95 protein-coding genes, 1 tRNA gene and 1 pseudogene (1 of these 97 running past the window's edge) are annotated in these 115,343 nt (G+C 66.0%); 38 read left to right on the top strand and 59 right to left on the bottom strand.

All coding sequences use genetic code 11. The features are described 5' to 3' along the window. Positions 1-830: the 5' portion of a LytTR family DNA-binding domain-containing protein gene (locus BZF59_RS12155; protein ID WP_086608542.1), read on the bottom strand. It extends 4 nt beyond the left edge of the window; the window shows 830 of its 834 coding nt (coding positions 1-830); it begins with the start codon at positions 828-830; its stop codon lies beyond the left edge, outside the window. 164 nt (positions 831-994) lie between these two features. Between BZF59_RS12155 and BZF59_RS12150 the strand changes: the two genes are divergently transcribed. Beyond that, positions 995-1,537, top strand: coding sequence for a DUF2306 domain-containing protein (locus BZF59_RS12150; RefSeq protein WP_086608541.1), 543 nt, complete (start codon positions 995-997; stop codon positions 1,535-1,537). Positions 1,538-1,549: 12 nt separating this feature from the next. Here the strand turns inward: BZF59_RS12150 and BZF59_RS12145 are convergent, their stop codons facing one another. Further along, complete coding sequence (locus BZF59_RS12145) at positions 1,550-3,553, bottom strand: hypothetical protein (protein ID WP_086608540.1); 2,004 nt, start codon at positions 3,551-3,553, stop codon at positions 1,550-1,552. A 156-nt stretch (positions 3,554-3,709) separates the two neighbouring features. Between BZF59_RS12145 and BZF59_RS12140 the strand changes: the two genes are divergently transcribed. Together BZF59_RS12140 and BZF59_RS12135 are read left to right on the top strand one after the other, a co-directional pair. Further along, complete coding sequence (locus BZF59_RS12140) at positions 3,710-6,031, top strand: trypsin-like serine protease (RefSeq protein ID WP_158094313.1); 2,322 nt, start codon at positions 3,710-3,712, stop codon at positions 6,029-6,031. Positions 6,032-6,101: 70 nt separating this feature from the next. Continuing rightward, the gene (locus BZF59_RS12135) at positions 6,102-7,670 is read left to right on the top strand and encodes a trypsin-like serine protease (protein ID WP_086608538.1); all 1,569 of its coding nucleotides are present in this window, start codon (positions 6,102-6,104) and stop codon (positions 7,668-7,670) included. Positions 7,671-7,709: 39 nt separating this feature from the next. Here the strand turns inward: BZF59_RS12135 and BZF59_RS12130 are convergent, their stop codons facing one another. Together BZF59_RS12130 and BZF59_RS12125 are read right to left on the bottom strand one after the other, a co-directional pair. Further along, on the bottom strand, positions 7,710-7,940 hold the full coding sequence (locus BZF59_RS12130; RefSeq protein ID WP_086608537.1) for a hypothetical protein: 231 nt from the start codon (positions 7,938-7,940) through the stop codon (positions 7,710-7,712). Between the two features lie 49 nt (positions 7,941-7,989). Continuing rightward, a complete protein-coding gene (locus tag BZF59_RS12125; RefSeq protein WP_086608536.1) occupies positions 7,990-9,975 on the bottom strand; it encodes a TIR domain-containing protein in 1,986 nt (661 codons plus the stop codon). A 171-nt stretch (positions 9,976-10,146) separates the two neighbouring features. Between BZF59_RS12125 and BZF59_RS12120 the strand changes: the two genes are divergently transcribed. The 5 genes from BZF59_RS12120 (at position 10,147) to BZF59_RS12100 (ending at position 13,039) form a co-directional block, all read left to right on the top strand. Beyond that, entirely contained in the window at positions 10,147-11,031 is an 885-nt protein-coding gene (locus BZF59_RS12120) for an SPFH domain-containing protein (RefSeq protein WP_086608535.1), read from the top strand. Between the two features lie 7 nt (positions 11,032-11,038). Beyond that, positions 11,039-11,254 carry a type II toxin-antitoxin system antitoxin gene (locus BZF59_RS12115; RefSeq protein ID WP_086608534.1) on the top strand — a complete coding sequence of 72 codons (216 nt, stop codon included), beginning with the start codon at positions 11,039-11,041 and terminating at the stop codon, positions 11,252-11,254. Next, entirely contained in the window at positions 11,247-11,570 is a 324-nt protein-coding gene (locus BZF59_RS12110; RefSeq protein ID WP_143738160.1) for a hypothetical protein, read from the top strand. The genes BZF59_RS12115 and BZF59_RS12110 overlap by 8 nt, the downstream gene beginning before the upstream one ends. Positions 11,571-11,710: 140 nt before the next feature. After that, complete coding sequence (locus BZF59_RS12105; protein WP_086608532.1) at positions 11,711-12,037, top strand: hypothetical protein; 327 nt, start codon at positions 11,711-11,713, stop codon at positions 12,035-12,037. A 33-nt stretch (positions 12,038-12,070) separates the two neighbouring features. Continuing rightward, positions 12,071-13,039, top strand: coding sequence for a hypothetical protein (locus BZF59_RS12100; protein WP_086608531.1), 969 nt, complete (start codon positions 12,071-12,073; stop codon positions 13,037-13,039). Positions 13,040-13,054: 15 nt separating this feature from the next. Here BZF59_RS12100 and BZF59_RS12095 read toward each other — a convergent pair whose 3' ends face one another. From BZF59_RS12095 to BZF59_RS12045, 11 genes are all read right to left on the bottom strand, one after another. After that, positions 13,055-13,309, bottom strand: a complete 255-nt coding sequence (locus BZF59_RS12095; RefSeq protein WP_086608530.1) for a hypothetical protein — start codon at positions 13,307-13,309, stop codon at positions 13,055-13,057. A 9-nt stretch (positions 13,310-13,318) separates the two neighbouring features. After that, positions 13,319-15,979 (bottom strand): type VI secretion system ATPase TssH, encoded by a 2,661-nt coding sequence (tssH, locus tag BZF59_RS12090; protein WP_086608529.1) that lies wholly within the window; start codon positions 15,977-15,979, stop codon positions 13,319-13,321. Then, positions 15,976-17,019 carry a type VI secretion system baseplate subunit TssG gene (gene tssG, locus BZF59_RS12085; protein ID WP_086608528.1) on the bottom strand — a complete coding sequence of 348 codons (1,044 nt, stop codon included), beginning with the start codon at positions 17,017-17,019 and terminating at the stop codon, positions 15,976-15,978. Before tssG ends, tssH begins: the two co-directional genes overlap by 4 nt. Continuing rightward, entirely contained in the window at positions 16,983-18,839 is a 1,857-nt protein-coding gene (gene tssF / locus BZF59_RS12080) for a type VI secretion system baseplate subunit TssF (RefSeq protein WP_086608527.1), read from the bottom strand. The genes tssG and tssF overlap by 37 nt, the downstream gene beginning before the upstream one ends. Beyond that, on the bottom strand, positions 18,839-19,369 hold the full coding sequence (gene tssE, locus BZF59_RS12075; RefSeq protein ID WP_086608526.1) for a type VI secretion system baseplate subunit TssE: 531 nt from the start codon (positions 19,367-19,369) through the stop codon (positions 18,839-18,841). Before tssE ends, tssF begins: the two co-directional genes overlap by 1 nt. A 2-nt stretch (positions 19,370-19,371) precedes the next feature. Next, positions 19,372-20,163 (bottom strand): type VI secretion system accessory protein TagJ, encoded by a 792-nt coding sequence (locus BZF59_RS12070; RefSeq protein WP_086608525.1) that lies wholly within the window; start codon positions 20,161-20,163, stop codon positions 19,372-19,374. Between the two features lie 31 nt (positions 20,164-20,194). Beyond that, a complete protein-coding gene (locus BZF59_RS12065) occupies positions 20,195-20,677 on the bottom strand; it encodes an Hcp family type VI secretion system effector (RefSeq protein ID WP_086608524.1) in 483 nt (160 codons plus the stop codon). 50 nt (positions 20,678-20,727) lie between these two features. Further along, entirely contained in the window at positions 20,728-22,215 is a 1,488-nt protein-coding gene (gene tssC / locus BZF59_RS12060) for a type VI secretion system contractile sheath large subunit (RefSeq protein ID WP_086609183.1), read from the bottom strand. Positions 22,216-22,275: 60 nt separating this feature from the next. Next, positions 22,276-22,803 carry a type VI secretion system contractile sheath small subunit gene (tssB, locus tag BZF59_RS12055; RefSeq protein ID WP_086608523.1) on the bottom strand — a complete coding sequence of 176 codons (528 nt, stop codon included), beginning with the start codon at positions 22,801-22,803 and terminating at the stop codon, positions 22,276-22,278. Positions 22,804-22,894: 91 nt separating this feature from the next. Then, on the bottom strand, positions 22,895-23,926 hold the full coding sequence (locus tag BZF59_RS12050; protein ID WP_086608522.1) for a type VI secretion system protein TssA: 1,032 nt from the start codon (positions 23,924-23,926) through the stop codon (positions 22,895-22,897). Between the two features lie 25 nt (positions 23,927-23,951). After that, a complete protein-coding gene (locus BZF59_RS12045; protein WP_158094312.1) occupies positions 23,952-24,647 on the bottom strand; it encodes an OmpA family protein in 696 nt (231 codons plus the stop codon). A 217-nt stretch (positions 24,648-24,864) separates the two neighbouring features. On the opposite strand from BZF59_RS12045, the gene BZF59_RS12040 reads away from it, so the two are divergent. Genes BZF59_RS12040 through tagH form a run of 3 tightly spaced genes read left to right on the top strand, consistent with a single transcriptional unit; the run spans position 24,865 to position 29,160 of the window. Next, a complete protein-coding gene (locus BZF59_RS12040; RefSeq protein WP_086608520.1) occupies positions 24,865-26,853 on the top strand; it encodes a type VI secretion system Vgr family protein in 1,989 nt (662 codons plus the stop codon). Positions 26,854-26,893: 40 nt separating this feature from the next. Next, on the top strand, positions 26,894-27,469 hold the full coding sequence (locus BZF59_RS12035) for a DUF6931 family protein (RefSeq protein WP_086608519.1): 576 nt from the start codon (positions 26,894-26,896) through the stop codon (positions 27,467-27,469). Further along, entirely contained in the window at positions 27,466-29,160 is a 1,695-nt protein-coding gene (gene tagH / locus BZF59_RS12030) for a type VI secretion system-associated FHA domain protein TagH (protein ID WP_086608518.1), read from the top strand. The genes BZF59_RS12035 and tagH overlap by 4 nt, the downstream gene beginning before the upstream one ends. A gap of 9 nt (positions 29,161-29,169) precedes the next feature. Here tagH and BZF59_RS12025 read toward each other — a convergent pair whose 3' ends face one another. From BZF59_RS12025 to tssK, 6 genes are read right to left on the bottom strand one after another with little or no spacing between them, the layout of a single operon-like run. Continuing rightward, positions 29,170-31,155 (bottom strand): serine/threonine-protein kinase, encoded by a 1,986-nt coding sequence (locus tag BZF59_RS12025; protein WP_086608517.1) that lies wholly within the window; start codon positions 31,153-31,155, stop codon positions 29,170-29,172. 2 nt (positions 31,156-31,157) lie between these two features. Beyond that, a complete protein-coding gene (locus BZF59_RS12020) occupies positions 31,158-31,877 on the bottom strand; it encodes a PP2C family protein-serine/threonine phosphatase (RefSeq protein WP_158094311.1) in 720 nt (239 codons plus the stop codon). 2 nt (positions 31,878-31,879) lie between these two features. Beyond that, the gene (tagF, locus tag BZF59_RS12015; RefSeq protein ID WP_158094310.1) at positions 31,880-32,380 is read right to left on the bottom strand and encodes a type VI secretion system-associated protein TagF; all 501 of its coding nucleotides are present in this window, start codon (positions 32,378-32,380) and stop codon (positions 31,880-31,882) included. A gap of 11 nt (positions 32,381-32,391) precedes the next feature. Continuing rightward, positions 32,392-35,874 (bottom strand): type VI secretion system membrane subunit TssM, encoded by a 3,483-nt coding sequence (gene tssM / locus BZF59_RS12010; protein WP_086608514.1) that lies wholly within the window; start codon positions 35,872-35,874, stop codon positions 32,392-32,394. A 24-nt stretch (positions 35,875-35,898) separates the two neighbouring features. Then, entirely contained in the window at positions 35,899-37,407 is a 1,509-nt protein-coding gene (icmH, locus tag BZF59_RS16500) for a type IVB secretion system protein IcmH/DotU (RefSeq protein WP_086608513.1), read from the bottom strand. Continuing rightward, positions 37,404-38,741 carry a type VI secretion system baseplate subunit TssK gene (gene tssK / locus BZF59_RS12000; RefSeq protein ID WP_086608512.1) on the bottom strand — a complete coding sequence of 446 codons (1,338 nt, stop codon included), beginning with the start codon at positions 38,739-38,741 and terminating at the stop codon, positions 37,404-37,406. Before tssK ends, icmH begins: the two co-directional genes overlap by 4 nt. Before the next feature lie 143 nt (positions 38,742-38,884). Here tssK and BZF59_RS11995 point away from each other — a divergent pair, with 143 nt between their 5' ends. Continuing rightward, a complete protein-coding gene (locus tag BZF59_RS11995) occupies positions 38,885-40,300 on the top strand; it encodes a M23 family metallopeptidase (RefSeq protein ID WP_086608511.1) in 1,416 nt (471 codons plus the stop codon). Here the strand turns inward: BZF59_RS11995 and BZF59_RS11990 are convergent. The 9 genes from BZF59_RS11990 to hppD all read right to left on the bottom strand — a co-directional run bounded on the left by BZF59_RS11990 (position 40,230) and on the right by hppD (position 57,610). Beyond that, positions 40,230-40,742 (bottom strand): DUF4123 domain-containing protein, encoded by a 513-nt coding sequence (locus tag BZF59_RS11990; protein ID WP_086608510.1) that lies wholly within the window; start codon positions 40,740-40,742, stop codon positions 40,230-40,232. The genes BZF59_RS11995 and BZF59_RS11990 overlap by 71 nt on opposite strands. 18 nt (positions 40,743-40,760) lie before the next feature. After that, complete coding sequence (locus BZF59_RS11985) at positions 40,761-41,192, bottom strand: PAAR domain-containing protein (RefSeq protein ID WP_086608509.1); 432 nt, start codon at positions 41,190-41,192, stop codon at positions 40,761-40,763. A gap of 8 nt (positions 41,193-41,200) precedes the next feature. Continuing rightward, positions 41,201-44,422, bottom strand: coding sequence for a CHAT domain-containing protein (locus BZF59_RS11980; RefSeq protein WP_086608508.1), 3,222 nt, complete (start codon positions 44,420-44,422; stop codon positions 41,201-41,203). Between the two features lie 14 nt (positions 44,423-44,436). Next, positions 44,437-51,540 carry a two-partner secretion domain-containing protein gene (locus tag BZF59_RS11975; protein ID WP_086608507.1) on the bottom strand — a complete coding sequence of 2,368 codons (7,104 nt, stop codon included), beginning with the start codon at positions 51,538-51,540 and terminating at the stop codon, positions 44,437-44,439. 27 nt (positions 51,541-51,567) lie between these two features. Continuing rightward, positions 51,568-53,259 carry a ShlB/FhaC/HecB family hemolysin secretion/activation protein gene (locus BZF59_RS11970; protein WP_086608506.1) on the bottom strand — a complete coding sequence of 564 codons (1,692 nt, stop codon included), beginning with the start codon at positions 53,257-53,259 and terminating at the stop codon, positions 51,568-51,570. Between the two features lie 219 nt (positions 53,260-53,478). Beyond that, on the bottom strand, positions 53,479-54,084 hold the full coding sequence (bchJ, locus tag BZF59_RS11965) for a bacteriochlorophyll 4-vinyl reductase (protein ID WP_086608505.1): 606 nt from the start codon (positions 54,082-54,084) through the stop codon (positions 53,479-53,481). Continuing rightward, on the bottom strand, positions 54,074-55,687 hold the full coding sequence (bchE, locus tag BZF59_RS11960) for a magnesium-protoporphyrin IX monomethyl ester anaerobic oxidative cyclase (protein WP_086608504.1): 1,614 nt from the start codon (positions 55,685-55,687) through the stop codon (positions 54,074-54,076). Before bchE ends, bchJ begins: the two co-directional genes overlap by 11 nt. Before the next feature lie 229 nt (positions 55,688-55,916). After that, complete coding sequence (locus BZF59_RS11955) at positions 55,917-56,483, bottom strand: VOC family protein (protein WP_086608503.1); 567 nt, start codon at positions 56,481-56,483, stop codon at positions 55,917-55,919. Then, entirely contained in the window at positions 56,480-57,610 is a 1,131-nt protein-coding gene (gene hppD, locus BZF59_RS11950) for a 4-hydroxyphenylpyruvate dioxygenase (protein ID WP_086609182.1), read from the bottom strand. Before hppD ends, BZF59_RS11955 begins: the two co-directional genes overlap by 4 nt. Positions 57,611-57,736: 126 nt before the next feature. Here hppD and BZF59_RS11945 point away from each other — a divergent pair, with 126 nt between their 5' ends. Together BZF59_RS11945 and BZF59_RS11940 are read left to right on the top strand one after the other, a co-directional pair. Beyond that, a complete protein-coding gene (locus tag BZF59_RS11945; RefSeq protein ID WP_086608502.1) occupies positions 57,737-58,264 on the top strand; it encodes a VOC family protein in 528 nt (175 codons plus the stop codon). Next, positions 58,264-58,905, top strand: a complete 642-nt coding sequence (locus BZF59_RS11940; protein WP_086608501.1) for a carboxymuconolactone decarboxylase family protein — start codon at positions 58,264-58,266, stop codon at positions 58,903-58,905. The genes BZF59_RS11945 and BZF59_RS11940 overlap by 1 nt, the downstream gene beginning before the upstream one ends. 97 nt (positions 58,906-59,002) lie before the next feature. Here BZF59_RS11940 and BZF59_RS11935 read toward each other — a convergent pair whose 3' ends face one another. Continuing rightward, positions 59,003-60,541 (bottom strand): acetyl-CoA acetyltransferase, encoded by a 1,539-nt coding sequence (locus tag BZF59_RS11935; RefSeq protein ID WP_086608500.1) that lies wholly within the window; start codon positions 60,539-60,541, stop codon positions 59,003-59,005. Next, complete coding sequence (locus tag BZF59_RS11930; RefSeq protein ID WP_086608499.1) at positions 60,531-61,799, bottom strand: acetyl-CoA C-acetyltransferase; 1,269 nt, start codon at positions 61,797-61,799, stop codon at positions 60,531-60,533. The genes BZF59_RS11935 and BZF59_RS11930 overlap by 11 nt, the downstream gene beginning before the upstream one ends. Before the next feature lie 117 nt (positions 61,800-61,916). On the opposite strand from BZF59_RS11930, the gene BZF59_RS11925 reads away from it, so the two are divergent. Both BZF59_RS11925 and BZF59_RS11920 read left to right on the top strand, forming a co-directional pair. Beyond that, a complete protein-coding gene (locus BZF59_RS11925; RefSeq protein ID WP_086608498.1) occupies positions 61,917-62,690 on the top strand; it encodes a crotonase/enoyl-CoA hydratase family protein in 774 nt (257 codons plus the stop codon). 136 nt (positions 62,691-62,826) lie between these two features. Then, complete coding sequence (locus BZF59_RS11920) at positions 62,827-63,990, top strand: acyl-CoA dehydrogenase family protein (protein WP_086608497.1); 1,164 nt, start codon at positions 62,827-62,829, stop codon at positions 63,988-63,990. Between the two features lie 417 nt (positions 63,991-64,407). Here the strand turns inward: BZF59_RS11920 and BZF59_RS11915 are convergent, their stop codons facing one another. Next, complete coding sequence (locus tag BZF59_RS11915) at positions 64,408-66,945, bottom strand: TonB-dependent receptor (protein ID WP_245806138.1); 2,538 nt, start codon at positions 66,943-66,945, stop codon at positions 64,408-64,410. Between the two features lie 366 nt (positions 66,946-67,311). Here BZF59_RS11915 and BZF59_RS11910 point away from each other — a divergent pair, with 366 nt between their 5' ends. From BZF59_RS11910 to BZF59_RS11895, 4 genes are all read left to right on the top strand, one after another. Continuing rightward, positions 67,312-68,820, top strand: a complete 1,509-nt coding sequence (locus BZF59_RS11910) for a flavin-containing monooxygenase (RefSeq protein ID WP_086608496.1) — start codon at positions 67,312-67,314, stop codon at positions 68,818-68,820. Between the two features lie 136 nt (positions 68,821-68,956). Beyond that, entirely contained in the window at positions 68,957-69,718 is a 762-nt protein-coding gene (locus BZF59_RS11905; protein WP_086608495.1) for a competence/damage-inducible protein A, read from the top strand. A 57-nt stretch (positions 69,719-69,775) separates the two neighbouring features. Continuing rightward, positions 69,776-70,756, top strand: a complete 981-nt coding sequence (locus BZF59_RS11900; RefSeq protein WP_086608494.1) for a polysaccharide deacetylase family protein — start codon at positions 69,776-69,778, stop codon at positions 70,754-70,756. A gap of 6 nt (positions 70,757-70,762) precedes the next feature. Continuing rightward, on the top strand, positions 70,763-71,662 hold the full coding sequence (locus BZF59_RS11895; protein WP_086608493.1) for a GNAT family N-acetyltransferase: 900 nt from the start codon (positions 70,763-70,765) through the stop codon (positions 71,660-71,662). On the opposite strand, the gene BZF59_RS11890 is transcribed toward BZF59_RS11895, so the two are convergent. The 3 genes from BZF59_RS11890 to rplK all read right to left on the bottom strand — a co-directional run bounded on the left by BZF59_RS11890 (position 71,621) and on the right by rplK (position 73,339). Further along, on the bottom strand, positions 71,621-71,926 hold the full coding sequence (locus BZF59_RS11890; protein WP_143738158.1) for a hypothetical protein: 306 nt from the start codon (positions 71,924-71,926) through the stop codon (positions 71,621-71,623). The two genes, BZF59_RS11895 and BZF59_RS11890, sit on opposite strands and share 42 nt — an antisense overlap. Positions 71,927-72,210: 284 nt before the next feature. After that, complete coding sequence (gene rplA, locus BZF59_RS11885) at positions 72,211-72,903, bottom strand: 50S ribosomal protein L1 (protein WP_086608491.1); 693 nt, start codon at positions 72,901-72,903, stop codon at positions 72,211-72,213. A gap of 4 nt (positions 72,904-72,907) precedes the next feature. Next, positions 72,908-73,339: a 50S ribosomal protein L11 gene (gene rplK, locus BZF59_RS11880; RefSeq protein ID WP_086608490.1), complete on the bottom strand. Its 432-nt coding sequence runs from the start codon at positions 73,337-73,339 to the stop codon at positions 72,908-72,910. Between the two features lie 360 nt (positions 73,340-73,699). Between rplK and BZF59_RS11875 the strand changes: the two genes are divergently transcribed. Next, positions 73,700-74,377, top strand: a complete 678-nt coding sequence (locus tag BZF59_RS11875; RefSeq protein ID WP_158094309.1) for a PspA/IM30 family protein — start codon at positions 73,700-73,702, stop codon at positions 74,375-74,377. A gap of 15 nt (positions 74,378-74,392) precedes the next feature. On the opposite strand, the gene BZF59_RS11870 is transcribed toward BZF59_RS11875, so the two are convergent. The 5 genes from BZF59_RS11870 to BZF59_RS11855 form a co-directional block, all read right to left on the bottom strand. After that, positions 74,393-74,578, bottom strand: a complete 186-nt coding sequence (locus BZF59_RS11870; protein WP_086608488.1) for a hypothetical protein — start codon at positions 74,576-74,578, stop codon at positions 74,393-74,395. 136 nt (positions 74,579-74,714) lie between these two features. Continuing rightward, positions 74,715-75,251, bottom strand: a complete 537-nt coding sequence (gene nusG, locus BZF59_RS11865) for a transcription termination/antitermination protein NusG (protein ID WP_086608487.1) — start codon at positions 75,249-75,251, stop codon at positions 74,715-74,717. 48 nt (positions 75,252-75,299) lie between these two features. Further along, positions 75,300-75,542: a preprotein translocase subunit SecE gene (secE, locus tag BZF59_RS11860; RefSeq protein ID WP_086608486.1), complete on the bottom strand. Its 243-nt coding sequence runs from the start codon at positions 75,540-75,542 to the stop codon at positions 75,300-75,302. Between the two features lie 173 nt (positions 75,543-75,715). After that, on the bottom strand, positions 75,716-75,868 hold the full coding sequence (locus tag BZF59_RS16315) for a hypothetical protein (RefSeq protein ID WP_169712070.1): 153 nt from the start codon (positions 75,866-75,868) through the stop codon (positions 75,716-75,718). A 243-nt stretch (positions 75,869-76,111) separates the two neighbouring features. Next, positions 76,112-76,187: transfer RNA gene (locus BZF59_RS11855), tRNA-Trp, on the bottom strand. A 92-nt stretch (positions 76,188-76,279) separates the two neighbouring features. On the opposite strand from BZF59_RS11855, the gene aat reads away from it, so the two are divergent. Continuing rightward, on the top strand, positions 76,280-77,071 hold the full coding sequence (aat, locus tag BZF59_RS11850) for a leucyl/phenylalanyl-tRNA--protein transferase (RefSeq protein ID WP_086608485.1): 792 nt from the start codon (positions 76,280-76,282) through the stop codon (positions 77,069-77,071). A 35-nt stretch (positions 77,072-77,106) separates the two neighbouring features. Here aat and BZF59_RS16440 read toward each other — a convergent pair. The 5 genes and pseudogenes from BZF59_RS16440 to BZF59_RS11825 form a co-directional block, all read right to left on the bottom strand. Continuing rightward, positions 77,107-77,343, bottom strand: a pseudogene (locus BZF59_RS16440) (DUF2155 domain-containing protein); the annotation flags it as partial. A gap of 188 nt (positions 77,344-77,531) precedes the next feature. Next, positions 77,532-77,963 (bottom strand): NADH:ubiquinone oxidoreductase subunit NDUFA12, encoded by a 432-nt coding sequence (locus tag BZF59_RS11840; RefSeq protein ID WP_086608484.1) that lies wholly within the window; start codon positions 77,961-77,963, stop codon positions 77,532-77,534. 70 nt (positions 77,964-78,033) lie between these two features. Continuing rightward, positions 78,034-78,576, bottom strand: a complete 543-nt coding sequence (locus BZF59_RS11835) for an MOSC domain-containing protein (RefSeq protein ID WP_086608483.1) — start codon at positions 78,574-78,576, stop codon at positions 78,034-78,036. A 9-nt stretch (positions 78,577-78,585) separates the two neighbouring features. Then, positions 78,586-79,107, bottom strand: coding sequence for a DUF192 domain-containing protein (locus BZF59_RS11830; protein ID WP_086608482.1), 522 nt, complete (start codon positions 79,105-79,107; stop codon positions 78,586-78,588). Continuing rightward, positions 79,101-79,679 (bottom strand): regulatory protein RecX, encoded by a 579-nt coding sequence (locus tag BZF59_RS11825; RefSeq protein ID WP_245806137.1) that lies wholly within the window; start codon positions 79,677-79,679, stop codon positions 79,101-79,103. Before BZF59_RS11825 ends, BZF59_RS11830 begins: the two co-directional genes overlap by 7 nt. Positions 79,680-79,906: 227 nt before the next feature. On the opposite strand from BZF59_RS11825, the gene BZF59_RS11820 reads away from it, so the two are divergent. Continuing rightward, positions 79,907-81,640 carry a fatty acyl-AMP ligase gene (locus tag BZF59_RS11820; protein WP_086608480.1) on the top strand — a complete coding sequence of 578 codons (1,734 nt, stop codon included), beginning with the start codon at positions 79,907-79,909 and terminating at the stop codon, positions 81,638-81,640. Between the two features lie 267 nt (positions 81,641-81,907). On the opposite strand, the gene BZF59_RS11815 is transcribed toward BZF59_RS11820, so the two are convergent. Further along, the gene (locus tag BZF59_RS11815) at positions 81,908-83,476 is read right to left on the bottom strand and encodes a DUF389 domain-containing protein (protein ID WP_086608479.1); all 1,569 of its coding nucleotides are present in this window, start codon (positions 83,474-83,476) and stop codon (positions 81,908-81,910) included. Positions 83,477-83,684: 208 nt separating this feature from the next. Between BZF59_RS11815 and BZF59_RS11810 the strand changes: the two genes are divergently transcribed. The 5 genes from BZF59_RS11810 to BZF59_RS11790 all read left to right on the top strand — a co-directional run bounded on the left by BZF59_RS11810 (position 83,685) and on the right by BZF59_RS11790 (position 89,306). After that, positions 83,685-84,896, top strand: coding sequence for a toxic anion resistance protein (locus BZF59_RS11810; RefSeq protein ID WP_086608478.1), 1,212 nt, complete (start codon positions 83,685-83,687; stop codon positions 84,894-84,896). Next, complete coding sequence (locus tag BZF59_RS11805; protein ID WP_086608477.1) at positions 84,897-85,715, top strand: hypothetical protein; 819 nt, start codon at positions 84,897-84,899, stop codon at positions 85,713-85,715. A gap of 3 nt (positions 85,716-85,718) precedes the next feature. Continuing rightward, entirely contained in the window at positions 85,719-86,018 is a 300-nt protein-coding gene (locus BZF59_RS11800) for a polyhydroxyalkanoic acid system family protein (protein WP_086608476.1), read from the top strand. A gap of 148 nt (positions 86,019-86,166) precedes the next feature. After that, positions 86,167-86,769: a biliverdin-producing heme oxygenase gene (locus tag BZF59_RS11795; protein WP_086608475.1), complete on the top strand. Its 603-nt coding sequence runs from the start codon at positions 86,167-86,169 to the stop codon at positions 86,767-86,769. Next, positions 86,766-89,306, top strand: a complete 2,541-nt coding sequence (locus tag BZF59_RS11790) for an HWE histidine kinase domain-containing protein (protein ID WP_086608474.1) — start codon at positions 86,766-86,768, stop codon at positions 89,304-89,306. The genes BZF59_RS11795 and BZF59_RS11790 overlap by 4 nt, the downstream gene beginning before the upstream one ends. 54 nt (positions 89,307-89,360) lie before the next feature. On the opposite strand, the gene BZF59_RS11785 is transcribed toward BZF59_RS11790, so the two are convergent. The 3 genes from BZF59_RS11785 to BZF59_RS11775 all read right to left on the bottom strand — a co-directional run bounded on the left by BZF59_RS11785 (position 89,361) and on the right by BZF59_RS11775 (position 92,023). Then, positions 89,361-90,134 carry a class I mannose-6-phosphate isomerase gene (locus BZF59_RS11785; RefSeq protein ID WP_086608473.1) on the bottom strand — a complete coding sequence of 258 codons (774 nt, stop codon included), beginning with the start codon at positions 90,132-90,134 and terminating at the stop codon, positions 89,361-89,363. Between the two features lie 26 nt (positions 90,135-90,160). After that, complete coding sequence (locus tag BZF59_RS11780; protein WP_086608472.1) at positions 90,161-91,204, bottom strand: mannose-1-phosphate guanylyltransferase; 1,044 nt, start codon at positions 91,202-91,204, stop codon at positions 90,161-90,163. Between the two features lie 87 nt (positions 91,205-91,291). Continuing rightward, on the bottom strand, positions 91,292-92,023 hold the full coding sequence (locus BZF59_RS11775; RefSeq protein WP_086608471.1) for a TonB family protein: 732 nt from the start codon (positions 92,021-92,023) through the stop codon (positions 91,292-91,294). Between the two features lie 245 nt (positions 92,024-92,268). Here BZF59_RS11775 and BZF59_RS11770 point away from each other — a divergent pair, with 245 nt between their 5' ends. Further along, complete coding sequence (locus tag BZF59_RS11770; protein WP_086608470.1) at positions 92,269-95,247, top strand: ATP-binding protein; 2,979 nt, start codon at positions 92,269-92,271, stop codon at positions 95,245-95,247. Positions 95,248-95,339: 92 nt separating this feature from the next. Here BZF59_RS11770 and BZF59_RS11765 read toward each other — a convergent pair whose 3' ends face one another. The 3 genes from BZF59_RS11765 to BZF59_RS11755 form a co-directional block, all read right to left on the bottom strand. Continuing rightward, positions 95,340-98,630: a TonB-dependent receptor gene (locus BZF59_RS11765; protein WP_086608469.1), complete on the bottom strand. Its 3,291-nt coding sequence runs from the start codon at positions 98,628-98,630 to the stop codon at positions 95,340-95,342. Positions 98,631-98,903: 273 nt separating this feature from the next. Then, the gene (locus BZF59_RS11760; protein WP_086608468.1) at positions 98,904-99,833 is read right to left on the bottom strand and encodes an isopenicillin N synthase family dioxygenase; all 930 of its coding nucleotides are present in this window, start codon (positions 99,831-99,833) and stop codon (positions 98,904-98,906) included. A gap of 41 nt (positions 99,834-99,874) precedes the next feature. After that, positions 99,875-101,356 carry a NupC/NupG family nucleoside CNT transporter gene (locus BZF59_RS11755; RefSeq protein ID WP_245806136.1) on the bottom strand — a complete coding sequence of 494 codons (1,482 nt, stop codon included), beginning with the start codon at positions 101,354-101,356 and terminating at the stop codon, positions 99,875-99,877. 170 nt (positions 101,357-101,526) lie between these two features. Between BZF59_RS11755 and BZF59_RS11750 the strand changes: the two genes are divergently transcribed. From BZF59_RS11750 to BZF59_RS11725, 6 genes are all read left to right on the top strand, one after another. Further along, positions 101,527-102,216 carry a queuosine precursor transporter gene (locus BZF59_RS11750; RefSeq protein WP_086608466.1) on the top strand — a complete coding sequence of 230 codons (690 nt, stop codon included), beginning with the start codon at positions 101,527-101,529 and terminating at the stop codon, positions 102,214-102,216. Between the two features lie 289 nt (positions 102,217-102,505). Then, on the top strand, positions 102,506-104,236 hold the full coding sequence (locus tag BZF59_RS11745) for a DUF6538 domain-containing protein (RefSeq protein WP_086608465.1): 1,731 nt from the start codon (positions 102,506-102,508) through the stop codon (positions 104,234-104,236). Positions 104,237-104,816: 580 nt separating this feature from the next. Next, positions 104,817-105,899: a DUF262 domain-containing protein gene (locus tag BZF59_RS11740; RefSeq protein ID WP_158094308.1), complete on the top strand. Its 1,083-nt coding sequence runs from the start codon at positions 104,817-104,819 to the stop codon at positions 105,897-105,899. Positions 105,900-105,955: 56 nt separating this feature from the next. After that, positions 105,956-106,495: a hypothetical protein gene (locus tag BZF59_RS11735; RefSeq protein ID WP_143738157.1), complete on the top strand. Its 540-nt coding sequence runs from the start codon at positions 105,956-105,958 to the stop codon at positions 106,493-106,495. Positions 106,496-106,894: 399 nt separating this feature from the next. Continuing rightward, positions 106,895-107,413: a DUF2975 domain-containing protein gene (locus BZF59_RS11730; RefSeq protein ID WP_158094306.1), complete on the top strand. Its 519-nt coding sequence runs from the start codon at positions 106,895-106,897 to the stop codon at positions 107,411-107,413. After that, on the top strand, positions 107,410-107,628 hold the full coding sequence (locus BZF59_RS11725; RefSeq protein ID WP_425429576.1) for a helix-turn-helix domain-containing protein: 219 nt from the start codon (positions 107,410-107,412) through the stop codon (positions 107,626-107,628). Before BZF59_RS11730 ends, BZF59_RS11725 begins: the two co-directional genes overlap by 4 nt. A gap of 345 nt (positions 107,629-107,973) precedes the next feature. Here the strand turns inward: BZF59_RS11725 and BZF59_RS11720 are convergent, their stop codons facing one another. From BZF59_RS11720 to BZF59_RS11700, 5 genes are all read right to left on the bottom strand, one after another. Continuing rightward, positions 107,974-108,291 (bottom strand): MliC family protein, encoded by a 318-nt coding sequence (locus BZF59_RS11720; protein ID WP_086608460.1) that lies wholly within the window; start codon positions 108,289-108,291, stop codon positions 107,974-107,976. Positions 108,292-108,305: 14 nt separating this feature from the next. After that, the gene (locus BZF59_RS11715; protein ID WP_086608459.1) at positions 108,306-108,920 is read right to left on the bottom strand and encodes a beta/gamma crystallin-related protein; all 615 of its coding nucleotides are present in this window, start codon (positions 108,918-108,920) and stop codon (positions 108,306-108,308) included. A gap of 22 nt (positions 108,921-108,942) precedes the next feature. Then, on the bottom strand, positions 108,943-109,368 hold the full coding sequence (locus tag BZF59_RS11710; RefSeq protein ID WP_086608458.1) for a hypothetical protein: 426 nt from the start codon (positions 109,366-109,368) through the stop codon (positions 108,943-108,945). A gap of 174 nt (positions 109,369-109,542) precedes the next feature. Further along, the gene (locus tag BZF59_RS11705) at positions 109,543-110,574 is read right to left on the bottom strand and encodes a dienelactone hydrolase family protein (RefSeq protein ID WP_158094305.1); all 1,032 of its coding nucleotides are present in this window, start codon (positions 110,572-110,574) and stop codon (positions 109,543-109,545) included. Between the two features lie 122 nt (positions 110,575-110,696). Beyond that, complete coding sequence (locus tag BZF59_RS11700) at positions 110,697-111,395, bottom strand: Crp/Fnr family transcriptional regulator (protein WP_143738156.1); 699 nt, start codon at positions 111,393-111,395, stop codon at positions 110,697-110,699. Positions 111,396-111,504: 109 nt separating this feature from the next. Between BZF59_RS11700 and mscL the strand changes: the two genes are divergently transcribed. From mscL to BZF59_RS11685, 3 genes are read left to right on the top strand one after another with little or no spacing between them, the layout of a single operon-like run. After that, on the top strand, positions 111,505-111,972 hold the full coding sequence (mscL, locus tag BZF59_RS11695) for a large conductance mechanosensitive channel protein MscL (protein ID WP_086608455.1): 468 nt from the start codon (positions 111,505-111,507) through the stop codon (positions 111,970-111,972). Beyond that, positions 111,969-112,574, top strand: coding sequence for a beta/gamma crystallin-related protein (locus tag BZF59_RS11690; protein ID WP_086608454.1), 606 nt, complete (start codon positions 111,969-111,971; stop codon positions 112,572-112,574). Before mscL ends, BZF59_RS11690 begins: the two co-directional genes overlap by 4 nt. A 52-nt stretch (positions 112,575-112,626) precedes the next feature. After that, positions 112,627-113,727, top strand: a complete 1,101-nt coding sequence (locus BZF59_RS11685) for an alpha/beta fold hydrolase (protein WP_158094304.1) — start codon at positions 112,627-112,629, stop codon at positions 113,725-113,727. A 160-nt stretch (positions 113,728-113,887) separates the two neighbouring features. Here the strand turns inward: BZF59_RS11685 and BZF59_RS11680 are convergent, their stop codons facing one another. Next, entirely contained in the window at positions 113,888-115,264 is a 1,377-nt protein-coding gene (locus tag BZF59_RS11680) for an IS1182 family transposase (protein WP_086606213.1), read from the bottom strand. Positions 115,265-115,343 lie beyond the last annotated feature (79 nt).

Below are 115,343 nucleotides of genomic sequence, written 5' to 3'. Positions count from 1 at the left end.
ATCCAGCGCGCATCGCGCAAGGCCGCGACATTGGCGCGGGCGACGGGGGCTTCGATCCCGCGCGCCAGCCGGAGGCGGATGTTGCGTCCGTCGCGCAGCACGTCCTCCACCGCCGCGCGCGCCACCCACCAGCTGCGGTGCACCTGCATCCCTTCCCAATCGCCTACCTGCGCCATCGCATCACGCAGCCGCATCAGCACCAGCGCCGATCCCAATGCGGTGTGAACACGGACATAGTGATCCTCCATCTCCAGCGCGATGATGTCGCTGCCGAGTTCGGCGGGGAGCTGGTCGATCAGGGGATTGGCGGCAGGCGGCGCGGGAGGAACAGGGGCCGGTTCTGGAACAACCGATACTGCGGCAGGCGCGGCTGGCGGCGGCACGGCGACAGTCAGCGCCTCGCGCGGAGACGCCTGCACCAGATTGAACAGAGCGGTCACCGCCCCGCCAATCACCAGCACCGAAAAATAGGTGGCGGTAAAGGCATCGAGGCTGGGCCAGCGCAGTCCTCCCGAAGACAACCCGTTGATCGTCAGGATGGCCAGCGTCATCGGCACGGTCGCGACCAGACAGGCCGCCACCAGCAGCGCCCAGCGCGGCAGGGCCAGTGCCCGCGCAGCCCAGTCGGCCACACTCTGCATCGGACGATAGCAGGCATAGCCGAGCCAGGCGAAGCCGACCCAGCTCACCAGCCGTTCGGGCAGCGGCGCGGCAATGCTGCCGAACGGACCGGTTACCGCGAGGAACACGCCGATCGCCGTCATCGCCGCCAGATCGATGATGATGCGGCGGGCAAGCGCGAAGCGCGGCGATACCGGCTGATAGTTCATGGAGCATACCTGACTGCCCATTCGCGCTTCGTAAAGTGGCAAAGGGCCGGGGCGAAGGGACATTTCGCGCATGCCACCGGCAATTGGCGCAGACGTGATTGCCGGTGAACGGGGCTGCGGCAGTGAGGGTGCAACAAACGCCCACGTCCTCAAGGAGACCTGCCATGACCACCCTCACCCTGCCCTTCATCACCCGCAGTGCGCCGAAGCCCGCCGCCGCCTTCGACATCGGGCCCATCGCCCGCACCGCTGTCAGCCTCGCCTGCTTCACGATGAGCTTTGCCGTGGTCGTGGCGCTGGGCAAAGCGATGCTGGGGATGGTCGAGAACCTCCACCACTACAACAAACTGCCGATCATTATCCATGTCGCCGCCGTCCTGCCGACCATCCCGCTCGGCGGCTGGCTGCTGTTGGCGAAAAAGGGCACCACGCTGCACAAGCAGCTGGGCAAGGTCTGGCTGGTGCTGATGCTGATCACCGCGACCTCGGCGATCTTCATCCAGTCCTCCGGCGGATTCAGCTGGATCCACCTGTTCGTGCCGATGACCTTCCATGCCGCATGGAAGGTCGTGGCGACGGCGCGGCGCGGCGACATTCAGGCGCACAAGCGGCATCTCGTGTTCACCTACCTCACTGCGCTGATGCTGCCCGGCCTTGCCGCCTTCCTCATTCCGGGGCGGCTGATGAACGTAATGCTGCTGGGCTGAGGCCGCGCCACGTCACGCGGGCAGTGCGAGGTGCTTGGCGCCGAACACCGCCTGCCAGCTGGCGATCTCCTCGACCACGGCTTCGTCGAGCGCGTGGATCAGATCGGCGGTCGCGGCATAGGTGAGCGCGCTGTCGGTGCCGGACAGCAACAGGGTGATCCGCGCCTCGATCTCGCGCAGCTTGTCCGCCGCCACCCGCGAGATGGCGGCGAAGCGTTCGAAGTCGCCGAAATAGCGGATGCCCGAAAGGTTGGCGCCCAGAGTCGGGAAGGCGACGCCGAAGAAGGTGAAGACCGGCGACAGATCGCTCGCCAGCGCCTTCGGGACGAGGCCCGCCGCCCCCGCACCCTTGAGCACCAGATAGGCCGTCACCGCCGCCACCGCGAGCACGAAACAGGTCTCCGCCGCTTTGTCGAGCCGGTGGTGCACCCGCTCCAGCCGGTGCGCCTTGAACTCGTGATAGGCGGCCTGCGCGGTGACGTGAGGCAGCACCGCTCCGGCAAGGCCCGCGCGCAGATAGTCGCGCGTTACCGCCACCTGCGGCAGGCCGACATCGCGCAGCGCATGGCGGGCGAAATGTTCGGGCCAGTCCGCCCCGCCCTGCCCGCTACCATGCCCGCTTCCCTGCCGGCTTCGGGGCCAGCGCCCGGTCGATCGCGCCACACCCAGCAGCAGCAGCGCGGGCGCATGGCGCAGATATTCCGCTACGCGCCGCATCGCGAACCAGCGCCGGTGCCATCCGCAGCGCGATCCGGCCGCCGTCATCGCCAGAATGCCGCCCAGAAGCAGCAATTCGACCAGCGCGAAGGCCCATTTGACCTCCACCATCCGCAAGGGCAGGTAAGCCAGCCCGACCATCACCGCCAGCGCCGCCAGCACAAAATTGACGGTCATCCCGCTGCGATAGGCATCGGCGAGGCGGTTGGCGATGCCATCGGCCCAGGCGAACATCGGCAGCACCGCTTCACCCAGCTGGCGCGCGACGGCGGGATCGCCGCCGGGCATGGCCTCGGCAGCGGCAAGCACCGGCGCGCCGCTGCCGCTGGCGATTACCCCCGGCGTTTCGTAGCTGATCCTCAGCGAACCGAACCATCCGCCCTCGCCGAACACCCGCTCGATCCGGCGATAAAGGCCGAAGAAGGGGCTTGAGCGCGGCCGCCAGGTCTCGCGCGCCAGATCGGCAGGCTCCCACCCTTCGGCGAGCACCGCCGCACGGATGATCGCTTCGAGCCGGGCCATGTCGGGTGTCGCCGCCGGATCGACCGGCTGGGCGAGTTCCTCGGGCCGGGTGAGGATGCGCCACGTGGCAGGCCGCGCCGGATCGATCAGCAACACCGGCGCGCCCATCGTCAGCGCGGCGGTGACCGTGTGGCCGGTGCCGCCGGGGAGATTGGCGACCTTTCCGTCCCACACCGCAATCATCAGATCGACCCGCTCGATCATCACCCGCCCGGCGAGCGCGACATTGTCCGACGCCAGCGCATCGAACGCCCGCTGCGCCGTACTGTCATCGGGATGGGAGAGGGTCCTGCGCCACAGGCTTGCGATTTCGGTATCGCGATCGGCCAGTTCGAACCGCTGCGCCCTGCCGATCACGCCGCGGATCGCCGCGGCCTTGGCCTCGACGGCCGGATCGCTGGCCGTGCCGCCCGATATCAGCGCATCGGCATCGGCGAGAGTGCGGGGATGGGCATTGATCGCGCAATTGAGCGCCGCGCCGAAGGGCAAAGGCACAGCCAGTTCCCAGCCCTGCGCCAGCGCGCTTTCGGCGGCGACCTGATCGGTGCCATCGACCAGCAGGCTGTGCAGCCGCACCGCCCCGCGCGCGCCGGGCAAAGCGGCGGCCATCGCCTCGATCTGCGCAAACAAGGCATCCAGCGCGGCGGCAATCGCGGCTGCGTGGGCGCCATAAGTGGGGTTGGTGGCGCGGTGCCCCGTGATCCCCAGCGCCAGATGCGGCTGCCAGCTATCGCGGATCAGGGCTGGCAGGCCGGATTGCGGCCCCGGATCAGGCATCACCACGTCATCTCCCCCGCCCGCACGCCCCGGTGCAGGCCATGCCCTTGCTTAAGCGCGAGAGCACACCCGACACAAGCGCCGAAGCGCCGCCGCGCCCGGTTTGACCCCTCGTCGCCAAGGGCGCATACTCCCGTTCGGCGGGGGAACGGGAGCATGGGCACACAGTGGAGAGCACTATTGGGGGGGCTGATCGGCCTTGCCCTGATGGCCTCACCGGCGGCGGCGCAGACCCTCGATGCGCCCGTGCCGCGCAGCTATCCTTCCGATGGTTATCAGCGGGCCAAGCCCGACCCGCTTCCCGAAATCCTCGCCCGCGACACCGCCGCCGCTGACGCCGCCGCGATGCGCTGCGATGCGGGCGAGATGGCGGGATGCAACGCACTCGGCACCGCCTTTGCCATGGGGGCAGGACGCCCGCAGAACCGCCCGGTGGCCGAACTGCTCTACCGCGAGGCCTGCGACGGCGGCGATGGCGACGCGTGCCTCAGACTGGGCAAGCTGGTGCGCTTCGCCGATGACCGCTTCACCTGGGATCGCACGGCGTGGATCTTCGTTCGCGCTTGCGCGCTGGGCGTGGATGAGGCCTGCGAGGAGCAGGCAGACAATATCGAGAGCGGGGCGCTCGGCACCGCCGACCCCGCAGCCGCCACGGTGCTGCGCCGCGCCAATTGCGCGCGCGGAATGGCCGAAAGCTGCTACAACCTCGCCCTGCGGCTGACACAGCCCGAACGCACGCCGGACGAGCGCGCCGAGGGGCTTGCCCTGCACGACCGCCAGTGCCGCGCCGGCGCGGCGCGCGACTGCAGGGCCTTGGCGCGATACTGGCGGGACGACGACGACGGCGATAATCCGCGCAGCCGCGCCTATCAGCTGCTGGGCTGCGAGGCCGGCGATGGCGCGGTGTGCAACGCGCTCGGCACGGCGCTGATGCGCGGCGAATGGGACGGGGGCGGCAGCAGCGATAATCCGCGCATCCAGGCCTCCGCGCTGTTCGACAAGGCCTGCGCAAGCGTCAGCTGGTCTTGTGACACCGCGCGGGTCATGCGCGAGGAAGCGGCGCTCAATCGGGACTGCGCCGACGGCGCGGCTGACGTCTGCCTGCTGCTGGCCGAGGTCTATGAAGAGGATAGCGGCCCGCTCGAAGACCCCGCCCGCGCTGCGAGGCTGCGCGGCATCGCCTGCGAGACGATGTCATCCGGTGACATGCTCGGCGACATCTGCATTCTTGCGGGCGAGCGGGCGCTGACCCAGATCGCGGCGGGGGTTTCCGGCTTCGATCCCGCGCGGATCGAGGCGTGGTTTTTCCGGGGCTGCGCTTTCGGATGGGATCAGGCCTGCTGGCGGCTCGCCAACCTGCTGGCCGAGGGCACCGCCCTGCCCGCCGACATGCCGCGCGCGCTGGCGATCTATCAGCGTCTGTGCGGCGAAGGCGATTCTCAGGCGTGCGACGGTCTGCGCGATGCCAGCCGCATCATCCCCGATCCGCCACTGCTGATGGCCTCTGCCGACACGCCCCCGCCTGTATATTCGGACGAGGAAATCGCCGCGATGATGCAGGCCGAGATGGAAGCGCAGCGGCTGCGCGAAGAGGAAATGGAGGCGCAGGCCTGCACCACCACCGAAGTCACCTTCCGCGGCGCGACCTACACCGACACGGTCTGTTCAAGGGTCTCCGCGATCATCAATGGCTTCGTCGCCAAGGTCGGCAGCGCACCGTGGCAAGCGCTGCTGTGGCGCCCCGAGACACTGGGGCGGCGGCGGTTGGCGATGGCCGACCGGGTGCTGTGCGGCGGCGCCGTGGTCCGGCCCGGCTGGGTGCTGACCGCCGCGCACTGCCTCACCGACGAGATTGACGGCGTGCGTTACGGCGTGCGCAGCAGCGGGCACCGTATCCGGCTTGGGGTCTACAACCCTCTGGCGAACGAGGGCTTTTCCTACCCGATCCTGAACGTCATCCCGCACCCCAGCTTCACACGCTCGACCTGGGTCTATGATATTGCGCTGGTGCAATATGATCCGCGCGCCGGGCGCAAGGAGGGCGGTCCGGTGCGGTCGATCGCGACGATCCGGCTCGATCGCAAGCCGCCTGCCCAGCGCGTGATCAAGGCGCGGATGCCGGCCTATACCTTCGGCTGGGGACGGACCGCGGTCGAGGGCGGGGCGACCCCGAGCGAGTTGCGCGGGGCGCGGCTTGAGCTCGAGGCCTCGGAACGCTGCACCGAACTGACCGCGATGCGCGACACCCGCCGCGATGCCGTGCTGTGCGCTGCCGGTCGGCAAGGCCAGCAGGCCTGTTTCGGCGACAGCGGCGGGCCGCTCATCACCTATGGCGATAGCGGAATGGGGCCGACCGTGATCGGCGTGGTCAGCAGCGGGGTCAAATGCGGGACCACAGGCGTGCCGAGCCGCTTCACCCGGATCGCGCATCCCCGCGTACAGAGCTGGCTCACCTCGCACCTGCCGGGCCTGCGGTAGCCCAATGCCTGCTGCTTGCCCGGACACCGGAGAAAAGGCATATTCGGGAGCGGTTTGGGGGAGACCGAAAATGGGCTGGCGGAATATTGCTCTGGCAGGCTGGATGTGGGCGGCGATGGCGCTGGCAGCGTCGCCAGCCCTGGCGATGCAGACCGGAGAGACATCGGGCGAACTCGATCCGCGCGAGGAACGAGCCCTGTCCAAGGCGTGCGAGCGAGGCGACCGCAGCGCCTGCGTCACGCTCGGGCGGCGACTGGCCGAACCCTACGCCCTCCACCGCGATCGCGCCCGTGCGCTGGCGCTGCTGCGCCCGGTGTGCGACGCGCCGGCCTCGGTGAACGAGGCGGCGGAGATCTGCGGCATCGTCGGCGAAATGCTGCTCGTGGCGCAGACCATCGGCGCGGCCGAGGCCGATCCGGCGCTGACCGGGCCCTATCTCGCGCGCGCCTGCGACATGGGATCGCGGCCGACCTGCGCCTTGCTGGCGGGCGAGCTTGACTCGGGCGAGCGTCTCGCCCCCGATCCCGAGCGCGCGCGCAGCCTCTACCAGCGCCTGTGCCGCGGGGGTGACGAGGTCGCCTGCGATATCCTCGCGCCGCCCGCCCCCCGGATGCTGCCACCGCCCGCTGCCCCGATGGTCGACGCAAGGGAACCAGATGTCGTCCATGATCGGGCAGTGGCCATGGCCAATGACAACCGCCGCCTCCCTCCCCCCGCGACACCGCCCGTCGGCGATGCCGGTTACGATGGGTGGCAGGGCAATCAGTCGGCGCTGACCGATGATGAGAGCGAGACCCAATATCGGCCCCAGCGGGCCATCGTCCGCATCAACCGCGGCGGCGCTGTCCCCGCCGGCACCGCCAACTGGGTGGCGATGCTCTGGCGCCCGAAAAGCGTCGCGCTCGAAGGGCGGATGCTTTGCGGCGGATCGCTGATCGCGACCGGCTGGGTGCTGACCGCGGCGCATTGCCTTGAAGACAGCATCGGCCGGGTCAGGGTCGGCAGCGGGCACACGGTGCGGCTGGGCGTGCAGAACCCGCTCGACGAATCCGAAGGCAACACCCACGTCATCACGGGCGTCTATGCGCACCCCGCCTTCCTCGGCACCGCCCGCAGCAAGGCGCTGGCCTGGGATATTGCCCTTATAAAGATCGCGCCGAAGCCCACATCGCGCGGCACGCTGCGCGGCAGGATTGCGCCTGTCACGCTCGACACCATGCCGGTCGAACAACGCGAGATCGCGCCCAATACCCCGGCCACCGTGCTCGGCTGGGGGCGCACATCGCTCCGAACCCGGAATATCGCCAGCAGTCTGATGAAGGGTCAGGTGTCGCTGCAGGATCGCAAGACCTGCACCGAAGAAACGCGCTTCACCGATATCCGGCGCGATTCGGTGCTCTGCGCCAGCGAGCGGCGCGGCCAGCACAATTGCGACGGGGACAGCGGCGGTCCGACGGTGCTGGATGGCGGGTCGCTGCGCACACCGCTGCTGATCGGCGTGATCAGCAGCGCGAACAAGTGCGGCGAGGGCGACACCCCGAGCCGCTTCGTGCGGGTCACGCACCCGGCGGTGCGGGAGTGGCTCGCGCTGCATCTGCCGCCCGAAGTGTGGCGCGCGATCAACCGTGCGGGTCGCTGATCCCTGCACGCACAGCGGCGTGCAGGGATCGCGAACGGATTACTCCGCAGCCGGGGCAGCTTCGCCGGCAGCCGGGGGAATGGGATTGTTGGTCGGGTCATTGCCCTCGGCCGCAGCCTCGGCCGGATCGACTGCCGGGGTTTCGGCCGTCATCGCTTCGGTTTCGGCAGCGGTCGGCTCGGCCGCAGGTGCCTCTTCAGTCTTTCCGCCGCAAGCCGACAGAGCCAGAGCGCCAGCCGACACCAGGGCAAAGGTTACGCGTGTCTTCATGTGATAAACCCCCTGTTTCACGCCCTCGCTGAGCGCGAGGACGGTGCTATCATGATCCGAGGCGCTTAAGCAAATCGAGGAACTGCGGCTCACTCCGCAGCGGATCAAGCAGGGGATCGTTGCGCAGCCACAAGAGCCCCGGATCGCGCTTGGCATAGGCCACTTCGAGCCGCGCCAGCGCTTCTGCCGGTTGCCCCATCTGAGCGTGGACTTCGGCCTGCTGGTAATGGCTGCCGTCATAGGCGCGCACAAGCTCGGCCAGCGCAGCCTCGGCTGCGGGCTTGTCCCCCTGCTGGTGCCGGGCAATGGCGGCGGCGGTGAGCGCAAAGGCCTTGGCCGGTTCGGCCTCAGCCGCCTCCAGCGCGCCTGCCGGATCACCCTGCATCAGCCGCGCGATTGCGATCCCGAATGGCGCACTGGCGATGCTGGGGTTGAGCGCAAGCGCCCGCTCCATGCGGGTGATCACCTCGCCATACTGCCGCGCGAAGATCGAAATATAGCCCGCAGTGCGGAAGGCGCGGGCGTTGAGCGGGTCGAGCGCGAGCACCTCGGCGATCATGGTGCGTGCGCGGGCGGGATCTTCGCCATAGGCAAGGTAGCTTGCCACGGCGCGCAGGATATCGGCATCGCCCTTGGCATTCTCCTCGGCAGCACGGTAATGCGGAAGGGCAGCGGGCAGATCGAGCCGTCCGTGGCTCAGCGCATAACCGAGCGACAGGTGCCCGCGCGCCAGTCGCGGTTCGATCCCCAGCGCGCGCTCGGAAGCGGCAATGGCGCTATCGAACAACTCGTCATGCTCACCCTCTCCGCTCGCCAGATTGATGGCCAGCGTGGCGAGCATCGTGGAGCGCATCGCGTGCGCGGCAGCATAATCCGCATCGGCGGCAATCGCGGCATCGAACTGGGCCAGCGCGGCGCGGTCGCTTTCGGACCCGGCGGACAGGTCATAGAGGGCATGGCCGCGCAGGAAGGCTTCATAGGCCGCGACACTGGTGGTCCCGCCGATCTGCTGTTGGGCTGCGGCGGCGCGTTCGGCCTCGCTGGCCCCGGCGACCTTGGCGACAAGCGCGACCGCGACGGTCTGGGCGATTTCGGATTGCACCGCGAAAACGTCGTTTAGCACCCGGTCGTAACTTTCCGACCAGATGACCTCGCCGTCCTTGACCGCCACCAGATCAGCCCCCACCCGCACGCGATCCGTGTCGCGCTGAACGCTGCCGCGCAGGACATGGGCCACGCCCAGCTTGCGGCCCAAGGCGAATTCATCCTCGCCTTCGACCGATGAGGAGGTGGGCGCGGCGACCTTGAGGCGCGGGTTGCGCGACAGGATGGTGCGCAGCTCGCGGGCGATGCCGTCAGAGAAATACTTCTTGTCGGGGTCGCCGGTCTGGTTGGCAAAGGGCAGCACCACCATCGAGGTCGCCGCATTGGCCGGGCTGCCGAAAATCCCGAACTGCCACGCACCAAGCAGCCCCGCGCCGCCTGCAAGGCCCGCTCCGCCGATCATCAGCGTGCGCCGCGACAGGGCAAGGCCGCCGGGCGATGCAGGGGCGGGCGGTGTAGGAGCAGGCGGGCGAAGCAGCGTGTCGGGGCGTGTGGGCGCCGCAGGCGCAGCCCCGGCCTTCGCCTGCACCGCCACCAGAATGCGCGCGGCTTCCGGGCTGTCGGGCGACCCGTCCCACCCGCTGATATCGAGCAGCTGCAATTGCCGGAAACCGAGCGGCGCCATCGTCCCGTCGATCGACAGCGGCACCAGACAACCACGCTCGCGCCCGCGCTGTGCCTCGTCGCGCACCCAGTGCGACTGGGTCGAGGTTTCCGACCAAAGCACGACCACGGCGGCAGCGCTCTCGAGCGCGGCTTCGGTGGTCTTGAGGTAATTCTCGCCGCCCTCCAGCCGCCCGTCCCACCATGGATCGAACCCGGCCTGTTCGAGCAGATCGATCACCGGGCGCGCGCGTGGCAGATCCCCGCGTGAATAGCTGACGAACAGCAGCGGGCGATCACCGATTGGTGTGCCGTCCTCACTCGCCACTGCTTACCCCCCTTTCGCAAGCGCCCTGATCGCCTTGCTACAACCAAACCGCCCCGCGCGCCAAGCGGCGATCGTGCTGCGCGGATGGAAGCGCACAGGCGAAACCGCTTGACCAGGATTCGGGATGATATAAATAAGATATCATAATTATATCGCTTAAGGAGATTCGTCATGTCCCCTGCCGACACCCCTGCCCTCAATCGCAGCCGCGAAATCCCGGCGAACACCCAGAGCGGCTATGTCATGCTGCTCGTCAGCCTGGCGCTGGTCGTGTTTGCCATCTTCCAGTTCGCCGTGGGTGGCGGGCTGGGCGTGATCCTCGCGATCCTGTGCGGCACCATCGGCCTGCTGATCCTCACCGGGTTCTACATGATCAATCCGAACGAAGCGGCGGCGATCCAGCTGTTCGGCGCTTACAAGGGCACCGACCGCACCGAGGGGCTGCGCTGGGTGCTGCCGTGGCTGACCCGCAGCAAGATCGCGGTGCGCGCGAACAACGTCATCTCAGAGAAGATCAAGGTCAACGACGCGCGCGGCAACCCCATCGAGATGGCCGCGCAGGTCGTGTGGCGTGTCACCGACACCGCGCAGGCACTCTACGATGTCGACGACTACCGCGAATTCGTCACTGCGCAGATGGAAGCGGCGGTGCGGTCGATCGGCTCGCGCTACCCCTATGATGATATCGAGCATCTCGAAATCACGCTGCGCGGCAATCACGAGGAGGTCGGGGCCGAGCTTCGGCTCGCCCTAATCGAGCGGCTGGCGGTCGCCGGGATCACGGTGGACGAATGCGGCCTCACGCACCTCGCCTATGCCGCCGAAATCGCCGGGGCGATGCTGCGCCGCCAGCAGGCCGAGGCGGTGATCGCCGCGCGCGCCAAGCTGGTCGAGGGCGCGGTCTCGATGGTGGAACTGGCGCTGACCCAGCTCAGCGAGAAGGACGTGGTCCACCTCGACGACGAGCGCCGCGCGGCGATGGTGTCGAACCTGATGGTGGTGCTGTGTTCGGAGCGGGACACCACCCCGGTGGTCAACGCAGGGTCGCTCTACTGATCGTCCCATGCCCGCCAAGAAAGCCTTTCCCCTGCGCCTCGATCCGGCGCTTCACGATGCAGTGCAGCGGCTCGCCGATGCCGAATTGCGCAGCGTGAACGCCGAGATCGAAGTGCTCCTGCGCGAGGCGCTCGCGCGGCGCGGGGTCAAGGTCGCGCGCAGCGAACCAGCCCGGCGCGGGCGTCCGCCGGGCACCGCCCATGAAGGAACAGATGATGCGTGATGCCGACAAGCCATTCGTGATGTATCGCCGCAGCCGCTACAACTTCAACATCGTCCCGCGCGGAGCCAAGGGCTGGGTGCAGCTGGGCATCTGGCTGGTGCTGCTGGCACCACCGACCATCGCCTTCGAGACCTATGCCGACGCGCTCGAAGGCACGCGCGAATTCTACATCGCACTGGGACTGTATCTGCTGACGGTGCTGGTTTGGAGCCTCGCCCTGATCCGCTGGACCATGGCCCGCGCCGAAGTGATCGACATCGAAAAGCTGCTGCGCGACCAACGCAAATCTGCCGGAAGGCAACGACGTGATAGCTAACTTATCCTAACAAGCTCTGTAACAGTCGGAAAAAGCGTGTATATCCCGTCAGTCGGTGCACGCCTGCTCGCGAGTCGCGCACCGGTTGCTACGAGGTCGTGGATCTGCGCTGGCGAACGCGCAGGCCGTAGGAGAGTGCCATGCGTGAAAGGCGCAAGCCCTTTGTCGTCTATCGGCGCGGGCCGGGGAGCTTCAGCATCGTGCCGCGCGGTGTGGCGGGCTGGGCACAGTTTGCCGTGTGGATGGCATTGCTGGCGGCGCTAGTGATCTGGTTTGTCGATCATATCCAAGCCAACACCAAGGGGCCAACCTTCTTCGAGGTGCTGGGCCTTTTCGGCGCAGGCTTGCTGGCGTCGATCGTCGGCGGGATCTGGTGGATGCTCGCCCACGCCGAAGTGGTCGACGTGGCCGAACTGACCCGCGATCGCCAGCGTCAGGCACGCAAGCAACAGCGCAAAGAGCTCTAGGAACACGCCGCGCGCGCAGGTATCCACAACGTCATGACCCTGCGCTGCCTTTCCCTTGCCCTGCTGCTAGGCTGCGCCCTCGCGCCGGACATTGCTCCTGCTGCCGCAAATGCCCCTCTTCCCGCGCCCGCCGCGCCCGAAGCCCTGCCCGATGAGCTGGTGCTCGAAGGCGACAACATCATCCCGGTCACGATCAACGGCGAGCCCCTGCGGCTCGAAGTCAGCGCCGAGGCCTTCGGGCCACCGGTGATCAATCCCGACGTCGCCGCGCGGCTCTGGCTGGTGCCCGAATACCGACGCGGCTGGCGTTTCGGCCCGGTGGTGGTGGATGGACAGGCGGCCACCGCTGCGGTCGATCTGGGGGCCGGGCCAGAGGCGAAGGCGCTGGCCTGGGCCGACCGTCCGGCCTCGGTCAAGGCCGACGGGATGATCGGCGTGCACCACCTGCCCTATGCCCGCGTGACCTTCCGCCTCGCCCCGCCAGCCGAGGCCGAAGTGGTGCAGACCTTCCCGCTCAAGCGCGCCGGGGGCAGCAACGCCCGGCTGGGCACCGAGATCGCGGTGGGCAAGAAGCGGCTGATGATGATCTTCGTGCCGGAACGGGCGGAAAACCTGATCACCGCCCCCACCGCCAACTTCATTGCCACCCATCAGGAAGGCGGATTCGAGCCGCGTTCCGATGGCATTGCGGTGATGGATTTCGCGGTCGAACGCCCCACCCGGATGATGCGCATCGCCCGGCCGATCATGCTCGGCGCAATCGCCATCACCCGCTTCGCCGTGCGCGTAGAAGATTACGGCGACCCGCGCCGCGTGGGCGAAATCGCCAAGGACGATCCGCGGTTCGAAGCCGGCAATATCCTCGTCAGCCGCCGCAAGGGGCGTGGCAAGCCTGACTTGCTGACCCGCATCGGGCGCGACCAGATCGCGCATTGCTCGGCGATCACCTATGATCTGAAGGCGGGCGAGATCAGGCTGAGCTGCGCGGCGATGCCATCCTGATCCCCTGAACCTGCCTCAGATGTATTTTTCGGTGAAGTGCCTTCCCGGAGCAATACCGCGATACGTGCTGCCACCCTTGCGTGGCTCGAAGTTCGAGCCGAAGATGTCTTTTGGCACCACGCGATTCGGGAAGCTTCCCCGGTTATTGCCCGTCACGGCGATCGATACCGCGATCTGATCGACATGGCGTACGAGGCAGATTGCCCCGGCATAGATCTTGTTGGCTTCATTGCGCTTCGTTGCCAGCGCGACAAATTCCTCACCCAGCATGTTTGCCCCTCACCCGAAGTCGTAAACGAACCTGCTGTCCCCCGCCGACACCGTGATGCTGCTGACCGCAAGGCCGTCCATCTGCTTTTCGAGCAGCTGCACCGACATTTCGGGCAGCATCGTGTTGGTCAGGATGTTGTCGATCATGCGCCCGCCCGAATCCCCGTCGGTGCAGCGCGCGACGATGTGTTCGACCACGTCCTCGCCATAGGTGAAGGCGATCTTGTGGTTGCCCTGAATGCGCTTCTTGATCCGGTCGAGCTGGATGCGCACGATCCCGCCGAGCATCTCCTTCGACAGCGGCACATAGGCGAGCTGCACCGTGCGCCCGATCAGTGCAGGCGGGAAGACCTTGAGCAGTTCGGGGCGCAGCGCTGCCGCCAGCGCCTCGGGCTCGGGCATCAGTTCGGGGTCCTGACACATGTCCATGATCAGGTCCGTGCCGCAATTGCTGGTGAGCAGGATCAGGGTGTTCTTGAAGTCGATATACCGCCCCTCGGCATCGTTCATGAAGCCCTTGTCGAAGACCTGAAAGAACATCTCGTGGACGTCGGGGTGGGCTTTTTCGACCTCGTCCAGCAGCACCACCGAATAGGGCCTGCGCCGCACCGCCTCGGTCAGCACGCCGCCCTGCCCGTAACCGACATAGCCCGCAGGCGCGCCCTTCAATGTGGAGACGGTGTGCGCCTCCTGAAATTCGCTCATGTTGATGGTGATCATCGATTCCTCGCCCGCGAACAGCAGCTCGGACAGCACCACCGCGGTCTCGGTCTTGCCGACGCCCGAGGGGCCGCACAGGAAGAACACGCCCACCGGCTTGTTGGGATTGTCGAGCTTGGCGCGGCTGGTCTGGATGCGCTTGGCGATGGCGTCCATCGCATGATCCTGCCCGATCACGCGGGCCTTCATCCGCTCGGCCAGGTCGAGCGTCGCCTTGATCTCGTCCTTGACCATGCGCCCGACCGGAATGCCGGTCCAGTCGGCGACCACGGCGGAAACCGCATCGCTGTCGACCACGCCGAACACCATCGGATCGTCGCCCTGCACGGCGCCCAGCGCATCGAGCGCCTCGGCGAGCGCGGCGCGGGCGGGCTCTTCGTCCCCCACAGGCGCGCCATCCTCACCCGGCGCGCGCGCCGCAGTAAGTGCTTCACGCGCGGCGATGACCTTGGCGAGCGCTTCCTTCTCAGCCTCCCACTTGGCCATTGCCTCGTCGAGCGCGGCCTTGGCCTCCTCGATCTCGGCCTCGATCTTGGTGTGGCGGTCGTCGCTGCGATATTGCGCGCCGCGCTCGCGCTCGACCACTTCCTTCTCGACCTCGAGCAGTTCGAGCCGCCGCTTGCGGTCCTCGACCCGCGCCGGGGTGCCGTGCTGCGAGACAGCGACGCGCGCGGCGGCGGTGTCGAGCAGGCTCACCGCCTTGTCGGGCAGCTGGCGTGCGGGGACATAGCGCTGCGACAGCGTCACCGCCGCATCGACCGCCTCGTCGAGCACCGCGACCTTGTGGTGGCCCTCCATCATCGGCGCGATCGAGCGGATCATCAGGATCGCCTTCTCGCGGTCAGGCTCGGCGATGTCGACCGTCTGGAAGCGGCGGGTGAGCGCCGGGTCCTTCTCGAAATACTGGCGATATTCGGCGTAGGTGGTTGCGCCAATAGTGCGCAGGTTGCCGCGCGCCAGAGCAGGCTTTAGCAGGTTCGCCGCATCGCCCGTGCCCGCCGCTCCGCCCGCGCCGACCAGCGTGTGGATTTCGTCGATGAACAGGATGATCGGGGTGGCCGATCCCTCGACCTCGTCGATCACCGCGCGCAGGCGCTTCTCGAACTCGCCCTTCACGCTCGCGCCGGCCTGCATCATGCCGATGTCGAGCGCGCGCAGGGTGACCCCTTGCAGCGCCGGGGGCACCTCGCCCTCGGCCAGCCGCTTGGCGAAGCCTTCGACCACCGCGGTCTTGCCGACGCCCGCCTCGCCGACGAGGATCGGATTGTTCTGACGGCGACGCAGCAGGATATCGACCAGCTGGCGCACTTCGGCATCGCGGCCGATGATTGTCTCGATCTTGCCGTCGCGCGCCTGCTGCGTCAGGTCGGTCGAGAACTGCGCGAGCGCGCTGCCCTCACCCCCCGGCCCCGCGCCGGGCGCGCTGCCGCCGCCGGAGCCACCATCAGCCGCCGCACCCGCGACCTGCGTCGTCTCGGTCGAACCGCGCGTCATCCCCTCAAAATCGCTCGCCAGCCGGTTCACGTCGATTTTGCGGAACTCGAGGCTCATGTTCTGGAGCGCGTTGCGCAGCGTATTGGTCTTGAGCATCCCGTAGAGCAGATGCCCGGTGCGCACCTTGGCCGCGCCAAATTGCAGCGAGGCGTAGAGCCAGCCCTTCTCGATCGCTTCCTCGATCTGGGGCGAAAAGTCGGAGATCGCGCTCGCGCCGCGCGGCAGGGCGTCCAGCGCGGCGACGGTGTCGCGCGCCAGCTGGGTGTCGTCGATATTGCAGGCCGTGCGGATCGCCGCGAGATCGTTCTGCGCGTCCTGCAGCAGAATGTGCAGCCAGTGCACCAGCTCGACATAGGGGTTGCCGCGCATCTTGCAGAAGCCGGTGGCGGTCTCGATCGCTTTAAGAGCGGTCGGGTTAAGGCGCCCGAACAGGGCTGAGCGGCTGATTTCGGTCATGTTTTTCGTCCCCCAAGTCGCGCGCCGGGCCGCAGGGCGGCCGATGCACGGCGCAAATGCACGTTGTCACGCAAGTCGTCGTTCTGCGCTGTGCCGATCCATGATGACCAGCCCAGCTGCGCCTGATCGCCCAGCCGCATCGGCTTCACCTCGGCCTGCGGCAGGCACAGGGTGATGCCCCATTCGAGATGCGACGGCGCAAGCGCATCGAGCGCCTCGGCGGCCAGCGGAAAAAGGTCACCGCCGGGCAGCAGGCGGCGGAAATGCTGCTGGGTGGGCGCGGCGATGCGCACGTCGAAGCGGTCATCCACCAGATAGGCCCGCCGCCCCAGCACCGCCGTGCCGAGCTGATGGTGCTGGCGGCCGAGCCGGGTCTGGTCGGCGGCATCGATGTCGCGCAGCACGGGCACGAATTCGCGCAAACTCACCTTGAGCCCGAGCAGGTGCTGCAAGCCGCCCGCAATCGCCCCGGCGCTGCGGCGCGATCCGAACAGCGCGGCATAGTGCAGGCGGGTGGTGGCATCGAAGGCCGCGCCCTCCTTCGCCCCCTCGCCCGCCCCGGTCAGCGAGGCGACGAAGCGCGCGAAGCGATCGTCGTCCATGCGGTCGGCCTGCACCGCAGGCTGGCTCGTCGCCCAGGCGCGGTAGAACAATTGCAGGAACCGCCCGGCCAGAAGGTCGAGGAAATCGCCGAACGGGCGGCGCGCGGCGTAGCGGCGCTCATAGGCGGCGAATTCGGTGAGGTGCAGCGGCAGCGGCGACATCGGCCCGGTCAGCCCCAGCCAGTAGCCCGACGCCTCGGCCCTCCCGGCGACGATCTCCACCTTGTCGAGCGTGGCCGCGGGATAATGCGTGTGCGGCACCTGGCGCAGCCGCACCACATCCTGCGAAGGCATCCGGCTCTGCCCCACCGGGGGCTTGCCCCGTGCGCGCGCCGCCAGCCCGCGCACAAGCGCGAACAGGCTGAAGCGCGGCGCATTGGCCGCGGCGGTCTCGGCGAAGCCTAGATAGGCTCGCGCGTCCCGATCCTCGGCGGCCATGCGGCAACCTCCCCCTGTGCCTTGGTGTGGAAACGCGTTTCGGTGAAGGAATTGACGGTGACGAAGCCGCTCAGGAAGCGTTCGACCACCGCGCTGAACAGGAACAGGCGCGCCTGATCGAAGGCGGCATCGTCCAGTTCGATATTGATCCTGAGGCCCCGCGCCAGCGCCATTCGCCCGATCCCCGGAACGCGGCGGGTGACGTGTTCGCCCTTCACCCCGATGATCCCGTCGATCTGCGAGCGCATCACCGGATCGTCCGGGCGGCCATAGAGCGCCAGGTGATTGCGCAGCATCTCGCCATTGCCGCCGCCTTCGCTCACCAGCGTGGCGTAATTGGGGGTAAGGTGTCCGATCACCCGCCACGCGGCATCGCCGATCCCCAGCGGCGGCAGTGGGCGCGTGGGTGGGCGCAGAATCTTGATCCCGCGCGCCGCGATGCTCGCGGCGGTGAGGTGAAAATCGCCCGACACCTTGAGATCGACCGGCAGTTCCCGGTTGGTCACCAGCGCACGCAGGGCGAGATCGTGCACGCTTTCGAGCCGCGCCGGATCGCCGGGGCTGGTAAGCGTGATGAACATGTCGGTCCCGACATAGTCCTCGCGCCGCCGCAAGCGCCGCTCCTTGCGCGACATTTGCCGCAGCCGCAGCCGGGTGGTGTAGAAGATCGCCGAGCGGTAATCATACAGCAGCGAGCCATAGGAATAGAGCGGCGCTACCTCGCGCGGGTTCTGGTTCTGGCGATCATAGGCCTCGACCTTGAGAAGCCGGAACACCTCGAAATCGAGCGGCCCGTCACGGTCCGCCACCACCTTGAACTCATGCTCCCGCTCCGAGAAGGCGATGCGGCTCAATTGCTTTTCGAACAGGTTGATCGCAGGCGTCGCGAACAGGCGGAAATTGCGGGTGCTGACCGATTGCACCAGCGCATCCGACGAACGCGAGAACAGGATGGTGATCTCCACCGCCTTGCTCGACAGCGCCAGCGCGCGGCGCAGGCCGCGCAGCCGCGCGAAGCGGAACCGCTCGGGACAGGCGAAATATTCGGTCAGCATCCGGTAGGCCGACAGCGTGCGCCCATCGTCCGGCAGCAGCGCGCAGTCCTCGCCGAAGCCGTGCTGGGCCGGGGTATCGAGCAGCGCATGGGTGGAGCCCGCCACATCGAGCGGGCGCGCCACCACCGCCACCGCCTCGCCGATTAGCTGGCGGTAGAGCTCGTTCGCCACCCCCTCACCGCCGTCGAGATAGATTGGCAATTCATCCGCAGCGATGGTCGACAGGTCGATGCCGTCCTGCGCCTCGATCCGCAAGGTCAGCGCCGCCTGCGCGCGCACCCCCGCCAGATCGGCATAGCGCGCCGCGCCCGCACGGCTCCCGAGATACTCCGCCTCCGTGATCCTGAGCGGCCACAGCGTCACGTCCTGCCCGGTCTGGAAAATCACCGGAGTGCGCGAACTGCCTTGCGGCTCGGCCGAAAGCTGGGTGCCGCGCGGCACCAGCAACCCGCGCGCCAAGCCCGGATCGCCCGTCACCGGCTCGAACCCGGTGATGCAGATCGAAGGCGTGGGCGCGAGGTAATGCGGCTGCACCGCTTGGAGCAGGTGCTGGGTGAATTCCGGGAACTGGTCGTCGAGCTTCAGCTGCACCCGGCTCGACAGGAACGCCACGCCTTCGAGCAGCCGCTCGACATAGGGATCGCGCTCGCCGCCGGTCAGGCCGAGATTGGTTGCCGCCGCCTCGTGCCGCTCGGCGAATTCGAGCGACTGGACCCGCAGATATTCGAGCTCGGCCTCGTAATATTCGAGCAGCCGCGGATCCATCACTCGCTCACTTCGACGGTCATGGTTTCCGGATCGACATCGGTCTTGAGCCGCACCGGCAAGGCCTGCGGGCCGCCGGTGATCTCGCCTTCGATCACGAAGCCGATCTTGCCCGTATTGTCGGCCCGCCCGCGCGGCTCGACGCGCAGGCTGGCAGGGTTGATGCGCGGCTCGAACCGCAGGATCGCGCGGCGGATCTCGCGCGCCTGCTCACGCGCGGCATCGCGGCCCATGGAGCGCCCGGCAAAATCACGCACCCCGAAATTGAGCACCGAATCGCGCACCTGCGGGTGGTTCTCAAGGGTCTGGGCCGATTCGAAGGAGATCGTGTTGAGCAGCCACGCCAGATCGCGCATCACCGAGGCGCGCAGCGATTTCTCGGTGAAGCGCTCGAGATTGGCGACCGCGAAATTGCGGAAATCCTCGCGCCCGACGGTTGGCATGTCGGCCTCGGCAGAGAGGCCTCCGAAATCATTGCCTGAAGCCAGCTTGTCGAACAGGGTCGGGGTGAGACGGATCTTGCCCGACATCGTCAACCGTTGCGCAAGCTGAGTTCGCGCAAATCCTGCACCGGCACTTCGCTCTCGTCCGAGAAGGCGAACAGACGGTGGCCGAGCGGATATTCGCCCATCGCGTCTTCCTGCCAGCCGGTGGCGGTGCCGCGCACCAGCGCCGCATCATCCGCGGCCTCGCTGCCGGGATAGCGCAGCGGGATGAACCCGGCGACGCGCGCGCCTTCGACTAGGCCGAATTCGGCCTGGATCCAGACCGTGTCGCGCAGATCGGACGGCGGCGTGATGGTGAGACTTTCGAGCGCGCAGAACGGCATCAGGCCATAGCGCCCGGCGATGATCGCCTCGGTCACCGGGCCCAGCCGGGGATCGGCATCGGCGATCCAGTCGAATTCGAGGGCGGCATCGGTCGTGCCGGCGGTGGTCGGTGCCGCGTCGAACACCTGCGCATAGAGCGCATCGGCCTCGGCGTTGCCCTGCTGGCGTGCCTGCAAGGCCGCCGCGAGCGTTTCGCCCCATTCGACCGGGTAGAGCATGGGGGCAGGCTGGGTGCCTGCAAAGACCGCGGCGCGGGTGGCCTCGGCGGTGATGCACTGGGTGTAGGCAACCGCCAGCATCCGCGCTTCGGGATCGAGCTTCGCCAAGGTGTCCAGCTGCGCCTTGGCCCTGTCCCATTCGCCGAGCAATGCACACATCTGAAACAGGAACATGCGAACCCCGACATCGCCGGGGTTCGCACGCACTTCCTCGATAAGTTGCTGGCGGGCAGCTGCAACATTGCCCGAGACAAGCAGTTCGTCAGCCTTGACCATTGTTTGTCTCGATGCCCCCCAGTTTGGCCGATTAACCGGCCTTGTTCAGCAGGACGTCGAAGTAGCCCTGGACCTTGCCGCTCGAAGTGCCCTTCTCGTCGCGCTGGTCGTAGATCTGGGTGATCTTGGCGTAGGTCAGCGTGCCGTTTTCATAGGCCTCGCCCGAAGCGGCGAAGGAGTAGGAATTGAGCACGACGTTCTCGAGTTCATACTTGAGGAAGTCGATCTTCTTGTCGTCGCCGACATTCGCCTGGAACGCGATCGTGCCCTTGGGAATGACCTTGCCCGAGGCGCAGGCCTTGAACAGCGCGACCGAGGTCTTGTCGACTTCCTTGCCGAACGCGATGTCGCCCATCAGCGCCTGGCCCTTCGAGACCGTCTTCGAGGCGTTGTTGTAGGACGAGGTGTTGCTGGCGGTGAAGCTGCAGCTCGCCAGCTTGATCTCGTTCTTGTGACCGTCGTCCGTCGCTTCACCCTCGATCCCGTCGAGTTTCAGAAAGATTGAAACTTGCATGTCTGTTCTCCGTTCCTCTGGAAATTTTTCGTATCAGAACAATTACTTCGTCAATTGCCCTTGGGCAGCTGCGACACCATGCTGACGCTCACATCCATGCCTTCCAACTGGTGGTGGGGCACAAACAGGAAGCGGCTCTTGTAATAGCCCGGATTCTCGGGATCCGGTTCAACCGTCACCTCGGCCCGCTTCAGTGGCAGGCGCGCCTTGGTTTCTTCGCCGGCCGAATCGGGATCGGCCGTGACATATTGGTGGACCCAGTCGCTGAGGTCAGCCTGCAATTGCGGCCCCTCGCGCGTGCCGCCGACCCAGTCGCGCACCATGCACTTGAGGTAATGCGCAAAGCGGCAGCTGGCGAACAGATAGGGCAGGCGCGCCGCCAGCTTCGCGTTGGCAGTGGCGTTGGGATCGTCGTACTTGGCGGGCTTGTGCACCGTCTGCGAGCCGATGAAGGTCGCGTTGGTGGTGCCCTTGCGGTGGATCAGCGGGACCAGTCCGAGCTCCGACAGTTCCGCCTCGCGCCGGTCCGAAATCGCGACTTCGGTCGGGCACTTCTGGTCGACCCCGCCATCATCGGTGGGGAAGGTCGAGAGCGGCAGATCTTCCAGCGTGCCGCCGGATTCCACCCCGCGGATGCGCGTGCACCAGCCATATTCACGGAACGCGGCGTTGATCCGCACGCCGAGCCCGTAGGCGGCATTGATCCACAGGTGCTTGTCGTGCTCGCCGTCGGTCACTTCGTCGAACTCGAAGGCGTCGATCGGGTTGTCCTTGACCGAGAAAGTCGGCCGCCCGAGCATCCGCGGCATCGTCAGCGCCAGATACTTGCTGTCGTCCGAGCTGCGGAAGGCGTTCCATGCCGCATGGTCGGAACTGTCGAAGCGGTTGGCGAGATCGCGCGGATCGGAGACCTCGGTCCAGCTGTCCATGCCCAAGAGGTTCGAATCCGCCGCCGAGATGATCGGCGCATGGCTCGCCGCACCGATCCGGGCGAGGCCCTTCATGATGTTGAGATCCTTCGACGAATGGTCGAAATACATGTCGCAGATGAAGGCGCCGAAGGGGGTGCCGCCAAGCTGGCCGAATTCGGATTCGTAGATCTTCTTGAACAGCGGGCTCTGGTCCCACAGCGTGCCGCGATACTGCTTGAACATCGAGGACAGTTCCGCCTCGGCGATGTTCATCACCCGCACCTTGAGATCCTGACCGGTCTCGCTCTTGGAGACCAGATAATCGAGCCCGCGCCATGCCGATTCCAGCGCCTGGAATTCGGGATGGTGGAGGATCGCATTCATCTGGTCAGAGAGCTTGCGGTCGATCTCGGAGATCATGCCGTCGATGGTGGCGAAGACATCGTCCCCCATCTTGACCGCGCCAGCCAACGCTTGCTGCGCCAGCGTCTGCACCGCCTGTTCGATCTGGCTGCGCTTCTGATCGTCGCGCGGCTTGAAGTCGCGCTGGATAAGCTCGGCGAAATCATCGACCGAGATGGTCTCTGCGACCTGTGCTTGATCCAGTTTCGATGGATCCGATGCCATCATTCCCTCCGTTACGAACGCGAAAAATGTGCCCGGGATAGGGCGGCCGGACGAACCGGATTATTCGGCTGAGTCGGGCGCAGCCGGGGTTTCGGCAGCTTCGGCCTTGGCCGCGCTGAGCGCCTTGAGCAGGTTTTCGTCCTGCATCACCTTTTCGAGCAGCTCGGTGGCGTTGGACTTGCCATCGATCGCGATCAGCAGATCGTTGAGCTGGCGACGCGCTTCGAGCAGCTTGGCCAGCGCGGGCACCGCCTCGGCAACCTTGCCGGGGTCGAAATCTTCCATCCGCTTGAAGGTGATATCCACCCCGAGCTTGCCTTCCCCCTCGATCGCATTGTCGACCAGGAAGGAGGCGCGCGGCGCGATGGCGGCCATGCGCTTGTCGAAATTGTCGACGTCGAATTCGAGAAAGTCGCGGTCCTTGAGGTCTTTCTTGGCGACCTCGCTCTTGCCGGACAGGTCGGAGATCACCCCCATCACGAACGGCAATTCGACCGATTTGCGCGCGCCGTAGGTTTCCACGTCGTAAGAGATGTGCACCCGCGGCTTGCGATTGCGGCTGATGAACTTCTGACCGGAATCCGACATTATCTTCCCCCTCTGATCGACCACGCGAGCGCCTTGGCACCAAAGCCCGCGACTCGCCCCGCGGACCGAATTAAGATCTGATCAACCATGATCATTCCACATCGCGCCGCTCCAGCAAAACACTTTTAACGTCATCGAGGCTGCCCGGGGCAATGTCTTCAAGGATTTCCATGAAGTCTTTGTTCACCCAGCTGCGCAGCCGCGCCATCGCCAGCCGAACCGGATGGCCCGGTTCGGCGCGGGCGTAATATTGCTCGATCGCGCCGAGCGCGCGCACGACATCGTCGCGCGATTTGACCGCGCCGCCGAACGCAGGCCCGCCGCCGACACCAGCAGCCTCGGCCAGATCGCCGGCGTCGCCCTCGGCATCGTCTTCCGCATCCTCGCTGCCTTCGGGCGCGTCGAGCCCGGCGAGCGCGAGATAGGCCTCCTCGACCGCGAGAATGGTGTCGCGCACCGTGCTGAAATCGGGGCGATCCGGCAGATTGTGTTCGCGCAGCAGCCCTTCGATCCGGTTCAGCAGATCGAGCATCGTGCGCAGCTGCGCAGCGACTGCGGCCTTGCCCTCGTCATCCAGCTGGTCGAGCGTCATCCGCACTTCGATAAAGCTGTCGGACGCGCCGCCGTTCTGATGGGCGTCGAGCAGCTGCTCCGCCTTGATGCTCGACCGGCTGCCGAGCACCAGCGGCAGGCCAAGGAAGGGCATGGCAAAGGCCCCGCGCCCGGCGATGTCCTGAAAGATCGGCGCGCGCAGGCGGCCACCCGGATCATCGAGCACCGGGTGGACGTGATCCCACTGCTCTTCCAGCAGCCGGGCCGCGAATTCGAGCCCCTGAAGCACGATCTCGGGATCGCTGCGCACAAAGCCGCAGCGGGCATAGCTAACCGCCAGCCACAGATCCTTCGTCTTGTCGCACAGCCCTTCTATCTCGTCGAACAGGTCGCGCCAGTTGACTGGCGGCGGCCCCGGCTCACCCTCGGCGAGCGGAGACACCCCGGAATCGATCGGGAAATTGTCGTCGAACGCGGCGCGCAGCGTGTCGAACGCGACGCTTTCGTCCATATCCTCGCCGCAGGGCTGGTCGTCAGAGACGGGCGCCAGCAGCTCTTCGATCGATTTCACCCGCTTTGCCCCCCGGCCAGTAGTGTCAGTTGACGACGACTACCTCGACCCGGCGGTTGACCCCGTGATTGGGATCATAGCCTTCGATCAGCTTGGTTTCGCCATAGCCGACCGCCTGAATGGCATCTTCGGGCACGCCAAGATCCACCAGCACCTTGCGCACGGCCTGAGCCCGCTCATCCGACAGCTTGAGGTTGGTGGCATCGTCTCCGGTAGCGTCGGTGTGCCCACCGATCTGGATGACCCGCTTGTTCCCGGCCGCAGCCGCATCGCGCATCACGTTGGCGAGCGCGCGGATATCGGACATGTTGCCGGTTTCGATATCGGCAGACCCGCGGCGGAAGGTGACGAACAGGTTGGCGCGCCCTGCGACCGACTCGGGCGCATCAACGGCAGCACCGCCGGTCATCCCGCGCCCGGTCGACAGTTGCCGGCGCTCTTCACGCAGCCGGGCCTTGGGAGCGGGCGCCGGCGCGGTGGACTTCACCGAGGACTTTGTCTTCGGCGCGGCAGGCGCGGTTGCGCTCGTATCGAAGCGGCGGACCGGTTCGCCGACGATCGATTCGCCGACAACGCGTTCACCATCTTCACAAATATTGTCGATCACACAGCGCCACTTCTTGACGTTGTCGGCATCCTGCGCCGCGTCGGCGGATGCCGGAACCGAGGTCGCCACGCAGAGCCCGGCGGCGGCAGCAAGGATAGAAAAACGCACCTTCATCGTTCGGCTCCAATCGAAAAGCTTTATCAGGTTGGGGCAGGTTTGCCCCTTGCGACCAGACCGATTTGGCATTTGTCTTTTGTTGACCTTGCGGTAACACTTCGCCCCAAGAGTTACAAGCTGAACAAGATCGGCCCGTCCCCTTTTGGGAGACTTGGTCGGCGCTGAAGCCGGGTTGCGCCACGTTACAAACTTGGTTGTGGGGGGGGCATTCGCGATGACATCGGAATTTCGCGAAGTACGAATGACGGTGAATCTCGGCGACGAGCAGGTCGAATATGTCGCCATGTCGGCGCGCGAGGAGTTGTCGAACCCCTTCGAGATCGACCTCCAGATCGTCGCCACCCTGAGCGAGATCGATCTTGTCCCGCATATCGGCAAGCCGGTTACCGTCACGATCCTGGAAGGTGCGGATGTCGCGCGCCATTTCAATGGCTTGCTTGCCGAAGCCAGCCATCTCGAAGAAGACGGCGACGGGTTCCACTACAGCCTTTCGCTGCGGCCCTTCACCTATTTCATGGAGAGTCGCCAGAACTTCGCGATCTTTCAGGAAAAGACCGTCATCGACATCATCAAGGATGTCTTCGGGGCCGCAGCAATCACCGACTACGAACTGCGCGTGACCGAAAGTTACGAGCCTTTCGAATATTGCGTGCAATATGCGGAAAGCGATTTCAACTTCCTGTCGCGTCTGATGGAACAGGAAGGCCTATATTATTTCTTCGAACATTCCGAAGACAAGCATCTGCTGGTGATCTGCGACAAGGCCAGCACCCACAAGCCGGGCAAGGACGACACCATCGCCTTCAACGCCGCGGCCGGATCGTCGCAGGCCTATCGCGTCAGCGATGCGCTTGGCGGGTTTCACGCGCTGCACGTGTGGACCGAGCGAATCGGCAGCACCGGGCACGAGCAGGTGGCTTTGCGCGGCTATGACTTCAAGAATCCGGTCAAGCCGGTGGACGGCAAGGCTGCGGACGAGTGCCAGCACGCCTGCGATTCGCAGGAGCACTACGACTACCCCGGCCAGTTCATCACCGCAGACCGAGCCAACCGGCTGAGCAAGGTGCGGCTCGAGGAATTCCGCGCGCTGCGCCGCACCTTCATCGGGCGCACCAGCGCCAAGAGCCTGTGCGCGGGGACCACCATCAACGTGGCGCACCATCCCACCGCACGGCTAAACGGCGAATATCTGATCATCGCCACACATCACGCGATGGCGCCGGAGACCTACAAGACCGGCACCGCCGATGAGGACGCCGACGACATCCGCTTTGTCGCCATCCCGGCTGCCACCCAGTTCCGCGCGCACCGCCGTACCCCCAAGCCGCGCGTGACCGGGGTCGAGTCCGCGATCGTCACCGGCCCCAAGGGCGAGACCATCTACACCGACGAATATGGCCGGGTGAAGGTGCGTTTCCACTGGGACCGCGCCAGCACACCGGACGAGAAATCGACCTGCTGGATCCGCGTCTCGCAGACCGGCGGGCTCGGCAATGTCATTCTGCCGCGCGTCGGCCACGAGGTGCTGGTCGATTTCCTCCACGGCGACCCAGATCAGCCGGTGGTGGTGGGCCGCGTGTTCAACGCCGAGCACATGCCGATCTACCCGCTGCCCGCCAACAAGACCCGCGCGGTGTGGCGCACGCTGACCTATGGCGAGCAGAGTGCCTATTCGCAGGCCGAAAAGCTCGACACCGGCGAGCCCAAGGCCAACGAGATCCGCTTCGAGGACAAGGGCGGCAAGGAAGAACTGTTCATCCATGCCGAGCGGGACATGAATGTGCGCGTGCGCTACGACACCAGCACCCATATCGGCCACAACGAGGAGCTGAAGGTCGGCTATGACCGCCAGCGTTACGTCAAGAACGACGAGAAGGTCACGATCGACGGCAATCGCAAGTACACGCTCAAGAAGAACGAAGACAACACGATCACCGACGGCAATCGCAAGACCACGCTGAGCAAGGGCAATGACACGCTGACGCTCGACATGGGCAATCTCACGATCACCACCAGCAAGGGCAAGGTGAAGATCGAGGCGATGCAGTCGATCGAGCTGATCGTGGGGCAGACCTCGTTCAAGCTCACGCCGACCGGGGCGACGCTGACCTCGCTGATGGTCAACATCAAGGGCAACGCCATGACCGAGGTTTCCGCGGGCGGGGTTTTGACCGAGAAGGGCGCGCTGATTAAGATCAACTGATCGCCGCGCCCGGCGTCTGATAGGAAACGCAAGCCAAGCCATGACCGAATGGACCGTCGTCTTCTGGAGCAATGCCCGCCAGATCGCCGAGGAGGCGAAGCTGCCGCGCGCGCTCTTGCCTGCCGCCGACGTCGCGCCCGATGCGTGGTTCCGCAGCCTGCGCGATGCGCGCGAGGTGACCGCGGCGATCGCCTATGTCGCCGCAGCCCTGCCCAAGCTCGAAGCGATCGAATGGGGTCTGGCGAGCCTGCCGCCGCTGGAGCGCGATGCTCCGGATTACGCCGCGCGGATGCTGCTGCGCGATTCGGCGCGGCGCTGGCTGCACGAACCCGATGACGAAAACCGCCGCGCGATCGAACGGCTGACCCAGACCGCCGATCAGGAGTGGCCCGAAACGCTGATCGGGCTGGCGATCTTCTTCTCGGGCGGATCGATCGCGCCCGAAGACGGCCCGCCCGTTCCGGCCGAACCGGGGCTGCCCGGCCAGCTCGTCGCGGGCGCGGTGCAGATCGTGGTGGTTGAAAGCGCGATCGCCGATCCGGGCCTCGCCGACCGGGTGCTCGATCTTGCCGATCGCTTCGCTACCAGCGGACGGGAGGCGGCCGCTCCGGCATGACTCTGACGCTACGGATCATCAACAGTGACGTCCCCAATTCCGGTGCGAGCCCCGAGCTGGTGCTCAACAGCCGGGGGGCGAATATCGGACGGGCGCTGACCTGCGAATGGGTGCTGCCCGACGATAGCCGGGTGGTGTCGAGCCGCCATTGCGAGGTGCAGTTCCGCGAGAACGCCTATTTCCTCGTCGATTATGGCAGCACCAACGGCACCTTTGTCGGCCAGTCCGATCAGCCGCTGGCGGGCGCGCACCGGATCGCGCCGGGCGACCGGTTCCGGATCGGGCCTTATACGATCGAGGCGCGGCTGGCGGGCGCGGCCTTGCAGCAGCACGAGAGCGAAGTCGCCGATGCCGCCGCCGCGGTGCAGGGGACGGGCTATGGCGACTGGCACGATGTGCCGGGCGCGCGGCCCTCGGCACCGCCCGCGCCGCCGCCCTCGACCGACTTCGGCGGATGGGACTTGCCGCAGGCCGCCCCCGACAAGGTTTCGGTATGGTCCGAAGACACCAATCGCGGCACTGGCGGGCCGAGCGCGGATGACATCTTCGGCAATTTCACCGCCAAGAACGAAGTCGACTGGAACAATGCCGCCTGGTCGGTCGATCCCGATTTCGATCCCTTCGCCGATCCGCTGGCCGAGTCTTCGGGATTCGCGCCCCTGCCGGGCAGCGCGACCCCAGCGCCGGGAGCGGGCGATCCTTTTGCGCCGCTGGGCGGGGGCGGCGGGGCGGCAGAGAGCCGCGATCCCTTTGCGCCGCTGCCGGGCGCTGCGGCCCCGGTGCCTGCGCCAGTGCCACCAGCGCCGCCCGCAGCCGCGCCGGGCGGCGGCTTTGCGCCCTTGCCGGGTAGCGTGCCGCCTTCGCCACCTGCGCCGCCGCCTGCTGGTGGTGGGAGCTTTGCGCCGCTCGACCCGGCCGCCCCACAAGCAACGCCGCCGTCCGCAGCGCCTTGGCCCGATCAGCCGGCGAGCCCGCCGCCGCCCGCGCCTTCCGCCGACCCGTGGGGCCAGCCCGCTGCCGCACCGCCCCCGGAACCGACCGCTGTGCCGACCGCCGCACCGCCGATGCGCGTCCGGCCCTCGCCGGTCGCCGACGCGCCCGCACCGCTGTCCGATGCCGTGTTCGGAGCGTTGCTGAGCGAATTGGGCGTGCCCGCCAGCCAGCTCAAGCTCAGCCCTGAGGAGACCGCCGCCAAGACCGGGCGGATGCTGCGTCACCTGATCGCCGGGCTGATGATCCTGCTCGAAGCCCGCGCCCGGGCCAAGGAGGAGATGGGCGCCGCCGGAACCGCGCTCAGCTTCGATGGCAACAATCCGCTCAAGTTCGCGCGGAATGTCGATCAGGCGCTGGCGATGATGCTCAACCCGCACCTGCGCGGTTACATGGAGGCCGAGGACGGGATCGAGGAGGCCTATCGCGACCTGCAAGCCCACCAGATCGCTACGCTGAAGGCGATGCAGGGCGCGCTGCGCGAGACGCTTGGGCGCTTCTCACCCACCGCGATCAAAGCCCGCACCAAGGAGCAGGGCCTGCTCGCCAAGGTGCTGCCCGGCCAGCGCGAGGCGGCCTTGTGGAAGGCCTATGAAGCGCAGTTCAGCGGCGTGGCAGAAGGCTCGGCCGAAGCCTTCCTCGAAGTCTTTTCGCGCGAGTTCCGGCGCGCTTACGAGGAAACCAGCAGCCGCCCGCGCTGAATCACCGCTCTAACCCGGCTGGCGGTCGGCGACCTGGAACCACACCGCGTCCACCGTCCAGCGCCCGGCTTTCGCCCCTTCGCGGAACCGCTGCGGCCAGCCCGCATCGAAGGTGGTGATGTCGCGCGGTAGCGGGCTGTCGCTGGACACCGCGACCACCCCGACATTTTCCTGCCCGCTGTGCGACAGGTTGTAGGGCAAGGCGAAGCTCACCCCGTCGGCGGTCATCGTCCCCTTGAAGCGCGCCACCAGCTCGCGGGTGACCTTACCGTCCATGATTTCGGGAGCGCCCTTGTCGTAGACGAAGATCAGCGCGGTCTGGCGCGGTGGGGCCGATCCGGTGATCTGGATCAGCACCTTGGCGTGCGGCTTGGGCTCGGTCGGTCCGGTGCTGGTGTCGTAGGGCTCGTTGCGGATTTCGTAGGACAGCTGCGGCGTGGCGATTCGCACCGTGCCGCCGCGCGCGTCGCGCAGCGCATCGAGCACCGCGCAGGTCGATTGCGGGAAGGTCAGCACATTGCCGAAATCGAGCGTTGAGGCGCTTGCACCCCCGCTCTGAAGCGCCTTGGCGACCTGCGTCTGAGCCTCGGCGGGCACAGCTGCCGCACCGGTGAACTGCGCCGCGCCGCCTTCCGCCTTGGCCAGCGAGAGCCATGAACAGGGCACGCCCGCGCTGGCTTGCTGCGCGAGGCTTGCAAATTGCGGCGTCCCAGGGGTGATCGCGGGGGCTGCCGGAGCCGCATCGGCGACAGGTGCCGAGGGTTCGGTATCCGGGCCGGGCTCGGGCGTGTCGCTCCCGCCGAGGCTCATGACCACCACCAGCGCCACGACCGCCACCAGCGCCGCCACGCCGCCGCCGATCAGCAGCGGAAGGCGGTTCTTGCCTTCGCCTTCGGACGATGATTTGCCGAGACCCGTCTTGGTCGGAGGCGGCGGCGGGGTAGGCGGCACCAGCTGGGTGCCCCCGCCATATCCGGCCACGCCGATATCGGGCACCACCCCGCCGCTGATCGCCCCGCTGGTCAGCAGCACATTGAATTCCGCCATGGATTGCGGACGCCGCGCCGGATCAGGCTGGAGCGCTGCGGCAAAGGCGGAGCGGAACGGTGGGGGAATGTCCGACAGGTCGGGCACGTCCATGCGCTTGCGCACCGCATCGGCCATCGATCCGCCCATGTCCGAACGCTTGCCTGCCACCACCGCGCGCAAGGTCAGCGCGAGGCTGTAGATATCGGTCCAGGGCCCGACATTGCGGCCATATTCGCCCAGCTGTTCAGGCGCGACATAGCCGAGCTTGCCCGCGAACCCGTCCCCCACGATCGTGCCGCTTTGCCCGCGCGCGTCCTTGGCGATGCCGAAGTCGATGATCTTGGGCCGCCCCGGATCGCCGTCCACCAGCAGGATGTTATCGGGCGCGATATCGCGATGGATCGCACCCAGCGTGTGCGCCGTCCCCAGCCCTGCCGCGAGCTTTTGCGCGATCGCGAGGAATTCCGCGTCGGTCAGCTTGAGCTGGCCGAGCCGTTCCTCGAGATTGGGGCCGGGGATGAACTCGGTGACGATATAGGGCCGCCCCTCGCTCTCCCGCGCGGCGAGGCGGTATTGCACGATCGCTTCGTGGTTGAGCCGGGTGAGCGTCGCGCCCTCGTTGGCGAACATCGCCGCGACCAGTTCGTCCTCGGCCATGTGCTGGAGCATGACCTTGACCGCCACCCGGTCATCGAGCTGGTGGACATTCACCGCCTCGTAAATCTCCCCCATCCCGCCGCGCGCGATGAAGCGGGTGATGCGGTAGATGCCGTTGAGCACCGTGCCATCGGCAATCTGTTGGCGCGAGCCGCCTCCTCCGGACGGGGGCGGAGGGGGAGGCGGCGAGGCAGGCGGGGGCGAAGACGCAGTCGGGGGCGCAGGCGGCGCGGCCGGGGATGGCGGCGAGGGCGCGCTGCCCTTGGGCTGATAGACCGTGCGGTCTTCCTCTTCGGGAGGCTTGCTCATGGTCAGAAAGCCCCGATCTCGATCACGATGGCAGTCACATTGTCCGGTGCCCCGTGGGCATAGGCGCGCTCGATCAGCGCATCAACCGCACTTTGCGGGCTGTCGGCCTCGATCAGCGCGCGGATTTCGGCGTCGGAGACGGGGCCGCTCAGCCCGTCGCTGCACAGCAGGAACCGGTCGCCGGGCTCGATCTCGTCCTTGATGATATCGACCTGAAGCTCCGGGCTCACGCCCAGCGCGCGGGTCAGCACGTGCGACATCGGGTGGCCGACGGCATCGGCGGGGGTGAGAATGCCCTCGTCGATCAGATCCTGCACATGGGTGTGATCGACCGTCAGCTGGAACAGCCCACCGCGCCGCATGATATAGGCGCGGCTGTCCCCCACCCAGCCGACCGCGAATTCGCGCCCGCGCAGGATCAGGCCGACTGCGGTGGTGCCCATGGTGCCCCCACCCTGCGCCGCGGCCTCGGCCTGGATCTGGCTGTTAACCAGCTGGATCTGCTCCGCGAAGCGATCAATCGCCGGATCGAAGGCGGCAGGTAGCGGTTCGCCGGCAAAGGCCAGCGCCGCCATGCGCGAAGCCGCCGCGCCGTTCTGGTGACCGCCCATCCCGTCGAACACGATCCAGAAGCTGCCCTCGTCATCAAGCAGCATCGAATCCTCGTTCTGCGCGCGCACCAGACCGGTTTCGCTGCGACCGGCGGCTCTGACGGGTATCATGGTCACACGAAGCATCCTTCTACCAGAGGCCAGGACGGCACCGAATCGGGCTCGGGCAGGCACGGCGGCGCACCTTCGGGGAGGAACCAGCGCGGCGCGGGCGGTGCCGCAGGAGGCTCCACTGCCGGAGCCAGCGCGGCGAGCGCGGCGCGCAGAGCATCGCTGTCCGATCCGTCGCTGACCGCATCGACCATCGCATCATAGGTGGATTGCAGCGGCACATCGGGCGCGGTTACCGCCAGCAGCGGGAAATGCCGCCCGACCGCATCGACGCTGGGGAGCAGCACCGCCGCGGCGCGGGCGCTCAGGAACAGCCAGGGGGCGGCGGTCTCGTAAGCCTCGACAAAGTCCGCGCCCAGCGCCTCCTGCGCGGCGGCGAGCCAGTCGCTCAGCCATTGGTCGAACGGCGCGCGCAAGGCCCCCGGCACGCCGCGGCTGATGAAATCGCCGTGCCCCGGCAGCTTGCCGAACAGCGCCGGACATTCGAGGCAGGCAGAGGCCACCGGCGCGCGGGTCAAAGCATCTGCGGACATTGCACCGACCACAGGCCGCCGCCGCTGAACGGATTGCGATCGGCCGGAAAGGAAATGCGGAACACCGCGCGCGCCGGGCCGGGGTTGAACTCGGCCTCCACCGTGTCATCCGTCACCGCCCGCACCCGCGCCCGCTCGAGCAGGCGGAACAGCGACCACGGCCCGCTTTCCGGCCGCTTCCAGGCGACCTGTTCGGGCGGGCCAAGGCCCTCGATCCCACCATTGGCGATGATTTTGACCTCGGAAGATTGCACCATTCCGCCGCCGAACTGCCAGGTCAGTTCCTGCACCTTGTTGTCATCGAGATCGAAGCGGAGCGCGATCCCACCGGTGCTCAGCTCAACCCGGTTCGCCTCGCGCCCCAGCTGCATCAGCTCCAGCCTGAGCGGCAGGCCCTCGCCGATGGTCAGCGCCAGCGCGTCGGCCTTTTGCATGTTCTTGGGCGTGGCGGGGCTGAAGCTGGCGGCGACCGGATCGCCTTCGGTCCAGCGCCAGTCCTCGCCGCTGCGGTCGAGATAGGCGTCGAGCCGGGTCTGGATGAACTGCGGCACCAGCCCGCCCGGCCCGAAGGTCGCGCGCACCTCACCCACCGCGGCATCCGTGGTGGCGACCTTCTGGAACGGGAACTTGTCGCCCACCGCCTGCTCGCAGGCCGGCTGGACCTGCTGGCTGTAGGCCAGCGTCGCCTCGCCCTGCAGCACAGCCACGCCCGAAGAGCTGCCGCCTTCGACCACGCCGTTGGCAAAGCCCTGCATGATTTCGGGGGCTTGCGTTGCGGCCGTTTTCAGTTCGCCCAGCACCGGGGCCAGCGCCTCGGCGGCGCTGCCGCCCGTCCCCGGCTGGCCCGAAGCGCTGACCGAGGAGAAGGTCTGGCGGACCGTATCGATGAAGGTCTTGATCTCGCCCGGCGCCTGCCCGGTGCCGGTCCAGGCGTTGAGATCGGCGAAGGCCATGGTGATCTCGCCATCGGCGGAACTCGCGCTGCTCCCGCTCGCCAGCTTTTCGCCGATCTTGCCGACCTTGGTCTGCTTGAGCTTGTCGAGCGCCAGCTTCTCGGCCTTGTCGAGCGGGCTCGGGTCCTTGAAATTGGTGTTCTTGCGCACTTCCAGCAGCACCGTGCGCAGCGGCGAGGGATCCTTGGTCAGCGCGCGGAAGGCCTGCGGATTGTTGAAGTAATCCGCCGCCTTCAGTGCACCCACCACGCCCTTCCACTGGGCGATGTATTCCTGCGCATAGATCGTGGAGATGCCCTGCTGCATCCCGCTCAGCTCACCCTCGATGCTGCCGGTGGTCTGGCCGAGCACCCAGGTCTCGTTCTTGAGATCCTGCGCCACATCGGCCCGCGCGATGGCATAGGACTGCTCGAACCCCTTGCGGGTGAAGAGATAGGGCACGCGGATCGCCAGCAGCGCATCGGGATCGGCGAAGGCCGCCGCATCGCCCGGTTGCAGCAGGGTCGCCATCTGGAAGTCTTCTTCCGGCTTGGCGGTCTTGGCGCGCAGAATCGCGAAGGCACGCTGCGACAGGCTCATGCTGCCCACCGCGGTACGCGCGGCGGCCACCAGCTCGCCATCGAGCGGCGCCTTGCCGCCAGCCCAGCCAGCGGAGATGTTGGGGTCCTTGGTCAGCGCATCGAGATGCAGCGCCAGCCGTTCGCGCACAGGCGCCATTTCCGCGCCGGGGAAGACCTCGCTCGCCCAGTCGGCGGCGACATGCTGACGCACCGTGTCGGGATCAATCCGCCGTCCGGGCGCACCGCCGCCGAGCATCAGATAGACCTTGAGCGGTTCATACAGCGCCAGCGGATCGGCCAGCTCGGCGCGCATCTTGTCTTCCAGCCGCAGCATGATGCGCGGCAGCAGAATACGCCGCAGGCCGATGTGATAGGCCTCGGCATTGCGCTGAGCGAGGCTGCTCTGGAACAGGCCGAAGCGGTTGAACAGCGACGGGCCGCCATCGGCCTGCGCCTGATAGCCCTCGGGCAGATCGCGCAGCGCATCGAGCAGCGGCAGCACCTGCTCGAGCGAGGCGTCGCTCGCCCCGATCCTGACCAGATCGAGGCGGCTCGAATCGATCTCGCCCTTGATCGTGTCAGCGGCCGCCAGCGTGTCGGACTGGAAGCCGCGGTTGCCGAGGAAGCTGACCGTCCACAGCCCCACCGCCAGCACCACCGCGGCGGCGAGCGCGACGCCGACGGCGGTGATCTGGCGCTGGCGCTTGCGTTCAAGCGCGGGGTCGGAGACCGGCATCCCGGCTTCCTTGAATACCACCTCCTGAAGCAGCCGGTTGAGGAAGAACGCCCGCCCCTCCTGCGCGCCGCCCGCCGCAGATGCGCCATAAGTCTTGCTCACCCCTTGCAGGATGCGGTCGATCGCGCTGCCATCCTGCGTGCCCGAGGTGAGGTAAAAGCCGCGCAGCCGCCCGCTCGGGCGATCTTCGTTGAGGAAGGCGCCTTCGATCAGCCGGAACAGCGCCGGGCGCAGCGCGAAGAGCTGGGCCGGAAAGCCGAGGATCAGGCCCCGGCGGCGGATGTCCTTTTCCTCCTCCAGCCGCTTGGGCTGGCGGGCGGCGACATCATTGGTGACCTCGTCGAAAGCCGAGGTGATGTCGGCCGACTCCAGCCGGGGCGCGATCGCCGGGAAGGTATGTCCGATCACCGCGCGCCGCCCGTCGACATCCAGATCGGCGAAATATTCCGTCATGCCGGCAAGCAAATCGGCCTTGGTGATCAGCAGATAGACCGGCAGTTCGACCTGCAACGCCTCGCGGATTTCGCGAAGGCGGCGGCGGATGATCGCGGCGTGATTGTCGATCACGCGCACGTCGCCGCGTTGCAGATCGTCCGCCGGGATCGCCACGAGAATGCCGTTCACCGGCTCGAACGGGCGGTGCTTGCGCAGCAATTCGAGCAGGCGCTTCCATCCGGCATTGTCGACCGCGCTGTCACTGTCCTGCGTGGTGTAGCGGCCCGCCGTGTCGACCAGCACGGCTTCCTCCGCGAAGAGGAAGTCGAGATTGCGCGTCCCCCCGGTGCCTTGCAGCGTGCGGTCGGCGAGCGGGAAGCGCAGGCCCGAATTCATCAGCGCGGTGGTCTTGCCCGCCCCCGGCGGCCCGATGATGACGTACCATGGCTGGGCATAGAGATAGCCGCGCTTGCCGCCGCCCGCTTCGCGGAGCTGCTTCAATGCGGCGGCCATCCGGCCCTGCACCGCGCCGGCCTCTTCGCCCGCCGCATCGGGCCCAGCCAGTTCGGCGGCGAGCGCCGCCTCGGCCTTCTTCGCGGCGCGGCGGCGCAGCAGGAACCACGCGAGCCACGCCAGCACCAGCAGCCCGGCAATCGTCAGCCGCACCCACAGCGGCTTCAGCGCGTCGATGAACAGCGGCAGGCCGAGGCACAGCAGCAGCGCGAGCAGCACCATCGTGCCAATCGAGACCGTCCACCAGTTGGTCAGGAACTTCTTCATTGCAATCTTGCCCCCGCCTGACGCCTAGTTGCCCAGCTCGACCACGAATTCGACCCGGCGGTTTTGCGCCTTGCCCTCCGCCGTGGCGTTGGAGGCGAGCGGGACGGTGTCGCCCAGCCCGACCACGGTGATCCGCCCGCCATCGCTGAGCTGCGCGCGCACGATCTGTGCGACAGTCTCGGCCCGGGCCTTGGACAGGGCGAGGTTGTCGGCAAATTCGATGGTGGGGCTGATCTTGTCGGAATCGGCATGGCCCTCGACCGTCACCGGCCCTTTCTCGAGCTCGATCGCCTTGCCGATCTTCTCGAAAATCGCCTCGCGTCCGGCAACCAGACTGGCGGCGGCGGGTTCGAACAGCGTGCCGACCGTGGTGCGCACCCGGTTGCCGTCGACCACCACCAGCCCGGCGGCGATTTCCTCGGCGAGGAAGGTCTTGAGCCGCGCTTCGGTGCCGCTGGGCGGCAAGGCAAGCGGCTGGGCCTGCCGGGTGAGCGCAACTGGCTCATCGGGGAACAGCCCCGCGACGCGGTTGTAGGCGTCCTCCCCGGTCAGCATCAGCGTGACGAAGAACACGAGGAAGACGAGGAAGCACAGCCCCGCCGCGAGTGCTGCGGCGAGCCCGATCACGCTCCAGAAATTGTGGCTCTTGCGCGGCGTCGGCGTGCCGCGCCACTGGCTGACGATCTCGCTTTGCGAGAGGCTGCGGACATGATCCAGCGCGGCGATGAGGCTCGCCATCACCTGCCCCTTGCGATTGTGCCCGTCAGGCATCGCGCGGGTGCGGCCTTCGAACCCGGCGGCAAGGCAGGCATGGAACAGCTCGATCAGATCGCGGTTGCGCGCCGGATCGCGCAGCACTTCGTCGACGAATTCCCAGAAGCGATCGCCTGCGATGTTTTCGCGGAAGAAGATCACTACCATGTTGCGCTGGGCCCATTCGGCCCCGCCTCCGCCGACGCCGGGCAGGTTCTGGGCGATATCGTCGATCGTGGCGCACAGGGCATATTTGGCGCGCTGCTTGACCGCGTCGGGGTAGACCGGCTGGATCGCCGCGTCGAAGGCGCTGATCGCTTCGGTGGCGCGGCGGTGGAACTCGCCCATCGATACCTGCCAGCGGCCCGATTGCAGCGCGGCGGCCATCGCCAGCACCGGCGCGGCGTGGGCCATCAACACATTGCGATCGCGCCGCGGCTGCGGGGGCTGGGGCACCGAATCGCTGAACTGCTCCTGCGCCAGCACCGGCTCGCGCGTCGCAGGCTGGCCCGGCGCGGCGCCGAAGGGGTCCTGCGCCAGCGGGCTGAAGCCTCCGCCCCCGCCACCGGAGCTACCCCCGCCCGGGCCCAATGGCGAAGCGCCCCCAGCGGGCAATCCCGCCGGGGGCGCGTTCTGATCCCAATCGCCCATCCCGCCTGAAAATCCGCCCTGTGCCGGGGGCTGGCCTGGCGCGGGTGCGGCGCCATCTCCGCCAGTTCCGGCACCGCGCTTGAGCGGCGAGGGGCGGAACACGGTCTTGTTGCGATCGTCGCTGGTCATTGCTTCTGCTTAACCGCCCACAGTTCGAGGTTGAGTTGCGGCCAGACGTCGGAGACGAACAGGCCCAGCGCCGCTGCATCGTAGACTTCCGGCCAGTCCGGCGCTCCGCGATCGAGTTCGAAATAGACATAGCCCGGCAGCGCATGAAGCTGGCCGGGCGGCGTGGTGACGTGCCGCAGCGGAATGCCCGGCAGCGCCGAGGCGATCAGCGTCGGCATCTTGGTGTTCGGCCCGATCTTGCACATCGCGGGGAAGCGCTTGCGGATTTCCTCCATCGACTTGGTCGAATCGGTCACCGCCAGGAACAGGAAGCTCTGGCGCAGCAGCGTGCGGTTCTTGATCACGTGCATGAACTGCCCCGGCCCCTTGCGGTCGAGCTTGAGCTGCTCGACCGAATAGGTGATCCCCGCCGACAGCAGCAGCTGCAACAGATCGATCACCGGGTCGAAGCAGGCCTGCAGGTTCTCGTGATCATATTTCGGCAGTTCGGGCGGACGCCGCTCCTTGCGGGTCAGCGTCGACAATTCACCCGCCATGGCCAGCAGATTCTCGAAGGCGCGTTCGGGATGGATCGCGGGCATGTGCGCGAGATGGCCGAGGATCGCGATCCAGCGATTGAGCGCCTGCAGCATCAGGAAGGCGCGGTAGGTGTCTTGCCCACCCTCAATCGTCTCGGCTGCGCGCAGGGCCAGTTCGGAGACCAGCTGATCGGCGCGTCCGATCAGGTCGGTGAGCACCGGGCGCAACCGGCAGGCCGCCAGATCGAGCGTCGGGGCGATGTAGCGATCGTCGAACACCAGCCGCTTGCCCGCCACTTCGCGGATGCGCGCCACGCCCAGCAGCAGGCGCCCCTCGGTCTCGTCCGGGGTGATGCCGTAGCGCAGGTTGGCGGTGCCCAGCTCGATCTCCTCGATCGTGCGCTCGCTGGCGAAATTGTCGCCGATCGAAGCCTCGGCCACCAGAAAGCGCGCATCGAGCGAGCCGCTGCCCGCTTCCATGAACTCCACTGCCCCCGCCGTGCGCGGCGGCAGGGTGAGATAGATCACCGCATCGCGGGTCTGCGGATTGATCGCCAGCGGGGCGGGCGCTGGCATATCGGCGGGGATGGCGAAGGGCGTGCCGTCGGGCATAACCCCGCGCGCCTTGCGGATCGCGAACTGGCCCAGCTCGGACAGGGCCTGATCGATCTCGATCTCGACCAGCCCCCACGAAAAGGGCAGCGCCCAATCGTGCCGCGCCGACACGAAGCTTTCGATGAAGCGATCCTGAGCCTGGAAGTGCTGCGGCCGCAGGAACATGCCCTCCCGCCACGCAACACGATTTCTATCGCTCATCCACTTGCCCCCTCATCCGCATCCAGTTAAGCATAGGACGCAGGCCAGATAAAGCGCGGCGTGCGTGCGCAGTAGCCTTTTCGATCAGCGTTGCTGCTCCGCGCTTTCATTCCCTGGGGGCCGGGAGTTGGAAAGCCGCCGCGATGGAGCCAGAATCCACCAGCTTCAATCCGCGCACCTGGGTGCAGCCCGGGGTGCCGCCAAGCGCACCTGAACCTGAGACACCGCCACCATCGTCCTCCCGCCGTCCGGCCATGCTGTGGCTCGGCGGAGGGGTCGCCGCAGTGCTGGCGCTGGGGGCGATCGCGGTGTTCGTGCCTTGGGGCGCGTTCACTGGAAAGCCGGGGGTCGAAGCGCACGAGGCCGCAGCCGCCGCCAAGCCCGCTGCTCCGACAGCACCCAAGTTCGAGACGATGATCTTCCAGGCCGCCGATCTGGCCCAGCTCAGCGCCAATCTCGAAGGCCTCGGCATTCCGGCGAGTGATGCAGGGCGCGCCGCGCGCGAAGTGATCGCCGCGCTCGGCACGATCGAGCCGATGATGGTCTCGGTCGAGCTCGACCGGGCCGGCGGCAGCCCCGCGATCCACGCGCTCAATGCCGAGCTCGGCAACGGCGCGACCGTACGGCTGGTGCGCGCGGGCCCCGACAGTTTCAAGCGCGAAAGCGTGGTCGAAACCGCACAGGTGCGCTTCCGCGAAGCGAGCGGGGTCTATGACGATTGCACCTTCTACGCCTCGGCGGTCGACGCGGGCATCCCCAACGGGCTGGTCAGCGATTTCACCCAGGCCTTCGCTTTCGACGTCGACTGGGCGCAGATCCGCGTCGGCGACAAGTTCCGCGCGGTGTGGGAGGAAACCGTCACCGCCAGCGGCCGCGAGGTCGAGCCGCCGCGGCTGGTTTCGGTCGAGTTCGAGACCGGCGGCGTGCGGCGCGTGTTCTTCGCCTATGTGCCAAGCAACGAGAACGTGCCGCGCTGGTTCGACGAGAAAGGGCAGGGCAACGCCCGCTCGCTAATGCGCACCCCGGTCGACGGCGCGCGCATCACCTCGAAATTCGGGCCGCGCTTTCACCCGATCTACAAGACCCCCAAAAACCACAACGGCGTCGATTTCGCCGCCCCCACCGGCACCCCGATCTATGCGGCGGGCAAGGGGACGGTGCTGTTCCGGGCGATGGCGGGGGGCGCGGGCAACCTCATCAAGATCGATCATGGCGACGGGCTTGAGACGCGCTACATGCACCTCGATGCCTTTGCCGACGGCTTGGCGGTCGGCGGCCCGGTGACGCAGGGGCAGGTGATCGGCTATGTCGGCACGACCGGCGGTTCGACCGGGCCGCACCTGCATTTCGAGATCCGGGTGGCGGGCGACTACGTCGATCCGCTCAGCTTCGAGAACACCGTGAGCGAGGCGCTGGCGGCGGACGAGCTCAGGATGTATCTCTCGCAGCGCAAGGCGACCATCGCAGAAATCTCGCAGAGCCCCAAGGTCACGCGGGCTGCGGCCGCGGTGGATGCGAGCTCGGTGCGCTGCCTGACGGATGACCTTCCGCCGTCCTGACACCGCCGTCCCACCAGTACCGCTTGCGCCCGCCCGGGCCGAGATCGATGATCACCGCTTCGATCCCCTGAAAGAACGGCCCGATCTCCTCGGGCGTCGCGCTTTCGGCAAAGGTCGCGAAGACCCGCGGATCCCAGAAGCGAAACAGCACCACATCGCCGAGCGGCAGGCGCGCGGTGGTGAACTTGCGCAGGTGGCGGCGCAGCGGCTTGAAGCCCAGCGGCGAGCGGATCGCCATTCCCCAAAACCGCCCGGATTCGTGCCGCCGCCACAGCTCGGGCAGCTGCTCGCCGGGCACGAGGCGCACCAGATGCGGCAGCGCGGCAAGGGTGTCCTCGGGGTAGTCAGCCTCGTAGAGGCAGGCATGTTCGCTGGCAGAGGCAATCAGCGGGTAGAGCCGCGGGTCGGCGGCCCCGTCCACCATTGCGAACCAGTCAGCCATGCAAGGCCGCCAATGGGATCATTGCTGGCAGATGCGGCAGAAGGGCTTGGCTTCCTTGTGCGCGCCGATCATCGCCTTGGTCTGAAGGTTGGGAGCCGAAAAGGGCACCGGCACGGCCATGCCCATGCCAGCCCCGCCACCGCCGCCGCCCGAATTGGCGCTGTCGCCGATCAGCACCGTCGGCGCGCCGCTGACGATCACGCCGCCATGCGCGGTGGTATCGCCGAGCCGCGCGGCGGGCAGGCTGCCGACCAGCACCGTCGCCGATCCCTTGACGATCACATCGGGCGGACCGACGCACACGCACATGTCGCTGATCCGCGCCTGCGGCATCATGCACGTCAGCACATTGGGCTGGCCCTTGATAACCGGCCCGCCGACATGCGGCACCGGCCCGGGATTGACCATCGGGCAGGTGTGCATGTCAGTGATGCGGGCGGCGGGCGGCATAACGTGGTCTAGCGTACAGCGACGCTGGCTGCACGTCCACTGAGCACCTGATTGTTGGTCTGGCCGACCACGAAGAACCCGGCCCAGTAGAACGGGTGCGAGGTCGAGGGATCGTTCAGCATGGTGCGCTGCGCCTGGTTGGTCGCCAGCACGATCGAACGGTCGCGCGCAGCGGCATAGAAGGCCGACATGAACACCTCGGACTGCCCCGCGTTCGACGTCTCCCAATAGGTCGCCATCACCGCGCGGCTGCCGGCCGCAAAGAACGATCGCACCAGCCCGTCGAGCGTGTCGCCCGGGCGGGCTTCTCCGGCGCGCAGCTGCGTGCCTTCGCCCACCTGCGAGGCGGTCTGACAGGCCGACATCACCACCAGATTGGTGTTGAGCCGCAGGCCCGCGATCTCGGCATAGCTCAGCAGCAGATCGGATTCGCCGGTGCCGCCGAACGAGGTCAGCAGGCCCGCCGGGAAATCGTCGCAATCGAACAGCCCCTCCGTCACGCCGTGGGTGGCGAAATGCAGGACCTGGTAATTGCCCAGTTCCCCGCCTTCCCCGCCAAGCCGCTGGAGTTCGGTGTCGGAGAACCGCGCGCCGCTCACCAGCGCAGGGGAGCCGGACAGGCCCAGCGCCGCCGAAACTTCGCTGATCTCGGTCGCGGCGATCGGCGAAAGGCGGTTGATCGTTCCGGCAAAGCGCGCCGCATCGACCCGGCAAGAGCCGATCGTCAAGCGGCCATCGGTGCCGATTTTCTGGTCACCCAAACCCACCGGCGCAGCCAGCCCCAGCAGCGGGCGCGGCGCGGCCGAGGGCTTGAACCCGCGCGAGGCGATGAAGCTCACCGGCGACATCGCCACCGAGGTCGACACCTCCTTGGCGAGGAAGGCGACCTGGCTATAATCCGACTTGTCGGTCTGACGGCGGAAGCGCTGTTCCGACGCATCGTCGGTCACCAGCATCGCCGCGCTGATGCCCGAGAACAGCCGCCCGCCATCGACCACCAGCTCAGTATTGCGCTTGATCTGATTGTCTACCGACCCGAACAGTTCGCTGTAGAGCAGGCTTGAGGCGGTAAGATCGAAGCCGGGGATCCGGTTGGTCTCGAAATCATAGGCAAGCGACGAGCGCAGCTTGGCGGTGAGGCGCAGCAGCGCATCCGACGTCGCGCGCGGGCGGATCGCATAGGCCCGATCGGAATCGATCAGAATGCCGAACACGCGGTCATTCATCACTGCCAGCCGGACATAGGCCTCGCCCGGCTTGAGCTTGGCCTGCAAATCGGTGAGTTCGGCCGGGCGGTCGAACACCTGCGCCAGCTTGCCATTGGCCGCCAGATCGGCATCGAGCACGGCGAACTTCTGGCGCGCGGCGCTCTGCTCGCTTTCGAGCGCGGCGATCCTGCTGGCTGCCGCCGCCGGATCGGGATTGGCGCGCGCATCGGCGATTTCGACCGGGATGGCCGCCAGCCGCCGCTCCAGCCCGTCGCGTTCGCGCAGCTTTTCGGCAATGCCCGGATCGGCCGAGACGATCTGCTGAAGCTCGTTCACCTGCCGCGCGGCACTGCTTTCGCCCGAGACCTGAAGCGCCGAGAAATAGCGTGCCGCTGCCGTCTTGTCGCCATTGGCCATGCGCCCGGCGAGGCTATCGAGATAGGGATGCAGCAACCCGGTCGTGAAGCCGCCACCTTCCTCGCGCGCGGCCAGCATCGCGTCGAGCGCATCGGAATAGGCCTTGTCGACCACACCCGCGGGCTGTCCGGCGCGGTTGATGATCGCCGCCCGGTCAAGCTTGAGCACCGCAATCGCCGGGTCGTTGGGGTTGAAGGAGGCGTCAGTTCCGTTGGGCAGCAACAGCGCGATGGCATCGTCATAGGACTTGATCGCGCTGCCATAATCGCCGCTGTCGGCCTGGACCCGGCCCAGCTGCCGCAGCAGCTTGGCATCGAGCCAGTAGAGCCCCTCCTTGTCGGCGCGCTGGGCATCAAGCAGAGCCTGCAACTCCTGCAACTCGGTGCGCGCATCGACGATCGCGGTCAGCGCTTCGGCGCGGTTGCCGAGCGCCAGCTGCGCGAAGCTGAGCGCCCACTTGCCCTGCACCCCGACCACCATCTCGCGCGCGAGATCGAGATTGGGCTGGGCAATGGCGGCGCGCGGGTCGGTCTTGTCGGTGCCGGGGTTGTTGAGCTGTGCGAAGACCGCAGGATCGGGCTGGCCCTGCGCCTGCGCCTGCGTTTCCTTCGCTACCGTGCCGAGAATCCGGCGCGCGTTGCCGAAATCGCGCTGGTTGAGCGCATGCAGACCGCGATAGGTTTCCAGCTGCGGGCGCAGTTCACGCTGCTCGGCAGGAGTCAGCTGCCGGATCACCGCCTCGGCCGCATCGATATTGATCGACGCGTTGCGGAAGAAGCGGATGTTGGAATCCGCCAAGCCCGCCTCAAGCAGCAGTTGTGCGCGCACCTTGTCCGAGGTGTCGGCCGGCAGGGTGCTGAGCTCATTGCGCAGGAAGCGCGAGGCATCGGCGCTCAGCCCGCGGAAGTTGAGCGAGGTCGCGCGCGCCAGCAGCGATTCGGCCGCCTCGCGCGGGCCGCTGGCGATCTGCCGGGAGGCAAGGCGCTCCGGCAGCGGTGCAAGTGCGGCCAGATCGACGGGGTTGCGGTTCGAGGTGAGTGCCTCACCCGCGCCCTGCCCGGTCAGCAGCAGCGCTGCCTGATAGGCCGCTCCGACAGCGTTGGGCGCCGCCGAAATCTGCACCATCGACCCGCGCTTGTCGGCATCGATCACCACGGTGGTGAACCCCAGCGCCGGGTCGAAGCAGCGCCGTGCCACCGCGCTGGCAAAGCCCGGCAGGCTCACGCTCTCGCCCGCGCCGCACTGCAGCCCGGCGCTCGCATCGCTGCGCGCCGCGGAGGACGGGAACAGCCGCACCCGCGCCAGCGTATCGGTGACAGCCCCCGCGCAGTTGACCGAGTAGATGTCGGCATATTTGAAGAAGCGGCCATGCGCCGGATCGGTCCAGTTGCGCGAGGCCGAGCAACTGTCGCCATTGGCATTGCGTCCGAGTTGCAGCGTCGTGGCCCCCGCATTGGCCTGCGACGCCGCCTGAGCACCGGGCTGGCCCTCAGCCTGAGCGCCAGCCTGAGCCAGGGTCGCCGAGGGCACCGTGGCCGAGAGCGACAAGGCCAGCACCAGCGCGCCTGTGCCAAGGATATTTCCGGTCCGCCGAACTGCCGTCATGTCGCTATCGCTCCTTACTTGATCACGCAGACGCCGTTGGCATCGCGCTGTTCGCAGTCCTTGTCGTCCTTGGGCGCGGTTGCCGCGTCGGAGAACAGGCCTTCGTTGTTGGTTCCGACCAGCGGATCGAACGGCACCGGATCGCCTTCTTCGGCGACGATCGGCTCGATCACCTGCCGCGGCAGGTTCATGACGAAGTTGCCGACGATGGTGGTGACGCAGCCTTCGCCGCTGCCGATGATGCAGCCGTTGACGCGCGAGGCGGGGGCAAGGAGCCGGTCGTTGACGCTGATCAGCGAATCCCCGCCCAGCGCTGCCGCCGGTCCGGTGAACCCGTTGATGCTGCCGAACAGCGCAAAGACGTTGCCACTCACCACTTCGCGGTCCTCGATCGTGCCGGCGACCAACGGGTTGAGCACCAGCGGAGCCCCGGCCGGCGCGCCCGTGCCGCCCAATTGCACCCCTTCAAAGGCATTGCCCCCGTCACGCGGCGCGGAATTCTGGAACAGCGCCGAGCCGCCATAGGTCACCGTCATCTTCCCGGCGATCAGGTAGGTCGGATTGGCCAGCCGTGCGGCGCTGAGGTTCTGCGGCGTGTAGAGCAGCGATTCGGCGTTGCCGATAAGCTCCTTCACCTGCTGGTCGAGTGAGAGTCCCTCGACCTTCTTGATCAACGCCTCCTGGCCGAAGACGATGTTCTCGCCCCGCAAATCGAGCGCCGCCGTACCCAGATTGATGGTCGCGGCGTCGATATTGGCGGTGATCCGCGATGCGACGCCCGAGCCGTCCGCCGCCCCGCCGAGCCGGAAGGTGCGCGCGGCGCCGGTGCCCGACAGGTCGCCGGTGATGGCGATGGTGCCGGTGGTCGCCAGCGTCACGGTGTTGCTGCCGGTCTGATCCCGGAACGAAACCCCGGCAACGCCGATCGCACCGGTGCCTGCATCGATCACCAGACTGCCGGTGCTGATCCGGTCAAGCTCGGCGTCGGTGAGCGACATCGTCCCCGCCGCGCTGCCGAGACCGATGCTGCCGTTGCCGCGCGACTTGAGCAGCACGTTGCCTGCGGTGACCGCGCCCAGAAGCTCGGCATTGGCAGCCTCGATATCGACCGCGCCTGCGCCCACCGCGATCGCGTTCGCTGTGACAAGGCCAGTCGCCTCGACCCGGAGGTTGGCCGCCTGGAGCGGGCCGCCGAAGGTGACGTTGCTGGCGATGCGCGTGCCGCCGACGACCACGTCATTCACAGCCGTAACCGCGCCGGTCGCCACGGCGCCGGTGGTATCGAGCGTGATGCCGCGGCCCGCATCGAGTGCGCCGAGCGTTAGCGCGCCGCCAGCGGTGCTGTCGATATCGATCGCCCGGTTGGTGGTGATCGCCCCGGTGGTGATGGCATTGGTCGCCAGCAGCACCACGTCGCCGCCGGTGGCCGACGTCGGGCCGTTGATCGTGATGGCGAGGCCGTTCACATCGACCGCACCATTGCGCGCCGTCATCGCGCCGGTGGTGATCGCGCCGCCTGCGTCCAGCTCGATCCCGAGATCGGCCAGCAGCGCTGCGAGGTTGAGGATCCCCGCATTCGCCCCCGTCCCGGTGCTCTGGATATCGATCGCACCGCCCAGATTGCCCGAACGGATCGCGGTGATCGCGCCGGTCGCCGTGATGTTGCGCAGCGCGGTCAGCACCACATCGCCGCCGGTTGCGGTAGCGGTGCCGGTGATCGCGATACTGTCACCATTGCCGGTGATCGATCCCCGGCGCGCGGTGATCGCACGGGTGGCAATCGCGCCGCCCGCGGTCAGATTGACCAGCCGCGCCGCATCGAGCGTGCCGAGCGTGAGCGCTCCGGCGCTCGTCCCGGTGCCGGTGCTGAGCACCTCGATCGCTCCGCCCGAACCACCAGCTTCCACCGCCGTGATATCGCCCGTGGTGATATTCCGGAGCGCGGTCAGCCGCACGTCGCCGCCGGTGGCCGAGGTTGCCCCGGTGATGGTGATCGCGTTGCCGTTGACGGTCACGCCGCCGCTGCGCGCGGTGATGGGGCCCGTGTTGACGGCGCCCGCCGCCATGAGATTGACGAGGACATCGGCACTGATCACGCCGTGGCTGACCGCACCGCCCATGCTACGGCTGTCCACCGTCCCGCCCACGCCTGCCACCCGCAGTGCGGTGAGCCCGATGGTATCGACATTGCCCGTGCCGCGCAGCACGACGTTGCCGCCATTGGCGGTGATCGAGCCGGTGGTGATGCTGTCTGCGATGATGCTGACGTCCCCGCCGGTCGCGGTAAGATTGGCGCGCCGTGCCGGATCGCGCTCGCCCGCCAGCACTTCGCCCGCGCTGCGCACCGAGATGCTGCGCGCCGAGACCGTGCCGCCGAAAGTGACGCTGTCAGCCGAGGGGCCCTCGCCCACGGTCAGCGCGCCGACTGCGGTGATAGCGCCCGTGACGATATCGCCATCCGCCGACAGGTCGATGGTCTGCCCTGCCGACAGTGCGCCAAGCCGCAGATCGCCGCCCATGCCGGTGCTGTCGACATCGATCAGGCCGGTTGCGGTGATGCCGAGCGTGTCGATATCGCCGACCGCCGACAGATCGACGTTGCCGCCGGTCGCCGCCAGCGCGCCGGTGGTGATCGCTCCGGCATCGATGATGATGCTGCCGCCGGTCGCGGTCATGTTGGTGCGCCGCACCAGCATTCCGTCGCCGTCGCGCTCGCCCGCCAGCACTTCGCCAGCGCTGCGCAGTTCGATCGCGACTGCGCTGACTGCGCCGCCGAAGGTGATGCTGTCCGCCGAGGAATTGAGCCCCGCCAGCAGCGCGCCGCCCGTCGCGGTGGCTGCCCCTGCGCGGATCGCCCCTTCGGCATCAAGCGTGATCCCCAGCCCGGCCGAAAGATTGCCGAGCGTAAGATCACCATCGGCCCCGGTGCTGTCGACGAGGATTGCCCCCGTCGCGCCGATCGCGGCGGTGGTGATATCGCCCTCCGCGATCAGGCTGACATCGCCGCCGGTCGCCGAAAGCGCCGCCGCCGCGATACTGGCGGCATTGACCGACACGTCGCCCGCGGTCGCGGTCAGGCCCGCGCCTTGGAAGGCGCCGGTGGTCAGCACGGTGATGCTCTGCGCCGCAGCATTGCCGCCAAAGGTCACGCTGTCGACCGACGAGCCGAGCCCGACGATCAGCGCCCCGCCGGTCGAAGTGACCGGGCCTGCGGTGGTGATCATGCCGCCCGCATCGAGCGTAATGTCCAGCCCCGCCGTCAGCGCGCCCAGCGTCAGATTGCCGTCAGCCGCGTTGCTTTCGACCGTGATCGCGCCCGAAGCCACAATCGCGCCCGTGCCAATGTCCTGAAAGGCGCTGAGGTCGACATCGCCGCCCATGGCGGTGATCGCCCCGGCCGAAATCGCCCCGGCCGAAATCGTCACGCTGCCCGCCGTCGCGGTCAGCGCCTGACCGGTGAACAGATCGCCGCCCAGCACGCTGATGCTCTGCGCCGTGGCATTGCCGCCGAAGGTCACGCTGGTCGGGGCCGAGGACAGACCCACCTCCAGCGCCCCGCCGCGCGCGGTGATCGCACCGGTGGTGATCGCGTCGATCGCGTCGAGCGTGATCGCACCGTCGGCATCGAGGTTGCCGAGCGTCAGCCCGCCGCCGCTGCTCTCGACGTCGATCGAGCCGCCCATGCCCATCAACGCGAGCGCGGTGATGTTGCCGGTGGCGATCGCGCCCGGCGCAATCAGATAGACATCGCCGCCGGTCGCCGCAATCGCGCCAGCGGTAATGCTGGCCGCGTCGACCGAAACGCCGCCCGCGGTCGCGGTCAGGCCCGCACCGTTGAAGGCCCCGGTGGTCAGCACGCTGATGCTCTGCGCGCTGGCATCGCCGCCGAAGGTCACGCTGTCCGCCGAGGAGCCGAGACCCACCGCCAGCGGCCCGCCGCTCGCAGTGATGCGGCCGGTGGCGATCGCGCCGTCGGCATCGAGCGTGATGCCCAGTCCGGCCGCGAGATTGCCGAGCGTCAGGTTGCTGCCCGCGCCTGAAGTTATGGCGGTGATCGCCCCGGTCGCGGTGATCGCGCCGGTGCCGATATTGCCGGCCGCCGCCAGATCGACATCGCCGCCGGTGGCCGAGAGCGCCAGTGCGCTTATCGTGGCGGCATCGATGCTGATCCCGCCGGCATTGGCGGTGACGGAGCGCCCGTCGAAGGCACCCGTGGTAAGCACCGAAACACTGTCGCCCGCGATATTGCCGGTGAAGGTGACCGAGGAGGGCACCAGCATCCCGCCGACCGTCAGCGCACCGCCGCGCGCCAGCGCCGATCCGGCGGTGAGGCTGCCGGTGGTGTCGAGCGCGATGGCGCCGTCCGCCGCCAGATTGCCGAGCGACAAGGCTCCGCCGCCGCTGCTGGCGATGGTGATCGCCGCCCCATTCGCGGTGACATTGCCGGTGGTGATCGCGCCGCTGGCGTTCAGCAGCACGGCATCGCCGGTCGCGCGGATATCGCCCGCGGTGATGGTGGTGGCGTCGACCGTGACCCCGCCCGCCGTCGCGGTCAGCCCGCTGCTCTGGAAAGCGCCGAGCGTGTCGACCGCAATGCTCTGCGCGACGACATTGCCGCTGAAGATGGCGCTGGCCGGGTCCGACCCGCCGCCGACTGTCAGCGCGCCGCCCGCATTGACGCTGCCTGCGCTGATCGCGCCGCTCGTGTCGAGCGCGATTCCCGCGCCGCCGGTCAGGTTGCCAAGCGTGAGATTGCCGCTGACGCTTTCGATATCGATCGCGCCGCCTGTACCGGCGACCGTGGTGGCGGTGACATTGCCGGTCGTGATCGCGCCATCGGCGGCCAGCAGCACATCGCCGCCGGTCGCGCGCACCGCGCCTGCCGTGATCGTGAGCGCATCGACATCGACATTGCCTGCGGTCGCCGTCAATGCGCCGCCGGCAAAGGCGCCGGTGGTGTCGATGGTGATGCTCTGCGCCGAGGCATTGCCGGTGAAGGTCACGCTGGTCGGCACCGCCCCTGCGCCCACGGTCAGCGCACCGCCGGTTGTGGTGACGCTCCCGGCCTGAATGCTGCGGGTGGTATCGAGCGTGATGTCCGCCCCGCCCGAAAGATTGCCCAGCGTCAGCGCGCCGTTGACGCTGTCGATGTCTATCGCACCGCCCACGCCCGCCACAGTCGTGGCCGTGACATTCCCGGCGGTGACCGCGCGAACCGAATCCAGCACCACATCGCCGCCGGTCGCGCGGATATTGCCGGCTGCGATCAGATCGGCGTCGATATCGACCCCGCCCGCGGTCGCGGTTACACCCTGTCCCCGGAACGCGCCGAGCGCATCGACTGTCACGCTGGTGGCGGAAATATTGCCGTTGAAGGTGACGTTGTTCGGTGTCGCGACGCCGCCGACCAGCAGCGCGCCGTTCCGCGCAATCGCGCTGCCCGCGATGATGTTGCCGGTGGTTGCCAGCGTCATGTCCCCGCCCGAGGCGAGGTTGCCGAGGTTGAGCGCGCCGCCGCTGAGGCTGCGCACCGACAGGGTACCGCCCGCCAGATCCTGCGCATCGGCGGTTATCGAGGCGGTGGTGATCGCCCCGTTCGCAAGCAGATCCACACTGCCGCGATTGGCGCGCACTGCGCCTGCGGCGATGCTCAGCGCGTCGACCGACAAGTCGCCCGAGCGTGCGGTCAGGCCCAGCGCGTTGAACGCACCGATGGTGTCGATCCGGATCGCGGCCGCGATGACATCGCCATTGAAGCGCACCGCTTCGGGCGCGCTCGCCATGCCGACATCGAGGTCTCCCCCTGCCCGGATCGCGCCGGTGGTGATCCGCCCGAAGGCATCGAGCGCAATGTCGGTATCGGCATCGAGCACGCCGAGGATCAGCCTTCCGCCGGTGCTCTCGACATCGATCCCGCCGCCGGTGCCGCGGAACGGGCTCGCGGTCAGGTTGCCGGTGGTGATATTGCCCGGCGCAAGCAGCGTGATGTCGCCGCCGGTCGCGGTGAGGTTGCCCGCCGTGAGGGTCGAGGAGGCGCTCGCCAGGTCGATCCCGCCCTCGGTGGCGTTGAGATCGCTGACGAACAGCGTCCCGCCCGCAGCCCCATCGATGGCGGTGCCCGTCAGCGTGGCCGTGGCGCGCAGGTCGCCGTCGGTGACCATGCTGACCGTATCGCTGCTGACCCAGGCGCCGTTGATGAACACATCGACCGCCGCGTCCGGACTGTCGGCGAAGAGGCGGATGCCGTTCGAGGTGGCGGTCGCGCCGGTCGCGGTGACCAGCGCATTCACCCGCAGCACCGCGTCCACCACGCCGGTGTCGGTGACCATGTGGAAATCGACGCTATCGCCCCGCACCGTGCCCGAAATGCTCTGCCCGCGCGCGATGGTGGTGCCGCTGTTGACCGTGTAGGTCAGCGGGCTGCCCGGTGTGAAGGCGACATCGACATCCGCAGCCGTGACGAAGCTGACCGTGCCGCTGCCCGCATCGATATCCGCATTGAGGGTGAGCTGTTCGGACACGAACATCACCGAACCGTCGGTGATGAAATTGTAGCCCGGACCGCCGGTGCGGATATTGTTGCCGAGCGATCCGCCGAAGTTCAGCGTGCCCGAGCCGTTCCCGGCCAGATCGGTGCCATTGTAGAAATCGAACAGGTCGGCATCGCTGACATCCAGCGTCGAGGCGAAGAAAGAGGCGCTGGTGACGGTGCCGTCACCGCCGAACAGGATGCCGTTCTGGTTGATCAGCCACAGGTTGACGTCAGGCGCGTCGATGCTGCCGAGGATCGACGAGGCCGGGCCGCCCGCGATCACGCGGTTGATCAGCGTCGCCGTGGGGTTGGCGGTGCCGTTGGCGATCACCACCGAATTGTTGAGCGGAACGTTGAACCGGTTCCAGTTGGCCACCACCACCGGCGCGAGCACGCGCATGTCGGTGCGCGTGGCGCTGGTGTCGGTCACGGTCAGCTGGCCGGGATTGCCGCCGTCATCGATCGCATCGATGAGATCGCCGGCTCTCACCAGCTGCGCATGGGCCACCCCCGGCATCGCGACCATCGCGGCCAGAGCGGTGGAGAGCATCATGCTCGAGCGGAAGGTGCGGTTCGCGTTTGCCATCTCGAATTCTCCTGTCGCCTGAGCGGCTTAACGGAACAGTGCGGGGAAGCGGGTCGTCAGGGTGAAGAGCAGGCGCTCGGGCGGTTTTTCCGCGTCGATCGCCAGCGCCCGGTCGAGCGGCTTGGCATAGGCAACCTCGGCATTGATGCCGTTGCCCATGAACACGCGTACCCCGCCCCCGACCGATGCCAGCGTGCGTTCGGGCGAAGGGGTGAAGGGATCGAGATTGCGCAGCTTGATGATGTCGTAGAAGGCGAAGGCCTTCACGCGGGTGCGGGACTCGTCGTCGTCGAACACGGTCACACCGGCCTCGCCCGAAAAGCCGATCGCGCGGTCGCCGCTGTTTGCGCCCGGATCATAGCCCCGCCCGATGCTGAGGTTGCCGATCGAATATTCGTCGAAATTGAGCAGCGGATCGTCGGTCCACTGGCCTTCCACCCGCGCGCGCAGATCGAAGGTCTCGTTGATGAAGGCGGTCGCGTCGAACCCGCCGCGCACCACCAGCGCCTCGGCATCGCCAAACGGGCGCGAGGCGGAGATACCGTCGGTCTGGGCAAAGCCGAAGGGCGGGCCGAACTGGGTCGCCCCCATCACATCGATCCCCTTGCGCACCTCGGCGAAGGCCGCATAGGTCAGCCAGGTCGACCGGTCGAGCCGGTTCATCCGCCCCTGCGTCTCGGCCCGGACATAGAGCGTGCGCAGCGAATCCTGACTGAGATCGATCACCCCGACCGAGGTGTCCTGATCGATGTAGTCGAACCCCAGCGACAGGTCCGACGACTTCATCGGAGTGCGCACCAGCGGATAGGTCAGCGCGACATTGGCGAGCAGGGTCTTGGTTTCCAGATCGAGGTTCTGGACATCGGGCCGCGACCAGGCATGGGTTACCTGCCCCCCGAGCCTGAGGCCGCTCGACCCCAGACCGAATTCATGCCCGGCCTGCACGATATATTGCTCGTCGAAATCGAAAGTGGTCTGCCCGCCGATGAAGGTGCGGTCCGACAGGCCGGTGATCCCGTGGAAATCGACCCGCGCAAAGGCGGTTTCGCGTCCGATCGAGCGGGCGTTGTAATTGCGCAGGTTGAAGACGGCGGCATAGCGTTCGAAATCGACCGAAAGGTTGCCGACCACGATCCCGGCACCCTCTCCCGACGGCGCCAAGGCCAGCCTGACGCTGAGACCGGGAATGTCGAAAGCCTTGAGCAGAATACGCTCGGCCTCACGCTCGTTGAGCGGATCGAGCGCCTCGAGCGGGCCGAGCACCTTGGCCAGCGCATTGCGATAGGGCCCCGGATCGCCGCTGACCCGCACTTCCGAGAGGCGGGCGGAGATCACGTCGAGCCGCAGCGTGCCCTCAAGGTCTTGCTGCGGCACCTGCACGCTGGCGATCCAGCCATCGGCGCGCAGGGCCTGATTGGCGGCATCGCGAATGTCGCAGATCACCCGGATCGGCTGTTCGCCCTGCGGCACGCTGACCCCGGCGAGCGAGCGGGCGAGCTTTTCCGAAAGCACCCCGCCACGCGCATCGGCGAAAGTTACGCCAGTGAGCGTCACCTTGAGCGGGTTGGAGTCGAACGGGCATTCAGCCTTCAGCCCGGCATCGCGCTGGACCTGGACGCCCTGGCGTTCATCCTGCTTTTCGGTATCGGGGAGGCGCAGATCGTTGGCCGACTGACCGTTGGACTGGGCTGCCAGAGGCGCGGCGGTGGCGATAGCCACAAGCGACGCGAACGCACCAACACGGGCTGCACCTAGAATCATTCAGCTTCCCCCCCGGAACTGCTTATGGACGGCGTAATGGGTCGTTAACCCGGATGTGCCGTGGTCGGTGTGATATTTGCTACAGTCAGGCGAGTCAATGACGCCACTGGCTCCAGAAAGGTCCAAAATCGCGCTTTTCTGCGGCCTTCGGGGTTTATCTCGCAGCGCGGCGCATGGTTAACGCCGATGGATCGCAAAGCTTCGGGAGGGGCCGCGCGGCGCGTCGTCCGAGTCGATCTCGCATGTGCAATCCGGCGTGACCAGCACGCGGTAGAGCCGGGTGAAGACCGCCGCATACCAGCCAAACAGGCTGTCGGGCGGCGGCATCGGATCATCCGCGCGAGCGCGATCGATGGTGAAGCGCCACGCGCCTGCCGCAGCAAAGGTGCCCGCACCGACGAAAGTCCAGGCGTGCTTGCGGATCGCCGCCATCAGCAGCGGCGCGGCGAGCATCGCAGGCAGGCGGCGCAGCGACCACACCACAGCGCGGGGGATGCGGTTGGCGATGATGTAGTCGGCGGTGCGTGCGCCGGCTTCCTCGGCAATGACCAAGGCCCCCATCGGATCGTGCAGCGCCAGCCAGCGGTGGAGGCGATGCGCCTCGATCTCGGGGATCATGTGCTCGCCGCTGGGGAGCCGCGCGATCTGCGCATCGGCGAGGATGGCGGCGGTTTCGGCATGGCCCAGCCGCTCTTCCATCACCGCCACGGCTTGCAATACCGCGTTGGGCCCTATCAGCGCACCGGGTTTGCGGCGCGCATGAAGCCGCGCCTCAATCGACATTGATCCGATCCCGTTTGCGCGCTTCACCCCGCTGCTTCATCTGCGCGCGCACCGCCGCGCGGCGTTCCTTCGCCATGGCGGCCTTGTCGGCGTTGGTTTCCCAATCGGTCGCGGCATCGGCGGAGGCGAGGCGGCTTTCATCGAAGTGCCAGTCGAGCTGCTTCTTCGTCTGCGGCCCCCAATAGCCCGCCTTGCCGAGATCGTAGAAGGTGCGCTTGAACCCGGCGCGCAGGAAGGCCCACAGGCACCCCAGCAGATAGCGCCGCCGGAACCCCGTGCCCCGCCACGGATAGTGGAACAGCGCCTTCCTCATATAGAACCGCCGATAGTTCTTCATCACCCCGTCGAGCAGCTCACCGCGCTCCATCGCGGCGGGCTTCATGATCGGGGTGACGAAGTTGTACTTGCTGAAATCGTGGACCTCGACCTTGTCCTTCAGCGTCTCGAACAGCGGGGTGTAGGGCCAGGGGGTGTACATCGCCCAATTGGCGAGATCGGGCTGCCAGTCCCACGCCATCTGGAAGGTGTCCTCCAGCGTCTCGGGCGTCTCGTTGTCCAGCCCGACGATGAACTGCGCTTCGACGAAGATGTCGGCCTCGCGCAGCTGGCGGATCGCCTCCTTGTTCTCCTCGACCATGGTTTCCTTGTTGAATTGATCGAGCTTCATCTGTGCGGCGGCTTCCGTGCCGAGGCTGACATGCACAAGCCCGGCCTTGCGGTAGAAAGGCAGCAAATCCTTGTCGCGGTAGATGTCGGTGACGCGGGTGTTGATCCCCCACTTCACCTTGTCGGGCAGGCCCCGGTCGATCAGCTCCTGACAGAACCTCACGAAGGTCTTGCGATTGATGCTCGGCTCCTCGTCGGCGAGGATGAAGAAGCCGACGCCGTGCTTTTCGTGCAGCTCCTCGATCTCGTCGACGACATCCTTGGGATCGCGCACGCGGTAGTCGCGCCAGAACTTCCACTGCGAGCAGAACGAACAGGTGAAGGGGCATCCCCGCGCGAGGTTGGGGATAGCGACGCGGGTGCCGAGCGGGATGTAGGTGTACTGGTCCCAGTCGAGCACATCCCAATCGGGCTTGATCGTGGACATGTCCTTGATCGTGGGCGCCGCTTCGGTGGCGACTATGGAGTCGCCCTCGCGGAAGGCGAGGCCCTTGATCCGGCGCGCGTCCTGCGGCCAGCGGCCTTGCGCAATCGCGGTGCAGAGTTCGACTGCGATCGTCTCCCCCTCGCCGCGCACGATGACGTCGATATGCGGCGCTTCGGCGAGCACTTGGCTGTACATGAAGGTCGCATGGATGCCGCCCAGTACCCGCACCGCGTTCGGTACGTGCAGCGCGGCGATCTCCAGCACGCGCTCGGCGGCGTAGATCGAGGGGGTGATGGCGGTGGTGCCGACGAAATCGGGCTGCAGTTCCTCCATCCGCCGGGCGAGTTCCTCGTCCGAAACGCCTTCGGTCATCGCGTCGATGAAGGTGATGTCGTCAAAGCCCGCGCGCCGCAGCGGCCCGGAGAGATAGGCGACCCACGCAGGCGGCCAGGTGCCCGCAATCTCGGCCCCGCCAGAGCGGTAATTGGGATGAACGAACAGAATGCGCATGGGCCGAATCCCCTCTCTTGAGTTGGCTCAAGGTGGGGGAGAGGACGCGATCAGGCTTTGCGCTGGATCAAAACACTTAGCCCCTTCCCTTTAGGGAGGACGCAAGGGGCGCAGCGGACGTCGAGCCTTTCCGCCTTCCCGGGCTTGACCCGGGACCCCGCTTTCTCGGTAATCGGGCGCCGAACAAGGCAGCGGGGCCCCGGATCAAGTCCGGGGAGGCGTCGAGGAGTTATTCGCCCTTCGCCGCGTGTTCCGCCCGCGCCAATTCATGCAGCCAGTCAGCGTGGCGCGGTGCTTTCTTGGTCTGCGACCATTCCTCCAGCATCACCGGGGCGACGCGGGCGAGTTCGGCGTATTGATCGGGGGTGCCGATATCGGCGGCCAGCTCCACGCGGTGGCCGTTGGGGTCGAAGAAATAGATCGACTTGAAGATCCCGTGATGCGTCGGGCCGAGCACATCAATGCCCTGCCCTTCGATATGCGCCTTGGCGGCCAGCAGCGCTTCCTCGGAAGGCACCTTCAGCGCCAGATGCTGCACCCATTGCGGGGTGTTGGGGTCCTTGCCCATCTCGGGTTGGTTCGGCAGCTCGAAGAACGCCAGAATGTTGCCGTTCCCCGCATCGAGGAAGATGTGCATGTAGGGATCATACTCGCCGGTCGAGGGTACGTGATCCTCGGCAAAGGCGGTGGTGTAGGTCATGCCGAGCACGCGGGCGTACCATTCCACCGTCTCCTTGGCGTCCTTGCAGCGGTAGGCGGCGTGGTGAATTCCGGCGAGGTTGACGGGGTGGCTCATTCCGCAGGCTCCTCAACCGTGAGCACACCGCGCTGGATCTGGTCGCGCTCCATGCTCTCGAACAGGGCCTTGAAATTGCCCTCGCCGAAGCCCTCGTCGCCCTTGCGCTGGATGAATTCGAAGAACACCGGCCCGACCTGCGCCTGCGCGAAGATTTGCAGGAGGAGGCGGGGGCTGCCGCCCTCGGTCGTTCCGTCGAGCAGGATGCCGCGCATCTTGAGCGCGTCCACATCCTCGCCGTGGCCGGGCAGGCGCCCTTCGAGCATCTCGTAATAGGTCGCAGGCGGCGCGGTCATGAAAGGCACGCCGAGCTTTTGCAGACGATCCCAGCAGGCCGGGAGATCGTCGCAAATAAGGGCGATATGCTGGATGCCCTCGCCATTGAAGGCGCGCAGGAACTCCTCGATCTGGCCTTTCCCGCCTTCGCCCTCTTCGTTGAGCGGGATGCGGATCTTCCCGTCGGGCGCGGTCAGCGCCTTGGAGGTGAGGCCGGTATATTCGCCCTTGATGTCGAAGAAACGGATCTCGCGGAAGTTGAACAGGGTCTCGTAGTAATCCGCCCAATACTTCATCCGCCCGCCATAGACGTTGTGGGTGAGGTGATCGATGGTGTGGAAGCCCGCGCCTTCTGGGTGCTTCTCGACACCGGGCAGATATTCGAAATCGATGTCGTAGATGGTGAGGCCGTTGCCGCTGCCAGCGCCCTCGTAGCGGTCGACCAGATAGAGGATCGCGCCGCCGATGCCGCGAATGGCTGGGATGCGCAATTCCATCACCCCGGTCTGCACGGCAACGGGCTCTGCACCTTTGGCGATCAGATGATCATAAGCCGCGGCAGCGTCACGCACGCGAAAGGCCATGCCGCAGGCCGAAGGCCCGTGCTCGCGCGCGAAGTACCAAGCGGCGCTCTTGGGCTCGTAATTGGCGATGAGGTTGATGCCGCCCTGCCGCCACAGGTGCACGTCCTTCGAGCGGTGCTGCGCCACGCGGGTGAAGCCCATCGCTTCGAACACCGGCTCCAGCACGCCCTTTTCCGGCGCGCAGAATTCGACGAACTCAAACCCGTCGAGCCCGGTGGGATTGTCGAACAGGTCTGTGCCCGAGGCGTTGGTGGTCGGTGCATTCATGGCGGCGATCCCCTGCGGCTGCAAGATAGTTTCAATTGAAACCATCTACCCGAAAGTGACGATTCGCGCAAGCATTGCCAGCCGCGCGGGAAGCGGGCAGTTTTGCGCGATCAGAGGAGAGAGGCGATGATCAGAACCAAGGGCATCAACCACATCGCGCTGGTCTGCCGCGACATGGCCGAGACGACGCGGTTCTACAGCGAGGTGCTGCACATGCCGCTGTTCAAGACGGTGGAGCTGCCTGACGGCGGCCAGCATTTCTTCTTCGACTGCGGCGGGGGCAATGCAGTGGCGTTCTTCTGGTGGGCCGACGCGCCGCCCGCCGCGCCGGGGATTGCCTCGGTGAAGAAGTTTCCCTTCGACGCCAAGACAGCCGTGGGCTCGATGAACCACCTCGCCTTCGACATGGAGGAGGCCGAGCTGGAAGCGGCGCTGGAGCGGCTGGAGTCGGCGGGCGTGCCGCACACGCATATGGTGTTCAACCATGACGACAGTCCCTCGGGCTATGCGCGCGAGACGCACGAAGGGGTGTTCGTGCGCTCCGTCTATTTCACCGATCCGAACGGTATCATGCTGGAATTCGCCGCGACCACCCGCAGCTTCGGGCCGGAGGATGTGCGCCACGCCCCGGCGACGCTGGCGGAGGACGCCTGATGCCGCGCCTGAGGGAAGTCCCCCGCGCCGAAGCGGACGCGAAGGTCGCCCAGCCGCTCTATGCCCAGCTGTTCGGGGAGCGCGATCCCGTCGCCGAGCCCGGCACCGCCACCGGCACGCGGGGCGATTGGTGGACGGTGTTTGCGAACTCCCCAGACACGCTGCGCCACGCCGCGCAAGGGTTTGCCTATTACCGATCGCCGGATCGCAAGCTCGATCCGGTGCTGCGGGAATTGGGCCAGACCTGGTCGGGATGGGCAACCGGCTCGCAGTTCGTCTTCTCGCAGCACTGCAAATCCTTGCGCGGGCTTGGGGTAAGCGAGGCGAAGATCGCGGCGCTGCCGGTGTGGCAGACCGCTGATGTGTTCGACGCGAAGGAGCGCCTTGTCCTCGCCTATGCCGACCGGCTGGTGTGCCACGGCGGGCGCGTGCCGGACGCGCTGTTCGCCGAGGTGAAAGCGGCGTTCAGCGACGAAGAAATCCTCGAGCTCACCTACATCACCTGCCTCTACCACATGCACGCGATCATGAGCCGGGCGCTGCGCACCGAATTCGATGACCGCGACGATCCGGTGGTGGAGGTCGCGGCGCCCGAGGGCTTCGACGCGCTGGATTTTCTGGGAGGGCGACGGAAGGAATGAACTCCGTTCGTGCTGAGCTTGTCGAAGCACCGTCCTTCTTCTTGAGGCTCGCTCGCAAAGGAAGAACGGCCCTTCGACAGGCTCAGGGCGAACGGGGTCAGGAAATGACCCGCCCCACCGTTCGCCCGCGTTCGTCCTGCGTCAGGGCGAGGCGTTTACCGAAGGGCTCGCCGCTTTCGAAGGCATCGGCGGTGGCGGCGTCCGACAGGTCGGCATTGCCCACCACCCGCTCGCCCGCTTCGGAGCGACCGATGAAGATCGCCTCGGCGCCCTTGGTGCTGCGGTTGATGGTGTAGGTCTCCACAACCGCGCTCTCCACCGGCTCCTTCGCCAGCGGCACCTTGTCGGTGGCCTTGGGGAGCACGGCGAAGCGGTCATTGGCTGACCAGTCGGCAGGCTCAGTCGAATAGATACCGGTCGCATACTTGCTCATCCAGCCGCCATTCGCGCCCACCAGCGCGTAAGCGCCGCGGTCGGCCCGCACACGCTGCACCGCCTCGGCGATGGCGTGGGCCGAGTAGTTGTTCCCGGCCCCGCCGAAGAACGGCAGGCCCCCCGTCAGTGTCAGCCCGCGCGGGTCGTCCACCGACAGCCCGAAATGGTCGCACTGGTTGAAGACGAGGATCGCGAAGCACGAATAGAAGTCGATGTAGCGCATCGCCTCGATCCCCTTCCCCGCGCGCGCCAGTGCCGCATCGACACTCGCTAGGCTGGCCGGGTTGCCTGCCAGATCGGGCCGCTGCGAGAGCTTCAGCTCGGTCGCGGCGGTGACGGCGTGGATGTGCACCCACTTATCCTCCGGCACGCCGAGTTCGCGTGCCAGACCCGCCGAAGCGACAATCACCGCCGCCGCCTGATTCACCTGATCGCGCGCCACGGTCATGCGGGGATAGGGCTCGGCGACGATGCGGTTGCGGTCGGTGACGGTGGCGAGTTCCTCCGCCGTGCGCTCGACTGGAGCCGCCGAGTGCGGGTTCGCCGCCGCCACCTTGGTAAAGGGCGCGAACAGCTTGCCGATTTCGAGGCGGTATTCCTCCAGCCCCATCCCCAGCCTATGCCGCCGGGCATTCTCGGCGAGCGCATAGAGCGGGATCGCCCCGCTCGCGCCGTGCATGAACAGAGCGGGCTCCATCAGTTCCTCGACGCCGAAGCCCTGATCTTCGAAGTCGCCGCCAATCTCTTCCGACCAGTCGGGGGTCTCACCCTTGGCGGTGAGCGCCAGCACAGTCGAGATCGCTTCCGAGCCGACGATCACCGCACATCGGCTGTCACCCGCCGCGATGGCCGAGGCAAACTCGCCCACCAGTTGCTGGTTCGTCTGCCCGCCCGTGGTCGTCAGGATCGCCCGCGCCGGGTTCGCCCCAACCCGCTTGGCAATCGCCCTCGGCACATTGTTCGCCGCGCCGAACGGCGGCTTGCGATCGGGCCGCGACATCTCGAAGGCGCGGATCGCGGCGAGGGTGTCGATGGCCTGCGCCACGTCACCGCTCGCCCCGCTATCCGCAATCGCCCCCGCCAGCGCCCGTCCGGCGAGGTCCATATAGGAGAGGGCTTCGTAGCCCGGCTCGCCCACCCTCTCCGAATATTGCCCCACGCCGATGATGACGGGGGTGTTGTCAGGAACCTCAGTCGACAAAGTCTTCGACCCGCTCGACGATGATCGCCGGGGCCATGCCGCCCGCAGCGCACATCGTGACGAGGCCATAACGCCCACCGCGACGTTCGAGTTCGTCGACCACGGTGCCGATCAGGATCGAGCCCGTTGCGCCGATCGGGTGGCCCAAGGCGATCGAGCCGCCGTTGACGTTTACCTTGTCCCAGTCGAGCCCGAGATCGCGCACGAACTTGGCGGCGACGACCGCGAAGGCCTCGTTGATTTCATAGAGGTCGATATCGTCGGTGGTCAGCCCCGCCTTCGCCAGCACCTTCTTCGCCGCCGGCACCGGCGCATTCAGCATCAGCGTCGGATCATCGCCCATGTTGGCGGTGGCCAAGATCCGCGCGCGCGGCTTGAGGCCATGCTTCTGCGCATAGTCCTTCGAAGCGATCAGCACCGCCGCCGCGCCGTCCACGACGCCCGAGGAATTGCCGGCATGGTGAAAGTGCTTGATCTCCAGATCGGGATACTTCTGGTTGATCAGCTTGCGGAAGGTCGTGCCCTGCTCGTCGAGCGGAACGTCGGCGATCTTCGGGAAGGCGGGTTCGAGCTTGGCGAGGTCCTCGCGGGTGGTCTGCGGGCGCGGATATTCCTCGCGGTCGAGCAGCACCGTGCCATCGTCAGCGACAACCGGCACCACCGACTTGGCGAACCGGTTCTCGCTGATCGCCTCGGCGGCGCGCTGCTGCGACCGGTAGCCGACTTCGTCGAGGTCTTCGCGGGTGAAGCCCTCCATCGAGGCAATCGCATCGCCGCAAATGCCCTGGTGCGACTGCGGGTGCACCTGCTGGAGCCGCTGGTTGTAGCTGCCCATCATCGGCGGCTTGATCCCGGCGCGCATCTTCTCCTGGCTCATCGCGGCGGTGAGGCTCATCATCTCGGTGCCGCCCGCGACGACGCAATCCTCCATCCCGCTCATCACCTGCGCGGCGGCGAGCGCGACGCTGGTGATGCCGCCGCCGCAGAAACGGTCGAGCGTGGTGCCGGACGAGGTAATGTCATAGCCCGCATCGAGCGCCGCCATGCGGCCCATGTCGCCCGCCTGCATCCCGTCCTGCGTGCTGACCGACCAGATCACGTCATCGACGGTCTTGGTGTCGAGATTGTTGCGGTCCTTGATCGCCTTCAGCACCGTCGCGGCGAGGTGCTGCGGGTGCTGCGCGGCCAGCGCGCCCTTGCCCTGCTTGCCGATCCCGCGCGGGGTGCGCACTGCGTCGATGATATAGGCTTCGGCCATGATGATCCTCTCCCGATGTAGCGAAAATGCGGTTGACGGTCACGTAAACCGGCTGCACCACTCGCACAAGAATTGCGTTTCGAAACGCAATGGCAATTTCGATAGGGAGAGAGACCTGTGAGCGAGACCGCTGCGCCCGAAGTGCTGACTGAAGTCGAGGACGGCGTCCTCATCGTCACCATCAACCGCCCCGAAGCCAAGAACGCGATGACCAAGGCCGCGGCCGAGGGCATCGCCGCGGCGATGGAGCGGCTCGACGCTGAAGACGACCTGCGCGTCGGCATTCTGACAGGGGCGGGCGGCACGTTCTGTTCGGGCATGGATCTGAAGGGCTTCCTGCGCGGCGACAGCCCCTCAGTCGAAGGCAAGGGGTTCGGCGGCGTAGTGCAGGCCTCGCCCGCCAAGCCGCTGATTGCCGCTGTCGAAGGCTATGCGCTGGCAGGCGGTCTCGAGCTGATGATCGCCTGTGATCTGGTGGTCGCCCATGCGGGCGCCAAATTCGGCATTCCCGAAGTGAAGCGCGGCCTCGTCGCGGCGGCGGGCGGTGTGATGATGCTGCCCGACCAGATCCCCGAGCGGATCGCGATGGAACTGGCGCTGACCGGCGATTTCATCGGGGCGGAGCGCGCCTACCAGCTCGGCCTGATCAACGAAATCACCGAAGGATCGGCGCTCGATGCGGCCAAGGCGCTTGCCGCGCGAATCGCGGCCAACGGCCCGCTGGCGGTCAAGGTGTCCAAGCAAGTCATGAAGCAGTCGCGCGGCTGGGCGATGGACGAACGCTACGCCAAGCAGGGCGCGCTGATCGGCCCGGTCTTCGTCAGCCACGACGCGCGCGAAGGTGCGGCGGCTTTCGCCGAAAAGCGCAAGCCCAACTGGACGGGCAAGTAGGTCTGGTGCCAGCCCGGACGCGGCGCGGCGCCAGCCCGTTGTCGCGTCATCGGCCACCCGTTGCCGCCCCGTTCCCCCAAAAGCCGGTGTTTCACGTGAAACACACCGCGCTACGCTGATCATCAGGAGAGAGAAAATGCCCGTCATCGACGTGCCACAGCCGGCCTTCATGGAAGAAGAAGAAATCGCCATCTTCGCCGACGCGGTCGGCAAGTTCTACATGCAGCACGCCCCCGAAAAGCGCGTCCACAAGTGGCGCGAGGACGGGCAGGTGGAGCGCGAATTCTGGCGCGAGGCGGGCGCAGCAGGGCTGCTCGGCGTCAGCGTGCCCACCGAATATGGCGGCCACGGCGGCGACTTCCGGCATGACATGGTGGTGATCGACCAGCAGGGCAAACATGGCGTCGAGGGCTTCGGCGCTTCCTTGCACAACACCATCATCCTGCCCTACCTCGTCCGTCACGGCACCGAGGAGCAGAAGCAGAAATATCTCCCCCGCCTGGTCAGCGGTGATCTCGTCAGCGCGATCGCGATGAGCGAGCCCGATGCGGGGAGCGACCTGCAATCGATCAAGACCACCGCGCTGAAGGACGGCAACGGCTACCGCCTCAACGGGTCGAAGACCTGGATTTCGAACGGGCAGCTGGCGGACTTCATCATCGTCGTCGCCAAGACCGATCCGGCGGAAGGCGCCAAGGGCATCTCGCTGCTGCTGCTCGAGACCGATGGCGCGGAAGGCTTCCAGCGCGGCAAGAAGCTCGACAAGATCGGGCTCGATGCGCAGGACACCTCGGAACTGTTCTTCGACAATGTGTTCATTCCGGCGGACAATCTGCTCGGTGGGGTTGAAGGGCGCGGGTTCTATCAGCTGATGGGCGAGCTGCCGCAGGAACGTCTGGTGATCGCGATGAACGCCATCAGCGGCATCGAGAAAGCGCTCGATGTGACGGTCGAATACGTCAAGAACCGCAAGGCCTTCGGCAAGACGATCTGGGACTTCCAGAACACCCAGTTCGTGCTGGCCGACCTCAAGGCGCGGGGCACCGCGGCGCGGGTGTTCGTCAACGACTGCATCGCCAAACTGCTTGAAGGCAAGCTCGACGTGGCGACCGCGAGCATGGCGAAATACTGGGTGACCGAGCTGCAAAGCGAAGTGGTCGACAAGTGCCTGCAATTCCACGGCGGCGCGGGCTACATCAACGATTACGCCATCGCCCGGATGTACCGCGACACCCGCATCGCGCGGATCTACGGCGGGTCGAACGAGATCATGAAGATGCTAATCGCGAGGAGTATGTGAGTTTGCCGGCGTGCCCGCATCCGCTGGCACGTCCTCGCTAGACGGCCTTCGCTGCGCTACGGCCCCGCTGCGGGCGGCCGGTCGGCCTTGCGGTCGCTCGCGCGACCGGAACAGCGCGATTATCGGGAACTGAAAGGCGGCCCCGCAACGGGCCGCCTTTTGCTTAGCCGCATACGCTTTTTCGCAAAAGAGCGCTGCGACGACGCCGCAGGCGTCGCAAGCGCGACCGCGCGCCCGCAGGTGCTCCGTAGCGAAGCGGAGGGAAACCGGCCTCAAGTAGCGAAGCGGTAGGCCGACCAGGACGCACCGAGGACGAACCCGCGGATGCGGGCACGCAAACAAAAAAGAAAGAAGCGGCCCGCCGCTAGGCAGGCCGCTTCTCCTCTCCCGCTCCTTTTCGGAGCTAACTTGTCGCGATCAGAACTTCGCGCGCAGCGTCACGCCGTACTGGCGCGGCGGCAGGACGAAGGCCGAACGCGAGTTGGCCGCACCCGAGCCGCGCAGCGTGGTGTTGAAGGTCACCCCGCGCACCACTTCGTCGGTCAGGTTGTTGACCCAGCCTTCGATCGCATAGGCCCCGTTGGCAAAGCGCAGACCGGCGCGCAGGTTCACGAAGGCCTTGCCGTCCTGAATGTCGGCGATGATCGGCGGCGCCGCGTCAATCGCCTGCTGCAGCCCGCCATTCGCCGCGATTTCGGCCGCACCCGGCAGGATGATCGCCTGGGTCGAGGTGCGCTGGTCACCCTCCAGACGAACCTGCCCGGCCAGGAAGAACTCGGTCGAGTCGTTGAGCGGTTTCTCCCACATGGCCCCCGCCAGCGCGACGATCTGCGGCGCGTTGGTGAGATCGTTGCCGCACAGCGCCAGCACCTGCAACGAGGTCTGCGTTCCCGCGCAATCATCCGGGTAGCTCGCTTCGAGGAAGGTCGCGGCGAGGTTGAAGGTCAGCTCGTCGCTGGGCCGGATCACGCTTTCGATTTCCACGCCCCGCGTCTCGGCGACCGGCACGTTGAAGGTGGCGAACGCCGTTCCGGTGAATTCGAGCACCTGGAAGTTGGTGAACTCTTCATAGAAGGCCGCGATGTTGACCGTGACCTTGCCGTCCGGAGTCTGGCCCTTCACGCCGATTTCGTAGGCATCGACCTCTTCCGACAGGAAGGTGGGGTCAGCCCCCAGCACCGCCGCGGTGGTATCGAGGTTGATCCCGCCCGCCTTGTAGCCGTGGGTGAAGCTGGCATAGCTGTTGACGAAGGGGCTGAATGCGTAGCCGAGCTTGATGGTGTAGATCAGCTCTTCGTCGTTGAAGTCCGACTGGAAGGTGCGGACCAGCGGCAGCGGAGCGACCGGCGGGGTGGCGGTGGGGTTGCCGAAGGCCGCCGGAAGATCGGCCGGCGCAGTGAAGCCGAAGCAGCCAAGCCCGATGAAGGTCGGACGCAGCGGCGCCGGAACCGAACCCAGCGCGCCGAGCACCGAGGGGCAGATCCGGTTGTTGCTCGCCGTCTGGGTGAACCCGCCCGACTTGTCTTCCCACGAATAACGCGCACCGACTGTCAGTTCGAGCCCGTCGGTGATCTCCAGCGAGTTGTGCGTGAAGACGGCGTAGCTCTTGGCATCCTGCTGGAAGCGGTTGGTGTTGCTGGTGCCCGCCGGATCGACCCCGGTGAACAGAGTCAGCGGGTTAGGCCCGAGCGCACCGCCCGTCGGCACGAACAGCAGCGCGCCGACATTCTCGCCGTAATCCGCCCCGAGCGAGAAGCTGACCGACTGGTCGATCTGCTCGTCGGAGTAGAAGCCGCCGATCATGTAGTTGAGCGCGCCGCCCATACTTTCGCCCTGAAGCCGCAGTTCCGCGGTCCAGTTGTCGATTTCGAGGTTGAGCGCGGGCACGTTGAAGATGTCGAGCCCGGTGAAATCGGAATCGTAGTTCTCGAAGCTCTCGTACTTGCGGTAGGAGCCGATGAAGATGAGGTCGGCATTGTCGGAGATCGGGAACTCGAGCTCGCCGGTCACGCCGTAGTTGTCGATATCGGCGCGCGGAGCGAAGTTGGCCGAGACGATGCGATTGTCCATCGCCCGTTCGAAGGTGGCCTGATCGTCACGCGCGGTGGCGACCACGGGCTGACCGTTCCCGCCATTCGCGCCGAGCCCGACCGCGGCATAGGCCCCGCCGGTCACCAGCGGCGACTGGTAGAGCTCGATCGCGCCGCAGCAGCTCGACTTGCTCTTGGAATAATCGGCGATGATGCGGCCGCGCAGGCCGCTTTCGGTGTCCCAGCCAAGCTGGCCGCGCACCAGCCACTGATCGACGTCGTTGGTCTCGCCAACCTTGGTCCCGGTGCGGTCGACCACGTCGAGGAACCCGTCGCGGTTGCGATAGGCCCCGGTGACACGCAGCGCGAGCGTGTCCTGCACGATCGGCACGTTGACCGCACCTTGCAGGCTGACCTCGTTAAAGTTGCCGTATTCGGCATTCACGAAGCCGCCGAACTCGGTCACGTCGGGCCGGACATTGGTGATGTTGAGCGCGCCGGCCGAGGTGTTGCGGCCAAACAGCGTGCCCTGCGGGCCGCGCAGCACTTCAACGCGCTCCACATCGACGAATTCAGAGAGCGCGACGCCCGGGCGGGCCTGATAGGCGCCATCGATAAAGATGCCGACCGCGCTTTCGAAGCCGATATTGTTCGAGGTGGTCCCGATGCCGCGTACGCGCAGCACCACCGAGCCCGAGGCAAGCTGCGCCTGGCTGGCAGTGAAGGACGGAGCGAGTGCGGCGATCTGCTGGATGTTGACCACACGCTGCGCTTCAAGCTGCTGCGGGGCAATCGCGGTCACCGCGAGCGGAATGTCCTGCACGTCCTGCGCGCGGCGGGTGGCGGTCACGATGATGACGTTGTCGGCGTTGCGGGTGGCCTCCGCCTCGTCATCCTGATCCTGAGCAAAGGCGGGGGTGGTCAATGCGCTGCAGGCCAACAGGCCGCATGCGTAATATGCGAAGTTGCGCGTCATGGCTGTCCTCTCTCCACAAACCAGTCGGTCTTTATGCCGGTCTTGGTTGCGTGTCGGAGCCTATCAGCGTGGCGCGTCCTAACAAGAGTCACAGGCAACTTATGGCCGAACAGTAGCAAAAATGCCACATTGCCCGTGGCAGAGAAGCATGAATCCAACGCATTCCTATGCATTCGTAACAAAATTGCGTTGCCGCCGGTCAGCGCCACTCTCCGGGCCTCGCCCGAAAGTCAGTTGCAGATTGCCATTCAAGACTCGCTTTTGCGCAAGGCCTGTGGTTACATCGCCGTCAATCAGGGAGAGAGAGGCCCCGTCATGCTAGCCACACCGCCAGACTTCGACGTGCTGATCGTCGGTGCCGGGATTTCCGGGATCGGCATGGCCGCGCACATGGGAATGAAGGCCCCGCACCATTCCTATTGCATCGTCGAGCGGCGCGACAATCTCGGGGGGACGTGGGATCTGTTCCGCTATCCCGGCATCCGTTCGGACAGCGACATGCACACGCTGGGCTTCGATTTCGAACCTTGGACCCACGAAAAGAGCATCGCCGATGCCCCCGCGATCCTCGAATATCTCGACCGGATCGTGGACGAGCGCGGTATCCGCCAGCACATCCGCTTCGGCCACAAGGTGGTGAGCGCCGACTTCCACCACGATGACGCGCGCTGGCACGTCGAGCTGGAAAAGGCCGATGGCAGCCGCACGCGGATGACTGCGAATTTCCTGTATCTCGGCGCGGGCTATTACGATTACGACGAGCCCTATGATCCCGGCTTCGATTTCGGCGAATTCGAGGGCCAAGTGATCCACCCGCAGTTCTGGCCCGACGATCTTGACTACAAGGGCAAGAACGTCGTGGTGATCGGATCGGGCGCGACCGCCGTCACTATCGTCCCTTCGATGGCGCGCGAGGCGGGGCACGTGACGATGCTCCAGCGCACCCCGACCTGGATGTTCGCACGCCCGGCCAAGGACGCGGTGGCGAATTTCCTACGCAAGGTGCTGCCCGAAAGGCTCGCCTACCGGCTGACCCGGTTCAAGAACATCAAGATGCAGGACCTCGCCTTCAAGACCGCGCGCGACAAGCCGCAGAAAGTGAAAGACACGCTCCATAAGAAGATCAAGGCCGCGCTTGGCCCCGATTACGACAAGGACGCCTTCACTCCGCCCTACAACCCGTGGGAACAGCGCCTGTGTCTGGTGCCTGACGAGGACCTGTTTTCGGCGATGAAGTCGGGCAAGGCGAGCGTCGTCACCGGCCAGATCGCCAAGTTCGAACAGGGCGGCGTGCGCCTGACCGACGGCACCTTCCTGCCCGCCGATATCGTTGTAACCGCCACGGGCCTCAAGCTCGCGGTCGCGGGGAAGATCGACGTTCGCGTCGACGGCGCGCCGGTGAGTTTCAACGAGCGGTTCTATTACAAGGGCTGCATGTTCTCGAACCTGCCCAACCTTGCCGTGGTGTTCGGCTATCTCAACGCCAGCTGGACGCTGCGGGCGGACATCAATTCGGACTATGTCTGCCGCGTGCTCGAACATATGCGCAAAACCGGCGCGCAGATTGCCACGCCGGTGCTGACCCCCGAGGGCGAGGCGGCCATCACCGAGGACGACGTGTTCGACTTCTCGAGCGGCTACATCCAGCGCGGCAAGCACATCATGCCGCGCAATTCGATCAGCTATCCGTGGCGGCTCAATCAGGAATATGTGGTCGATCGCAAGCGCATGAAGGACGACCCGCTGACCGACGGCATCCTCACCTTCACCCGCGCCGGTGCCAATGCGCGGGGGCTGGACGAGCAGCTGGAAGCGGCGGAGTAGGGCCCGCTCCGTCACCCCTGCGAAGGCAGGGGTCCATCTACCCTCTCGCGTGATCGCAAGGGCCGATGGATCCCCGCCTGCGCGGGGAAGACGAAAGGGGCTTGGGGTCGGAAGATTTCTCTCCTAACCAACCCTCATGACCTCTCCCGAAAAAATCTGGACCGCCGGACTTGTCGTCATCGGCGATGAAATCCTCTCCGGCCGCACCCACGACAAGAACATTGCGCAGGTCGCCAGCTGGCTTCAGGTGCAGGGCATCCGCCTCGCCGAAGTGCGGGTGGTGCCGGACGTGGAGGCGCGGATCGTGGCGGCGGTGAACGATCTGCGCGCCGCCAACGATTACCTCTTCACCACCGGCGGGATCGGGCCGACACACGACGACATCACGGTCGATGCGGTCGCTGCGGCGCTGGGCGTGCCGGTGGTGATCCATCCCGAGGCGCGGGCGCTGCTCGAAAGGTATTACGAAACCCGCGGCGGGCTGAACGAGGGGCGGCTGCGGATGGCGCGGGTGCCTGAAGGCTCCGACCTCATCCCCAACCGCATGTCGGGCGCTCCCGGCATAAGGCGCGGCAATATCTTCCTGATGGCGGGCGTGCCGCACATCACTGCGGGAATGCTCGATGCACTCACCGGCGAGCTCGAAGGCGGGTTGCCGCTGCTCAGCGAAACGCTCGGCTGCTGGGTCGCCGAAAGCGAGGTCGCCGATCTGCTACGCCAGACCGAAGCCGCGCACGAAGGTTGCCAGATCGGCTCCTACCCCTTCTTCCGCGAAGGCCGTGTGGGCGCGAATTTCGTGATCCGCTCGGTCAGCGCTGAGAGCCTGAAAGCCTGCGCCGAAAGCCTCGCCGACGATCTTGCCGCGCAAAGCCATCCGGTCACACCGGGCGGGATCTGACCTCTGAGAGACAACATAACACGACCTTAACCCTCGGACGCTACAGCGGTCGGCGTCATGACCCGCGTGTTCATTACCATCGACACCGAGTATTCCTCGGGGCTGTATACGGGGCCAAGCGCGGCGGACCGGGCGGACAATTTCGCGCGCTCGATCGCCTGCAACACGCCGCAGGGCCCGGCCGGCGTGACGCACAAGCTCGAAGTTCTGGCGCAATACGGGCAGAAGGCGGTGTTCTTCGTCGATCCCATGCCCGCGCTGATCTGGGGCGTGGCGGCGATCGAGGACATCGTCGGGCCGATCATCGCTGCCGGGCAAGACGTGCAACTCCACTGCCATACCGAGTGGCTGGGCCTCGCGGGCGCGTCCGTACCGCTGCGCCTAAGCACCACCGGTCACGACCTCGCCGACTTCCCGTTCGAGGATCAATGCGCGATCCTCGACTATGCCCGCACCACGCTGATCGCCGCCGGAGCGCCTGCGCCGGTCGCCTTCCGGGCGGGCAATTACGGCGCCGACGACAACACCCTCCGCGCGCTCGCCAGCACCGGCATCACCTACGACACCAGCCACTGCCCCGCGCTGGTCGGGGCCAGCGCCTGCCGCATCGGCCTGACCGCAGAGGACCGCGACCCGATCGGCCACATGGGCGTAATCGAAGTGCCGGTCGGCACTATCGGCACCATCGGCGGAGGACTGCGCCACGCCCAGATCACCGCGCTAACGCTGGCCGAGATGCTGAGCGCGATCCGCCATGCGCGCGACGGGGGGCGGTGCAACTTTACGCTGGTCAGCCATTCCTTCGAACTCATCAATCGCCGCAAGCTGGCGGTGAACCCGATCGTGCGTCGCCGTTTTGGCGGGCTGATCCGCGCGCTTGCGACGATGCGGGGGGTGACCACCGGCACCTATGCCGACACCCCGCCCGCCCCGCGCCTGACCGGCACCGGTCAGGAACCGCTGCCCGCCAGCCCGGTGCGCACCGGGATGCGCATTGCCGAGCAGCTGTTGTCCAACACGCTCTACGGCTCGCTTTAGCCTGCGATGGCGAGCGCCGCGATCGACTTCACCCTGGGCTCGCGCCGCCTGCTGAGCGTGCCGCGCGCGCTGGAGACCTGGGCTTTCACACTGGAGAACGTGCTGGCGGGCACCATGCCCCCGGCCCCGCCGCTGGGCCCTGACGGGCTGCGCGTGCTCTCGGCCCCCACCGCGCAGCTCGGCGCCGTCACCGCGCGCTATCCCGGCTTGCTTGCGGGCGGGCGGCAGGACTACCGGCGCCACTATATCGACATGGGCGGCAGCTTTGCCGACTACCTCGCAGGGTTTTCGGGCAAGACCCGCTCGACCCTGAGGCGCAAGGCCAAGCGGCTGGCGGAGGTGCCGGGCGGCTACAGCGTCACCGCGCACCGCACCCCAGCCGAGATCGAGGCCTTCCTCGCCGCCGCCCTGCCCTTGTCGGCCCGCACCTATCAGGCGCGGCTGCTGGATGCCGGACTGCCCGACACCCCAGCCGCGCGCCGCGCGATGCTGGAGGGCGCCGAGGCCGGGCGGATGCGCGCCTTCTTGCTGCACGCGGACGGCCAGCCGGTCGCCTATCTGTCGCTCCCGGTGGTGGGAGAGACCCTGGTCTACGCCCATCTCGGCTACGATCCCGACTGGGCGCGGCTGTCGGTCGGCACGGTGCTCCAGATGGAGGCGCTCGAGCAGTTGTTCGCCGAAACGCGCTTCCGGTGGTTCGATTTCACCGAGGGTGAGGGCGCGCACAAGGCGATGTTCGGCACGCACTGGGCGGAGTGCACCAGCCTGATCCTGCTCGAACCCACCCTCGCCAACCGCACGGTGCTGGGCGCGCGCAGGGCTTTCGATGCTGGGGTGAGCGGCGCGAAGTCGCTCGCCGCGCGGTCAGGCGCCCTCGGCCGGATCCGTGCCCTGCTGCGCGCGTGACTGGAGCGCGGCGCGGCGGCGCAGCTCGTCCCGCGTCCGCGCCTGCTGCGCCAGCGCCACCCGGGCAGAGGGCGTGCCGCTTAGCGAGCCGTAGCGCAGCGCCAGATAGAGCCAGAGCACCGCAACCACAGCCAGCAGGGTGCCCGCCGCCACACCGAGCAGCATGTCGTAACTTGCCAGCAGCGTGCAGGCTGCCACCGCAACCCCGCCTACAAGCCACGTGGGAGAGAGCCATCCGGCAAGACGTTCGGAAGGAACAGGCATGAGCGACCTCTTTCATGAACCGCGAGCAAAGGAGAGGAGGAACGCCGCGGGTGCCCCTATCAGATGGGACAACGCATGGGGAAGACAAGGGGTCCGAATGACTTATGGCGAGACAGCAAAAGGGGCCGGAAGCGCGACGCTTCCGACCCCCTCGTTACGCTTGAGCAGCGCTCTAGGAAACCAACCTCGATCCCGCAGGGATCGCAAGGCCGACCGGCCGTCGCGCCTGCTGGCGCGGTAGCCAAGGGGCCGTATGGCCCCGCCGGCGCTTGAGGCCCTACAGATTACGCCCCTTCGACCTCGCTGAGGTCAACCTTGAGGCCCGGGCCCATCGACGAGGTCACGGTGACCTTGCGGACATACTTGCCCTTGGCGCCCGAGGGCTTGGACTTCACAACCGCTTCGGTCAGCGCCTTGAAGTTCGCCTTCAGCGCGTCGTCCGAGAAGCTGAGCTTGCCGATGCCGGAGTGGATGATGCCCTGCTTTTCCACGCGGAATTCGACCTGACCGGCCTTGGCGTCCTTCACCGCCTGCGCGACGTTGGGGGTCACGGTGCCGAGCTTGGGGTTCGGCATCAGGCCCTTGGGGCCGAGCACCTTACCGAGACGGCCGACGATGCCCATCATGTCCGGCGAGGCGATCACGCGGTCATAGTCGAGGTTGCCGTTCTGCATGTCTTCCAGCAGGTCTTCCGCACCGACCTTGTCGGCCCCGGCAGCCAGCGCCTTTTCGGCATTGTCGCCGCGCGCGAACACCGCGACGCGCACGTCCTTGCCGGTGCCCGAGGGCAGCGACACCATGCCGCGCACCATCTGATCGGCGTGACGCGGATCGACGCCGAGGTTCATGGCGACTTCGACGGTTTCGTCGAACTTGCTCTTGTGCTCGCGCAGGACGCTCAGCGCCTCGTCAACGGTGTAGAGCTTTTCGCGATCGAGGTTCGAGAGAACCTTCGCCTTCTTGGTGATCTTGGTCATGTGCTTAGCCCTCCACCACTTCGAGGCCCATCGAACGGGCGCTGCCTGCGATGATCTTCATCGCCTGATCAATGTCGTTGGCGTTGAGGTCGGCCATCTTGGCTTCGGCGATCTCGCGGATCTGCGATTCCTTGATGGTTCCGGCCGACACCTTGCCCGGCTCCTTCGAGCCCGACTTGAGGTTCGCCGCCTTCTTGAGGAAGAAAGACGCGGGCGGGGTCTTGGTGATGAAGGTGAACGAGCGATCGCCGTAGACCGTGATCACGGTCGGGATCGGCATGCCCTTTTCCATTTCCTGCGTGGCGGCGTTGAACGCCTTGCAGAATTCCATGATGTTCACGCCGCGCTGACCCAACGCCGGGCCGATCGGCGGCGAGGGCGTGGCAGAGCCCGCGGGCACCTGCAGCTTGATATAGCCTTCGATTTTCTTGGCCATGAGGCCTTACTCCTGTCGCACTGTTGCCCGGCTGTTTCCATCCGGGCTCATGTTAAGCGGTCCAGCGCCGTCAGGATGTGCAATCCTTCAGGCTCCCGCACGGAATCATCCGGCACGTGGCCAGACGAAGGCGCGCGCATAGCGTTTCTGGCGCGCAATGCAAGCCTGCACTGCCCCGGCGCGCCTTCGGCCAGCGGAGGAGACAGGGGTCATGGCAGGCGAAGAATGGGTTTGCGATGCGCGTGTCGGACCGGTTGGGAAAATGTTCTCTCGCGCAATCGGTTCTTGCTATTCATGAATTCGCAAATAATTGTCTCCTATGGCCTTTGCTCGGGCCACAGAGTTGAACAGGGGGCATGCATGTTTCGGGTTGCGATCCAGATCAAGGAACTGATTTCCAGCAACGTCACCAGCGCGGTCGAAGCCGCTTCGAACCCCGCGAAGATGCTCACCATGCTCCAGCGCGAGATCGAGGAATCGATCATCTCGCTCACTGGCGAGCGCACCCGTGTCACGCAGGCCAAGCGCCGGTTTGAAGCCTCGCTCACCCAGCAGGAGCTGAAGGAAGCCGACTGGGCCGACAAGGCCAAGACCGCGATGGAGCACGGGCGTGAGGATCTAGCGCGTCAGGCGCTGCTCGCCCGCGAGGAATGCCGTCAGGCGATCACGCAGCTCAAGGCCGACATCGCAGGCGCGGATGCCAATCTCGCTGAAATCGACGGCGCCGTGCGCGAGCTTGAAGCCAAGCGCGAAGAAACACGCATGCAAGCCAAGGCGCAGATGGCCGCCGATCATGTTGCCAGCGGCGGAAGCACCGTCGGCGGCGGCAGCAGCCGTGCCGAAGCCCACCTCAACCGCATTGCCACGCTTGAACAGCGCGCGCAGTTCGCCACCGAGGACGAAATCCCGGCCCGCACCAGCGCCAGCGTCGACCGCGAGATCGACGAAATGCGCCGCGCCAGCGCGATCGAAGCCGAACTCGCCGCGCTGAAGGCGACCTCTGCGCCTGCCAAGAAGGCGAGCGGCAAGAAGAGCTGATCCGGGCTCGAAGCCCTAGGCTTCACCCTCAAGGGGCCGCGGCACCCGCAGCCCTTTGGTGCGGCTGGTGAGGTGAAACGCCTTGCACAGCGCGCATTTGTAAGCGCGCAAGGTCACATCTGCGGCGAGGGCCACGGCCTCGGCCGCCTCGCGCGTGGCGAAGCGGCGTTTGCGCTGGCAGATGCCGGGGCGGGTCTTCACGCGATGAGATCAAAAGCGCTGGATCGGCCTCGCCAGAGGCCGCAAGGGCGACCGCCCGCCCGCAGCAGGGCCACAGCTCAGCGGAGGCCTTCTAGCGAGGACGTGCCCGCGGAGGCGGGCATGCACACGAAAGCACTTACTTCGACAGTTCGACGTGCTCGAAATCGAGCTCCACCGGGGTCGCGCGGCCGAAGATCGAGACGCTGACCTTGACCTTGGCCTTGTCGAAATCGAGCTCTTCCACGATCCCGTTGAAGCTCGCAAAGGGCCCGTCGAGCACCTTGACCGAATCCCCGATCTCGTAATCGACGCTGATGTCGCGCTTGGGGGTGGCCTGCGCCTCGGCGACGCCGCCGAAGTAGCGCGAGGCTTCCTTCTCGGAGATCGGCTGCGGCTTGTTGCCCGAGCCGAGGAAGCCAGTCACCTTGGGCGTGTTCTTGACCAGGTGGTAGACATCGTCGGTCATGTTCAGCTTGGCGAGCACGTAGCCGGGCATGAACTTGCGTTCGACCTGCACCTTCTTGCCGCGCTTCACTTCGGTCACGGTTTCGGTCGGGACCTGCACTTCCTCGACACCGTCGGAAAGGCCCAGCCGCTCAGCCTCGGCGATAATCGCGTCGCGCACCTTGTTCTCGAAACCAGAATAAGCGTGGATGATGTACCAGCGAGCCATGAAACGTCCTTGGAAAATGGGGATCTTGTGCGCGGCGATTCGCGCGCCTTACTGCAGCAGGTCGATCAGCGTGCGAACGGTCAGGCCGAAGACGTTGTCGATGCCGAGAAAGAACACCGCCAGGATCACCATGAAGATGAACACGAAGATCGCCGTGCGCACGGTCTCCTCGCGAGTCGGCCAGACGATCTTGTTCGTCTCCGCCTTGACCTGAGCGAAGAATTCGCCGGGCGAGGTCTTGCGCTTCTTTTCTTCTGCCCCGTCCTTGGGAGCGATCATCTTGTCGGCCATGGCAGCCCTTGTCCTTCGCGTAATGCCTGTGGTCTTCACCGGCCGGCTTTCAGGTAGGGCTCCGCGCCGCCCGGGACAAGGTCGCCGGAGGGGCTGGATAATCTACCGATGTCGGAAAAGACGTTGCGGCTCTTACGCCCAAGGGCGTGCGATTGCAAGAATGCTTGCGCGCCTCAGCGCATCCCCAGCCAGCGCGCCAGCACGCCGCCGCGCGGCTGCATCGGCTGGAGCGGCCCGTGGATCGCCATCCGGCGCGCGGGATCGCGGGTGGGACGCGGGCTGACCCAGTGATCGGGCCGCGAGGAACGGAAGGTATAGGCGCTCATCCTGATTCTCCTGTGCCGGATGCGATCAAACGTTTCGTCGACAGGAATACACGGTTCGCCTTACGCGAGGATGAACGGTGGCTTGTGGGAAAGGCCCACTGTTCCAGCGACGGCGGGAAGCGCGATCCGACGCCAAAAGCGTCGCAAGCGCGACCGCGCGCCCGCAGCGGCCCGAAATGAAGTGAAGCGAAATGGAGGAACTGCCGCGAGGACGAAGCGGCGGAGGCCGCCTCGCAAACAAAATGGCAGGGGTGACAGGATTCGAACCCGTGGCCCTCGGTTTTGGAGACCGATGCTCTACCAGCTGAGCTACACCCCTGCACTGGCGGAAGCGGCCCCTTATCCGAGCCACTCGCGTTAGGCAATCCTCTTTGCCTCAGGCCGCCCGGCCATGTATTGTGCACTGCAACCATGCACGCACCCCAACGCCCTCCGATCCCGGTTGAGACCTTGCTGCTTGCCTATCGCAGCGGGATTTTCCCGATGGCGGACAAGCGTGAGGACAGCGAGGTGTTCTGGGTCGAGCCGCGCGAGCGGGCGATCATTCCGCTCGATGGCCTGCATCTCTCGAAATCGCTGAAGAAGGTGATCCGCGCCGATCGCTTCACCGTGACGGTCGACCGCGCCTTTGAACAGGTGATCCGCGCCTGCGCCGAGCCGCGCGAGGATCATCCCGAAACCTGGATCTCGGAACGGATCGTGCAGTCCTATATCGGCCTCCACCGCGCCGGCCACGCCCACTCGGTCGAGTGCTGGGCAGCGGACGAGGATGGCGGGCCGCAGCTGGTGGGCGGGCTCTATGGCGTCAGCTTCGACCGGGTGTTCTGCGGGGAGAGCATGTTCAGCCGGGTGCCCGATGCCAGCAAGGTTGCACTCGCATGGCTGGTGGCGATGATGGCGCGCGCGGGTTTTGCGCTGCTCGACTGCCAGTTCATGACCGAACATCTGCGCAGCATGGGCGCGACCGAGCTGGCGCAGGCCGAATACCGGCGAATGGTGGAACGCGCGCAGGGCCAGCCGCGCACCAGCCTCGGCACCGCGTGGCGGTGGTTTGGCGGCGCCTATGCCGCCGGGGCTGCCGGTGCAGGTGTCGCCGGGGAAGCCGGGCGCGCGGCGGGCTTGGCCGAGGCTTCGGGCTTGGGCGCGGCAGGGCCTTCCTCACCCGGGAAGCTCATCGTGCAGTCCTTGACCCAGACATCGTAGACCGGGTGCTCGACCACGTTGACGCTGGGCGATTCGCGGAACAGCCAGCCCGAGAACACGCGCGAATGCTGCGCGGCCCCGCGGTTGCGGATGTCGACCTGCACGAAGGCCCCGGTATCCTGCGGCATTTCCCACGGCGCGGTGCGCTCGCAGGCGGAGACGCGCACGATCACCGGGCCGATCTCGCGGCTTTCGCCGGGCTTCAGCTTGATCTCTTCGGAGACATTGTTGCGCTTGTTGAGCAGCCCGAGCACCGCGACCCGATCCTTCATCGGGGTGGCGCCGTAATCATTGGTTGGTGCGCCTGAGGCGTCAGCCGCCGGGGTCTCCGCAGCGGCGTTCCCATCCAGCGGCACCGTCACCGAATCCTCTTTCGGGGCGGCGAAGTAATCGCAGCCCGCCAGCATCAGCGCGCTCGCCAGCGTGGCGACAAGGAATATCCCGCGCAACGCCCCGCGCCTCAGCTGTCCGAGCCGCCGGGGGTCCAGGCTTCGTAATCGCCCACCGCACGGGCGCGCTGGCCGCCGCGCTCAAGCGCGCCTTGCGGACGATAGGCGGCCGTCGTGCCGGTCGCGTTGGGGGTGTAGTCGGTCTCCCAGATGCGCGGCGGGGGCAGGTGGCTTTCGGGCACCTCGTCATAGGTGCCGTGGAGCCAGCCGTGCCATTCGGCCGGCACGCGGCTGGCATCATTGGCACCATTGTACATCACCCAGCGCTTTTCACGCGCGGTGTAGGAGCCGGTGTTGGCCCCGGCAGCACGGGGACGCTCCCGGTAATACTTGTTGCCGGCCGCATCGGTGCCGACGTGTTCGCCCTTGGCACGGCTGGCCCACAGGTGCGTGCCGATGGTGGCACCATCCCACCAGGTGAAGATCTTTCCGAGGATTCCCATGAGCCGAGCGCCTAGCGGAATTGGCGGGGAGCGCCAAGGTGGAAGATGATCGCCGGAGAGCGAAATCGGGTCAAACCCGGTCGAGCGGCAGGAAGGGCGGATCGGGCAGGTCAACATCGATCGAATCGCCCGACCGCACGGCGCCGCCGGCTAGCACGATGGTCATGATGCCCGATTTGCGAACGAGCGTGCCGTCGGCGCGCTTTTCCAGCACTGCTGCAAGCAGCCCGCGCTGGAAGCTGTCGATCTGCGTGCAGGGGTTTCTGAGGCCGGTGACCTCCAGCCGGACCGTGTCCCCGATCCGCAAAACCGCGCCGCGCGGCAGGGCCAGGAGGTCGATACCGGCTGTGGTGATGTTCTCGCCCAGATCGCCCGGCCCGACGCGAAATCCCTGCACGCCGACTTCCTCGAACAGCTCGGCATGGATCAGATGCACCTGCCGCAGATTGGGCTGCGAGGGATCGACCCGCACCCGCGAGCGGTGCTTGACCGTCTCCCCGCTATGCGCGTCGCCCGCCACGCCGAGACCAGCAAGGATGGCGATTTCCGGCACGACCGCTTTGGAGAAGCGATGCCCTGCATCGCGGGCCACCGCGATCACACGCGCGCTCATGGCCGAGCGCTATTGCGGCAGCGTGTAGCTGACCTTGTCACCCGGCACGATCCCGAGCGCCGCCGCCCGGCCGGCGCGCAGTTCCAGCACGGCGCTGGCAAGGCCCTTGGAACTCACCGAATCGAGCGAATAGGGCGTGGTGTTCGCCGCGATATTGGCGATCCGGCCGTCCGGCCCGATGAAGATGATGTCGAGGCTGAGCGGCGTGTTCTTCATCCAGAAACTGCGCGGCTCGGGCGTGGCGGAGGGGAAGATCATCCCCTCGAAATCGCCGAGCTCGGTGCGGAACATCAGCCCGCGCGCCTGAGCCTCGGGCGTGTCGGCCAGTTCGACCTTGAACGGCAGGCGCTTGCCCCCGCTCTCGACCACCAGATCGATCACCCGCAGCCCAGAGACCGGGTGGCGCGCCGCCTCTGCCTCGCTCGCGGGCGGGACAGGCGTTTGCGCCGCCGCGGTTGCGCTTTCGCCGGGCGAGCAGGCCGCCAGCGTTCCCAGTCCCAGCAATCCCGCTGCCAGCCAGTGCCTTACCATCGCGCGTCGATCCCTTCTGCCTCTTCCGCCTCGGCAATCCATTGCTCCACATCCTCCGGCAGCGATGCGCTGAGGATGTAGCGGGCGTGTTCGTATTGGTGGCCTGCGCGCAGCATTGCTGCAACGGCTTTTTCGCGGGCCTTGCGTGTCGCGAGCGGATCGCCGCCCTCGCCCGGCGCGCCCCAAGGGCCGAGCCGCCGCTTTTTCGCGAGCAGCGCGGCAGCGCGGCGGCTGGCGGCCTCACCCGGCGCATGGGCTTGCCGCAGGCCTTCGTCGACACCGGCATGGCGCAAAGTCTCTTCCACCCGCCGCGCGCCATAGCCGCGTGCGCCCAGATCGCGCGCGCGCATCCGGGCATAGGCATCGTCATCGACATAGCCCAATTCCACCAGCCGGGCGACCAGCGCGGGGATGTCGATATCGATGGTGCGCCCGTCGGCGTCCTCGGCCAGCCCGCGCTCGCGGATCTTCCGGACGAGATAGCCCTCCAGCCGCGCGCCGGTGGTGGCGAAGCGGGCGGCATAATGCAGCGCCAGATCGCGCAATTGCGCCTCGCCCAGCGGGGGTTTCACCCGCTTTGCGCCCCGCCCCGAAACGCGGCGATCCTCCCCGGTATCGCGACCGGACGATGACGAATTCGCTTTACGTGAAACCATTTCGCCTTATTCGTGCCACTTTCCTTATCAAATGCGAAATATTGGACGCCGCCGGACTATGCCCGGCGACACGGGGTTATGCCAGAGCGCGAACGGGATATCGCCATGAAACGCGCCGCAACTTACGGGTATCGCTGAAAATTATGACCGACGCCGCATTGACGCCGACGCCGAATGATTGCGACCTGCCGCGCATCCGTGCGCAATTTGCAACCTTCAACGACGCGATCGACTACGCCGCGAAGAGCCAAAAGGGGCTCAACTTTCATGATATGCGTGGAGAACTTTCGCGGGTCTATCCCTACGCCGAAATGCGTGAGGATGCCCTTGTCATGGCGCGCCGCCTGATCGCGGCGGGGATCGGCAAGGAAGACCGCGTGGCTCTGATCGCCGAGACCGGGGCGGAATTTGCCGCACTGTTCTGCGCCTGCGTCTATGTCGGCGCCTGGCCGGTGCCGCTGCCGCTGCCGACCAGCTTCGGCGGCAAGGAAAGCTTCATCGACCAGCTGGCCGTGCAGCTGATGAGCAGCGATCCCAAGATCCTGCTCTACCCGGAAGAAATTGGCGAAATGGCTGCTGCGGCTGCCGCGCGGCAGGGCTGCGCGGCGGAAAGCTGGCAGGATTTCAGCCAGCGACCCGCCCCCGATTGCGAACTGCCGCAGGCCAATCCGGACGATATCTGCTACCTGCAATATTCCTCCGGCTCGACCCGCTTCCCGACCGGGGTGGCGGTGACCCACCGGGCGCTGCTGCACAATCTCTACGGCCATTCGACCACGATGGAGCTTGGCGAGAACGACCGCTGCGTCAGTTGGCTTCCGTGGTATCACGACATGGGGCTGGTCGGCTGCCTGCTTTCGCTGATCGCCAATCAGGTCTCCGGCGATTACCTCAAGCCCGATGCCTTCGCGAGACGTCCGCTGGCGTGGCTCGACATGATCAGCCGCAACAAGGGCAACACGCTCTCCTATTCCCCCACCTTCGGCTACGACATCTGCGCGCGCCGCATCTCCAGCCAGTCGAACGTCGCCGAACGCTTCGACCTGTCGCGCTGGCGCATCGCGGGCAATGGCGCGGACATGATCCGCCCGGACGTGATGCAGAGCTTCGTCAACGCCTTTGCCGAGGCGGGTTTCAAGGCTTCGAGCTTCACCCCGTCCTATGGCCTTGCCGAAGCGGTGCTGGCGGTGACGGTGATGCCGCCGGGCGAAGGCATCCGTGTCGAACTGGTCGAGGAAGAGCGCCTGTCGGGCGCGCCGCGCGATCTCTCGCGCCCGGCCCGCTACCGCGCGATCGTCAATTGCGGCAAGCCGCTGCCCGACATGGACGTCGCGATCCGCGGCGAGAATGGCGAGACCCGCGGCGATCACCAGATCGGCAAGGTGTGGTGCCGCGGCCCCAGCGTGATGCACTCCTATTTCCGCAATCCCGAAGCCACCGCCGACTGTCTTGCCGACAGTTGGCTCGACACCGGCGACATGGGCTACACCGCCAATGGCTATCTGTTCATCGTCGGCCGGGCGAAGGACATGATCATCATAAACGGCAAGAACCACTGGCCGCAGGATATCGAATGGGCGGTGGAGCAGCTGCCCGGCTTCAACCACGGCGACATCGCCGCCTTCGCGATCGAGATGGAAAACGGCGAGGAAGCCCCCGCCGTGCTGGTGCATTGCAAGGTCTCCGACCCGGAAGAGCGCGTGCGTCTGCGCGACCAGATCGCCGACAAGGTGCGTTCGGTCACCGGCATGAGCTGCATCGTCGAGCTCGTCCCCCCGCGCACCCTGCCGCGCACCAGCTCGGGCAAGCTCAGCCGTGCCAAGGCGAAGAAGCTCTATCTGGCAGGCGAGATCGTGCCGATTCCGCTGGCGGCATAGCGCCTCAGCGCAGCCTCGAACATTGCGTCCGCTTTTGAGCAATCAGAGGCGGTGACCGAATGGCTGGGATTGGGTGGTTTTCTGCCGCCTCTCCTCACCGTCGCCCCGTGCTTGACACGGGGCTTGGCTCCTTTGCTTCGCCACCTGAGAGGAAGAAAAGCCAAACCCCGTGTCAAGCACGGGGCGACGAGTAGTAGAGGGCCGCTAAGGGGTCGTTTCCCGAACGGCAGGCTTTTTGCGAAAGCTGCCTCAAAGCGGACCTGCCTCCTAACCTCCCCCATCTTCCGCCCAACTCGCGCGCAGCGCGCCGTTGCCGGGGCGGGTCGTCACGGTGACACCGGCCTCGCTCAGGGCTTGGGCGGCGGTTTCGGTCTGACTGGCCGGGCCGGTCAGGACAATGCCCCGGTCGAGCCGCTGCGCCGCCCAGCCGATCAGGTCGAGCGCGGTGGGATCGGGCTCACCCTCGAGAACGCCGATTCCCGGCAGCGCGCCCAGTGGCGGGATCAGTTCGACCCGCCAGCCGGGCTCGGTGCCCGCGATCCGGGTCTCGAGCGCGCGGTAGGTGGAAAGGTTCGCCCCGGCGAGCCGCTTGGCCCGCACCAGCGCGCGGCGGCGGGTCTGGTCGAGCATGACCTCATCCGGCGCCACCCCTGCGGCGAGCGACAGGCGCATGGTCAGCGCCTCGGCCCGCGCAGTTGCCTCGCGGTCCTCGCGCGCACGGGCAGCGGAAAGCTGCGCGCGCTCGGCAGCGGATTCATTGGTGCCGACTTCGTATTGCACCAGATCGAGCGCCACCGGCTCGCCCAGCCGCTCGGTCAGGCCCTTGGCCACGGATTCCTCCACACCCGGCCGCAGCGATGGGGTGAAGACCACCGCGTGAATGCCGACCGGGCTGGCGGCAAAATCGATCTCCAGCGCATCCAGCTGCGAACGTCCGTCGAACTGCGAGCTGATTTCGCCGCGCACGATCCGCTGGGCGTTGGTCTCCCACGCGATCCGGTTGAGCGAATAGCCGAGCGGAACGGCGAGGCCGATGAAAACCGTCAGCAGGGCGATGTTCTGGAACATGGTGTTGCGCGCGCTCAGCGAATTGCGGAAGCCGTAGAGCTTGGCCATCCCGAAGGCGGTCAGCGCGATGGTGATGAAGTTGGTCACGAACAGCAGCAGCGCGCCCGAAAACACCGTCCAGTTCCAGGTCGCAAGGCCGAACCCGACCACCGCGAGCGGCGGCATCAAGGCGGTCGCGATCGCCACGCCGACGATCGCGCCCTCGCGCCCGCGGATCATCGCATAGGCACCCGCCAAGGCGGAGAACAGCGCCACGAACAGATCGAACAGATTGGGACGCGTGCGTCCGGCGATCTCGGCCGTGATGGTCTGGATCGGCGAGAGGAACACCAGCACCGCGCACAGCAGCACTGCGCCCGCACTGCCGATCAGCAGCGTAATCGCCGATTGCTTGAGCCATTCCCAGTCGCCGATCGCCAGCGCAAAGCCCAGCGCCATGATCGGCCCCATCAGCGGCGACAGCAGCATCGCCCCGATCACGACCGCCGGCGATGACAGCAGCAGACCGAGGATCGCGATCCCGCCGCTCATTGCGGTCATGAACAGGTAGTGCTCGGACATCTTGCCATCTTCGCGGCGACGCTCGGTCACCTCGGCCTGATCGACCTGGCCGATGACGTGCACCGTCCACCATTCGCGAATGCTGTGCACCACCGTCGCCAGCGTCGCCGGGACATGGCTGGGTGCCGGCTTGGCCGCAGCGCTCGCTCCTGCCTCGGTGGCGGCGGCGTCTTCCTGCGAAGCGGTCTTGGCGGTGGTCTCGGTCATGGATGGCCTTTGTGCGGCAGAATGGTCTGGCCAGCAATTACCCGCCGCGCGCGCGATTGCCAATGAATCCGCGTCGGTGCGATGGACGCACGGGGCCAATCCGGCCTAGGATGCGCACACCGCTTGAAAGGTGTGTTTTAGATCACTAATACAGTGAAGATCGCCCCAAGGCTCAGGCACGGGGCTTGAGGGAGCACGAGACGCGAACATGAGCACCGAAACCCAGACGGCCACCGCGACCCCCTTTTCGCTGACCCCGCCCGATCCGGTGCCGCCGGTCGCGCCCGAGCAGGCGGCGGGGCTGGTGCCGGTCACCACCGAGCAGAAGTCCAAGCTCGACACCAAGGTCGATGCCTTCGTCAGCGAGCTCGTCTCGGTCGATGCCAATTCGCCCCAGTTCGGCGAAAAGGTCGATCAGATCACCCGCATGGGGCAGGAACAGGTCCGTGCCGCCGCCGCGATGTCGAACCGCTTTCTCGATCGCCCGGTGCGCGCGATGGACGGTGACGGCAGCGTGGGCAAGGATCTGGCCGAACTGCGCCGCACGGTCGAGGATCTCGATCCCGGCCGGCAGGGCAAGCTGTCGGGCCCGCGCAAGATCCTCGGGATCATTCCGTTCGGCAACAAGATCAAGAACTACTTCGACAGCTACACCTCCGCGCAGGGGCACATCGCGGCAATCCTGACGCGGCTCGAAAGCGGCAAGAAGGAGCTGCATCTCGACAACGCCGCGATCGATACCGAGCGCCAGAAACTGTGGGCGGCGATGGGCGAGCTGGAGCAGATGATCCACATCGCCAAGACGCTGGACGAACGGCTCGAGGCCAAGGCGCTGGAACTGGACTCGTCCGACCCGGCCAAGGCCAAGGCGCTGCGGGAATCGGCGCTGTTCTATGTCCGCCAGCGCACGCAGGACTTGCTGACGCAGATGGCGGTCAGCGTGCAGGGTTATCTCGCCTTGGATCTGGTCAAGAAGAACAATGTCGAACTGGTGAAGGGTGTCGACCGCGCCAGCACCACCACCGTCGGCGCTTTGCGCACGGCGGTGACCGTGGCGCAGGCGATGACCAACCAGCGGCTGGTGCTCGGCCAGATCACGGCGCTCAACAAGACCACCAGCGACATCATCGATTCGACCAGCACGCTGCTGCGCGAACAGACCGCGCAGATTCACGAGCAGGCGGCGTCCTCGACAATCCCGCTGGAGACGCTGCAACGCGCCTTCCAGAACATCTACGACACGATGGACGAGGTCGACAATTTCAAGGTCCGCGCACTGGAATCGATGAAGCAGACGGTGACCGTGCTAACCAGCGAGGTCGAGAAGTCCAAGGGCTATATCGCCCGTGCCGAAGGTCAGGCGCAGGCGCAGGCCAAGGTCGCCGCGAGCGAGCCTTCACTGCTGGCGCTGGACAAATAAATGCCCGACACCACCCGCGATTCCGACCGCATCCTGCGCGAGGCCAAGACCAGCCTCGTGGTACAGCGCGATGGCGGAACGCACCGGCCGGGGCTGCGCGGGGCGAGCATCGGCAAGGGCTCGGCGGAGTTGAAGACCAAGGCGGTGCTGAAGAAGGTGCGCAACATCGCGCTTGCCGTCTTCGCGATCTGGGTCGGCGCGGGAATTTTCAGCGCGGTTGTCGGCCCGCTCCTGTTCTGGGGCTTCATGGCAACGCTGGTCGCAACCGTGGTCGCGGTCGGCGTGTTCGCGCTGTCGGGCACGGTGAAGGTGCCGCAGCGTGCCGAGCTCAAGCAGGGCAACCCCGGACAGATGGTCGCGCGCACCGAGCTGTGGCTTGAAGCCCAGCGCCCGGCCCTGCCCCTGCCGGCGCAGGCGCTGGTCGATCAGCTCGGCGTGCAGCTTGATGCGCTGGGATTGCAGCTCAAGGGCCTCGACGGCGCGCATCCCGCGATGGCTGAAGTGCGCGAGCTGGTGGGCGAATACATCCCCGAGACCATCGACAATTACCGCAAGATCCCCGCGCATCTGCGCGCCGAGGAATATGCCGGAAAGACCGCCGATGCGCGTTTGACCGAAAGTCTCTCCAAGCTCTCGGGCGAGGTCGATCGCGTCACCCGCCGGCTGGCGGAGGGCGCTCTCGATAATCTGGCGATCAAGAGCCGCTATCTCGAATACCGCTATGGCGGATCGGAAGCGCTGGAGGACATGACGGGGATGCCGGACACTGGCGTGCCGCTGCCCGATTTCTCGGTGACGCCCGCCGGGAAGGAGCGCTGAGCGATGCGCGTCGTCCTGCCGCACGATCTCACCAAGGAAGAAGTGCGCGCCCGCATGCGCAAGCACTCCGATGAGATCGGCGGCTTCTTTCCCCCCGGCCTCGCCAAGGTGACGACCGACTGGCCGCACGAAGACCGCATGAGCATCACCGCCGTCGTGATGGGCCAGATGATACCCGGCGGGGTCGAAGTGCGCGAAAGCGACGTGGTGATCGAGATGGATCTGCCGCTGCTGTTCGGCGTGATGAAGGGCCCGCTCGAAGCCGCGGTGCGCAAGGAAGGCGGACGCCTGCTCGCACCCTGAGCCCGCCAAAGTCGACCAGAGTCCAATTGCCAAGCCATCGCGCGTGTGTCATAAGTTTTTGACACTTTTAATTGCCTAATTTTCCTTACAATCGGGATCGTTCGGCAATTCGGCGAGCCAGCCGATTCGGGCGGGAAGGACGGGTGACATGGCGCCGGTCAGCGATACGGCCAAGCCAAGTGAAACGCTGCGCACCCATCTGCGCGCGGCCACCATGGTTGCGCATGATCTTCTCGATCACGCAATGCAGGCCGCCAGCGGCTGGCAGCAGCGGCAGGACTATGCCCGCTTCCTCGCCCTGCAACACGCCGCCCGCGCACCGATCGAAGGCTGGCTCAAAACCCATGCTCCCGGCGATCTCTGCCCCCCGCTGCAAACCCCGCTGATCGCGCGCGATCTGGCGGAGCTGGGCGTGGCTGTCCCCGCACCCGCCCCGCTCTTCACGCTCGGGCGGGCGGCGCCGGGCCATGCGCTCGGCACGGCCTGGGTGCTGGCCGGATCGGCGCTCGGCAATCGCGCGATCGCCAAGGCCGTGGCCCGGATCGGCGGCGGCGAATGGCCGGTCGCCTTCCTTGGTGATGGGGCGATGATGAGCTTCTGGCAGGAGCTGCGCGCCCGAATCGAACGCCCCGCCCCGCCCGCCGAAGCCGCCGCCGCCACCCAAGCGGCCGAAGCGGTGTTCGCCCATTTCCTCGCGGTGGCCGAGACCGGGCACGCGCCGGACCGCACGCTCGAAAGCGCCGACGCATGAATCTCCACCAGCGCAGCGACGCGCTGACCGAATGCGACCGCGAGGCGATCCACCATATCGCCGCGGTGCAGGATTTCGGCGGGCTGATCGCAGCCGATGCGCAAGGCCGGGTGGTGCAGCTCTCCGCCAACGTCGCCGATCTGCTGGGGCTCGAAACCCTGCCCGAACCGGGCACCCCGCTCAGCCAAGTGATCGCCGCCCCGGCGCTCGCCACGCTCGAACAGGCGCTCGCAGGACTGGCCGGGGTCGACACGCTGGAGCGCCGCTTCGGGCTTGACCTGACAGGCCGCAACCAGCCCTTCGACTGCGCGGTGCACAAGGCCTGCGGGCTATCGATCATCGAGTTCGAGCCGCATGCGCGCAACGAATTTGCCGACCATGTCGGCATGATCGTCCCCGTCATCGCCCAGCTCGAACAGGCGAGCACCGTGGCGATGCTGTGCGACACCGCCGCGCGGCTGGTGCGACAGATGACCGGTTATGACCGGGTGATGGTCTATCGCTTCCACCCCGACGAAAGCGGCGAGGTGATCGCCGAAGACCGGCACGATGAGCTCGAGCCGTTCCTCGGCCTGCGCTACCCCGCCGCCGACATCCCGCGGCAGGCGCGCGAGTTGTTCCGCCGCAATCGCTTCCGCGTCATCGCCGACATGGACTCCGAGGCCGTGCCGATCCTGCCGATGCTGGGGCCGGACGACGCGCCGCTCGACCTGTCGATGTCGATGCTGCGCTCGCACTCCAGGATGCACCTTGCCTATATGCGCAACATGGGCGTGGGGGCCTCACTCGCGATCGCGATCGTGCGGCACGACCGGCTGTGGGGCATGATCTCGTGCCACCACCGCGAGGCGCGCCTGCCGCCCTATTCGCTGCGCACCGTGGCCGAACTGCTCAGCCAGACCTTCTCGCTGATGCTCGACCGCATTCTGGTGGCGCAGGCCGAGGGCTTGCGCGAACGGGCGCGGCAATTGAACGACCGCCTGCTGCTGCGGCTGGCGGACGGCGTGAGCCTCGCCGACAGCCTGCCGATGATCGAGGAGCTGCTCAGCGGCACGATCCAGCATGACGGCATCTCGCTCTTCGCAGAGGGCGAATATCGCGCCAGCGGCGATGCGCCCGACGCCGCCGAATTCACCGCGATCGCGCCGCTGCTCGCCAGCACGCTGGGCGGGGCGACCCATGCCACCACCCGGCTCGCCGATCAGGTGCCTGAGGCCGCCGCCTTTGCCGATCGCGGGGCAGGGGCGCTGGTGCTGCCGCTGTCGCGCGGCACGCGGGATTCGCTGGTGCTGTGGCGCCGTCCGCTCGAACGCGTGGTCACCTGGGCGGGCGATCCGGACAAGGCGGCGGCCAAGCCCGGCGAGGTGCTCCAGCCGCGCGCCAGCTTTGCCGCCTGGACCGAGACCGTGCGTGGGCACAGCGCGGAATGGAGCGCCGACGAATGCGAGATCGCCGCCCGGCTGCGCCGCACGCTGATCGAAGTGGTGCTGCGGATGAGCGAGGATCTCACCCGCGAGCGGACCCGCGCGGCCGAGCAGCAGGACCTGCTGATCGCCGAGCTCAATCACCGCGTGCGCAATATCCTCGGCCTGATCCGCGCGCTGGTGGCGCAATCGCAGGCCGAGGCGCTGAGCGTCCCCGGCTTTGCCGCAATCATCGGCGGGCGAATCGCCGCGCTGGCGAGCGCGCATGACAATATCACCGCGCGAAACTGGGGCCCGGCGAGCCTCACCCGCCTGATCGAAGGCGAACTCGCGCCCTATTGCGGGGCCGACCGCGCGCGCTTCCGGCTGGTGGGCGCCGATGTGCTGGTCAGCCCCGAGGCCTACACCATCCTCGCACTGGTGGTGCACGAGTTGGCGACCAATTCGGCCAAGTATGGCAGCCTGTCGGCGCGTGCCGGGCGGGTGGAAGTGACGCTGGCGCGCACCGCTTTCGGCGATCTGGCGCTGCGCTGGCGCGAGAGCGGCGGCCCGCCGGTGACCGCGCCGACGCGGCAGGGTTTCGGCTCGACCATCATCACCCGCTCGATCCCGCATGATCTGGGGGGCGAGGCCGATGTGCGCTACAAGCTCGCCGGCGTGGAGGCCGATTTCCTTGTCCCCGCGCGGCACCTCCCCGCGCCCGAGCCGGGCACGCGGCCCTCGTCCCCGCACGAGCCTTTGCGCGATCCCGCGGTGGTGCCCGCCGCCGTCCCGGCGCGCGTGCTGGTGGTGGAAGACAGCATCATCATCGCGCTCGACACCGAGGAGAACCTCAAGCGCTTGGGCGTGGCCGAAGTGCGGCTCGAAAGCTCGGTCAGCGCTGCGCTGGCCGCCATCGCGGAGGATCGCCCCGACTTTGCGATCATCGACTTCAACCTCGGCGGCGAAAGCTCCGAGCCCATCGCCGAGGCCCTGCGCGCCGCCGGTGTGCGCTTCGTGCTGGCAACCGGCTATGCCGAGGGCGCAGGGCAATTCGAACGGCTGGGGGCCGCCGCCGTGCTGCGCAAGCCCTATGGCATGACCGAGATCGAGCGGCTGCTGGTGACGGCATAAGCCTGACGGGCTACGATGTTCTGCAAATGTTTCACGTGAAACATTGCGTCAAAGTCAGGCCGCGCGGGTCAGCAAGGTCACTTGGGCGGCGCTGAAATCGAGGCTGTCGAGCCCGTCGGCCACCAGACATTCCCCCGCACCCGCCCGCGCCGATCCGTCGCGCGCGCTCACCTCCCCCGCCAGCGGCAACACCAGCAGCACGCCGCGATAGGCATCATGGGTGGCGGCATCGGGGGTGCCCTCGATCCGGTCGAGCCGGAAATGCGGGCCATCGACCAGCACCGGGCCATCGGCGATGCTGCGACGATGCTGCGCTGCGTAAGGCACGCCTGCGGCCACAGCCAAGGCCCGTTCCAGATGGAGTTCGCGCGGGCGGCCATAGTCGTAGAGGCGGAAGGTGGTGTCGCTGGTCTGCTGCACCTCGACCAGCGACAGGCCGGGGCCGATCGCGTGGACCGTGCCTGCGGGCAGGTAGAACAGGTCGCCGGGCCGCGCCGGGTGCCAGGTGAGCAGCCCTTCGATGGAGCCATCCTGCGCCGCCGCTGCGATCTCTTCAGCGGTCACCTCACGCTCGAACCCGATGGCGAGCTGCGCGTCGGCGTCCGCGTCGAGCACCAGCCAGCATTCCTCCTTGCCCGCCTCCCCGGCCATCGCGGTGGCATCGGAAGGGTGCACCTGCACCGACAATTTCTCGCTTGTAAACAGATACTTGACCAGCACCTGCGGCACTTCGGGCGGGGGTTCGAACCAGATCTCGCCGATCCGCTCACCCGCAGGCGCGACGAAGGGTGCGGGCAGCACGTCGCGACCCCAGACCTTGTCGACCATCCGGGTGGGCAGTCGGCGCGCGCTGCTCACTGGCCCGCCGCTCCGGGTAGCTTGCCCACGGCCTGCGCGCCGTCGCGGGTGGTCACCAGCACCTCGCCGCCGGAGACGATGATGCACACATCCTCGAGCCCGACCGCCGAGATGCGCGGGCCGTCGGTCATGGCGAAGACGTTCCGGCATTGCGCGAAGTCGGCCACGCCGCCGCGCACGACATTGCCATCCGTGTCGGCCCCGTCCGCCAGCGCATCGGCGAGCGCAGCCCAGTTGCCGATGTCCGACCAGCCCATGTCGGCAGGCACCATTGCGGCGCGGGCGGTGTTTTCCATTACCGCATAGTCGATCGAATCCCCCGCGATCGCGGCGAAGGGTTCGGCCGCCGGGTGGAAGCGCGCGCCCTCGGCCACGCCGCCCGCCGCCGCCTCGCGCACCAGCCGCGCCATGTCCGGGCGATGAGCGGCCAACTCCGCCAACAGGTGCCCGGCGCGGAAGGCAAAGATCCCGCCATTCCAGCTATATTCCCCGCTGGCGAGATAGGCCTCGGCGCGGGCGCGATCGGGCTTTTCGACGAATTCGCGGATCGCATAGCCCCCGGCGAGCGGCGCGCCGCGCCTGAGATAGCCATAGCCGGTCTCGGGGCGATCCGCCGCGATGCCGAAGCTGACGAGATAATCCTCGCGCGCGAGGGCCGCAGCGGCGAGCGCGGCAGCGCGGAAGGCGGATGCGTCGGCGATATGGTGATCGCTCGGGCAGACCAGCATCACCGCGTCTTCCGGCAGCAGCGCGGCGGCGAGCGCAATCGCGGGCGCGGTGTTCTTTGCTGCCGGCTCGATCACCAGCCGCGCGCCGGGGGCATCGCCAAGCTGCGCGGCGATGAGATCGGCATGGGCACCGCCCGCCACCACCAGCGGCGCGGCGAAGCGATCATCCCCTGCCACCCGGCGGACCGCCTGTTCGAACAGGGTCTCCTCGCTCACCAGCGGCAGAAACGGCTTGGGCACCGCCTTGCGGCTGACGGGCCACAGCCGCGTGCCGCTGCCTCCGCACAGTATCACCGGATGGATCACGCTCACTCGAAGTCCCCCTTTGCTGGGCGAGCCTATAGCAAGTCGTCCCCCGGAAACGAGTCTGATCTGGCGATTATTCCGCCGCCGGTCGCATCAGAACCACTGCTGGCGCCAATAGAACGGCGCGGCGACGGGGTTTCCGTTGGCATCGGTCGCCGGGCGAAAGCCGAGGCGGGTCTCGACCAGCTGGCAGGTGATGCGATCCGCCTCGGGATCAGGACTGGGGCGATAGATGCTGCAGCCGCGCGCGCGGCCATCGGTGCCGACGGTCACACGCACCACTACCTGCGTCCCGCGCCGCGCGTCGCGCCCGCCGGGGGGCACGGGAAAATCGCGGGCATTGTCGATCCGGCCGGAGATATGCACCGGCTTGGTCACGGGGATGCCCCCGCCGCCGCTGCCGCGGTTGCCGCTCCCGGTGCCAAGCCCGGTGCCCGCCGCCCCGGTGCCATCACCCGCCGCCGCCGCGCCCGACTGGCTGGCGTTGCCGGTCGAGGACGCGCGCGGCAGGGGGCGGTCCTGCCTGATCGGCAGCTTGGGCGGCGGGCTGGTGACCGCGCTCGCCACCGCTTTGCGCCCGGCATCACCCTGCGCGCCCTCGTCCGGTTCGGACTGGTTCTCGGGCGGCGGCGGAGCCGGGGGCGGCGGCGTATCGATGCTGAAGGCGGCGATCACTTCACGCTCGACACTCGCGGTGAAATCGGGCGCGAAGGCCTTGGTCAGGCCATAGAGCGCGGCCAGATGGAGCAGCACGATGCCCGCCATCAGAGGCCAGCGCACCTGCCGCTCGCGCTTTTCGAAGCGCCCCTCCTGCAATGTGTCCATGGCCGATGCTCCCCGATCCCTCCGATATGGATGCGGTTCCCACCGCTCTCCGCGCGCAAACACTATAGCAAGGACTTGGCAATTGGCGATGGAGCGCAGCGATCGAGCGCGCACTGGATCATGAACGGCACGGCGGCGATGATCTGCACGATGCCAACGGAGGCTGCGCCCCTGCGGGGGAAGGCGGCTGCGGGGCGATCGCGCGTGACGCGGGGCCGGTCGTCGGCGTGCGTGCCGCGTCGCACATGGCGGGTGATTCCAGCCCATCCGCCACGCATCGGGCACAGCCGCAGAAGCCCGGGATCGCCGCCTTCGCCACTCGCGCATTGTCGCGCATCGCGCTTGGCCGCATCGATGCAACCTGCCTGATCGCCGCGCTGATCGGCGGGGTCGCCTATCTCGGCATCGCCTGCCTCAGCCTCGTGCTGGCCGAGGCCGGGGGTAATGTCAGCCCGGTGTGGCTGTCCAATGCCGTGGTCGTCGCGGTGATGCTGCGGCTGAGGCTCAGCAATGAAGTGCCGCTGCTGCTCGCCTGCTTTGCCGCCAGCATTGCCACCAACGAAGTGGTGCAACAGCCGCAGGCAACCGCGTTGCTGTTCTCCTTCGCCAACATGGTCGAGATCGCGGTTGTGCTGGCGCTGACCCGCACCGGGCCCGGCGCGCAGCCGAACATGAGCCGGCTCGACGATCTGGCGCGCTTTGTCTGGGCCGGAGGACTGATCGGCCCGCTGGTCTCGGCAGCCCTGACCATGCCGCTGATGGGCGACAGCCTCGATCAGCTGCGCAGCGGGGCGATGACGTGGTTTCTGACCGACTCCATGGCCATGCTGCTGGTGGTGCCGGTATCGCTGCTGCTGTTCGACCGCCTCACCGGCGCCCTGCCCGCGGCGCGCGTTCCGGTGCCGGAAAGCGCGGCGCTGCTGTGCGGCGGCATGGCCTGCGCGCTGATCGTGTTCGGGCAGAACCACTATCCGCTGATCTTCCTGATCCAGCCGATCACGCTGCTGCATGCCTTCCGGCTCGGCAGCCTCGGCAGTGCGCTGCATGTGCTGGGCGTGGCGGTGGTGGCGAGCGGGATGACCGTGGCCGGATACGGCCCGATCGCCGGGGCGAACGTCGGGGGGATGAGCGAACTGCACCTGTTGCAAGCTTTCGTCGCCGCCAATTTCCTCACCGGGCTTCCCGTGGCCGCGATCCTCGCCGGGCGCGACCGGATGATGGCGCAGCTGGCGGCGGGCAAGCGTGAGGTCGATCTGCTGGCGGAGAATATCTCCGATGCGATCCTGCGCTTCGATCTGACGGGCATCTGCACCTATGCCTCGCCCTCGGTGGCGGAGGTGCTGGGAACGCCCCCGGCCACCTTCCTCGGCCGCCACATCGGCGGCCGGGTTCATCCCGATTCGCACGCGCGGATGATGCAGGCCTGGGGACGGCTGGTCGACGGCACGAGCGAGCGGGAGCGGGTGACCTACCGCCGTTTCGCCGATGCAGCGGACGGATCGCCGGTCTTCCTCGAGGCCGATTGCACCGTGATGCGCAATCCCGACAGCCGCGAGCGCGAGGGCGTGGTGGTCGCCGCGCGCGATGTGACCGAGCGGGTCGAGCTGGAGCTGCTGCTCACCCGCGCCCGCCGCCATGCCGAGAACGCGGCCAACGCCAAGTCCGAATTCCTCGCCAATATGAGCCACGAGATCCGCACCCCCATGAACGGGGTGCTGGGCTTTGCCGAGCTGATTCTTCAGGGCGAGCTCGACCATGATCAGCGCCGCTTTGCCGAGCTGATCGTCCAGTCGGGCCGGTCGATGATGACGCTGCTCAACGACGTGCTCGACCTGAGCAAGATCGAGAGCGGGCAGTTCGCGATCGACCTTGCGCCGGTCGATCTCCATGCCAGCATCGCCGAATGCGCCGCGCTCCATCGTCCGGCGGCGGCGCGCAAGGGCTTGCGGATCGATCTGGCCGGCGATTGCGGTAACGATCCCGCCTGCCGCTACTCCGCAGCGAACCCGCCATGGCTGCTGACCGATGGCCTGCGGCTGCGCCAGATCCTGCTCAATCTGATCGGCAACGCGGTGAAGTTCACCGAAGTCGGGCAGATCCGCGTGACCTACCGGGTCGAGCGGCACGAGGTGCGGGTTACAGTGGCCGATAGCGGGATCGGGATCAGCGCCTTGCAGCTGGAAACGATCTTCCAACCTTTCACGCAGGGCGAGGCCGATACCGCGCGGCGGTTTGGCGGGACGGGCCTCGGCCTGTCGATCAGCCGCCAGCTGGCCGCACTGCTGGGCGGGCGGATCGAGGTCGAAAGCTCGCCGGGGGAAGGGTCGCGCTTTACGCTGGTGCTGCCCGCCGCGCTCGCCCCGCCGGTGGTGGACGACTTCGCCGAGGATTGCCTGCCCTCTGCCGATGCGCCCCCCCGTGAACTCGCCCCCGCCCGCATCCTGCTCGCCGAGGATCACGACATCAACCGCCTGCTGGTGACCGAGATGCTCGAACGTTGCGGGCAGGAGGTCGATCTGGCCCATGACGGGAACGAGGCGCTGGCGATGGTGATCGACAGCATCATGCGCGGGCGGCCCTATGATCTGGTGCTGATGGATGTGCAGATGCCCGATTGCGACGGGCTGGCCGCCACCCGCGCGATCCGGGCGGAGGGGATCGGGCCGGGGCTGCTGCCGGTGGTAGCGCTGACCGCCAATGCCTTTCCGGAAGATGTCGCCGCGGCGCGCGCGGCGGGGATGCAGGCGCATCTCGCCAAGCCGGTGGTCTTCGCGCAACTCGCCCGCGCGCTGCAGCGCTGGTTGCCGACACGGATTGTCGAGGCCGAGCACCCCGGCGGGCCCGTGCCTTCCCGCGCCCGGCCGAACCCGGCGGCGCGCGCCTCGGCACTGGCCCGCTCGCCCCGCCTGGTGGCACGCTGGCAGGCGCGGCGCGATGAGGCCGTGGCTGCGGTCCGCGGCGCGCTGGAGGCTGGCTGGCTGCTCTCGTCCGGGCGCGAAGCCCCGCCCCCTGCTCCCGCCAGCGACCTGGCACGGCTGCTCCACAAGCTTGCCGGCACCGCCGCGCTGTTCGGAGAGCCGGAACTGGGCGAGGCGGCGGCCGCGCTCGAACGGGCGCTGACCAGCGGCGCGAGTGCATCAGCCTGCGTGAGCGGGGCCCGGCGCCTGCTCGACCTCGCCGAGGCCAGCGGAACGACGGCCGCAGGTCAGCGCGCGATCGGCTGACGGGCCGCGCGCCCGTCACCGCGCCTCATCGCAAAGCAAAAGGGCGACCCGTTGCCGGGCCGCCCTTTCGTTTGCTCAGATAAGAAGCGCGATCAGAACTTGACGCGCACCCCGAAGCGGACGCCCCACAGCGAACCGTTGATGTTGGTCGCTTCGTTCGGAGCGCGGAAGCTCGAGTAACGATACTGGGCGCAGGGCTCGGTCGCGCTTGCGACGCAGGCCACGCTCACCACCGACGCGGTGTAGGGGAAGCCGACCTGACGCACGGTGCCCCAATCCTTGTCGATCAGGTTCAGCACGTTTTCGACGTCCGCCAGCAGTTCGATCTTGCCACCAAACGGGATCGGCACTTCCTGACGCAGCGACAGGTCGAGCTTGTGCACCCAGGGGGTCTTGCCGATGTTCTTCGGCGCGATCTGACCCTGGTATTCGTTGAGCTCGGAGCCCTGCACCAGCGCCTGCACCGCTTCGAAGGTCGCGGTCGTGTCGTAGATCACGTTGGCGTCGGCGGTCTGGCTGCTGACGTCCGGCACGTAGAGCAGGTTGCGGCTGCCGCGGCCGGTCACACCGAACACCGCCGAGCGGCCGTTGGTGGGATCGAACATGGTGTAGCTGTAACGCTGGCCCGAACGCACGTTGTAGAACAGCTCGACGCGGGTGTTGTTGTCACCGAACAGTTCACCGTCGAAGCCGGTTCCGAGACGGAACTGGTGATCGCGCTGATAGTTCGAGATCCCCTGCGCCGCGAAGTTCGGATCGAAGCCCACCGCGGTGTTGGTGTAGTTCGAGAACGCCACCGACGAGGTGCCCGGGTTCTGATCGGTCACATCCTGATAGGTGTAGGAGCCGTTCAGGAAGAAGCCCGAATTCCAGACCTTGTCGAAGCGGCCAACGATGTTCCAGCTTTCACCGTAGCCGGTGTTGGTCAGCAGGAGATCGGTGTTGGTGCCGCTAAAGCCCGGCAGGATCTGATAGCGCGGACGGCCATCCGGGGTTTCGGTGCCGCTGTCGACCGAACGCAGATCGGTCCACTCCAGCGCATCCTTCACCTGCGAATAGATCACGTCGACGCCGAGGTTCCAGCCATCGCCGAGCGGGCCGAGGTTGGCTTCGTAATCGACCGAGCCCGAGAAACGCCACTGCGAAGGCGGGTTGAAGTTCGGGTCGATCGCGTTGGTCGGCGATGCCGCGGTGCCAGTGGTGCGGATCGCGTCCACCAGCGACTGCGGAATGCCGGTGCCGCCGGTGACGTTGTTCAGCGTCGCGGCGCCGATGGCGTTCTGCTGCGCGGCCGACAGGCCGGTCAGACCCGAGATGGTGAAGGTGTCCTGCGCCGGGGTGGCACCCGGAACGCGGCGCACCTGCACACGGCCGAGCGTCGGACCGGGGTTCGAATAGCTGTTCGAAATCCAGACGTTCGGGCTGCCGCCGCCGAACAGACCCGCCGAACCGCGAACCGTCAGACGATCGGTCGGCTGCCAGTTCACGCCGAAGCGCGGCTGGAACAGATCGCGGCCGTTGAGGGTCGAGGTGTTGGGGAAGCCGAAACGCTCGAGGAAGTTGACGTTGTTGAACGGACGGTCCGGCGTGTCGAACAGGTCGTACCGCATGCCCGCAACCACGGTCAGGGTGTCAGTCACGTCGATCGTGTCCATGATCCCGAAGGTCCAGCTGTTGTTCTGGAAATCGGCGGTCACGGTTTCGATGCCGCCGAGCAGCGGCACGGCGATGTCGACTTCGTTGGCACGCTGGGCCTGAAGGTCGGCAACGCTGTCGAACAGCCACGCACCCGAAACGCGCTGGGCGAACAGGTTGCGCACGTCCTGACGACGACGCTCGGCGATCAGCTTCACGCTGTGGTTGTTGAGCTTCAGGGTCGCCTGGAACTCGATCGCGAGCGATTGCGATTCGAGCTCGTTGGCCTGACGGCTGACGTCCGGGCCGAACTGGAGCTGCTGCTGGTCTTCCGAGCAGACGCGCGGCGCATTGCCGGGCGCGGTGGTCGGGTTGGTCGGGTCGAGGCAGACAAGGAACTGGCCGAAGCTGCGATTGCCGCCGATCGGCACCTGCAGACGGGTGTAGTCGGCATAGGACACGCGCAGCTGGGTCGAGAAGCTGTCCGACCACTGGTTGTTCGACTGCACGATCCCGAAGTGGTTGACCGCGCCCTGCGTGTAGTTGTTCGACAGCAGGCTGTAGGTCGGGTTGTCGGCGTTGATCGCGCCCACGCCAGTCTGGCCGGCAAGCAGTGCGCTGTCGTTCCAGATGTAGGTCGCGCTCACGCGGTGGCCGTCGGCGACGTTCCAGTCGAGCTTGGTGACCAGCTTGTCGTCCTTTTCGACGACGCTGTCGGCCACGCCTAGCGTGTCGAAGCCGTAGACGGTCTGAGCGATGTCGCTGATCTGGGTGATGTCGGCATCGGTGATCCCGAGCTGCGAGGGCAGCACGTCGGCCGGAACGGTGTCGCGGGTGCGCTCATAGGTGACCGCGAAGAACAGCTTGTCCTTGATGATCGGGCCGGTGACCTGCGCGGTGTAGATCTGCGATTCGAAAGCACCGGTGCGGGTCAGGTTGCGGGCCTGGTCGCCGCGCAGGCTATCGTCCTGGTAGTAGGCGCCGCCGAGGAAGGTGAAGGTGTTGCCACCCGACTTGAGCTGGGTGTTGATCGCACCGCCCTGGAAGAAACCCTGCTGGATGTCCACCGGCGCGATTTCGACCGAGAATTCGCCGATCGCGTCAAGCGGCACGGGGCCGCGGGCCGAGACGAGACCGCCCGATTCGAGACCGAAGGGGTCACCGAAGGCCACACCGTCGACGGTGAAGCGGTTGAAGCGGTTGTTCTGTCCCGCGATGCTGATCGCGTTGTTGTTGGTCGAATCCAGCGTCACCAGCGGATCGCGCGCGGCGAGGTTGCGGATGTCGCGGTTGATGTTCGAAACGCCGGCAATGTCGCGCGCGGTCAGGACGGTGGCGGCACCGGTCGACAGCGAGATCGACGAACGGGTGCGCGCGCCGGTGACGACGATGGTCTGCCCGGCATCGGCCAGAGCGACGCTGATACGCTGGGCCTGACCGGCGCTGAGGAAGCCGATTTCCTGCTCGGCGCTCTCATAGCCATCGGCGACGACGGTGACGGTGAAGGGGCCGCCAAGACGCAGGCCGGCCGCGTTGAAGCCGCCGCTGGCGTCGGTGGTCTGGGTCGAGGTGGTGCCCGAGGGAACGTGCGTCACAGTGACGGTCGCGCCCACGATCGGGGTGCCATTCTGGTCGACCACGTCGCCGCGAACCGACGAAGTGGTTTCCTGAGCGAAGGCCGGCGTGGCGAGAGTGGTGGTCGCAGCAAGGCTGACGACGCTCGCGGCAAGGAGATACTTAAGCTTCATGGATCGGAGCCCCTGGTAGCATTGGAGAGTGGATCAGAATGTCGTGGTGCGGCCTCACCTAGGCCGGAACGCTTGCGGCAAAGCGACTGTTCTGTGACAGTTTGATGAAATGCCCTGCCCCTGCGGCGCGATTCCTTAATCGGAGTCTCTGCGAACGCCAGAAAAGTGTCGGAATTGCGCGTGTTCCGTTGCCGGGTGTTGCATCGCAGCAACGCCCGCAGGGAATTTCCCGAATGCAATCAATGACGCGAAAATGACGCTCGCGGGAGCGAGTCAGGCGAGGTTGATCTCGCGCAACCGCTGCATCAGGAAATCATGCGCGCTGATCGGCGGCGCAGGGGGATTCGCATCCTCGGCCGAGACGCATTCCGGCAGGGGTTCGATCATGAAGTCGGGCCGGAAATGCAGGAAGAACGGCATCGAATAGCGCGCCCGTTTGGCCGCGTCCCCGCGCGGATTGACCACCCGGTGCGTGGTCGAGCGCAGCCGCCCGTTGGTCTGGCGCTCCAGCATGTCGCCGACATTGATCACCAGCGAGCCCTTTTCCGCCGGGATCGGCAGCCACTCGCCCTGCCGGGTCAGGAGTTCGAGCCCGGCTTCCTCCGCCCCCAGCAAGAGCGTGATGGTGTTGATGTCGCCATGCGCCGCGGCGCGGATCGCCCCTTCGGGCGCACCTTCGCCCAGCGGCGGATAGTGCAGCAGGCGCATGACCGAATTGCCGTCCTCGACACTGCTCGCGAAGAAATCGCGCGGGCGGCCGAGGTGCAGCGCGATCGCTTCGAGCACGCGCGCGCCGGTGGCCTCGAAGGCGGCGAACAGCGCGCTCATGGTTTCGCGGAAACCTTCGACTTCGGTCGGCCAGACATTGGGGGCCATGAATTCGCTGAGCGGATGGCCTTCGGGCAGATCGCGGCCGACGTGCCAGAACTCCTTCAAGTCGAACACCTCGGCATCCTTGGCCTTTTCAGTGCCGAACGGGGTATAGCCGCGCGCGCCGCCGCCGCCTTCCAGCTTGTAGGCGCGCTTGACCGCATCGGGCAGCGCGAAGAACGCCTTGGAGACCGCCTCGGCCTCGTCGATCAGGTCTTGCGGAATGCCGTGATCGCGAACCACGGCAAAGCCATATTCGCCAAAGCTGCGGCCGAGTTCGTCGGCGATGGTTTCAAGCGGCTGGGCGAGGCTGACGGAGGCGATGTTCATCATGGCCGCGCCTTTACACCCGTGCTGGCGCGCCTGCCAAGAGGTTAGAGCGGCAGGAACAGACTGGCGAGCGCCGCGCTCATCAGGTTGGCGAGGCTGCCCGCCGCGAGCGCCTTGAGCCCCAGCCGGGCGATCACCGGGCGCTGGTTGGGGGCGAGCCCGCCGGTCACCGCCATCTGGATCGCGATCGAGGAGAAATTGGCGAAACCGCACAGCGCGAAGGTGATGATCGCGCGGCTGCGTGCGGTCAGCTCGCCGGCCTGCATCTGGCCGAGATCGATGAAGGCGACGAATTCGTTGAGCACGATTTTGGTGCCGAACAAGCCGCCCGCGATCTGCGCCTGTTCCCAGTCCGAAATCCCGATCAGGAACATCACCGGCGCAAAGATATAGCCGAGCAATTGCTGGAAGCTGATCCCCGAAAGCCAGGCGGCGGTTTCGGGGCTGAAGGGCGCGCCGCTGCGCTCGGCAAGGCCGACGATGCCCCCACCGATCCCGGACAGCATCCCGTTCGCCAGCGCCACCAGCGCCACGAACACCATCACCATCGCGCCCACCGCGACCGCCAGCTTGACGCCGGTCTGCGTGCCCTGCGCAGCGGCCTCGATGATGTTGGCGGGGCGCTGGCCTTCCTCGAAGGTCTCCGCCGCGCTCACTTCGTCGGCCTTGGCGCCGCCTTCGAGGATCGAGGCCGGGCCGACTGCACTTATACGCGCCTGTGGGAGTTCGACCTCCTGCCCGTTCTCGTCATACATCACCACGCGGGTGGCCTCGGTGAGGGTGTTGGTCCGCCCCCGCGCCTGCGCCACGGCGGTGGTGGCGACCGACGCATCGTGCCCCGCGCCCCTGTGCGGCTCGTCGGGCATGATGATCTTGGCCATCAGGATGCCGCCCGGCGCCGACATGAAGGCCGCGGCGAGCAGGAAAGGCACCGCCTCGGTGCCGATGAAGCTGGCATAGGCCGCGAGGATCGTGCCCGCCACGCCCGCCATGCCCACCGTCATCAGCGTGAACAGGCCCGAAGGGCTCAGCGCAGCGAGATAGGGCCGCACCACCAGCGGGCTTTCCGACTGGCCGACAAAGATATTCGCCGCCGCGCCCAGCGCCTCGACCTGGCTGATGCCGGTGATCCAGCCGATCACGCCGCCTACCCAGCGCACCAGCCGCTGCATGATGCCGAGATGGTAGAGGATCGAGACGATCGCGGCGAAGAACACGATCACCGGCAGCGCGGCGATGACGAAGGTGTTGGCGAAGGGGTTGCTCTCCATCGGCCCGAAGACGCTGGTGATCCCGACCTTGGAGAAATCGAGCAGCGCGATCACGCCGCTGGACAGTCCGCCGATCACCGCCACCCCGGCCTCGGTCCGCAGCACGATCAGCGCGGTGATCGCCTGCAGCGCAAAGGCCGATCCCACCACGCGCAGATTGATCTGCCGCTTGCCCGATGACAGCGCAAAGGCGATGGCAAGAATGGCGAGGACGCCGACAAGGCTCAGCAGAATGGACGTGATACTCTCGTTCACGGCAGCGACGTGCCCTTTGCTTGGAAAAGTTGGAGACCCCTGTGTGCCCTGCGGCGTGGCAGTTTGTGCGCGCGCTTGCAAGGGCGATGGCTGACACAGCCAACAGCCGCGGGTGACAGAGGTGTGCGCGGCGCTTTTCATTTGCGCGGCGGCTGGCTAGCAATCGGGCGATGAACGACACCGCGCCCGTCTCGCCCGCCGCCCCGCCGAACATGCCGCTGGGGCTGTTCGTGTTTACGCTGCTTTATGGCGGGATGACCGTGCTGGCGGGCGTGCTGGCCTTCAAGCAGGTGCAGCTATGGCCGACCGATCTGGCGGTCGAGAGCGGGATATTCGCCTTCCTGCTGCTGGTGGTGATCTCCAGCACGCTGTCGCAGCTTTATGGCCGGGCCTTTGCGCAGCGGATCGTCTGGTGGGGGTTTCTGCCGCTGCTGATTTCCTCGCTGCTGATGCTGCTGGTGCTGGGGCTGCCCGCCTCGACCGAAATGGTCGCGGGCCGGGCCGACGATCTTGCGGCCTTCGAGCGCGTGCATTCGACCGTCTGGCGGGTGTGGGCGGCGGGCCCTGCGGCCTATATTACCTCGCTGCTGCTCAACATCTGGATCTTCGACCGGCTGAAGGGCGACGGCGAAGAAACGACCATCGGCCTGATGCTGCGCGGCGCAATTGCCTCGGCACTGTCGCAGGCGATCGATTCGGTGATCTTCATCACGCTCGCGTTTTACGGGCTGTTCCCGATCATGAACCTCCTGATCGGTCAGGTGATCGCCAAGGTGGTGCTGAGCGTGGTGCTGGTGCCGTTCCTGATCACCTTCGGGGTGAAGGCCGCCCGCTGGCTGGATGCGAAGAAGGCAGGTTGAGGGGGCGCATCCGTCGCTGACACGGTCGCAAAGCGACCGCAAGGGCGACCGCCCGCCCGCAGCGGGTCCGGAACGAAGTGGAGAACATCTAGCGAGGACGAACCCGCGGAGGCGGGTTCGCAAACAAAAAAGTCCTCAAGTAGCGAAGCGGTAGGACGCAAAAACAATGGTGAGCCCGACAGGATTCTTAACCCGCGTGCTTTGACCCCTCGGCTCCCGTAGGTTACAGATTTCCCTGTGCTTCTTGTCTCACACTGCGAGACAATAGTGAGAGACAAAGGGGTTCTAAATGGCCAAAGATCTGAGGCATGTGAAACTCCGGGGCGATGTGTTCTACTACGAGCGTCGCGTGCCTCGCCAGGTTCAAGACCGACCTGAAGCTTGGCGCGCGCATTTTGGCGGGCGCCGCCTTTTCAGGGTCTCGTTGCGAACTAAGCAGCAAACCGTGGCGCTGAGCGCCGCAGCCGAGGTCGAGCGCGAATTCGATCATCTTGTAAAGCTCGCACTGGGCAGGCCAGGGTCCCAGGCGAACGCGGGGAACAGTTCGCACACCCGTCCGCTCACTCCGTCGCTCCTGACAGCTACCGTTACTCAAATCAGCGAGAGCATGGCTAAGCGGTGGGCGCAAGCCATGGTGCTCGCTGAGCTCGGCGAGCACCACCGCGATGCATTTGACCAGATGATGGCTGATCGCGAGATGGATGCTGAACGCCTGAAAGGCATTTTGCTGGGCTTCGACAGCAGCACCGATCGACGCATGCCAAATATCGGAGATCAGGTGGGTAGGATCGTTCGAGAGCAGCGGCTGGATGTTCACCCAGACACGCCGGAGTGGGGCGTGCTCAGCAGGGCCGTGCGGGAGGGGCATGTCAAAGGCCAAAGAGCGATCGACGCCATGTTGAACGGCACGTCGTCGGTCATCCCAGAGGAGCGACTGACGCCCAAGCAGTCAGCTGCACCACGACTGTCAGAGGCAGTGAACGACTACATGGCGCAGCTAAGATCTCCTCGCACGGTGCGCGAAGTGAAAACGTCGTTGGATTCCTTTATCAACGCCGTGGGCGATCTGCGGCTTGACGAGATCACCCGTGCCGAAGTCGTGGAGTTCTGTAAGGTCGAAGGCTCTAAGGTGGTTGGAGGAAAGACTAAGGGCAGCATCGAGCGCCCTACCTCTCCAGCGACCTTGAAGAAGAAGCTAACACTCATCGGCTCGGCATTCCAACACGCCTTCGACGTGGAACCAGATGAGGTCACAAACCCGTTCCATGGCATTAACGTAAAGCGTTTTACCAAGCCAGTGCCGAAGGCCATCATGCCTGACAAGCGACCGTTCAGCCCGCATGAGCTCCAGCTTCTCGTGCACCATCCTTGGTTTACGGGGTGCGCCAGCGAAACTAGCATACACAGCCCTGGAACGTATCGACTTAATGGGATGCACTACTGGGTGCCCATCGTCGCCATGTTTACGGGATGTCGAGCTGGCGAGCTTGGCGGCCTGCGTGTGACCGAAGTTCGCCTCGACCACCAGCACCCTCATATCGTCATTCAGGACAACGCATGGCGAACCACGAAAGCAGGGTATCGGCGGCTGATTCCAATCCTCGATATTCTAATCGCGCTTGGGTTTGATGACTACGTCGAGCGCATCGGTCGCGCCGGGCACGATCGTCTGTTTCCTGACTGGAAGCCGCCAACGAACCGCACTGACGCCGGCGCTCCCGCTTGGTCCAACGGACAGCTGATCCGCGCGTTCAACCGCACGGTCATCCCACAGCAATTGCGGGCGATCCTAACAGAGGGCACGAGGCAGGAGGTGACCTTCCACGGCTTCAGGGGCGCGTTCAAGACATTGCTCGGTCGCGTGGAGTATGGCCTACCTGAGAACCACAAAAACGAGGTGGTCGGTCACAAAAAATCGGCTCTCGACGAGAGGTATGTCCGCGAGATACCGCTGGAAGAGACGTATCCTGCAATCCGGCGGTGTGCGTATGCTGGGCTGGTGTTACCGCCAGCGCCGTGATGTTCCAGAGCGAGCTTGAGGTTCATATCCTGTCTCCCCGACCATTCTCTAAAAACGACGGTTTTCTGCGGTTTTTTTCAGAAGCACCGTGACACTTATCGTGACACATCGCGTGACACCGCGGCTGATATGCACCGGTTTCCACAACAACCACGACCGTCTCAATTCGCATCAGGCACACCGTCGGTCATTTCATGGTGATCGCATCGCCGTTGTGGTCGAATGGCTGATTCGGGTCCGCGCTGCTTTAGCAGCCACCCTTCGGCTACCGCCCCCATGTCAGACGTCAGGATGCGATCTGCGAGTTCCTCAAATCGACCACGTCGCCATAAGCCCGGAACAGCGGAGATTGGGACAATACTGCCGTTGCCATGTGATCCTCTCACGGCCGGTTTTCGCGAGGCGACATCTAGCGGCCGGGTCATCCGGCATACCAAAAATGCAACGGCACGCGATTGGCACGGCCATCATGATCCATCGCGTCGTCGAGCCCAAGGTGCAGCACTCAACCCGTTTGCGGGTTTGAAACGCAAGTGAAATGCGGGAAGCTAGGTTCCCTAAATTAGCTGGCGAGGATGCGATGACGCTGCCATACGTGCGGCGGGAGGAGCCCATACCGAGTATTCCGCAGACGTTTTCAATTTCTGACTTTCTTACCTGGGACAAGCAGAAACAGCTTGAACTCCAACCGCAATTTCAACGTGGATCGGTATGGACGCCCCAAGCGCAATCATTCTTGATCGACACGATCCTGCGCGAGCTCCCTATCCCTGCGGTCTATATTCGCACGCGCATCGATGCGGTTACGCAGTCGTCTATTCGTGAAGTCGTCGATGGTCAGCAACGACTACGTGCGATCTTAGCGTTTGCTGCCAACGACCTTCGTATCAGCTCGCGTAGCCCCGACTTTGGGGGGCAGCGTTACAGTGACCTTGCTCAGGACCGTAAAGACGCTTTCCTCTCTTACAACATCTCGACCGTTCAGCTCCTGAATGCGTCCGATGCTGAAGTGTTGGAGGTGTTTGCCCGTCTGAACTCCTACAGCGTCAAGGTCACGCCGGCAGAGCTGCGTCATGCCAAGTATGACGAGCCTGTCAAATGGGCGATCTGGAACACCACGCGCGAGAACGGGGCGCTATGGGATGAATACCATGTAGTATCGCTGCGCGACAGCGTGCGCCTAAAGAACACCACGCTGATTGCCGAGATGTATATGGCTTTTGCGAATGGTTTAGGGGACGGCGGGGAAGAAAAAGTCGGCGGATTCTACCGGAATAACATTAAGCGCGATGAGGCATATTTCACCGATCTAAACGCGCTGGTGCAAAAGAATATTAATATTGCTGTGGGCACCTTCGGCCCAACCTTTCGCGATACGACGTTCTTCGACGCGCCGAACTTCCTGCTTCTTGTTTGCGCTCTTGCATTCGTTGCAGGGGAGCTGCCAACGTCCGCGCTTACTGCGGATGTAAACCACAAGCACGGTGCTGGCCTGAGCCATGCGAATGCCGCGGATAACCTTCCACTGCTCGCCACGGCGGTCGAGAATGACGATATTGATGGTCCATACGCTACCTTTGTGGTTGGTAGCAAAAGCAGCACTCAGCGCATAAGCTCTCGTCGCCCCAGGTTTGCCACCATTGTGAATGCAATTGCTGCCTAATGCTTGGCGGTCTTGTGGCTCAGCTTGAGCGGAGGGTTGACGCGCTCCATGCGGAGATGACGCCGCTTATGGGCGGTGCGCCCCTCAACGCGGTCGAGCGCCGGCAGGCTGAGCACATCACTTTCCAGCTCCAGAACGCTTGGGAGTTGTATGTGCGGAATTTCATCCTGTCGTCGGCGACAGGACGGGCTTCTGGCTTGGCTGGGCCGGTGCCGGCGAGCGTTCCGCGTGCTTATCGTAACCGCGAAGCTGTAAGCCATTATCTCCTTCAGGTGACACGGCAGCGCTTCGAACCGAAGTGGTATCGTCCTGTTGACGCGATCAATGCAGCGAGGCGGCTCAATATTGCGAATGTCGCCAACGTGGCAGCCGCAATCGGCTCGACACCATGGCCGCTTGAGAACCTGCGGCTAACACGCAATTTCTTTGCACATCGCTCGCGCAGCTCAGCGTTGGAGCTTCGGGCTTTGAATTGGTTCAGCACAAACGACACTATAGAAGTCGAGACGACGGTATTCCCCTTCGACGCCGGCGGAGTGCGTCGTTTTGATGCTTGGTGCGCGGCGATGAAAACAGTTGGTCGAGCGATGCTGTAGTTGCTGGCGTTCGCCTCGATCAACGCCAAGCCAAGATCGCCCAGACCGATATGCCTTCTCGTTGAAAAACGAGGGTGCCAAGCTGCCAGTCAACTTCCCACCGATGAGCTGCCATGCGCCAAGCCGGTGCGCGATCCCGAAAGCGGCATGGCAGCTTTGCCTACCTTCTGGAAAATTCCCGCCATTCTGCAATCGACCCCGAAGCTGGCTTATGAGCGGCGCGGCTGCCGGGATCTGCACTTTCCCCACGAGCGGTGCACCGGGCTTTGCTGGTCGAGGACGGTTCCAAGCTTCCCGTAAATGAGGAACCACAATCGGGCCAAGTGAGGATCACCCTTGCCTTTATCGATAAATGTTTTATGTTATACATAATTCATTTGATGTAAGGGAATGATTCGCATGTCGCCAGACCATAGCAATCCCGATATTGAGAAGCAGAGCCGGGAGCTTGCCCAGACTTTCGGCTGGGCTTATTGGCTGACGGCATTTTGGCTTTTCGCAAGCGTCTCCTATCTGCCGCTCAAGCGATTGGGTGCGGCGCTGGTCACTCCGGAAAAAGACGCTCTCGAAGCAGCAGCGGCATTCGGTGATCTGTTGGTCGAACACTTCCCCGTGATCCTCGCCATGGTCGCTCTTTACACAGCGCGGAAATTGTTTGTTCAGTTCTCCCGAGGCGAGATTTTTTCACCTCAGAATGGGGTCAGCCTGACCAAGGTCGGAGACTGGTTGATCTTGAGTGCTGCCACCGCGCTGTTCCTGCCTATCATCTTGGCCGGTTCTGAAAATGGCGAGGCTATCGATTGGGCGGGTAGCTATTTCGCCATTGTGATGGTCCTGATCGGTTTGGCAATTCGCCTGTTCGGGCGAACGTTTGCGCTCGCTGCCGACATCAAAGCCGACAATGACCAGATGGTGTGACTGTGCCGATTATCGTAACCCTCGACGTCATGCTGGCGCGCCGCAAGATGACCGCCCGCGATCTCGCGCAAGAAATTGGCATCAGCGAGACGAATTTATCTCTGCTCAAGTCCGGCAAGGTCAAAGGCATTCGCTTCGCGACATTGGAAAAGCTGTGCATTGCTCTCGATTGCCGACCCACAGACCTGATCGATTTTGAACCACCATCACCGTAGCAAAACCCAGCTGCGAATAATGCATTCGGGACAAGGCAGAAAACCACCCATCACCGGTCATTAGCGGAGCCGATTTGCGATCCCAAAAGCGGCATTGCGGCTATGCCACCCTTCCAGAAAAATTCTGCCGTTCAGCTATCGACCCCAAAGCTGCCGTTGAGCAGAAAAAATGATATTAGTCGGCGTGCAGTCGCTCCATAAAGCGAGCGATCGACGCCGACGTGTTCTATGAAGTGCGAGGGCGGCGATTGTGCCTCTTGCAATTGCCGCCCCCGTTTCCAGCGTTAGACGCGGAAATGATAATTTCGTTACCGCTCTCGCTAGGGGCAGGTGGCTTTTGCCCGCCTAGTTGATCGTGTTGACTATGCGGCAGGCTTCCGGAGCCGAGCGCGCGCCGGTGTTCCAAGTCAAAATATTGCCGTCACGTGCGAGCCGGTTGGCGCCGCTTTCGTAAACAGTCCCCGTGTTGCTCGGCGTTTGCCGGAAGGGGATCGGCCGCCCGCCGTTGACGCGCACCAGTGCGGCTTCGCGCAGGTAGCTGACTTGCAGCTTGGTTCCGCGATCGCATTCATAGCTGGTGCCGACGTTGGCCGGTTGTGTCGTCATGCAGCCTGAGAGCAGGACAGCGCCTGCCGCTGCCAAGGTAGTTGTGATGATGCGCATAAGATGATCCCCCTTCAAAAGTTCGATTTGACGCACAGCACGTCCGCCAGGAAGACGACCCGGCCGACAGTCTGCATGTGTTCGCGTGCAGAGCCGTTCCAGCCGATGGCCTTGCAGTAATTGTCGGCAGTGCGCGCTGCGCATTTCGCCGTCGCCCGACCCATCGGACAGGCCGGAATGCGATAGCCGCGCGTGCCGGGTTCGGTGTGGAACTCGGCAAACAGGCCGCTCGTGACCTGATCGCGCGCCTCGACCCCGATAAAGCTTCCGCCGCTCCGTCCGATCGGGCGCATCGACTGGAAAGTCATGCCGCGCGAGGGCGACTGCAACACCGGCTGATCGCTCGTGTAGGTCTTGCAGTTGCCTCGATAATAGCTGCGCTCGCACAGTTCCCATGTCCCGCCAGTGACCCGGATCGAATTGACCGGCCACGCCAGACCGAGGTCCGGCTTAGCTTCGCCCACGAATACCGCAGGACCGTTGAAGCCGGCATCGCGGTAGATTGTCGCCTCGGCCGGGCGGGCCATCTTGTCGGTCTGGGCGCTGCCGATGTCTGCGCCGACCAAAGCGGCGACGGCAAACAGGGGAATAGCGGCAAGCGCTGCGGGTCTTCGAAGCCCTCTCTTCATCTTTCTTTCCTTTGTATGCCGGTCAGTCGCGGCAGTAACCTTCGCCAGGTGCCACCATCAGGCAGTCGGTCTTTCCTGCTAGATATTTGAGGCCGGTCTGGTCGCCGTTGGCCGGGGTAAGGAGCAGCTGCTCTCCGCCGCGCTCGAAGGCGATGCCTCCTTCGGCATCCTTGCCCGTGTAGGTGCCAAGCGTGTCGAGATCGGACTGCATGGTGAGCACGTAGTTGCCGTCCGCAGCTGGTTGGATTTCGACATACATGCCCTCCACACCGACCCATTTGCCAGCCCATGCTGCATGGCTGACGGCTGCTGCAGGCGACGCCTCAGCGACCGCCGGCGAGCCGGTGGGGGCCGGGTCAGCGCCGGCGTCCGTCTGAGTGGCCGGGTTGCATGCGGTCACGGCAAGGGCGAAGGCACTCACGGCAATGATTGAGAATCGTTCATTCATTTGGTTCAAATCCTTTGCAATCGAGTTAGGTTTACTTGGTGACCGATTTGCGCGCGTATTGCCGACCAGCAGTTTGGTGAGCTCGGAACAGTCAACCGATGTGCCATTTGCTGAAACGCGACTGGGCAACGAATACGCTGAACCCGAATATCACCTTGGAGGTTGTTAGAACGGCTAAGGGGACAAGCTTGCAACGAGGAAATCCGTTGCAGCTTGCCGATACTCGGCAGCTTGCTCACCCCGCGTTCCCACCGTCACTCCACGTCGAACAAAGCCGCCTTCGATGGACCAATTTAGGAAGTCCGCAGGTGTGAGCGCTGGATCGGGCCTTCCCGTCCTCGGGTCGATGTAGTCCCCTTTATTATCCATGTAGATGGTCGGGAAGGTCGTCGCTGTCGGCGCGTTCTCGATGCGGGTGGGTGAAACTCCGCTCCGATCGAAGGCGTGGCTCGCACCTTGAAAAACACGAAGCGAGACCTTCTCGTTGTGCTGGCTCAGTGCGTGAACCGCGTCCTGACATTGATGCAGCGACACCCAGTTGTCCTGATCGCCAGCCAGCACCAGCAACGCTGCATCGTCCGCAAGCCGAGCGACACGGAACTGGGTGCCGCACCAGGGGTAGCCGGCTACAATCGCCTTCAGACCGCTGCCCTGCGTGAGGATGCGCCCACTGATCTGCTCTGAGGCAGCAAGCATTACCGCTGTGCCGCCCCGGCTCGACCCTAAGGCGCCAATCCGGTTGGCGTCGATCTGTGGGAGTGTGCGAAGATAGGTAAGCGCCGCGATGACGTCGTAGGTGCTGGCCGCCCAGGTAAGACGCGCCTGATCCTCGACCGTGCTCGCGATACCGCGCCCGTGGAAGGGGTCGATGAGCAGCACGGCCATGCCGGCAGCCACGAGCGCAGCAGCCTGTTCAACATGGTGGGGGCCGATGTTGCCGCTGCCTGGCACGATGATGACGGCTGGGTGAGGATCTGTCCCTCGCGGAAGAAACAGCTGCGCATGGAGCGTGCTTTCGTCACCAAGTTCGCCCCGCAGCATGGGTGCGAAATCGAGCGGGTTCCGCGTGGTGAAGGAAACGATCCGGCCGTGAACCCGCGCGGAAAGCTGAACTGACTCATTAGCAAATTGCGAACTATCGATGTGCGGTAGTGCAGGTTGCAGCATGAGGGCTCCGGCAACGGGTAGTGAGAGCGCATTGATCACGATGGCGTGCCTAATTGGTCCGATTGTGCAGACCTCATGGCTTGCAACATCGAATATCCGACGATCTCGCTCTAGCGTTACCTGAACGCCATCAGTGTCGTCGGGACGACACTTGCATCTGATTATTCCGGCCCGCTTGCTACCTGCCTCAGCGCATCGGCATCCAGAACCCGCACATGGGCGCGCCGCACCTCAATCACGCCACGTTTTTCAAGGTCGCGCAACGCGCCGTTGATCGTCTGTCGTGACAACCTTGTTGCCGCAGCGAGGTCGTCCTGGCTCACATTCTCTAACGGCATGGGTGGCCCCAGGGGTGCACCATAGGCCCAGCGACCGAGATCGAGAAGGCGATGCGCCACCCGCTGCAAGGGAGGCTTGCCGAGCTGCTCAAGGTAAAAGTGGAAATTGCCGCGGGTGCTGGACAGCTCGGGTGCAACTAGATGCTTGTAAGTTCCAATGCTCCTCTCGAACACTCGCGCAAGATCGCCAGGCGAGAGCGAAAGCACGGTGGACGCTGTTACTGCGGAGGCTGTGAAGGCATAGGGCCCACGATCCAGCACCGACAGGAAGCCTGTCCAGTCACTCGGTCGCAGAATGGCAATAAGGACCTCCTCGCCATCCGGTGACAATCCAGTCACGTGCAACTGCCCTTCAAGCAGGCAGTGTAAACCCGCTGACGGGTCACCCTGCACAAACAGATCCGCACCCTGTGCCACGTGTCGAGAGCGGCCATGCTCCGCGATCTCAAGCTGCATCTCTTCCGGTAGCCCTGCGAACCAAGAATTGCGGCGAAGGATCGGTAGATGGCGCTCGGATGTCATCCTCGTCACTCCCAAAACCCAGAAACTCTCTCACGCGAATGTCGTCCGGCAGACAAATCGGTCGGTGGAAACACGATACCACCTCACGCGATGGGAATGGAGACAGAAAGTGCTGGACGAGTTTCGTGACTTCATTGCCCGCGGCAACGTGCTGGATTTGGCGATTGCAGTTATTGTCGGCGCAGCCTTTGGCGGCATTGTCACGTCGCTGACCGACGACATCATCATGCCGATCATCGGCGCGCTTACCGGCGGTTTCGACTTTTCGTCCTACTTCGTGGTGCTCGGGGAGGTTCCACCGCGTTACGCGGGCAGCCTTTCTGACTACGTTGGTCTCAAGAAGGCCGGCGCAGCGCTGCTCGGCTATGGCGCCTTTGGAACCACGCTGATCAACTTCGTGATCGTCGCCGCGGCGATCTTCATTCTGATTAAGGTCGCCAATAGGGCAGCGGGCATCAAGCTCGGTGCGACGCCGCCCACGCCGCCAGACGTCGTCGTTCTGCTGCAAATCCAGACTGAACTGCAATCTATCCGTCAGCACCTGACTGATAGCAACAACAAGGAAACGACCTCATGATCCGTAAAGCTTTAACCGTCGTTGCCGCTGGCGCCGCTCTTTGCAGTGGTGTCGCAATCGCGCAAACTGACAAGATGGCACCGGCCGGTCGGGGCGAGGCCACCATCTACCGGGATATCAACTTCCAGGGCCCTGCGGTGTTCATCAACCGACCCCAGCCGGATCTCGGTCTGAACTGGCCGGTCCGCTCGATCCGCGTGAAGTCAGGCTATTGGCAGCTGTGTTCGCGCAAGAACTACGGCGGTCGCTGTGTGACCATAACGGCGGACGAAGCGGACATTCGCGGTCGGACCGGTTTCCTCGACCGCGTCCAGTCGGCCCGGCCGTTGGGCGGCACGTCGCCCGAGCCGGTCGAGCCGGCCCCACCTGCGCAAGGCGCAACGCAGGGACTGGTCGGATCGGCGTTCTACCCGGCTCCCGGTGAAAATGGCTATCGTGTGTTGGCTTGCACAGGAGGCAGCGCCACCGCCAATTGCGGCCGTGACACCGCCAACCGCTTCTGCCGAACCAATGGCTGGACCCGCGCGGCCTACTCGTCGATGCAGACCGTAAACCGCCGCGTATATCTCGCCGACGTCCTCTGCGTTCGTTCGGCCGTATAGGAATAATGCGATGAGGCTTACCCCCAGCTCCGTCTCACGCCGACGCATCGCCATGACAGTCGCCTTCTGGCTGTCGTCATGGATGATCGTCGGAACGGCACACGCGGAGCCGGGGGCGCTTACCTATGTTGAGCCTGTCGCGGACGCTCCTGCCGGCATGCTGGCATGGCGCATCCGCTATGAGACTCTCGATGACATTGGCGAAACGGTCGAAGTGACCGGCATGGTCGTGGCCCCCATTGCCGGCACTATGCAACGCCGGCGAGTAATTGCTTGGACTCACGGCACCTGGGGCGTCGTCCAGAAATGCGCGCCTTCGCTCAGCCCCGAGTTCTTCGCCGTGACCCCGGCTCTCGATGCAGTCAAGAACGGTTACGTCGTCGTCGCGACCGACTATCCAGGTCTTGGCGGGATTGGCCCCCACCCATACCTCGTCGGTCCAATAACCGCACGGTCGGTGCTCGACTCGGTGCGGGCCGCACAGAAGATCTCTGGCGCCTATGCCGGTTCGGAATACGCCGCTTGGGGTGAGAGCCAAGGCGGACATGCTGCCTTGTGGACGGGCCAGCTATCGCAACGTTACGCCCCCGATCTCAATCTCGTCGGCGTTGCCGCTGGCGCGCCGCCGACCGACCTCGCAACCAACTTCCGGCAGGCGTCCGATCCCAATGCTAAGATGTTCCTGACAGCGATGACCGCGTCCAGTTGGTCGGAGTATTACGACACCCCGCTCGAAATGGGGCGCAAGCGCACGCCCGCTATTATGAGAAAGCTTGCAAGCAATTGCATCAAGCTCGGCAGCGCTCCGCGCCTTGGAGCGATAGCAGGCATTCTTACTTTGCGACGCGACCTCAAGAAGTTCGATTTCGCGGGGACTGCCCCCTGGTCGAGCTATCTTCAAAAGAACAGCGTGGCGGCCAATCAGCCTGTGCCGGTGCTGATCGCGCAAACGCGAGACGATCCGCTTGTGGCAGCCGATGTCACCCGCAAATACGCTCGTCGCCTTTGCGCTAATAGGGTGGCTTTGAAATGGATAGATCTACCCGGCAAGGACCACGGCACAACTGCACGGCAAAGTGCTCCCCAGACCTTGGAATGGATTTCGCAACGCTTCGACCGGAAGGAAGCGCCTACAGACTGCAGAAGCATCTGAGTGGATGATGCGGTATTCTGTCTCCAGCTTCGCCACTGCAAAACTGTAGCTAAAAGTCGCGTATGCGAATGGAAGCTTTCCACCCGATTGTGTTGAAAAACCCGGCGCTGAGATCGGCGCTGGCGCGAGCCTGAGCGGCGCTCTGAGGCTTCGCCCCCGCTTATGCGGGGGCTGTGGTGGCTGGCATGGGGATCAGCTTGGCCATTTTCCGGAGGTTTTGGGCGGTGGCTGCGAGGAGGAACTCGTCTCTTGCGCCGTTTGGACCTCGCAGGCGCAGGCGATCCATCCTGAGGATGCGCTTGAGGTGCGCGAACAGCATCTCGACCTTCTTGCGCTGGCGGCGCGAGACCAGATAGGCGTCGGTCGTGGCGATATCGCGGGCCAGATCACGGGCGCCCTCGTGGACTGAACGCAGGATCTTGCGCGCTGGTTGGGTCGGGCAACAGCGCGGCTTGAGAGCGCAGGCACTGCAGTCGAGCTTGCTGGCGCGGTAACGCAACATGCCGTTCTCATCGACGAACGGACGTTCCTCGCGATAGACCTTCTGCCTCTGGCGCAGCCGCTTGCCAGCAGGGCAGATATAGCTGTCATCCTCATGGTCGAAGGTGAAGGCCGAACGCTCGAAGGTATCATCGCGGCGGGCAGACTTGTCGAACACAGGGATGTGCGGCTCGATGCCGCGCTCCTCGACCAGCCAGGACAGGTTCCTTGCATCGCCATATCCGGTGTCGCCCACGAGCCGCTCGGGCCAGAGGCCGAAGCGCTCCTGCGTCCGGTCGATCATGCGGCGCTGGGCGGTCACCTCGGCCTGACGGATGGCGGTGGTCGCCTCGACATCGACGATCACTGCGTTCTGGAGATCAATGAGGTAGTTGGTGGCATAGGCGAAGAAGGCACGCTCGCGGCTTGCCGCTGTCCAGCGTGCGGCCGGATCGGCCACCGCCAACTGCTTGGGCGGCACCGGGGTTGCGCCCCCGAAGGCCGCATCGTCGAGCACAGCCAGATACTCGCGAACGGCATGGCTGGTGGCCGGGTCCGGCAAGCCATCGGCCTGATCGACGGCATGCTGGCGGTTCACATCGGCGCGCACGAGGCTGCCATCGACCGCGAACCCTTCACCGCCGACCAGTCCTTCGGCGATGCAGCGCGCCACGGTCGTCTCGAACAGCTGGCGCAGCAGATCACTGTCGCGGAAGCGACCGTGACGGTTCTTCGAGAAGGTCGAGTGGTCGGGCACATCGCCTTCCAGCCCCAGGCGGCAGAACCAGCGATAGGCGAGGTTGACATGCACCTCCTCGCACAGCCGCCGCTCGGACCGGATGCCCATGCAGTAGCCGATGATCAGCATCCGGATCATCAACTCGGGATCAACTGACGGTCGTCCGGTCGAGCTGTAGAAGGGACGCAGATGTTCGCGAATGCCCGACAGGTCGACGAACCGATCGATCGAGCGCAGCAAATGATCCTGCGGAACATGCCGCTCCAGGTTGAAGCTGTAGAACAGGGCCTCCTGCGCCACCGTCCGCTCACCCATCATCCGACCGTCTCCGCTTGTCTGCCAAGACATAGAATCAATACTTTAGCCCGATTGCAAGGAGGAGTTTTTCAACACAATC

Origin of the sequence: Erythrobacter donghaensis, from assembly GCF_002155425.1 — a bacterium.
Lineage (GTDB): Bacteria > Pseudomonadota > Alphaproteobacteria > Sphingomonadales > Sphingomonadaceae > Erythrobacter > Erythrobacter donghaensis.
This window is presented reverse-complemented; position numbering and strand designations above follow the sequence as displayed.

Coding starts and splice junctions, on each gene's coding strand:
- BZF59_RS12150 (WP_086608541.1), top strand. CDS start 995: ATGACCACCCTCACCCTGCCCTTCATCACCCGCAGTGCGCCGAAGCCC.
- BZF59_RS12145 (WP_086608540.1), bottom strand. CDS start 3,553: ATGCCTGATCCGGGGCCGCAATCCGGCCTGCCAGCCCTGATCCGCGAT.
- BZF59_RS12140 (WP_158094313.1), top strand. CDS start 3,710: ATGGGCACACAGTGGAGAGCACTATTGGGGGGGCTGATCGGCCTTGCC.
- BZF59_RS12135 (WP_086608538.1), top strand. CDS start 6,102: ATGGGCTGGCGGAATATTGCTCTGGCAGGCTGGATGTGGGCGGCGATG.
- BZF59_RS12130 (WP_086608537.1), bottom strand. CDS start 7,940: ATGAAGACACGCGTAACCTTTGCCCTGGTGTCGGCTGGCGCTCTGGCT.
- BZF59_RS12120 (WP_086608535.1), top strand. CDS start 10,147: ATGTCCCCTGCCGACACCCCTGCCCTCAATCGCAGCCGCGAAATCCCG.
- BZF59_RS12115 (WP_086608534.1), top strand. CDS start 11,039: ATGCCCGCCAAGAAAGCCTTTCCCCTGCGCCTCGATCCGGCGCTTCAC.
- BZF59_RS12110 (WP_143738160.1), top strand. CDS start 11,247: ATGCGTGATGCCGACAAGCCATTCGTGATGTATCGCCGCAGCCGCTAC.
- BZF59_RS12105 (WP_086608532.1), top strand. CDS start 11,711: ATGCGTGAAAGGCGCAAGCCCTTTGTCGTCTATCGGCGCGGGCCGGGG.
- BZF59_RS12100 (WP_086608531.1), top strand. CDS start 12,071: ATGACCCTGCGCTGCCTTTCCCTTGCCCTGCTGCTAGGCTGCGCCCTC.
- BZF59_RS12095 (WP_086608530.1), bottom strand. CDS start 13,309: ATGCTGGGTGAGGAATTTGTCGCGCTGGCAACGAAGCGCAATGAAGCC.
- tssH (WP_086608529.1), bottom strand. CDS start 15,979: ATGACCGAAATCAGCCGCTCAGCCCTGTTCGGGCGCCTTAACCCGACC.
- tssG (WP_086608528.1), bottom strand. CDS start 17,019: ATGGCCGCCGAGGATCGGGACGCGCGAGCCTATCTAGGCTTCGCCGAG.
- tssF (WP_086608527.1), bottom strand. CDS start 18,839: ATGGATCCGCGGCTGCTCGAATATTACGAGGCCGAGCTCGAATATCTG.
- tssE (WP_086608526.1), bottom strand. CDS start 19,369: ATGTCGGGCAAGATCCGTCTCACCCCGACCCTGTTCGACAAGCTGGCT.
- BZF59_RS12070 (WP_086608525.1), bottom strand. CDS start 20,163: ATGGTCAAGGCTGACGAACTGCTTGTCTCGGGCAATGTTGCAGCTGCC.
- BZF59_RS12065 (WP_086608524.1), bottom strand. CDS start 20,677: ATGCAAGTTTCAATCTTTCTGAAACTCGACGGGATCGAGGGTGAAGCG.
- tssC (WP_086609183.1), bottom strand. CDS start 22,215: ATGGCATCGGATCCATCGAAACTGGATCAAGCACAGGTCGCAGAGACC.
- tssB (WP_086608523.1), bottom strand. CDS start 22,803: ATGTCGGATTCCGGTCAGAAGTTCATCAGCCGCAATCGCAAGCCGCGG.
- BZF59_RS12045 (WP_158094312.1), bottom strand. CDS start 24,647: ATGAAGGTGCGTTTTTCTATCCTTGCTGCCGCCGCCGGGCTCTGCGTG.
- BZF59_RS12040 (WP_086608520.1), top strand. CDS start 24,865: ATGACATCGGAATTTCGCGAAGTACGAATGACGGTGAATCTCGGCGAC.
- BZF59_RS12035 (WP_086608519.1), top strand. CDS start 26,894: ATGACCGAATGGACCGTCGTCTTCTGGAGCAATGCCCGCCAGATCGCC.
- tagH (WP_086608518.1), top strand. CDS start 27,466: ATGACTCTGACGCTACGGATCATCAACAGTGACGTCCCCAATTCCGGT.
- BZF59_RS12025 (WP_086608517.1), bottom strand. CDS start 31,155: ATGAGCAAGCCTCCCGAAGAGGAAGACCGCACGGTCTATCAGCCCAAG.
- BZF59_RS12020 (WP_158094311.1), bottom strand. CDS start 31,877: ATGATACCCGTCAGAGCCGCCGGTCGCAGCGAAACCGGTCTGGTGCGC.
- tssM (WP_086608514.1), bottom strand. CDS start 35,874: ATGAAGAAGTTCCTGACCAACTGGTGGACGGTCTCGATTGGCACGATG.
- icmH (WP_086608513.1), bottom strand. CDS start 37,407: ATGACCAGCGACGATCGCAACAAGACCGTGTTCCGCCCCTCGCCGCTC.
- tssK (WP_086608512.1), bottom strand. CDS start 38,741: ATGAGCGATAGAAATCGTGTTGCGTGGCGGGAGGGCATGTTCCTGCGG.
- BZF59_RS11995 (WP_086608511.1), top strand. CDS start 38,885: ATGGAGCCAGAATCCACCAGCTTCAATCCGCGCACCTGGGTGCAGCCC.
- BZF59_RS11990 (WP_086608510.1), bottom strand. CDS start 40,742: ATGGCTGACTGGTTCGCAATGGTGGACGGGGCCGCCGACCCGCGGCTC.
- BZF59_RS11985 (WP_086608509.1), bottom strand. CDS start 41,192: ATGCCGCCCGCCGCCCGCATCACTGACATGCACACCTGCCCGATGGTC.
- BZF59_RS11980 (WP_086608508.1), bottom strand. CDS start 44,422: ATGACGGCAGTTCGGCGGACCGGAAATATCCTTGGCACAGGCGCGCTG.
- BZF59_RS11975 (WP_086608507.1), bottom strand. CDS start 51,540: ATGGCAAACGCGAACCGCACCTTCCGCTCGAGCATGATGCTCTCCACC.
- bchJ (WP_086608505.1), bottom strand. CDS start 54,084: ATGTCGATTGAGGCGCGGCTTCATGCGCGCCGCAAACCCGGTGCGCTG.
- bchE (WP_086608504.1), bottom strand. CDS start 55,687: ATGCGCATTCTGTTCGTTCATCCCAATTACCGCTCTGGCGGGGCCGAG.
- BZF59_RS11955 (WP_086608503.1), bottom strand. CDS start 56,483: ATGAGCCACCCCGTCAACCTCGCCGGAATTCACCACGCCGCCTACCGC.
- hppD (WP_086609182.1), bottom strand. CDS start 57,610: ATGAATGCACCGACCACCAACGCCTCGGGCACAGACCTGTTCGACAAT.
- BZF59_RS11945 (WP_086608502.1), top strand. CDS start 57,737: ATGATCAGAACCAAGGGCATCAACCACATCGCGCTGGTCTGCCGCGAC.
- BZF59_RS11940 (WP_086608501.1), top strand. CDS start 58,264: ATGCCGCGCCTGAGGGAAGTCCCCCGCGCCGAAGCGGACGCGAAGGTC.
- BZF59_RS11930 (WP_086608499.1), bottom strand. CDS start 61,799: ATGGCCGAAGCCTATATCATCGACGCAGTGCGCACCCCGCGCGGGATC.
- BZF59_RS11920 (WP_086608497.1), top strand. CDS start 62,827: ATGCCCGTCATCGACGTGCCACAGCCGGCCTTCATGGAAGAAGAAGAA.
- BZF59_RS11910 (WP_086608496.1), top strand. CDS start 67,312: ATGCTAGCCACACCGCCAGACTTCGACGTGCTGATCGTCGGTGCCGGG.
- BZF59_RS11905 (WP_086608495.1), top strand. CDS start 68,957: ATGACCTCTCCCGAAAAAATCTGGACCGCCGGACTTGTCGTCATCGGC.
- BZF59_RS11900 (WP_086608494.1), top strand. CDS start 69,776: ATGACCCGCGTGTTCATTACCATCGACACCGAGTATTCCTCGGGGCTG.
- BZF59_RS11895 (WP_086608493.1), top strand. CDS start 70,763: ATGGCGAGCGCCGCGATCGACTTCACCCTGGGCTCGCGCCGCCTGCTG.
- BZF59_RS11890 (WP_143738158.1), bottom strand. CDS start 71,926: ATGCCTGTTCCTTCCGAACGTCTTGCCGGATGGCTCTCTCCCACGTGG.
- rplA (WP_086608491.1), bottom strand. CDS start 72,903: ATGACCAAGATCACCAAGAAGGCGAAGGTTCTCTCGAACCTCGATCGC.
- rplK (WP_086608490.1), bottom strand. CDS start 73,339: ATGGCCAAGAAAATCGAAGGCTATATCAAGCTGCAGGTGCCCGCGGGC.
- BZF59_RS11875 (WP_158094309.1), top strand. CDS start 73,700: ATGTTTCGGGTTGCGATCCAGATCAAGGAACTGATTTCCAGCAACGTC.
- nusG (WP_086608487.1), bottom strand. CDS start 75,251: ATGGCTCGCTGGTACATCATCCACGCTTATTCTGGTTTCGAGAACAAG.
- secE (WP_086608486.1), bottom strand. CDS start 75,542: ATGGCCGACAAGATGATCGCTCCCAAGGACGGGGCAGAAGAAAAGAAG.
- BZF59_RS16315 (WP_169712070.1), bottom strand. CDS start 75,868: ATGAGCGCCTATACCTTCCGTTCCTCGCGGCCCGATCACTGGGTCAGC.
- aat (WP_086608485.1), top strand. CDS start 76,280: ATGCACGCACCCCAACGCCCTCCGATCCCGGTTGAGACCTTGCTGCTT.
- BZF59_RS11840 (WP_086608484.1), bottom strand. CDS start 77,963: ATGGGAATCCTCGGAAAGATCTTCACCTGGTGGGATGGTGCCACCATC.
- BZF59_RS11835 (WP_086608483.1), bottom strand. CDS start 78,576: ATGAGCGCGCGTGTGATCGCGGTGGCCCGCGATGCAGGGCATCGCTTC.
- BZF59_RS11830 (WP_086608482.1), bottom strand. CDS start 79,107: ATGGTAAGGCACTGGCTGGCAGCGGGATTGCTGGGACTGGGAACGCTG.
- BZF59_RS11820 (WP_086608480.1), top strand. CDS start 79,907: ATGACCGACGCCGCATTGACGCCGACGCCGAATGATTGCGACCTGCCG.
- BZF59_RS11815 (WP_086608479.1), bottom strand. CDS start 83,476: ATGACCGAGACCACCGCCAAGACCGCTTCGCAGGAAGACGCCGCCGCC.
- BZF59_RS11810 (WP_086608478.1), top strand. CDS start 83,685: ATGAGCACCGAAACCCAGACGGCCACCGCGACCCCCTTTTCGCTGACC.
- BZF59_RS11805 (WP_086608477.1), top strand. CDS start 84,897: ATGCCCGACACCACCCGCGATTCCGACCGCATCCTGCGCGAGGCCAAG.
- BZF59_RS11800 (WP_086608476.1), top strand. CDS start 85,719: ATGCGCGTCGTCCTGCCGCACGATCTCACCAAGGAAGAAGTGCGCGCC.
- BZF59_RS11795 (WP_086608475.1), top strand. CDS start 86,167: ATGGCGCCGGTCAGCGATACGGCCAAGCCAAGTGAAACGCTGCGCACC.
- BZF59_RS11790 (WP_086608474.1), top strand. CDS start 86,766: ATGAATCTCCACCAGCGCAGCGACGCGCTGACCGAATGCGACCGCGAG.
- BZF59_RS11785 (WP_086608473.1), bottom strand. CDS start 90,134: ATGGTCGACAAGGTCTGGGGTCGCGACGTGCTGCCCGCACCCTTCGTC.
- BZF59_RS11775 (WP_086608471.1), bottom strand. CDS start 92,023: ATGGACACATTGCAGGAGGGGCGCTTCGAAAAGCGCGAGCGGCAGGTG.
- BZF59_RS11770 (WP_086608470.1), top strand. CDS start 92,269: ATGGCGGGTGATTCCAGCCCATCCGCCACGCATCGGGCACAGCCGCAG.
- BZF59_RS11765 (WP_086608469.1), bottom strand. CDS start 98,630: ATGAAGCTTAAGTATCTCCTTGCCGCGAGCGTCGTCAGCCTTGCTGCG.
- BZF59_RS11760 (WP_086608468.1), bottom strand. CDS start 99,833: ATGATGAACATCGCCTCCGTCAGCCTCGCCCAGCCGCTTGAAACCATC.
- BZF59_RS11750 (WP_086608466.1), top strand. CDS start 101,527: ATGAACGACACCGCGCCCGTCTCGCCCGCCGCCCCGCCGAACATGCCG.
- BZF59_RS11745 (WP_086608465.1), top strand. CDS start 102,506: ATGGCCAAAGATCTGAGGCATGTGAAACTCCGGGGCGATGTGTTCTAC.
- BZF59_RS11740 (WP_158094308.1), top strand. CDS start 104,817: ATGACGCTGCCATACGTGCGGCGGGAGGAGCCCATACCGAGTATTCCG.
- BZF59_RS11735 (WP_143738157.1), top strand. CDS start 105,956: ATGACGCCGCTTATGGGCGGTGCGCCCCTCAACGCGGTCGAGCGCCGG.
- BZF59_RS11730 (WP_158094306.1), top strand. CDS start 106,895: ATGTCGCCAGACCATAGCAATCCCGATATTGAGAAGCAGAGCCGGGAG.
- BZF59_RS11720 (WP_086608460.1), bottom strand. CDS start 108,291: ATGCGCATCATCACAACTACCTTGGCAGCGGCAGGCGCTGTCCTGCTC.
- BZF59_RS11715 (WP_086608459.1), bottom strand. CDS start 108,920: ATGAAGAGAGGGCTTCGAAGACCCGCAGCGCTTGCCGCTATTCCCCTG.
- BZF59_RS11710 (WP_086608458.1), bottom strand. CDS start 109,368: ATGAATGAACGATTCTCAATCATTGCCGTGAGTGCCTTCGCCCTTGCC.
- BZF59_RS11700 (WP_143738156.1), bottom strand. CDS start 111,395: ATGACATCCGAGCGCCATCTACCGATCCTTCGCCGCAATTCTTGGTTC.
- BZF59_RS11690 (WP_086608454.1), top strand. CDS start 111,969: ATGATCCGTAAAGCTTTAACCGTCGTTGCCGCTGGCGCCGCTCTTTGC.
- BZF59_RS11685 (WP_158094304.1), top strand. CDS start 112,627: ATGACAGTCGCCTTCTGGCTGTCGTCATGGATGATCGTCGGAACGGCA.
- BZF59_RS11680 (WP_086606213.1), bottom strand. CDS start 115,264: ATGATGGGTGAGCGGACGGTGGCGCAGGAGGCCCTGTTCTACAGCTTC.